Source organism: Streptococcus infantis (assembly GCF_000963255.1).
Lineage (GTDB): Bacteria > Bacillota > Bacilli > Lactobacillales > Streptococcaceae > Streptococcus > Streptococcus nidrosiense.
In genome coordinates this window covers 1-88,533 of record NZ_JYOV01000011.1, presented here as the reverse complement: position 1 = coordinate 88,533, position 88,533 = coordinate 1, and the positions used below count along the sequence as shown (strand labels likewise).

Below are 88,533 nucleotides of genomic sequence, written 5' to 3'. Positions count from 1 at the left end.
GTGATTGCGGATGATAGCTTGTGTTCTTCCCTCAAGAACAGTAATGATATTGAGCTGATCAAAATCTTGTGCGATAAAACTCATCTTTCCCTTGGTAAAGGCATACTCGTCCCAAGACATAATCTCTGGAAGACAAGAAAAATCATGCTTAAAGTGAAAGTCATTGAGCTTACGAATGACAGTTGAAGTTGAAATGGATAGCTGATGTGCAATATCAGTCATAGAAGTCTTTTCAATTAACTTTTGAGCAATCTTTTGGTTGATAATACGAGGAATTTGATGATTCTTCTTGACGAGAGAGGTTTCGGCGACCATCATTTTCGAGCAATGATAGCACTTGAATCGACGCTTTTTCAGAAGAATTCTGGTAGGCATACCAGTCGTTTCGAGGTAAGGAATCTTAGAATGTTTTTGAAAGTCATATTTCTTCATTTGACTTCCGCAATCAGGGCAAGATGGGGCGTCGTAGTCCAGTTTAGCGATGATTTCTTTGTAGGTATTCATATTGATGATGTCTAGAATCTGGATATTAGGGTCTTTGATATCGAGCAGTTTTGTGATAAAATGTAATTGTTCCATAGGATTCTTTCTAATGAGTTGTTTGATCGCTTTTCATTATAGGTCATATGGGACTTTTTTTCTACACAAAAATAGGCTCCATAAGATCCATAGGGGATTTACCCACTACAAATATTATAGAGCCGGTTTTTTTGTTCGGCATTAAAAATCTCATCTACAATTTTTACAATTCAAAAAGTGAGCCATCAGTTTGGCTCACTTCTTTTTTTCCATCCTTAGTTACGGTAAAAATGACTGTCTTTGTATTTTGGTGATTGGCCAATTGCCAAGACGTATTGGCTTCTATCCTTACCTGTCAATTCATTTTGGACTCCAGCTGAGGTAAAAATCAGACGCGCACCCTCTCCACCATCGTGCGTATTGCTCGAGATAACTAACTTTTAACGCATATCATTCAAGACAATAGACAAAGCAACTGGTGCCCATTTTGTGAAAACTTATTTTGAATACAGAGCATTTAAGTACCGGCCTCTACGCTACTATTGGTGGTGTTCATCCCAACTCGATAATTTATTCGCTATCCATTAAAGATTCCTAACTTAAGCAGTCACCCAGAATCGTCTAGATTTCTTTTCCAACCACTTCAAGTTAGTTAAAAACTAATCTATTCAATAAATACATTAATAATTTTTAAATAGAACTAATTTAAATATCTAGAATAAAATCTTGATTCATTCTATATATATCAAGCTTCATCTTCTTTTTTGCGTTTCGCAACCAAAGCTAGACCTACAAGACCAAGTGCAGCACCAAGTACAGCAATTTCAGATTTAGATTGTTCACCAGTGTTTGGCAACTCAGGACCTTTAGGTTTTTCTGGTGTTGGTGGTGTTACTGGTGTTGGTGGTGTTGGCGGTGTTGGTGGTGTTGGTGGTGTTGGCGGTGTTGGCGGTGTTGGCGGTGTTACCTTGTTGTTAAACTCAGTATCTTCAGGCATTTGTGAAGTAAGAGTCAACACTTTACCATCCTTAGTTACAGTAACTCCAACAGTCGCTACCATCTTATCGTACTCAATTCCAGCCTCTGTACCTTTCACTTCTTCTACGTGATAGATATATGTACCTTCTTGACCACGTTTGAACTCAAGAGCTGAGAACTTGATCTTACCTTCAGCATCATTGCTTACGGTTTCAATCACGTTACCATCTTTGTCTTTCAATACGAAGCTGAATTCACCAGCTTTCAACGCACGACCATCAAGTTTCTTAGTAAAATTAAACTGTGCTTTAACTGGAGCTACAACGTAGTTATTGAAAATTGTGTCATCTGCACCAGTTGCTTCACCTCCCGATGCAGTCATTTCAGTCTTAGCACTTAAAAGACCTGTAGTAATATCTTTAGTAACAGTAACTTTAACTGCGATAGTCATACTATCATAATCAATGTCTGTATCTGTTCCAGCTACTTCACGAACGGTGTAAGTATGGGTTCCTTCTTTGTCATATGAAATGGCATCAAATTGGATGTTCCCATTAACGTCATTCTTCTTCGTTTGAATGGCAGTGCCATTTTCAAGCAATTCAAAGGTGAAGGCATCGGCTTCAAGAGCTTTTCCTTCCAATTTCTTAGTAAAATTGAATTGGGCACTTGTCGCTGCTGGTGTGAAGGTGTTGTTGAACTCGGTATCTGTTGGAAGGGCTTTGGTTGCTGTAAGGGTATGACCTGCTTTCGTTACAGTCACTGTAACCTCTGCCTTCATTGGATCATAAGTCATTCCTGCTTCTGAACCAGCGACTTCTTCTACTGTATACTTATGAACACCTACTTCCTTGTTCTTGTAAGTAAGCGCATCGAATGAAACTTTACCATCGGCGTCATTCTTCTTCGTTTGAAGAACCGTACCATTCTCATCTTTCAAGACGAAGCTGAACTCACCATCTTTAAGAGTACGGCCTGCAAGAGCCTTACTAAAGTCGAATTGTGCTTTAACTGGAGCTACAACGTAGTTATTGAAAATTGTGTCATCTGCACCAGTTGCTTCACCTCCCGATGCAGTCATTTCAGTCTTAGCACTTAAAAGACCTGTAGTAATATCTTTAGTAACAGTAACTTTAACTGCGATAGTCATACTATCATAATCAATGTCTGTATCTGTTCCAGCTACTTCACGAACGGTGTAAGTATGGGTTCCTTCTTTGTCATATGAAATGGCATCAAATTGGATGTTCCCATTAACGTCATTCTTCTTCGTTTGAATGGCAGTGCCATTTTCAAGCAATTCAAAGGTGAAGGCATCGGCTTCAAGAGCTTTTCCTTCCAATTTCTTAGTAAAATTGAATTGGGCACTTGTCGCTGCTGGTGTGAAGGTGTTGTTGAACTCGGTATCTGTTGGAAGGGCTTTGGTTGCTGTAAGGGTATGACCTGCTTTCGTTACAGTCACTGTAACCTCTGCCTTCATTGGATCATAAGTCATTCCTGCTTCTGAACCAGCGACTTCTTCTACTGTATACTTATGAACACCTACTTCCTTGTTCTTGTAAGTAAGCGCATCGAATGAAACTTTACCATCGGCGTCATTCTTCTTCGTTTGAAGAACCGTACCATTCTCATCTTTCAAGACGAAGCTGAACTCACCATCTTTAAGAGTACGTCCTGCAAGAGCCTTACTAAAGTCAAATTGGGCTGTGACTGGGGCTACTGCATAGTTGTTAAATTCGCTATCAGCTGGCATTGTGACATTTGCTGTCAAGATACCTGTGGCTGCGTCTTTTGTGACCTTAACTGTCACTTCAGCGTTCATAGTATCGTAGTCAATATCTGTATCTGCGCCTGCCACTTCACGAACAGTGTAGGTATGTGTACCTTCTTTATCATATGAAATAGCGTCAAATTGGATCGTGCCGTCTGCCGCATTCTTCTTCGTTTGAAGCACTTGACCGTTTTCAAGCAACTCGAAGCTGAAAGCATCTGCCTCTAGGGCTTTGCCTTCAAGTTTCTTCGTGAACTTGAATTGGGCACTGGTTGCTGCTGGGGTGAACGTATTATTGAACTCTGTATCTGTTGGAAGAGCTTTGGTCGCTGTAAGGGTATGACTATCTTTCGTGACAGTAACTGTTACCTCTGCCTTCATTGGGTCATAGGTCATTCCTGCTTCTGAGCCAGCCTCTTCTTCTACCGTATACTTATGAACACCTACTTCCTTGTTCTTGTAAGTGATCACATCGAATGCAACTTTACCATCGCCATCATTCTTCTTCGTTTGAAGAACCGTACCATTCTCATCTTTCAAGACAAAGCTGAATTCACCATCTTTAAGAGTACGGCCTGCAAGAGCCTTACTAAAGTCGAATTGTGCAGTGACTGGGGCTACAATGTAGTTATTGAAAGTTGTATCATCTGTACCAGTTGCTTCACCACCTGTTGATATCATTTCGGTTTGGGCAGTTAACAAACCAGAATCTTCATCTTTTGTTACAGTCACCTTCACTGCGATAGTCATATCATCGTAGTCTACATCAGCCTTATCACCCTTCACTTCTTTAACAGTGTAGTTGTATACACCCACTTGATCAAACGACAATTCGTTGAAGTTAATCTTCCCATCAGCCTTGTTAGTCACCGTTTCATTAACATTGTTATCACCAATCAATGTAAAACTGAAATCCCCTGCATTTAAATTACCGTTCGAAAGCGCTTTATTGAATTCCAGATTTACTTTAACAGGAGATGATTTAAAGGTATTGTTGAACTCGGTATCAGTTGGCATAGTTGTTTGAGCTACATAGGAATCTCCACTAGCGCTTACCGTGATAATCACATCAGCTTTCATTTTATCGTAAGTCATACCAGTTTCAGAACCCGCCACTTCTTCAACCGTATAATGATAAGTTCCTGCAGAGTTGAACAACTGCGGAATAAAGGTTATATGTCCAAAACTATCATTTTTCTGAGTATCAACTACTTGACCCGTCTGATCAATTAAATTAAAGGTGAATTCACCAGCTTTTAACTTTCTTCCTTCAAGACTTTTTGTAAATGATAAATCGACTCTTGCTGGTTGTTTTGCTTTTGATGCTGAACCAGAACCACCCGCCTTAAATGCAAAAGTTGCTTGATAAGCTTGTTCCTCACCATTATTGTAAGTTATTTTGATGTTATTACCATGTTTTTCTTGTAATTCCTCATTGGTATTTGGTACCTTTTTCAATCTCGTCATATAACGAATGTAAATAAGTTCATTTAATCGCGCTATCTTGAAAGAAAAGCCAGTTGGACTTTCTTTTATATTTTCTAATAACTGAATAGCATTCCCTTTGGAAATCCACGGAGAAATCGACTGAACTCTTTCAGCTCTAAGAGCTTTTCCATTCCATAAATCTACATGATCTGAAGGAATAGATGCTGCACGACCTAAACGCCATGTTTCTTTCGTTTCTGCATCAAATTCGTCCAAAATAGGATCTCCATCTTGAACCAATTCTTGATCATCCGGAAGCGTATCAATTAATTGGTAATTTGTCAAAACCTGAGGAGCTACTAGACTACCTGAATTTAGACGAATGGTCCATTTGATTAGTTCAGGATGACCAATTACTGCCTCACCGTATTTTGTGACCTTGGTCTTTTCAACCGGTACAGGAGCACTCTCCGGTCCTACTGTTACTGTAATCTTTCGTCCGCTGAAATTAAGTTCCGTTGGTACATTTGGTTTAACATATGATTTCCAACCAGTACTAAATGTTAATGTGAATTGTTTAGCAACCTTGTTTTTCTCGAAATAGTCTGTAAAAGTGGTTATCACTTTGTTACTAACTGAATTAAGAAGAACATTACCAATCACTTCTCCACTGGGACCAGTTACATCATAATGTAGGCTCGTAGGAATTCTAATTTCATCTGGAATATCAACAACGACCTTATCATTTTGTTTAATTTCTAGCTCATCGGGTATTTCCATATGAATGATAGTTTCTGTTGGAGCATATAAACTATTTCCATTTGGAAAATTGACTTCAACATCTGGATTTTGTACAGTAATCGTATCACCTGTTTTAACGTAGGTTGTTTCACTACCTGAAGAAGGCGTCTCCCTTTTAGTTCGTCTTAATTTTTCTGTAGATTGCGTCTCCGTCTTTATCTCACTATCTACATTTTCAGGATCTTCTGTAAACTTTTTAGACGATGTAGAATTCAACTCAGTAGGAGCAACACTATTATTAGTAGTAATTACAGCTTCATTTGGTTGATTTTCATCCTTCTTTAATGTTGATATCTCATTTCGTTCAAGGTCATACTCTTTATTTTTATCTCCCTGATTTTCTGCTGTAACAATTGAGGTTTCTGTATTTGTAAGAGCCTTTACCTCATCCGCACAAACATTTCCTCCAGCAAATACCAGCGTTGACAATAAAACGGAAGCAACACCAACAGTATATTTCCGGATCGAGAAACGTTCCTTTGATTCATAAAAGTTATTTTTCATCTATATTCTCCTGTTTTTATAGCTGCATTTCATTTTGATTATAACATTATTAGATTTATGATGCGATTTTTTTCTTATTTATTTGTTTTTAATTTATTCGAATAATTTAAAAATCTCTGGAAACATTCTAGTCAACAATTAATATTTATTTAAAAATTTATTCAAATGATTTTTCAAATTCTATAGTCAAGTTACATTCTCTGTCCTATATTTGCCCCACTCTGAAATAGTTGCACTCAAGGTAATCTCAATTGTTCTATTATTAGAATCCGTTAGAAAAACTTTGAAACAGGACTTCAGAATGTAGACCAATCCCATCCAGTAATTAAAGAATTTTCTTTTTGGAGGTAGCAAAAACCTTAGAAATACTGAAGTATTTTTAAGAGTTTTTATCTAGTAAAATAAAAAGAATGAAGAAAATAGTCCAAAATGGACTTTTTCTTCATTCTTAAGCTCTGAATTTGGCTTCTTTGATATCATCCTTATTATCTTTCACTTTAAAGTGGACTTGTTCATTATCCAACTTAAACGTCGTATAAACTCGAATGATTTAAAATGTATGCTTCGAAAACATAAAAAAAGCAAGGGCGATTACGCACCCTTACTTCCTGTTCTCATGCTTAGTTACGGTAAAAATGACTATCTTTGTCGCTTGGTGATTGTCCGATTGCTAAGACATCTTGACTACCATCCGTACCAGTTAATTCATTTGCTACACCTGCTGGTGTAAAGATGAGGCGTGCACCTTCTCCACCATCGACAAGATGGATTCCTGTCGAATAGTAGCCATCTTTTTCCTCTACTTGGCCCATTTCATACTGGAAGGTTCCTTTTGAACTTTGAATGGTCACGATTCCATCCGTTGTAACTGTCGCTGTTGTTCCTGCATAGTTTTCCCAAGTCCCAAGGAATTTTGCGTAAGCTTCTGGAGATTTTTTCTTCTCTTCCTTCTTATCCGTTTGAGTGCTTGCGGAACTTGATGGGCTCGTCTCAGACTTATGCTCCTCTTTTTGACTAGCTTCTGTTTTACTTGATGACTCCTTGGTTACTTTAGAGGATGAAACCTCTTTGCTTGAAGATGCTGTAGTTTTTTCAGCATTTCCTCCACAAGCAGCAAGTGTCACCGCAGCCAACAAGGCAAGAGCTGAAAGACTGGTATAGCGCAATGTTTTTTTCATGATAATCTCCTTTTAAAATGATGATACAGTCTCATCTGCATCTAAACTAGCTAGCCTGAAATTACATATATTTTTGACGGCTAACCTGTAGTTTTCAGTGTATCATTTATTTCCATATAATTCAATAGTTATTTGACACCAAAAAAGGCTAATCCAATCAGGAATTAGCCCTTCTATTTTTAATAGATAAACATGGCATCACCAAAGCTAAAGAAACGATATTTTTGGTCAATAGCATGCTGGTAGGCTTCAAGGACCAATTCACGGCCTGCAAAAGCAGAAACGAGCATGACCAAGGTAGACTTAGGCAAATGGAAATTAGTAGAAAAAGCATCCACAACCTTCCAGTCATAACCTGGCTTGATAAAGATATTGGTCCAACCAGAGTCTGCTTGGATTTGACCGTCAAACTTGCTTCCGATGGTCTCTAGTGTACGGATAGAGGTTGTCCCCACAGCAATGACACGGCCACCATTATCTTTGACCTGACGCAAGGTCGCTGCAGCTTCTTCAGACAATTGATAAAACTCTGAGTGCATCTCGTGTTCATCCAGGTTATCTACCGAAACAGGTCTAAAGGTTCCAAGACCAACATGCAAGGTCAAGTAAACTAGGTGAACCCCTTTTTGCTGGATCTCTTCTAGTAATTCCTTGGTAAAATGTAGGCCTGCAGTTGGGGCAGCGGCTGAGCCACTTTCCTTGGCATAGACTGACTGGTACCGTTCACGGTCATCCAACTTTTCATGGATATAAGGAGGCAGCGGCATTTCTCCAAGGCTTTCAAGCACTTCTAGGAAAATACCCTCATACTCAAAACGGACAATACGGCCACCATGGGTTAATTCCTCGGTCACGACTGCGCTGAGGCGACCATCACCAAAGATAACTCGGGCACCGACCTTGAGACGTTTGGCTGGTTTCGCCAAGACTTCCCATTCGTCTCCAGCTGTATTTTTCAAGAGCAAGAGTTCAACGTGTCCACCTGTTTCTTCCTTTTGACCATGAAGACGAGCTGGTAAAACGCGGGTATCATTCATAACTAGGGCGTCACCTGGCTCTAGCATCTCGATAATAGAGTGAAAATGGCGATCTTGAAATTCTCCTGTTTTGCGATTGACCATCAAAAGCTTAGAAGCATCGCGCTTTTCCAAAGGAGTTTGAGCAATTAGCTCCTCTGGCAAGTGGAAATCAAAATCATTGGTATTCATTGGTGTCATTTTTCCTTTTCTTTTCTAATATACTTATGATTAGCTATCAAAACGAACTTCTTCAAGCAAATACTCGATGAAGCGTTCACCCATCTTGGATAAGCTTGTCTTTTCATGCTGGATATAAACCAGCTCAATGGGATCATCAATATCAAGTGGAATCGAGACGATATTGTCTCCATTAAGATTACTATTGAGGATACCAGTCGCGATGGTATAGCCGTCCAAACCAATCAAGAGATTGAACAAGGTCGCACGGTCACTAACCACGATGGATTTCTTGTGGTGTTCCTGTGACAAAATCTCTTCTGAGAAATAGAAGGAATTATGGGTTCCTTGGTCATAGCTCAAGTATGGGAAGTCTTCTAGGTCTGCCAACTGCACCTTGTCTTTTTGGGCAAGTGGGTTGGACTTGCTGACAAAGATATGAGGTTGGGCTGTAAAGAGATGGTGGGCAACCAGATGGTTATCATCCAACATCTTAGAAAGGACATCACGGTTATAGCTATTTAAAAAGAGGACTCCGACTTCACTGCGGAAGTTCTTGACGTCGTCAATGATTTCCCAGGTTCTGGTTTCACGCAAAAAAAGCTCGTACTTTTCCATATCGCTCTTTTTGAGCAAGGAAACAAAGGCATTTACCACAAAAGCATAGTGTTGCGAAGACACACTAAAAAGCTCGCGATGAGCGATAGGGTTTTTATAACGTTCTTCTAGAAGTTGAGTTTGCTCAACAACCTGACGAGCATAAGATAGAAATTCCATTCCATCACGTGTAAGGGTGATTCCCTTAGGATTTCGGATAAAAATCTCAATCCCCATCTCATTTTCTAGATCACGAACCGCATTTGATAGACTAGGCTGCGTAATGAAGAGTTGCTTGGCAGCCTCATTCATCGAACCAGTCTCTACAATTTTGATAATATAGTGTAATTGTTGAATTCTCATGCTTTTATTGTACCATACTTGAGGCAATATAAAAAGAACCAGTCACTGAAAGCTCTGTGGCTAAGCTTAGATGAATGCTTTCAAATGACTTTATCTAGCGACCTAAAAAGAGAGAGTGGGACAGAAATCGGTAATTCGTTAGAATTCGATTTCGTCGTCCCACCTCCGCACAATTGAGTAGGGCTGTAAAAGCTGATGAAATCAGCGTAGTAGAGGCCACTCAACCACTGCGTCTTGATCGACAATCCAAAGACAATTGAGAGGCTAGGACTTTTGTCCCAGCCTCTCTCTTATTCTTTAGAGTTAATCTGCCTTCTAAAGCGAAACTTAGCTTCCTCTTTCCCAGAAGATGGCTAGTAAAATCATGGCCCCAAGAACTGATGGGATAATGGCTGTACCGCTTAGGCTTGGTCCCCAAGAACCAAAGAGTAATTGTCCTAGAAAGGCACCAATCCAGCCGAGGAACATTTTCCCGAAGCATCCCATACGTTCGCCACGATTGGTGATAGCTCCTGCTAGTAGTCCGATTAAAAGTCCGACAAACATACTTCCAAGCATAGATTCTCCTTAAATTGCCCAATCTCCATTGCGGAAAAGTGGTACGCGCGTTCCATCCTCACGGATACCATCGATATCCATTTGATTAGAACCAATCATAAAGTCAACGTGAACATCTGAACGGTTAAGTCCTGCAGCTTCAAGCTCTTCTTCGCTCATCTCTGCTCCACCAACAACGCTAGTTGCGTAAGCGGCACCGATAGCCAAGTGGTTCGAAGCATTTTCGTCGAAAAGAGTGTTAAAGAAGGTAATCCCTGACTGGGAAATTGGACTTGGATCTGGTACCAAGGCACATTCACCCAAGGCACGCGCACCAGCATTCTTAAAGACAAGGTCCTTCATAACCTGGTCACCCTTTTCAGCAGTAATATCAACGATTTGACCATTTTCAAAGGTTACTTTGATGCCTTCGATGATGTTTCCATTGTAGCTGAGTGGTTTTGTAGACGTTACATAACCATCTGCGCGACGGAAATCAGGAGCTGTAAAGACTTCTTCTGTTGGCATATTTGGCAAAAATCCTTCACCTTGGGCATTGATCGCTCCAGCTGATTCCCAGACGTGGTTCTTAGGCAAGCCAAGTGTCAAATCTGTTCCAGGCGCTGTATAGTGAAGGGCTGAGAATTGTTCTTTGTTCAGCATTTCCGCCTTGCTCTTCAAGATAGCTGCATGTTCTTCCCAAGCCTTAACTGGATCTTCCTCGTAGATACGGCAAGTCTTGAAGATTTGGTCCCAAAGGAGGTCCACTGCCTCTTCATCGCTCGCTGCATTTGGAAAGACCTTCTTAGCCCACTCAAGTCCAGCTGCGGCAGCTACAGTCCAGCTAACCTTGTTGGATTGAGTTGCGATACGCATTGGCTTCATAGCAATTCCCATAGCTTTAGCAGAAGCAGAGAGCTTTTCAGCGTCCACTCCGTTCAAGGCACCTGGGTCTGAAGAACGGACACCAAGACGACTTGCTTTGTTTTCAAGGAGGTAGTTCATCTCAGCAATCTTGTATTCGGGAACATTGTCCAAACGTTCTAGTGGCGCGTGAAGGAATTTCTCACGATTTACAAAGTCGTCAGCCCATTGAACGATAACTTCGTGTGCTCCAAGTGCATAAGCTTCTTTGACAATTAAATGCGCCAACTCACGTTGCTCCACATCGATAGAAAGAGCCAAGGTATGACCCGGTTGTACATTCACTCCGTTTGCAACCAACAACTTAGCATATTTTTCTAGATTTTCTTTAAAATTTGGTAAAACCATTCTTGTTTTCTCTTTTCTATTTTTATTTTTCTTTCAAAGCAGAAAATATTCCTGCCAAAGCAATAGCACCTGACAAGAGTACTGTCGATAGAAGAATTGTCTGACCAGCAAGATCTAATTGATATTCAAAAACCTTTTGAGCAGTCTTGTCTTCCGCAAAAATTCTGAGTTTCATGAAATGTCCTTTCTTATTCTTCGTACTCTCCTAGATAGAGACGTTGAGCCTCTGGGCTGTTAGTGAGGATATCTACATAAGTTTCATAGTCATCAAGCAGGGGCTTTCCCAAAGAGATATCTTGTTCTGGATTTATATTTTTCCCATAAAGATAGCAAAGGTAGAGACGCTCATTGAGTGTTGGAAATACTTCAATGGACATGTGTTCAGCCTGACCTACTCGTTCCCAATCCTGTTCTTTGATATCTGGTATGATATAAGCTCGGAAGAGGCCCATAAGTGGATTATCCTCCGGTTGACCACTGTCCTTATCCGCTAGAACTAAAGAACAGCGTCGACCAAAACCAGCTACTTGGCGCTCCCGTCCCTTTACCGAAACAGTAATAGGATGCCCTCCAATATGACTATAGATCCATTCTTTGGGTAGTCCATAATCTAACAGGGGGTTAATTTCTTTGACGATCGCTACAGGACTATAGCGTAGAAACTGACGAGTAACTGCTTTACAAAAAAGGATATCCTCCTCTTTCAAGGTCACTCCCTTCCAGTTATTTTCTTCGTTAAAATGGTTGAAAAATACCAGATAGGGATCACGCACCATTTGTGCTAATACGTAAACGCCATTTCGCAAGCGTATGGAAATAACTTTCCCTGGTTTCCAAGGTGTTGCTCTTTTTTGCTTTACCATCATTAACAAACTCAAATCTACATAAGACATTTCAAACTATTAAAACAAATCATCAAACAGACTCAACTGGTTATCCTCTGGCATATTGCCGAGAATCCCCATTTCATCCATCTTTTCAACCAAGGTTGATGAGAGTCCACCACGCTTGCGAAGTTCTGTTTTAGAGAGGAACTCACCTTCTTGACGAGCACGAACCAATTGCTTAGCAACGTTCTCCCCTAGACCATCCATAGCGACAAACGGTGGGATGAGGGTGTCTCCATCGATGATGAATTCAGTTGCATCACTACGATAGAGGTCCAACTTCCCAAATTTGAAGCCACGTTCCCACATCTCATTGACGATTTCAAGCGTTGTATAGAGGTCGATTTCCACGTTGGAAGCTTCATTGTTCTTGCGCTTTTCAGCAATTTCTTGCATCTTGCGTTTGATAGCATCCAAGCCTGCACCCATGGTCTTGATATCAAAGGCCTTGGCACGGATGGAGAAGTAAGCACAGTAGTAATAAATCGGATGGTGAACCTTGAAGTAGGCTACACGCAAGGCCATCATAACGTAGGCAGCCGCGTGGGCTTTAGGGAACATGTACTTAATTTTTCCACAAGATTCGATATACCACTCAGGCACATTGTTGGCCTTCATGGCTTCGATATAACCATTGCGCTCTTCTTCAGAGATTTTGAGCCACAAGCCCTTACGCACTCGCTCCATGATGGTAAAGGCCATCTTTGGATCTAGACCAGCGTGCATGAGGTAAACCATGATGTCATCCCGACATCCGATAACGGTTGACAGATCCGCAATTCCTGCCTTAATCAAGTCCTGGGCATTTCCCAACCATACGTCGGTACCGTGAGACAGACCAGAAAGCTGTAGCAACTCCGCAAAGGTCGTCGGATGGGTTTCATCCACCATTCCGCGAACAAAGTTGGTTCCAAATTCTGGAATACCAAGCATGCCAGTTGAAGTCCCGATTTGCTCAGGGGTCACTCCCAGGATATCTGTCCCCGAGAAGAGAGCCATGATACCTGGGTCGTCCATCGGAATATCGTTTGGATCAATGCCTGACAAGTCCTGCAGTTTCCGAATCATGGTAGGATCATCATGACCAAGGACATCGAGCTTGAGGACGTTCTCGTCGATATCGTGGAAGTTAAAGTGAGTAGTCTGCCATTCAGCGGTCACATCATCTGCTGGATATTGAACCGGTGTAAAGTCATAGACGTCCATATAGTTTGGAATAACAACGATTCCCCCTGGGTGCTGACCGGTCGTCCGTTTAACACCAGCAGCTCCTTGGGCTAGGCGCTCTACTTCAGCTTCACGGTAGAACTTGCCATAGTCACGCTCATAACCCTTGACAAATCCATAGGCCGTCTTAGCAGCCACCGTACCTACCGTTCCTGCACGGAAGGCATATTCTTCCCCAAAGATATCACGAACATCCAAGTGGGCGCTCGGCTGATCCTCACCTGAGAAGTTCAAATCGATATCGGGTACCTTGTCCCCATCAAAACCAAGGAAGGTCTCGAAAGGAATATCCTGTCCGTTCTTGCTAAGCTTGTGACCACAGTTTGGACAGTCTTTATTTGGCATATCAAAACCTGAACCGTAGGAACCATCCGTGATAAACTCACTGTATTGACACTGACCACAGACATAGTGAGGCGAGAGAGGATTGACCTCGGTAATTCCAATCATGGTCGCAACGAAACTAGATCCAACAGACCCACGGGAACCAACCAAGTAACCTCGTTCGTTGGAACGGTGTACTAGCATCTGTGAAGCCAGATAAATCACGGCGAAACCATTCCCTAGGATAGAAGTCAATTCCTTTTCAATCCGTAAATCAACGATATCTGGCAGTGGATTTCCATAAATTTCAAAAGCTTTTTTATAGGTTAATTCAGCAACTGTTTCTTCAGCTTTGTCAATGAAAGGTGTGTACAAATCACCCTTTACAACCTCCACAGGTTCAAAGATTTCTGCCAAGGCATTGGTATTTTCAATGACAATCTTGCGAGCCAAATCTTCCCCTAGAAAGGCAAATTCATCCAACATTTCATTGGTTGTTCTAAAATGCGCCTTGGGTAGCGGAGCTGGTTGAGCAGCTTCTCCATGACCGATCGTTCGGTTAATCATCGCCCCCTGACCTAGACTGCGGACGATGATTTCTCGATAAATTTCATCCTCGGGTTCGAGATAGTGGACATTTCCTGTCGCAAGAACTGGCTTGTCTAGACGATCTCCAACCTCTATCAAGCTCTTGATGATGGTTTGGAGTTCCTCCATGTCCTTGACCTGCTCTTTGGTAATCAGAGGTGCATAGATAGCCGGGGGCATCACCTCGATAAAGTCGTAGTATTTAGCAACTTCGACCGCTGCATCAACACCTTGTGATACGACTGCATCAAAGACTTCCCCTTCTGTACAAGCGGAGCCCAAGATTAAACCTTCTCGATGAGCATCTAGCACCGTACGTGGAATTCGTGGAACTCCTTCAAAATACTGGGTATTTGAGAGAGAAACCAGTTTAAAGATATTTTTCAAGCCCACTTGATTTTTCACATAGATGGTCGCATGCTTGACGCGAGCTTTTTTATAAGAATCTGGACTGATTAAATCAAGGTTTAATCGTGCCAAATCTGTCACACCGTGTTTTTCTGCTACTTCCTTAATAAAGATAAAGAGCAAACGGCCAGTTGCTTCCGCATCGTAGTTGGCCATGTGGTGGTGTTCTAGGGCAACACCAAAACGTTTAGTCAAAGGTCCTAGACCATGACGTTTATACTCAGGATAGAGATTTCTTGCGAATTCTAGCGTATCGATGACGGGCTGAGTGATTTTTGGCAAGCCATGACGTTCATAGTTGGCATTCATAAAGCCAACGTCAAAGGTTGCATTGTGGGCTACAAGAACGGTATCCTTACAAAACTCTTGGAATTCTTTCAGAACTTGAACCAAGGGTTTGGCATTTTTCACATGCTCATCCGTAATTCCTGTCAATTCAGTAGTAAAGGCTGATAAGGGGTGACCAGGATTGATAAATTCATCAAATTCAGCTACGATATTGCCCTTATACATCTTGGAAGCTGCGACCTGAATCAAGTCATTATAGATAGCTGAAAGTCCAGTCGTTTCCACGTCAAAGACTACATAGGTTGCTTCAGACAAATCCATCTCAACTTCATTATAGACGATAGGTACACGGTCTTCAACGATATTAGCTTCCATCCCATAGATCAGCTGGATGCCTGCTTTCTTAGCAGCCTTATAGCCATGAGGGAAGGATTGAACATTTCCGTGGTCCGTGATTGCTACCGCTTTATGACCCCATTTAGCTGCTTTCGCAACGAGTTCTTCAACTTCAGGTAGAGCATCCATGGTCGACATATTGGTATGGGCATGAAACTCAACACGACGCTCTCCCTCTGGCATCAAGTCTTTACGCTCATAGTGGACAACTTCCTGAACATCCTGTACATTCATGGTCAAGTCTCGCGTGAAATTATTGACCTCAACATTCCCACGAACACGGAGCCAAGAATTTTTCTTGATCATGTCAAACTTCAGAGCTTCTTCTTCGTTCTTGACCCATTTTTGCATAGAGAAGCTAGAAGTGTAGTCTGTCATCTTGAAGTTAATCAAAACACGACCTGTTCTAGTCACCTTCTGCTCGACATCAAAGACAACTCCTTCAAAAACCAGACGATTTTCCTCAGTATTAACCTCAATCATAGGAGTAATCTCTGCCTTGTCTAGTTTTGGCTTGGCAGCTGCTTTCTTGGCTTGGAAGTCAAAGACAGGCTTATCCTCTACTGGAGGTGGTGGCGCCATCTGTTCTAACTGTTCCATAGCACGAAGTGTTTCTTCATTGGCAGCTTGGATAATCATTTGATTTTCCGTCTGAAAGGCCTCTCGCTCTTCCCTCGTGAGCTCTTCATTTTTTTCTAAAATGCAGGATAATTTAGGAAAGCCAAAAAGTTCCAACTGTTTGCTAAGATTTGGCAGATGATTTTTTCTAAAATGCTCTGTATCTGCCGCTTCAGAAGCTTCAATGATTAACTGGTCATTTTCAAAGCGAACCTGAAAATTCTGATATATAGAACGAAAACCTTGACTAGCGCAAGGACCATCCGAAAAAGCCTCTCGATAGTAGGCTTGTAAAAGTTCTCTAGAAAATTCCTGATTTCGCGTTTTTATCTCAAAACTAGCCTGATTTCCTGTTTTTGAGAATTCTTCTTTCAAGCCTCTTTTCAACTCTAGGAAAAGTTCAAAAGGCAAGATATTTTCAAAAACAAAATGAAACTCCCAAACTTTGCTTCGTTTATGAACAATAACTTGTTCTATTTCAGCCTGAGAGAAGGCCTCATGATTTCTCATTTCAGCGGGTATTCCCAACTGATTCATTAAAATTTCAAAAGTGGTTGACATCCATTTTCCTCACAATATACTCCTTCTATTTTACCATATTTGAGGCACTTTTACCTATTTCTACCAAACAGAAAAAGAAGCCACAAAGTGACTTCTTTTAAAGTGACGGTGAATTATTCTTCACCTTTGTTTTTCTTAATGATTTCTTCTTGTACTGACTTAGGTACATCTTCGTAGTGGTCGAATACCATCATGAATGTACCACGTCCTTGTGATGCAGAACGAAGAACTGTTGCGTAACCGAACATTTCAGCAAGTGGAACGTAAGCACGAACGATTTGGCTGTTACCATGTGCTTCCATACCATCTACACGTCCACGACGAGCAGTTACGTGACCCATAACATCACCAAGGTTTTCTTCTGGAACAGTGATTGTTACAAGCATCATTGGTTCAAGGATAGCTGGTTGTGCAGTCTTAGCAGCTTCTTTAAGTGCAAGAGATGCAGCGATCTTGAAGGCAGTTTCAGATGAGTCGACATCGTGGTATGAACCATCGTAAAGCTTAGCTTTAACGTCAACCATTGGGTAACCAGCAAGAACACCGTTAGCCATAGATTCTACCAAACCTTTTTCAACCGCTGGGATAAATTCACGAGGAACCACACCACCGACGATTGCGTTTTCGAATTCGAATCCTTTTCCTTCTTCGTTTGGAGTAAATTCAATCCATACATCACCGAACTGACCTTTACCACCAGACTGACGTTTGAAGAATCCACGTGCTTGAGTAGGAGCACGGAATGTTTCACGGTAAGATACTTGAGGAGCACCTACGTTCGCTTCAACTTTGAACTCACGACGCATACGGTCAACAAGGACGTCAAGGTGAAGCTCACCCATACCAGAGATAACTGTTTCACCAGTTTCAACGTTAGTTTCAACGCGGAATGTTGGATCTTCTTCAGCCAATTTTTGAAGGGCGATACCCATCTTATCTTGGTCTGCTTTAGATTTAGGCTCAACCATCAATTGGATAACTGGTTCTGGAACGTTGATTGACTCAAGGATGATTTTAGCTTTTTCATCTGTCAATGAGTCACCAGTTGTAGTATCTTTCAAACCAACGGCAGCAGCGATATCACCTGAGTAAACAGTGTCGATTTCTTGACGGCTGTTAGCGTGCATTTGAAGGATACGTCCGATACGTTCACGTTTACCTTTAGAAGTGTTCAATACGTAAGAACCTGATTGAAGAACACCTGAGTAAACACGGAAGAATGTCAAACGACCTACGAATGGGTCAGTCATGATCTTGAAGGCAAGAGCTGCAAATGGCTCTTCGTCAGATGCAGGACGAGTTTCTTCTTCATCTGTATCTGGGTTGATACCTTTGATCGCTGGGATGTCAAGCGGGCTTGGAAGGTAGTCGATAACCGCATCAAGCATCAATTGAACACCTTTGTTCTTGAAGGCAGAACCACACAATACTGGGAAGAATTCAACGTTGATAGTTGCTTTACGGATACCAGCTTTCAATTCTTCGTTAGTGATTTCTTCACCTTCGAGGTATTTCATCATCAATTCTTCGTCAGTTTCAGCAACTGCTTCGATCAATTTTTCACGGTATTCTTGAGCTTGGTCAAGGTATTCAGCTGGAATGTCTTCTTCAAGGATATCTGTACCAAGGTCGTTAGTATAGATTTCAGCCTTCATCTTGATCAAGTCGATGATTCCACGGAAGTCATCTTCAGAACCGATTGGCAATTGAATTGGGTGTGCGTTAGCTTGAAGACGATCGTGAAGTGTGCTTACTGAGTAAAGGAAGTCAGCACCGATTTTGTCCATTTTGTTGGCAAATACGATACGTGGAACTCCGTACTCAGTTGCTTGACGCCAAACTGTTTCAGTTTGAGGCTCAACACCTGATTGTGAGTCAAGAACTGTAACCGCACCGTCCAATACACGAAGAGAACGTTGTACTTCGATTGTGAAGTCCACGTGTCCTGGTGTGTCGATGATATTTACGCGGTGGTTGTTCCATTGAGCTGTTGTCGCAGCAGATGTGATAGTGATACCACGTTCTTGCTCTTGCTCCATCCAGTCCATTTGTGACGCACCTTCGTGAGTTTCACCGATTTTGTGGATTTTACCAGTGTAGTAAAGGATACGCTCAGTAGTAGTTGTTTTACCAGCATCGACGTGAGCCATGATACCGATATTACGAGTTTTTTCAAGTGAAAATTCGCGTGCCATGAGGTTTGTTTCTCCTATATTTTTTTATTTCTATTCTATTATAACACGATTTAATAAAAACGGATAGGCAGGACCTACCCGTTCTCAATGTTTATCTTGTTATTGTTGGTTTCAACTTACGAAATGGTAAGTTGAGTTATAGCTAAGAGCTGACCGAGCTAAATTGAACCCGGGCTAAAGTTAATTAGCCGATTTGAGCCGGAACGGGATGCTGTGTGAAAAAGATAAACTTCCTTGTATTCATCGAATACTGCGTTAGTTTCCTATTTTCACTTTGCATCCTTGCCGTTCCTAGCATCATGATTTTACCAACGGAAGTGTGCGAAGGCACGGTTAGCTTCAGCCATACGGTGAGTGTCTTCACGTTTCTTAACTGCTGCACCAGTGTTGTTAGCAGCATCCAAGATTTCTTTTGCAAGACGGTCTTGCATTGTGTGTTCACCACGAAGGCGAGCGATTGTTACCAACCAACGAAGTCCAAGTGTTGTACGACGTTCTGGACGAACTTCAACTGGGACTTGGTAGTTAGAACCACCAACACGACGTGCACGTACTTCAAGTACAGGCATGATGTTTTCCATAGCTGTTTCAAATACTTCAAGTGCATCGTTACCAGTAACTTCTTTGATTTGTTCAAAAGCACCGTAAACGATTGAAGCAGCTGTACCACGTTTACCGTCAAGCATAACGCGGTTGATAAGACGAGTAACTAATTGTGAATTGTAAAGCGGATCTGGCAATACGTCACGTTTTGGAGCTCTATTTTTACGACTCATTTCTCTTTATCCCCTTTCCTTATGCTTTTTTCGGACGTTTAGTACCGTATTTAGAACGGCCTTGTTTACGATCGTTAACACCTGCAGTATCAAGTGCACCACGGACGATATGGTAACGTACCCCTGGAAGGTCTTTTACACGTCCACCGCGAAGAAGCACCACGCTGTGCTCTTGCAAGTTGTGTCCGATACCTGGGATGTAGGCAGTAACTTCGATAAGGTTGCTCAAACGTACACGAGCAAATTTACGAAGGGCAGAGTTAGGTTTTTTAGGTGTCATTGTTCCAACACGAGTTGCAACACCACGTTTTTGTGGTGAAGAAACGTTTGTTTGAACTTTTTTATGACTGTTGTAACCAACGTTCAAAGCTGGTGATTTAGATTTTTCTACTTTTGATTTACGCGGTTTGCGAACCAATTGGTTAATTGTAGGCATCTACATTCTCCTGTGTTTTTTTATTTTTGGTGATGATACACTTGGTGACAGCTATCATCTGTGTGTACTTTTGCAACATTTGTCAGCACGTCCCTGTACACTCTTGAGAGACCAAAAGTAAAAAGTACCGTCTATTATTGTACCACGTTTTTTCTATTTTTGTCAATATATTTCTTCTTATTTTTTGACTTCTTTACTCTAAAAATTCTATGAAAACGGTCACCTACCAGATAGGCTCTTCAACCGACCACATAGACAAAGCTTCTTGTAATTGCCAAGAAAATGGTGTTTAATAGATTTGTAAATAAGAGATCTCTATTACAATTTTACAAAGGAGAAAATATGAAAGTCAGACTTGACATTGATCAACAATATGCAGAAGAACAAATCATCATAGAGGCACCATCTTTGTCCACTAGAGTTCAAAAAGTTCAAGGATTTGTTCAATCACTGGATCAAAAAGAAACGCTTAAAGGAAAATTCCAAGACCAGGTCTACTTGATTCAGATTAGTAAGATTCAACGTATATATATTGAAAATCGCAAAGTCTTAGCTGAAACTGATGGTCGAACCTACACTCTAGACATTCGCCTTTACCAAGCGAGTGAAATTCTACCTATTTCCTTTATCCAAATTTCCCAATCGGAAATTGTCAACATTGATGCTATCAGTCATCTAAAACTAACCTCTAACGGCTTGATTGAAATCTATCTTAAAAACGACAGTTTCACTTACTCATCTCGCCGTTACCTCAAAGCTATTAAGGAGAAATTAGAACTATGAAAAAACAAATTTTCCACGATGCCACAACTGGTATCCTCATCGGCCTCATCCTATCCATTATCTTTTCTTTCATCTATTCGCCAAGCAACTATGCACCACTTAGCCCCAACTCTTTGATTGGCCAATTCATGACCCAACATCAGGTGCATGGATCACTCGTCTTACTTTACTGTCTGATTATCTGGGCAGCTATCGGTGTTCTCTTTAGTTTTGGAGGTCGTCTCTTTGCCCAAGACTGGAGCCTCCTTCGAGCTACTGTCACTCACTTCTTCCTTATGTTGCTAGGTTTTGTTCCTCTAGCAATCCTAGCCGGTTGGTTCCCTCTTCACTGGACTTTCATCCTTCAGCTCATCCCAGAGTTTGCAATCGTCTACCTCATCATCTGGACGATTCTTTATAAAAGAGAATCAAAGAAGGTTGCCCACATCAACCAACTATTGGCTCAGAAAAAATAATACAACAGAAACCCACTCAGTCTTTTGAGTGGGTTTTGACTTATAATTTTTGCTTCCATTCTAACAAAAGATTCATAGCTTGCATCGGTGTCATATTGTACACATCTACTTTAGCCAATTCTGCTAGAATAGGATTTTCTTCCGCCGAGTCAAATAGGGAAATTTGTTCAGAGACTGTATTCGTTTGTCTCATTGGAGCAGGACTCTCTGTTCCCTGGCTCTCTAATTGAGTTAAAATCGCATCTGCCCTTGCTAGTAAGTCTGCTGGTAAACCTGCAATCTTAGCAACATGAATACCGTACGATTTGTCTGCTGGACCTGGTTCAATCTTATGAAGGAAGGTAACCTGGCCGTTTTGCTCTAGCGTAGCCACGTGAACATTAACTAGATGTTCAAGACTAGCTTCCAGGCTGGTTAATTCATGGTAGTGAGTCGCAAAAAGAGTCTTGGCTCCGATATGCTCATGGATGTACTCGATAATAGACTGGGCTAGAGCCATACCATCATAAGTTGCGGTTCCACGGCCTAGCTCATCAAAAAGAATGAGAGAATGCTCAGTCGCATGAGAAATGGCATTATTAGCTTCCATCATCTCGACCATAAAGGTAGATTGGCCTGAAACCAAGTCATCTGCTGCCCCGATACGGGTAAAAATTGCATCAAAGATTGGCAAGTGAGCACGTTCTGCCGGCACATAAGACCCTATCTGGGCCATGACTGCTGTCATAGCTAGCTGACGCATATAGGTTGACTTCCCGCTCATATTAGGCCCTGTAATCAGCTGGATGCTAGCATCTTCACCCATTTGGATACTATTGGGAATATAGGTTTGGGCTCCCATGACCTTCTCAACGACAGCGTGACGACCTTTTTGAATGTCAATTCGCGAATCCTGACCAAACTCTGGACGGATCAAGTGCTGATTTTCTGCTACTACCGCTAGTCCTTGTAAGACATCGACAGTAGCGATTCCTTGGGCCAGGGCTTGTAGACGTTGAATATACTTACCAACTTCTTCACGGATACGCATAAAGATTTCATATTCAAGGCTGGCTGACTTCTCACGCGCCTCTAGCATTTCTCCCTCGATACGCGCCAGCTCCTCTGTCCCAAAACGCTCTGAATTTTTTAGCGTAGCCTTACGGAAAAAGTGGGCTGGTACATTACCTAGCTGCGAGTTTGTGACATGGAAATAGTAGCCATCCTTTTTATTGTAATCAATCTTGAGCGTGCTGATGCCAGAGTTTTCTCTTTCCTTGGCTTCAATTTCAGCAATCCAGCTAGTTCCTTCTCTCAGTACCCGACGATACTTGTCTAAGGTCTCATCAAAGCCCGTTCGAATAATACCACCTTCGGTAATCACGTGAGGAGCCTCAGGAGCAATGGCTGCGCTAATCAAACTTTCCAACTCAGGGATAGCATCTAGTTGTTCAATCAGATAGGCAAGCGCTGGTTGCTGCATTCCCTCCAAGATTGCGCGAATCCGAGGAACGCTCCCCAAGGTAGTCGCTAGCTGCAAGAGGTCTTTAGGATTGCTTTTCCCAAAAGAGACTCGACTTGCCAGGCGTTCGATATCGTAGACTCCCTTGAGGCTTTCCGTCAAATCACTACGTTCAAAGAAATAATCCAGAAAGACTTGCACAACCTCCTGACGTTCAAGGATACGTTCCTTATCAATCAAGGGACGATGGATCCAAGAGCGTAGGAGACGCATCCCCATGGCAGTCTTGGTTTCATCTAACAACCAGAAAAGACTCCCTTGTTTCTTGCCAGAACGAGCATTTTCTACTAGATCTAAACTAGCCTTGGTCGCATAATCCATCTGCAAAAAATCCTTAATTTCATAGCGAACAACTGGCTTCAAGTGGTTGAGTTCTCTCATCTGAGTCCGATGGACATACTGGAGAAGCTTACTGCTGGCAGCCTGTTCAACAGGTGCCAAGCGTGGATCCAGTAGATGGATGTCTTCAAATGATTCTTGCTCATAGGAAAGTACCAAATTCATTTGACGTCTGAGAATCTGTTCTTCCTCTTCAGTTAAGGCATAGCCGATGACGACTTCTCTTGCCTTAAGATTTCGAATTTCACCACAGACCAGGGTAAAATCCAATAAACCTGTCACATAGAAATCACCCGTCACTAGATCCATATAGGCCAAACCAAATTGCTGACCGTCACGGTCGATGGCCACCAAAAAGTTGTTTTGGCTATCTGGTTTACTACTATCAACGACTGTACCTGGTGTAATCACCTGCACAACCTCACGCTTAACAACCCCTACTGCCTGCTTAGGATCCTCCATCTGCTCAGCAATGGCAACCTTGTAGCCACGCTCAACTAGGACATCAATATACTGTTGCGCTGAATGATAGGGAACTCCAGCCATGGGAATAGGATTTTCAGCATTCTTATTGCGACTGGTTAGTGAAATTTCTAGTATCTGGGCAGCATTGACTGCATCTTCGTAAAATAACTCATAAAAATCACCCATACGAAAGAGCAAAAAAGCATCTGGATATTGTTTTTTGATATCCACATACTGTTGCATGCCTGGTGATAATTTTTCTGTCGTCATCCATTCTCTCCTTGTTAAAAATAGTCTTGAGAGAGACTCCCAAGACCTTATCTATCCTTCATCAAATCTAACAAACGATCTTCCATGAGTTTAGCGACATGCTGATCTCGGCAAATCACCAATAGGGTATTGGCACCAGCAACTGTCCCTAAAATCCATTCATCCTTGTTGGCATCGACAACATTGGCTAAAACTGCGGCTTCACCCAATTTTGTGTGCAAAACTAAGGTAAACTCAGCTCTTGCTACACCTTCCAAATGATGGGATAAAAACTCAACCAGGTCAATCTTCTCTGTCTCATTTGCTAGTACGTAGTAGACCTTATCATTTTTCTTAACCTTGGTCAAGCCCAGTTCGCGAAGGTCACGCGACAATGTCGTTTGCGTTACAAAAACATTGCGTGCTTCCAAACGATCTTGAATCTCCTTTTGAGTTCCTAATTTTTCCTCAGTGATCATTTGTTTGATTAACTGATGGCGTTCTCTTTTTCTCATAACATCCTCTCGAGTGAATATTTATAACATTTTACAACTATTTAATTAAGAACATTATACCAAAAAAACCGAATATTTCAAAAAAATTCTTATCATTCCTCAAAATTGTGATAAAATAGAAGAAAAGTCCAAAGGAGTTTATAATGAATACAAAACAATTGATTGCTAGCGAATTGGCTAGTGTCATTGACAGCCTGGATCAAGAGGCTATTTTAAATTTACTAGAACAACCCAAAAACTCTGACATGGGAGACATCGCCTTCCCTGCCTTTACTCTAGCAAAAGTTGAGAGAAAAGCTCCACAAATGATCGCGGCAGATATCGCTGAAAAAATCAATAGCCAAGCCTTTGAAAAAGTCGTCGCTACTGGACCTTATGTTAACTTCTTCCTTGATAAAAATGCCATTTCTGCTCAAGTATTACAAGCTGTTATCACTGAAAAAGAACACTATGCTGACCAAAATATTGGTAAACAAGAAAATGTTGTTATCGACATGTCTAGTCCCAATATTGCTAAACCATTCTCTATTGGTCACCTGCGCTCAACTGTTATCGGAGATAGCTTGTCACATATTTTCCAAAAAATCGGTTATCGAACAGTCAAGGTCAACCATTTAGGAGACTGGGGTAAACAGTTTGGGATGCTGATCGTTGCCTACAAAAAATGGGGCGACGAAGAAGCTGTAAAAGCTCATCCGATTGATGAACTTCTTAAACTCTACGTTCGCATCAATGCTGAAGCTGAAAATGACCCTAGCCTGGATGAAGAAGCACGCGAATGGTTCCGTAAACTTGAAAATGGAGATGAGGAAGCTCTCGCACTTTGGCAATGGTTCCGTGATGAAAGTTTGGTGGAATTTAACCGCCTTTACAATGAATTGAAGGTTGAATTCGACAGCTACAACGGGGAAGCCTTTTACAATGACAAGATGGATGCAGTTGTAGATATCCTTTCTGAAAAAGGACTTCTTGTTGAGTCAGAAGGAGCCCAAGTTGTTAATCTTGAAAAATATGGAATTGAACACCCAGCTCTTATCAAGAAATCTGACGGTGCAACTCTCTACATCACACGTGACTTGGCCGCTGCCCTTTACCGTAAAAACGAATATCAATTTACTAAATCGATCTATGTCGTTGGTCAAGAACAATCTGCTCACTTTAAACAACTCAAGGCTGTCTTGCAAGAGATGGGTTACGATTGGAGTCAAGATATTGTCCATGTTCCTTTTGGATTGGTAACAAAAGAAGGCAAGAAACTCTCTACTCGTAAAGGGAATGTTATCTTACTAGAACCTACTGTCGCAGAAGCCATCAGCCGTGCCAAAGCGCAAATTGAAGCCAAAAATCCGGAACTTGAAAATAAAGACCAGGTTGCTCATGCTGTTGGAGTTGGAGCCATTAAATTCTATGACCTTAAAACTGACCGTACAAATGGATACGACTTCGACCTTGAAGCTATGGTATCCTTTGAAGGCGAGACTGGTCCTTATGTTCAATACGCCTATGCTCGTATCCAATCCATCTTGCGCAAAGCGGATTTCAAACCTGAAGCAGATGCCAACTATAGCTTGAACGACGCTGAAAGTTGGGAAATCATTAAACTCATACAAGATTTCCCACGTATTATCAACCGTGCGGCGGATAACTTTGAACCTTCTATCATTGCTAAATTTGCAATTAGCTTAGCCCAAGCCTTTAACAAATACTATGCCCACACTCGTATCTTGGATGAAAGTCCAGAACGCGACAGTCGTTTAGCCCTCAGCTATGCAACAGCAGTTGTCCTCAAAGAAGCCCTTCGTTTGTTGGGTGTAGAAGCACCAGAGAAGATGTGATTCAGTACTAACAATTGGAACTAAAGTTCCTAATTGTTAGACGCTAGCCGCTTTTATGCGGACTAGCTAACTGCTTCACTAGTCATGGCCCCTAAATATAATCGATTTAGGGGACCACGACGTCGTAAATGAGGCGATTTGCCTAAACGCTTCACTAATTCACCTAACCAAATAATATCGATTTGGTTGAATGAATGTCGTGATTCTGAAGTTATTTAATTGCAAAGCGACTTAAGCAACCAATCCTAAACCTCTACGGACTTTTATTTGGTACTAGGGGCGGAGTGCATTACATCTACTATTTTAGATTAGCGATCACTTGCCTAATTTCTATATTGTCATTACTTGAAAAGCGAAAAATCTTTTTCGCTTTTCTCTTGCTATTAACTTCTTTATCACTTAGGGAGAGATTTTATGAGCCAATATGCTTATATTTTAGTTGTCATCAGTCTTGTCGCTCTTTTTCTCATCAACAAATACGAAAAGGAAAAACTACAAAGACTTCTACAAGAACAGCTGTTAAAGGATGAATCTTTTCGCGCTACTATCAAGGAAAAGATTCAAACAACAGAAAACATTAACGATGTCATCGACTACATCAATAAAGGATATCGTTTGGGAATCATGATTTCAAAGGAAATTGTTGAAGACATCAGAAAATAAAAAAAGGATTCGAGATAGTATTTCTCGAGTCCTTTTCTATTTTTTTCTGAGAACTAAAATTCCCACCAATATAACAATCCCTAGTGATGCCATGGTTCCGTATGCTGACAAACTTTCATCAAGAAATTTTTCGGAGAACTGCAACAGAGCAATCGCTAAGAGTAGCAAGGCACTGCAAAGCATAATTTCCTTGAAGCTTGGTTTGCGTTTTATATACTTTAAAAATGATCTCTGTAATTTACTCATTTCGACTATTCCCTTTGAAGTAAATCCTTTATTCATGGAATAAAACTCTTCCTCAGAAAATCTGACCTCTTACAAAGCTTCTAATTCATAGAGTTCCGCAATAATCCCTGCGACCTTCTTGATATCTCCCAGCATTCCACGCATCTCAAAGTCAGCTAGAACGGGGAAACCGAAGCGTTGGCTGTATTGTTTAGCCGTCAAACAGTATTGGTTGTTGAAGTTACGATTGCCTGATCCTACGACACCAAAACACTTGCTGGCATTGTCACCGTAAGCGATAAAGTCCCCTACTGGAGTGGTCAAAATCTCCACATCACCATTGTCAACTCCATTGCCACCTTCTAGATAAGTCGGTAGGAAAGCGACATATGGATTGGTCATCTCAAAGAAAGTCTCTCCCTCCTTGACCAAATCTTTAATATGGATCTTTTCCACTTCAATGTTCCCATACTGTTCTAAAAGGTATGCCTTCAGACGTGTGACGAAACTTTCAGTATTTCCACTCAGACTGATATAGACTAAGGAAATTTTTTTCATGCTCTCCTCCTTCTTTTTTGAATTCAAAAAAATAACTACCAAGATTGTATCTTGATAGTTATCCTTTGTCAACTCTTAGGCCAGTTCTTCCTCTTCTTGAGCTTCTGTTAATTCTTTTTGCTGACGCCACATTTTATAGAAGACGATTGCTAGGAAGATAACATTGAGTACGATCCCAAAAATGGCTGAACCTTTGGCACCAAGCTCCGCTCCCATACGGATGTTAGGATCTGTAAAAAGTGAAACCGCATCCTGAACGCCGATAAAGTTGTAGATAGAACCAACGATGGCAACGAAGACATAAGCAAGATAAGTGTAGTTAGCCAATTGAAGGTTTTTACGAATAAGGAAAACCAAAGCCACAACAACTAGAATAACAGATAAGACAACCAAGAGAATGCTGAAGACAGAATGACCATGTTCCGATACCTTAATGGTGTAATCAACGAGCTCCTTAGCATAAGTAGCATTAACACCTGATGCTGATGTTTCTAGATTGCTCATACCCTCCGCAGTAGGTACTGGAGATATGATTCCAAATAGCGACATTGCTGAGAGTAAGGCTGAAAAAATCAGTAATACCCATAGATAGATTGGTTTCTTTTTCATCAAAGCAACCCCCTTATGTTTTTTAGTTTATTATAGCATATTTTAACAAGCAAAACAAATCCTACAAGTTTGCTTCCACCTGTTTACGGTAGGCTTTGGGAGACTTCCCACATAGTTTTCGAAAGACCTTATAGAAATAACCAACATTACTGTAACCAACTGTATAACAGATATCCTCGATACTATCATTAGTAGATAGCAAGAGCTGCTGGGCAGCCTTAATGCGTTGCTTATTGAGAAGCTCCGCAAAGGTTGAATTGGTTTCCTTCTTGATTAGCTGGCCCAAATAAACGGGATTGATAAAGAGATCCTTGCTGATATCCTTGAGGGAAAGTTCTTTTTTGTAGTCTCTACCAATGACTTCAAGCACACTAACTACATTTTCATTCATGCGGTATTGGCCAAAGAAAGATGTCAAGGTTTCCTTGGTATAAGCGACTAAGTCCTCAAAAGTTGTAATGGCATGGATGTTCTTGACAATATCTGTCATGTCGTCTGCCTTCAAATGCTCAAAAAGATGGAAAACATCCATAACAAACTGAGTAAAGAGCTGCTTAGTGATAGAGACTCTCGGTGTATTTTCAAGAACAATCTTCTCAAGTAAGGTCAACTCCTCGATAATCTGCTGGAGATTCCCCTGGATAATCACTCGATAGATGGGTTCATAGTAAGAAAAGAGACTTTCAGACTGATCTAAATTAACAGTTCCATAGAAGAGTGCCTTTTCTACATTAAATTTCCATTTATCAAAGTTGACTTGATAAGGTGCTTCAAAAGGCATGATCAACAAGCCCTCAAATTCCTGATCAGCAAGGACGATCTGCCAATCTTGACCTAGAACGTAGTAAGGAATGACAAAATTCCCTTGTTTTTCCTTGGAAAGTCCAATCCACCAGTTTTCTTTTTGGCTGAGATGAGTCTTAAAGGCTTCTTCATCGAGTTGCTGACTCAATATTTCTGGCTCATGAGATTTTTCACCAAGCTGACTGGCAATCTTTTCAAGCAAGCGTTCCAGTTCAACCTTATCGACCGGTTTAACCAGATAATCAACGACATTGAGATTCATGGCTTTTTTGACATAGTCAAATTCTTGGTAGCCTGAAAGGAGGATATAGTAAGCATTTGGCAACAACTCCTTCATCTCCCCAATCATTTCAAGCCCTGTCTTGTCAGGCATATTGACATCTGAAATAACAATATCGACGGGATGTTCTCGAACGTAGTCCAGAGCATCGTCAGCATGATTGGCTGTTGCAACGACTTCCATATCCCACTTGTCAAAAGGAATCAAACGTTTGAGTCCTTCTGTAATCATGTACTCATCGTCAACTAAAAGTACTTTATACATCTTTATCCTTTCTCTTCATTTTGAATGGTAATTCGATAGCGAACACCTTCTTTTTCAACAGATTCTACACTGATATCATATCGGTCACCAAAGTAGAGCACAAAGCGCTCATGCACATTGACAATCCCAATGGACTGCCGTTTCCCACTATAATCCACTGTATGTTCAAAGGTTCTTTGAGCTAATTTATCCTGGATCTCTGCTAATTTTTCGGCAGGCATTCCACGCCCATTATCGGTTACCAAAATCTCAACATAACCTTCTTTTTTCAAGGCCTTGATACTAATCACATTATCTGTACGTCGATGATCAACTCCATGAGCAAAATAATTCTCCACCAAGGGTTGGAGGGTGAATTTTGGAATGCGCATTTCTTCCAAGCCAGGGTCAATCTTAAATCCGTAAGCAATGGATTTTGGATAGCGAACCATACAGAGATAACTGTACTTCCGACAAAACTCCACTTCTTGCTTTAATGTTGTTTCTCGTTCATCAGAGATGTTGTTGCGCAGGAGACTACTGAATTCGTAGATAATATCCGCTAGTTCATTTTGGTTCTCCATGACCGCGTACATCCGTAAAAACTCGAGGGTATTGTACATGAAATGTGGATTTATCTGAGCTTGTAGAGCGCGCATATGGGCATCTTTTTGACTCAGTTCAAGCTGATAAATATCATGGATATTTCTCTCCAATCGGTCCAACATATCATTTGTCGTCTCAGCGATTAAAAGCAATTCCTGGTCTTTTTTCGTGAGATCAATTCTTTTTCCCTGCTCCCCTTGCGCAATATCATGGATTGTTTCCACTAGGTCAACAACCTGTGTTTGATACTTCGAAAATGTTTTTTTCAAGGTTACATATAAAATAACGATAAAGAGGAGACTCAAAGCAAGAATAAAGACAGAGCTAGAGATACTGCCACTCAGGACATAACCTCGTGGAACAGCAACCTGAACCTGATAACCATGAGCAGTCTCGTCTTGCAACCATTCCTCTCGATCACTTTTTTCACCTTGGTGAAACATTTCCGTTTCAAAAGGAGAGGTTATGCTCACAGCAATTGGGATATTTCCTCTGGTATTGTCAATAGCCTTATAAAAAACATCGGAAGATACAGAAACATAAATAACTCCAAGAGCTTGATCCGATACTGGATCAGATACGGGAATGGCGAAACTATTGGCATCTGGCTTGAAGGCATCTGCAGAAACCTTGTAACCACTACGATTGTCCCTCTTCGAAACATAAACTTCTGTCGAGTCTTGCAAGACAATGGCTACACCCGTTACAAAATCATTACGCACATAAAGGTCATCGATATTTTCATAAATGGATACAGAAATATAGGGTGATGCTTTACGCTCCAGTTGCCAATAGAAATAATCCGGTGTACTGAGGCTAAAATACTTATAAATTCCCTCGATTCGCGCTTGATTATCTACTAAACTTTGGGCTGAACGCGCTGATTCTCGATAATAATACTCAACCTCACTTACTGTCCGAGTCAAAACCCGCTGGGAAACCTGTCTTGCTTCTTTTTCTCGACTATCCCAGTTCACATAGGAAATCAACAGAGCAAAACTAGCAATGATAACAATCATCACCCAAGTATAGGTTCGAAGGAGTGAATGAAGCCAAAATTGTTTCATTCTATTTGGACGCCAATTTTTCATGAATGCTTTCATAAACAGGCTCCAATAAATCACTAATAAAGAAATGCCACATACCAATCCCTACAAAAATAATGAGGGCAGGCATATAAAACCCAATAATGGCTAACAAGACGCTACCAAGAAGAACTTTAGCCACTGCTGATAAGCTCATAAAAATTCCGATAAAGGCAAGCTTTAAGGTATTTTGATAGGATAAGTCAAAATAAACTTGTAATTTTAGAGAAACTGTATAAGCCAAAAATACCAAGGCTACCAAAAAGATATTTAGAAAGGTTGCTGCCAAGTGGATAATGGTCTGATGCGGCAATTGGATCATGAGATACAAACCATAAATCAAGATCAAGTCAAGTCCCATAAAGGTGTAGAAACTGAGATTGCTTTTTACAAAATTGCTCTTATAAAGAGTCCAAGCCTCTTTAAAACCATAGGCACGGTAAGAATAACCATGTTCTGCGAATAAACTCATGATAGTCGCACTAGCTGGTGCTATACCAAAAACCACACCTCCTGCTAGTGTCAATAACCAAAAATAAGCCGTTGCAATCATCCCCAAAAAGAAACGATGAAAGACTAGCTCAATAAAATTTCCCACGGTTTGCCTCCTAAAAAATAATCTAGAACTATTATAACATATTTCAAGCGCTCTCAAAAATAGGAGGAAAGAAAAGGCAGTGAGAGTTGAACTTGCTACCTTTTACCATAATGTTACTAAAAATTAAAACCAACGGCCGAAACCATTGGTTTTAAGATGTTTAAAATAAGTTAACTCTTATTTAACTTCTGTTACAACAGACATTTTTCTTCAAGAAAACACTTATTTTTCGGAAAGTTTATAATCTATCCTTTGTATGGGGATGGTTTGATATCTTTGGATAGATAGAGTGGGTGATGAGGGGTTCCGTTTTTATTCCTCTTTAAGCAATGTAAGTTAGGTATCAATGAAATAACTTCTTTATCACGATCAAGAAGCCTTCCTGGATTTCCCCAGCAAGCAATAATTAAATCTGCTTCAGATGCAGACTTTAGGATATAAGCATCATTTTCTGGGCCGACTGGATCTAGTTGGTGATTAAGATTTTTTGGATCAGTACTTCTGAAACCAAAAAGATTTGCCATTAGAATTTTTCCATAGCCCCAGTATTTGGCGTAGTTGATACACTTGCGAATTGTGGGATCATCTGTTTCTTCGTCAGCCGTAGATGGGTTCAAACCAATAAACAGCACTGTAGGTTTTGCTTCATCCCAAGCACGGGAAAGTAAATAGCGATATTTCCTATCTTCAGATAGAAGAGCGTCTTTTTCCATAGTTTTCCTCCATTTTCTCTATTATAAACTATATTTAATGAATTGTATTAGTAACTGATAAGAGCCAAGTGATTATTTAGGAAATTTTCCAATTACAATCCACTTATCTGATTAGGTCTTACGAAAAAGGTAGAGATTGAACTGAATTATAGTGAAATGTATTGAAATTGGAAAAAAGAAAAAACGCTTAAAATAAGCGTTTTCCTTATGTATTGATTCGCATTGAATGCTTACTTCACTTCTATCTACAGTTTCTAAATCTCTAAATATAATAGAGCTGAAGCAGTGGTAAAACAAATCATCAACAAACTTGGTAATATCTTAGAAAATAATTTCTTTATAGTCCAAGTCGGTTTGCTTTAAATTATACTTTTTTCTTAAACATTTGCTACGAGTAGGTCTTTCTTGTGAGTAATTTTCATCAAAAAATTTCATAGATAAGTCCTATATATAATCATGGAAAAGTAGTAAAAATAGTTGTTATCCTAGTTGATTAAAAAAATCTCTGATTTCCTCATCTTTTATAAAATAATATATAATTTTCCCCTCTCTTCTAGTATCCAAGATGTTTTGATTGGCTAGTTTACGAAGATGGTGGGAGGCAGATGCCATACTGAGATTTAGTAAACAGGCTATATCACAGACACAGAGTTCTTCAACAGCAAGGAGATAAAAGATGATATTTATCTGTTTATTATCGGTAAACTTTGATAAAATACGAAGTGATTTTTGGACTTTTTCCTTTTCAAGGTAGTTCGTTGCGGTTGTAACATTTTGTTGATTTATAATATTCACTTGGCAGATACTATCTTTTTTCATAATTTTTTCTCCTAGCCGAACACAGCCCATAGCATGTCAAAAACGTTGTTTTCAATCAGGATATATATCCCCAATCCTAAATAAACAACGGCAATAAACCATCTGCTATATTTTTCCAAAGTTTCTCCAACAGAAGGGACTTGTGCTAATTTTTGGGCTGAAAAAACCAAGAGATAAATCATGACTAGAAAAGTAAGTAAAGCCACTATCAAATTCGCTAAATTTAAGGTAATAAAATATGGGACAAAAACACCAATATTGTCAGCACCACAACTTGCAAAAGTAATCATAGCGACTAGAAAAATCAGGTTTTTATCATCTTTGCGCAAACCATCTTTTGCAATAGCTTCTCCATCAGAATCTCCTAAAAGCAAAACTTTGAGTCCTAGGAAAATTGGAATCAAACCGAGCAAACCTAAAATCTCTTTACTAGGAATATAATTTAAGACAAATGCAAAAAGTAAACTTAGCAATATTAGACTAACAGAGCCTAGAAATTGTCCTAAATAGATGTTAATGATGTCTTTTCTGCTTTTTCTTTTGGCAAAAAATAACATTAGGATAATAAGTAAGTCTACGGCTGTCCCAGAATACAGGATTATTGAAGTAACAACATTTTGAATCATAAAACACCTCATTCAAATATATTTTTGAATGTATTTTAACATTAAACTTTGTAGATGTCAACTTCAGCTCCATCAAAATATAGATAAGAAGGTAGTGTACCAAACATTAAAAAGCCCTGCCATCGAAATGATAGCAGGGCTTAATTTCAATATCTAAATGATATATTTATCTAAAAAAGGTAGAGATTGGACTGAAATATAGTGAAATGTATTGAAATTGAAAAAAGAAAAAACGCTTGAAATCAGCGTTTTTCTTATGTATTGATTCGTATTGAATGCTTACTTCACTTCTGTAAACACAACGTGTTTGCGAAGTTTTGGTGAGTATTTCTTCAATTGAAGACGGTCTGGAGTGTTACGTTTGTTTTTAGAAGTAAGGTACAAGCGTTCACCAGATTCTTTGTGTTCAAGTGTAATATTTACGCGCATGGTATCTCCCTTCTATTATTCAGCTGATGCAGCTTTAGCGATTTTACGTCCTTTGTAGTATCCTTTAAGTGATACACGGTGAGAACGTGAGTAATCTCCAGTAGTTTCGTCAAAGTTTACAGATGGAGCTGTTACTTTGTAGTGTGTACGACGTTTGTTTTTCTTCGCTTTTGAAGTGCGACGTGCAGGTACTGCCATTTTGATTTCTCCTTTTAAGATATAAATTCAGTTAGGTTTGATTTTCATCAACTTTAATAGTATATCAAAACTTTTTTGTAAAGTAAAGTTACTTGACAAAAAAAGATAAAAAAATTTTCCCATCCAAGGTTCTGGATAGGAAAATAGATTAAATATCAATTTCGAAGGGTTCATCAATGGTTTCTGAGACGTATTTCCCGTCTTTCTTCCGTTGCTTGACACATTCTGTAAGGAGATATTCAATTTGCCCGTTAACTGATCGAAAGTCATCTTCTGCCCATGATGCGAGTGCAGCGTATAGCTTATTCGAGAGTCGAAGGGGGATTTGCTTTTTTTTAGCTTCTGCCATTTCTAATAAAGGCTTCCTGTATTGACAATTGGTTGTGCATCATGATTGCCACAGAGAACGACTAGGAGATTTGAAACCATAGCAGCTTTTCGTTCTTCGTCAAGTTCTACTAATTCTCCTTCATTGAGACGTTCTAGTGCCATTTCAACCATTCCAACAGCGCCATCAACAATCATCTTACGTGCATCAATAATGGCTGATGCTTGTTGACGTTGAAGCATGACAGCTGCAATTTCCGGTGCATAAGCTAGGTAAGTAATACGTGCCTCAAGGATTTCCAAGCCAGCGTCCTCTACACGACTTTGAATTTCCTCACGAATGCGACTAGCTACAATCTCGCTAGAGCCTCGGAGACTGCCTTCATCTGCTTGCCCGTCACCTGTAGTATCCACATTCGGAGACACATCGTAAGGATAGATGCGGACAATATTACGAAGGGCGCTATCACACTGCAATGACAGATATTCTTTATAGTTATCAACGTTGAAGACTGCTTTGGCTGTATCGACAACCCTCCAAGTTACCGCGATTCCGATTTCAACAGGATTTCCCAGACAATCGTTAATCTTTTGACGAGAATTACTCAAAGTCATAACTTTGAGAGAAATCTGTTTCTTGCCAATTTCAATGTTTACATCATTGCCATTTGATGATTTCATCCCTGAAAAAGGAGATTTCGTGCTAACATCACCACTTTGACCAAGTCGAGTGTGATTTGCAGGGTTGACCGCTATACTGAAGGGATTGACAAAGTAAAAACCAGGTTCTTTGATGGTCCCAGTATAGTTACCAAAGAGGGTCAAAACCAGTGCTTCCTGAGGTTTGACAACTTTTAAACCAGCATGAGCTAGACCTGCAATTAAGCTTAATAAAAGTCCGATAATAATTCCAAAAATGTTTTCTGAACCAGCACCCATGATAAATATAAAGACACCAAGTACGAGTGCCAACTCAATGAGTATCAATGCTACTACACCATTTGGTTTTGAATTGATTAGTTTTTCAGTCATCAGAATGACCTCCTATTTTTGATATCTAAATGATATCACTTTAATTTTAAATGTCAATAAAAAAATGCAATCTTTTTTAAGAGGATTTTAATGTATTGAATTTTCTGAAAATTCAAGAATTTTCTTCTGTTCATTGCTTTTAAAATGTGCTATAATGGAACAAACTGAAATGGGAGGGAACTTAATGACAGAATTAGATAAACGTCACCGCAGTAGCATTTATGACAGCATGGTTAAATCACCAAACCGTGCCATGCTTCGTGCGACTGGTATGACAGATAAGGACTTTGAAACACCAATTGTGGGAGTCATTTCGACTTGGGCAGAAAATACACCATGTAATATCCACTTGCATGACTTCGGTAAGCTTGCAAAAGAAGGTGTCAAATCTGCTGGTGCTTGGCCGGTTCAATTTGGAACCATTACGGTAGCAGACGGGATTGCCATGGGAACGCCTGGTATGCGCTTCTCTCTAACGTCACGTGATATCATTGCGGATTCTATCGAAGCTGCTATGGGTGGTCACAACGTGGATGCCTTTGTGGCTATCGGTGGCTGTGACAAGAACATGCCTGGTTCTATGATTGCTATTGCCAATATGGATATCCCAGCTATTTTCGCTTACGGTGGTACTATCGCCCCTGGAAAACTGGATGGCAAAGACATCGACTTGGTTTCTGTATTTGAAGGAATCGGTAAGTGGAACCACGGTGATATGACAGCTGAGGATGTGAAACGTCTGGAATGTAATGCCTGCCCTGGCCCTGGTGGTTGTGGTGGTATGTATACTGCTAATACCATGGCGACAGCTATCGAAGTTCTCGGTATGAGTTTGCCAGGTTCTTCATCTCACCCAGCTGAATCAGCTGACAAGAAAGAAGACATCGAAGCAGCAGGACGTGCTGTTGTTAAGATGCTGGAGCTCGGTCTCAAACCATCAGATATCTTGACTCGTGAAGCCTTTGAAGATGCCATTACTGTGACTATGGCTCTAGGTGGTTCTACAAATGCCACTCTTCACTTGCTTGCTATTGCCCACGCAGCTAATGTTGACTTGTCACTTGAGGACTTTAATACCATCCAAGAACGTGTGCCTCACTTGGCCGATTTGAAACCTTCTGGTCAGTATGTCTTCCAAGACCTTTACGAAGTTGGTGGTGTGCCTGCGGTTATGAAGTATTTGCTGGCAAATGGCTTCCTTCACGGAGACCGTATCACATGTACTGGTAAGACTGTTGCTGAAAACTTGGCTGACTTTGCAGACCTCACACCAGGTCAAAAAGTTATCATGCCACTTGAAAATCCAAAACGTGCGGACGGTCCGCTTATCATCTTGAACGGTAATCTTGCTCCTGACGGTGCGGTTGCCAAAGTATCAGGTGTTAAAGTGCGTCGTCACGTTGGACCAGCTAAGGTCTTTGACTCAGAAGAAGATGCGATTCAGGCCGTTCTGACAGACGAAATCGTTGATGGCGATGTTGTCGTTGTTCGTTTCGTTGGACCTAAGGGTGGTCCTGGTATGCCTGAGATGCTATCACTTTCATCAATGATCGTTGGTAAGGGACAAGGAGACAAAGTTGCCCTCTTGACAGACGGACGCTTCTCTGGTGGTACTTATGGACTAGTTGTTGGACATATCGCTCCTGAAGCTCAGGATGGTGGACCGATTGCATATCTCCGTACAGGCGATATCGTCACTGTTGACCAAGATACGAAAGAAATTTCCATGGACGTTTCCGATGAAGAGCTTGAAAAACGCAAGGCAGAAACAACCTTGCCACCACTCTATAGCCGTGGTGTCCTTGGTAAGTATGCCCATACCGTATCTTCTGCATCACGTGGTGCCGTTACAGATTTCTGGAATATGGAACAATCTGGTAAAAAATAACTAGAAAATAAGCAGTCGCTAAATGACTGCTTTTTCTAGTTATTTATATTTTCTCATAGAATGTTATAAAATCTTTGCTCTAACTATGATTACAAAGGAGAAATGATGTTTTCACAAAATACAGGAATTATGCTCTACGTGGATGATGTAGCAGTGGAGAGAGACTTTTGGTCTGCCATTGGATTTGAAATTTTTAATCAACCAGAAATAATGGAATTTGAAACTTTTGAGATGAAACCTCACGCTGACAGTACGCTGACTTTCACTATCTATGCTAAGGATTTTATTCGTCAAGTATCACCGGAGGTAGTTGATATGAAACCCAGCCTACTCTTTGAGTCAGCAGATCTTCACGGTCTTCATCAACGCCTAGCTGCAGTGACTGATACCACTAGTTCGATCAATACTCAACCTTTCCCTAACTTTAACTTTGCAAATCCAAGCGGACACTATTTTGCAGTTAGAGGAATCTAATAACAAAAAGGAGCCTGGGACAAAAGTCCTAGCCTCTCAATTGTCTTTGGATTGTCGAGCAAGACGCAGTGGTTGAGTGGGCTCTACTACGCTGATTTCATCAGCTTTTACAGCCCTACTCAACTGTGCGGAGGTGGGACTACGAAATCGAATTCTAACGAATTACCGATTCCTGTCCCACTCTCTCTTGTTTTTTAGCGCGGTGGTAGTCCAAGTGCTATACGTCCATAGCGACTGATGCGTGTAATCTTCCAGGCAGGTGACCAGGTAACTTCAACCCTAACATCCTCAATTCCTTCAATCTGTTTCAGACCTGCCACAATTTCAATAGGTAAACTTTCTGCACAGTCACAGGCTGTATCGGTGAAGGTCATGACAATTGTACAAAGACCAGCCTCGTCCAAATGAATCTCGTAAATCAAGCCAAGATTATAGACATCTAATTCCACATCTGTATCGTAAACTTTTTCTAGCTTGTCAATGATCTGATTTCCTAATGCTAAAGCACGGTCATTAATCTTGATGTCTTCTCTCATTGCATTCCCTCCATTTTCTGACTGCACCTATTTTCTCATAATTCTGACAATTTGGCAAGTTTTTCCCAATCAAGACGTGATCCGCCATAAAAACGAAAGCCTAGAGATTGCCATAGTTGGGCCAAACTACCCAAAAATCTAATAAGCTAGAGTAAGACGATATTGCCATAGGTTAGAGAGAAGCTTAGAGAATGAATTATTTTCTAAGAAGTACTTTCTAAAAAGAAAAAGTAGAGAACGGTCATCTCTACTTTTTAAATATTATTTTGACTTCACAGGCTTATCTGCCAAGGCCTTGATAGCTGATGCTATCGTTTCTGCATAGAGCTTAGCTCCCTCTTCTAGTTTAGTATTATCACTTCCAAAATGAACCTGATCCGTTCCTTTCCAGATGTCTGGATGATCTTTAGCTACCTGATTCCAGTCTGCAACCTCAATGTAAGGATATTTTTGAGCTACTTCACGCACATAGCTAGCATACTGTTCTACATAAGGCTGAGTTGCTTGAGTTTTATCCCCTTCATAAGGTGTCACGAGTACAAGCTGATGCCCCTTAGGTAGATTTGTTATCAAAGAATCGATATCAGCCTTATAATCCTCAGGGTTATTCACTCCAGTAGCAATAACGACTATTTTAGGGAGGACTTTATTCTGACTGTGGTTGAGCATAATAGCATTGGCTTGCTTGGTATTTCTACTTACTTGACCATCTGTCTGAGCGTCTGGTAGAACCTCTTTAAGTCCAGGTGTTGCACGCAAGGTTACAGAATCTCCGATGATGGATACACCATCGGCAATATTGTAGCGACTTGCTTCTGCTTGATCCGCCATGGTTTTTGTACGGGTAATATTGGTTTGAGCTTGATTGAGGCCATTTACCATCAAATCCGTTTCAAAAGCACCGACTTGGGGAGCTATGAGCATCACAATCAGTGTTAGCAAGCTAAGAAAACCGACGCTACCCGCAAAGATTGGTTGAATATGCGGAATTTCTTTTACCTTTTGCAATAAGCTAGTGTTCTTCCCGGCAATGAAAGGTTCAATCACATAGAAAGAAAGGCTTGCAAAGAGATAAGAAAAGATAGTGGTGAGAATCACTGCCGGTAGGTTGCTCATCAACTGAGAGAAAATGATATAAAACGGCCAGTGGAAAAGATAAACGGCATAGCTGGTATCAGCTAAGAAGCTAATTACCTTTGGTTCTTCAATCGTCGGAGTTTTCTCATGTAAAACTCGTGCTGTAACGATCATCAAAAGGGCAGCTAAACTTGCCAACAAGAAACCAAGCAAGTAGGCAAAGAGATAATTGAATTTCACGAAGAAGGTCAATAAGAGCAAAACTCCGAGACCAGCTGAAAAGACTAATAAGGTCTGTTTCAAGTCCAGGGTTTGATTCAAACGTTTGAGAAGAGGTGTCGTATGACGGACCCCTATCAAGGTAGCTAGGACACTACCTAGGAAGAACGGATAAACATGAGTTAGACTTGAAAAGTAAAGCGTTGAGTAGGAAGAAACGATAAAGCTACCAATAAACATTGAAAGGAAGCTAACAACAAAGGTAGTTGAAGATAGTAGAAAAACCATTCCCCGTAGTTGCCCACCTGTTTTGGCTTGCTTAGACATGAGCCAAACTGCCAAGCCCCACAAGATATAGTAATGAACTTCAACCGCTAAACTCCAGTTATGAACAAAGAGATGAGGAATGAACTGAGATTCATAACTTCCTCCTGTCAACATTTCATAGAAGTTAGTCATAAAACCAAGGACACCAGCAATCTGACCACCGATTCCTGCCACATAATCCTGTCGAACCAAGAAAGTAAAAGGCATAACGACCAGGATCATCAAGACAACTGGGGGAAAAATCCGATAGAAGCGTCTTCTAAAAAATCCTAGGATATCAATCTTACCTTTTTGTCCAAATTCTTCTAACAGGAGTGACGTAATTAGGAAACCTGAGAAGGTGAAAAAGACATCAACCCCGAAGAAACCTCCTGGAAAAACCGTCTGAAAGAAATGGTACAAAAGCACCAAGAGTAAGCCTGTAATCCTGATCAAGGAAAACCATTTAATACGCATACGAGTTTATTCTCCGTTCATTAGAGTAGTAAAAAAACCATCTAATGTTCATTCCATATTACCTTTATTCTATCAAAAAAATAAGAAAAATCCTAAGAGAAAACTTAGGATTTCAGCTTTAGATTGATAATCTTAGAAATTACGACCTGATTTATTGTAGCCATATTTTTCAACAAAATGTTCACGGAATTCCAAGAGATTGTCAGCCATAATAGCCTGACGGACCTGCTTCATAAGATTGAGCAAGAAGTAGAGGTTATGGTAACTTGTCAAGCGGATACCAAAGGTTTCATCAGCCTTGAGCAAGTGACGAAGGTAGGCACGGGTGTAGTTCTTACATGTGTAGCAATCGCACTCAGGATCAAGTGGCGTAAAGTCCTCCGCAAACTGGGCATTCTTGACAACCAAACGTCCTTGGCTAGTCATACAAGTTCCGTTACGAGCGATACGAGTCGGCAAGACACAGTCAAACATATCGACCCCACGAATAACCCCATCAATCAAGCTATCTGGCGCTCCCACTCCCATCAAGTAGCGAGGTTTGTTTTCAGGAAGGAGTTGAGTGGTGAAGTCCAAAACTGCGTTCATCTCTTCATGAGTTTCACCTACTGCCAACCCTCCGATAGAGTATCCCGGGAAGTCCATGCTGACAAGGTCATGAGCTGACTGACGACGAAGATCTTCAAATCCTGCACCTTGTACAATCCCAAACAAACCTTGGTCATGTGGACGACGATGAGCTTTTAATCCACGCTCAGCCCAACGGCTGGTACGTTCGATTGACTTCTTCACATAATCATAAGGCTGATAAAATTGAGGACATTCGTCAAAGGACATCATAATGTCTGACCCTAGATTGTTTTGGATAGAGATGGCTTTTTCAGGTGATAGAAACATTTTAGAACCATTGAGGTGGTTCTTGAACGTTACCCCTTCTTCTGTGATGTTACGACTATCCGCTAGAGAGTATACTTGGAAACCGCCACTATCCGTCAAGATAGGTTGGTCCCAGTTCATGAACTTATGAAGCCCACCTGCTCGAGCAATCAACTCATCTCCAGGACGCAGCCACAAGTGATAAGTATTAGATAGGATAATCCCTGAACCCATCTCTTTCAACTCTTCTGGTGATTGGGTTTTGACCGTTGCTTGAGTCCCAACTGGCATAAACATAGGAGTTGGGAAGGTTCCGTGTGGCGTGATAATCTCACCCAGACGAGCTCCCGTGTGTTTTTCTTTTTTAATCAAACGATATTTGATTGGTGAATTTGACATTTTTACCTCCGAAGCTGGGAAAGACAGTCCCAGTTCTTACTTTGTGCCCAAGGGCATACTGTATGATTCTATCAAAAAAAACAGGAACTGTCACGAACTATGGTATAAGAATTTTGTGTTTACAATTGATTTCCGTCGCTTATCGTTAGTTGAGTTTTTGCTTATTTTTATTTAAAATTATTTCCATTGATTACCGTCATTTTTTTAAATCGTATTCATCTTCGTATTCATTTTTATACCAGATTTGCCCGCATAGTTGAGAAGATTGCAATTTAACTCTAATAGTTTACAAACTCCCCGACCTCTGGATAAGGTCTATTTTTTTTGAAAAAAAGTAAAAAACTTTATCAAAACGCTTGACTTTCTCGGTATACCGTGATATAATATAATCAAGATAAGGAAAGGGGGTGATGAAATTGAACAAAGAAGATTGGCTTAGGTTACTGGAAAAGGTAATAGACAACATTCCTGAAACAGTAACTGCTATCGCAAGTCTAGTGACCGCAATAACGGTCGCAAGGCAAAACAAAAAGCGTAAACCGAAATCCCGTCAAAGAAAAAGGTAAACGCTAAGAGGTTGGGGCGAAAGCCCCTCACACCTCTATTTTATCAAATGAAAAGAGGAAAAGCAATGGTTAGCGCAATAGCTATTTTTATAATTGCAATCAATGTATATATCTATCTAAAAAATAAAAAGGACAAATAATATGAGAAAAGTTATTCAAGAATTACTTAACAGTTCTATTTCTACATCTGCTATTTCGCAAGGTGCTGGAGTTCCATGGACTACTGTTTCTGACCTTAGAAAAGGAAAAACAAGCATGGACAAAATGGCCCTTCTCACAGCAGAAAAACTTTATGAATTTGCTACAGCTGATAAGCAGTGATTTCGGTCACTGCTTTTATTATTGCAAACAAAAAACCGCAAGCTATTGCCTGCGGTCTAGTGTAATAATTTTTTATTCTTTCTGTTTTTATTTTATTTTGTGGTGATTAAGCCATCAGGCTCAATCGTGAATTCTGGTTTGTCTGCCATTGTTCCGTCTGATTTAAGATAGTACCAACCTGTACCATCTGCTGATTTGATGAACTGCTTGGATTTCATGTCGCCATCCTTGGCATCGAGGTAGTACCAGTGGTCTTTATATTTGACCCAACCAGTCTTCATGGCTCCTTCACTGTCGAAGTAATACCAGCTTCCAGCGATTTTCTTCCATCCAGTGACCATCGCTCCCGAAACATCAAGATAGTACCATTTGCCATCTGAATGTTTCTTCCATTTATCTGCAAGCATATAGCCAGAGCCATCAAAATAATACCAGGTGCCATCGATTTTTTCAAATTTCTCTTTTGGATAAGAACCATCTGAACGTACATACCACCAACCAGTAGAATTTTCTTGCCATCCTTTTTTAATTTCAAGACCGTTTTCAATATCATGCTTGAATTGCTCACGACTGATGCCCCAGCTTACCAAATAAGGATATGGATCAACGTGGTCGCTATAATTGTTTGGTTGATTGTTGGTACAATATTCGTGCGATTTAATACCTTCCAATGCGTCCGAATCCAACGTTTTAGGAAGCCCTGCTTCATCTGCTAAATTTCGAAGCAATTCGATGTACAATCTGTAATCTTCCATGAACTCTTCTTTGGTCGAATGACTTTCAATCAGTTCGACTGCTGCATACGTTTCATAATTCCAGCCACCTCCCACATCGTAGGCACCATTATTTACTGGTCCTACCTGCATCACTCGTCCATTGCCGACAACATGTGAGAAGAAGCCAGATTCGGCAGGTCTGCGCCTATGGTAGTCAGCTTCATTCTGAGCTGTTGATTTCTTATTTCCAGTAGAATGAGCGTGAATTTGACGATAAGGAGCATAACCAATCTGAGGAAGTCCTTCTCTGTACCTACTTGTATCAATATCCATTATTGTTCTCCTTCGTTCTTATCGTTTTTATCGCCAGATAAACGCTCAAATGCCTTAATGATAGGCTGGAAGATAGTCACATTACCTTTCAACTTACGGTAATTTTCAATTAGCGATTGGAAAGTAAAAAGCAAATATCCGAGATAGATTGAGTACAAAAATGCGAAGCCTGTTTTTTCAGGTAGCAAGACAGACATCGGAATCAATACCATCAACAAGAGAACACCAAGAATCTTTCGAATCAGACCGTTAATACCAATCTTGCTCTTGTATTCAATTTCTGGATTTGCGATCGCTGCGAAGGTTCCTGACGCAAAATCTACGATTTCTAGAATCACAATTAAGCCTAGCGCATATAATACCAAACCATCTTCTGTTTGAATCAGGTTTCTAAAAAAGTTAAACAATTCGATTTTCATATATTTCTCCTATTCCTTCCCTTCAAATTTCCAAGCGACCCCAGTTCCGTTTTGCTCCAGGGAGCCATTTGTCACAAATGCGCTGACAGGCTCGCCGTTATAGGTAAATTCCTTATTAAGCTGAACCAAGATGCGTTTCCCTTCGCCATTGACCTCTACGTGCTCAGGGTCTTCAATCGTGATTAGGTCATGTGGCAAGTAGGTCTTACCAACTTCAGCGAGTGGAATCAACTCAACCAATTCTTTATAAGTCGTGCCGTACTCGATATTCTTGCTCATGACAGAGTTCAAGACAAGAACATGAATGACCTTCTGATTCACCTTCGAATTCTCTTCAGTCTGCTTGATAAGCGCAGAGAGTCGATTCTGCTCGCTCTCATTCTGCGCAATCTTCTGATTTGCTTGTTCAAGCTGCGCTTGTGTTTTGACGATAGCACTGCCTGGATCTAGTTCGGCTTTTAGGATATCAAGAACCGCTTGAATCAAGACATCTTCTGATTCATTTGTACGGTCACCAGGGAATGATCGTGAATTAGTGCTGTAGCGATTTCCTTCTGATAATTGAATTTCTACCACGGTCTCAACATTAGAACCAGAAATTCTTAAGTACGGTTTTGTTGATAGATTATACCCATTGATTGCCATGTCTACTCTCCTTCTGCTGGTCTAGTTTGTTCATCAAGCAGAGCTTCCAGCTCGTCAACTCGTGCTTGAAGTCTTTGATTCTCTGCCCTTTGCTCATTCAACTGAATGTTCAAGAGATTACTTGTAATCATTGAATTTGTTGAGGCTGTTGACATTTCACTAATTGTCATTTGTAAGGCTTGGTTAAGCTGTTCTGCGTTCATTTTCTAAGTTCTCCAATCTATGTGTTAATATTTTGTTTTCAAGAGCAAGCTCCTGAATTGCTTTAAGTGCTATATTGGTCAATCTGAGATTATCCAAGTTCAGCGTATCTCCATTCTCATAAACAAGCGTAGGATCCACTTCTTGAACCTCTTGGGCAATCAAACCAATCTTCGTGTGTGCTTGTTGTGGTCTATCCTCTTGCTTCTTCCAATCGTATTCCTTGAACTTGAATTGATGGATATAATCAAGAGCCTTGTGCTCACAATCAATGATGTTTTCTTTCAAACGTCTATCCGAGAAGTGCTGGTTGACAACTGACCACAGACTATATGCTGTGCCATTGTAACTATAGTAGATATCATTCCCTGATCCACCAAAGCTCAAAGATACATTGTCTGAGTTCCAGAGTCCAATAGTACCTGTTGTTTTTCCATTGACACTGCCTTTACCTGTCTTTAACCAGCCGATCCCCTTCGCATTGATGTAGCCTTCAACCGTTAAAAGAAAATCATCACTTGTTTCTGCAGTCCCACCTACTGTAAAATCTGCATCTTTGTAGATAAAAAGACCGTAAGGGACATTTTCTCCACGACCGTAAGAGCCGATAAATTGAACTCCCAAGCCATCTTTGGCATTGACAGTACGAGGCACATTAATTTGAATACCTCCGTTCACCGTATCAAAAGAACCGTATGTCCCTAACTGAATTTGAGTGTGACCAGTTAGGGTTCCGCCATAGATGTTGGCCCCTCGAATCGTTCCGCCATAGATTCGGTCACCGCTTAAAATACCTGACCGAACCTGACTTGCATCGATTGCAACACTCTGAACTCGGTTAATAAAGGCTTGTTTGGCAAACAGTTGACTCAAGTAAGCTTCATTTGCTACAAGCTTATTGAAGAAAGCCTGGTCAACTTTCAGCTTCTCAGCTGTGACCGCTTCAGCATCTAAGATAACAGTAGTCACCGAACCAGCTTCAAAATTGGCCGTTTTCAGCTTGTCAACCATAGCAGACTTGATAACCGCTTTATCAATCAAGGTTTCACCCGTGATGTGAGTTAGTTTCCCATCAAATCGATTATGCCCATTAGCGCCTAGATTGATTCCAGAGATGATATCTCCAGCAGAGTTGATGTTTTGAACCGCCCACGAACCAGCCAACTGTCTTTGAACGGTTTTCAGACCTTCATTCTTAGACACCTCAAGCTGAAATAGCTGATTGGTCATAGCCATTCGGGCTATCTTGTCAGCGATACCGTTCTCAGAATTTCCAAGAATCCGCTCATAGAGTTGGCTAGTTTCCTTAACTCGCTGGAAGTCTGTTTGGTTAGCCTTACCAGAAATCAATGAAGTGATTTCTGTGAATCTGCCATCAACTGATTGCTTGTAGTTAGCAATCTGAGTAGCAATCGATCCATTTTGTGGGTTGGTAATAGCTTCGAACCTACGCTCAAGACCTCTCACATCTTCCTGATAGGTTGATTTACCAACATAGTCTCTTGCGACCAGCTCGCGAACAGCCGTCGCTTGTTTTGCGCTCTCTTCACGAGAGTAGCGTTGTAAGACTTCCTGTCGCTGACCGTCTTTATTGACATATTCCTGAATAGCTGACAAGTCAGTTCGCAAGCCCTGAGCCGTCCGCTCGAAGGTAGCCTTGGCTTCAGTGATGAGCCCGTCAGTGTCCTCAGGCGCAGGAGACCAACCTGTCTTAAATGACCCTTGTTCCACTTTGACCTCCCAAACGCTTTTTAGCTTTTGAGGGTCTTTTCGATAGGTATTGACTCGCAAGTGATAGATGCCCGTCGGACGATTCCAGACAAACTCTGTACCAGTCGTGGCAGTTTTAGCGTCTGACACGATTTGGTAATTACTTACAGCTTTGTCCATCAACCACAAAACTACGTTGTCATTTTCGTTGTTTGGGCTATGCCAAGATGTAAAATTCCCGTCAGATTTCGCAGAGATTCTGTATTTTTCGTTTTGTACAAGATATACTAATGTTTCTTGCGAATATAGAGTGTTATTGTCAAAATTCGCAGGGTTTCTGTTTGGCTTGAATGGACCTTTTGAGCCTTTCAACAGATTCCGTCCACCAACCGACAGACTTGCCAGCTCCTCCCTCAACCGTCCAGCCTCAGCCGTGACCAAGGTCTTGTCAGCCTTGTCCTTGGTCGCGTTGACAATCTCTTGTCTAATGCCAGATGCCTGCACCTCAAACTCAGCCGTGCTGAGCTTTTGCGCAAACTTGTTATCCGTTTCGGTCTCGAGACTCTTGACTGACTGTTTGATGCTGTCTGAGAGCAAGGTCAAAGCGCTGCTATCAGCCTTGGTCTTGAGTCCCTCTGTCAAGCGGCTAACCCAAGCCTCGAGTGAGTCAGCTCGTTGCTTAAAGCTTGACTCGACAGCTGAGATTTGGCTTTCGACATCTTCGGGGGCTGGGCTCCAATCTGTCGGTATCGTGCCATACTCAACTTTGACTTTCGTTTTGAGCACATCACCAATTTCAAAATTCGAACCACCGCAACCAAAACGCAAAGTAACAAAACTCACTCCTGTCAATTCTTTTGGCGAAATCACAAAAGAGTTAGTATTGTAGTATTGATAATGTTTTACTGTATTCCCGTTTTCGTCAAAGTACGAAATAAAATTCTTGGCAAAAATAGGATTCGAAATCGTCACATAGATTGATTTCCCAGCAATAACAGGGATGCGAACCCCATTTCTGCTGCTTGCTGTCCTTGGATGAGTTGTTGCCTCACCAACATAAGGGTCTAATCCTGTAGCTTTAAAAGATATTTCGCCTGACGAAATATCCATTTTAAAATCAGCTACATGACCGCCTTCCCAGATGTCTGAATTTTTGCTCAAAGCATAAAGATTCGTACCACCGACCCTCACACTCGCTATCTTACTAGTCAGCTCCTCGGCTGTCTGTGTGAGTTCTGACTTGCTTGCCTTACCGTTCGCCAAATTAGTCAGCTCTGCCAGTCTACGAGTCGTCGTCTCTTCATACGTCGCTTGCGCCGACTTCACACCAGTCAGTTCATTTTTTGTCTGGGTAAGTGCTTCAATTTGCTTGGCAATCTCGGCTTCAACCTGCACTTGTTTCGGTCGAATATCGTTCGCGATAGTCCGTTTCAGAGCATCCAAATCACCTGACAAGGCCGTCTGAGCGCTCGTGGCCTGCGACTTGAACGCTTCAAGTTTAGCGATAGAGTCCAACCCAATCCGCTTAGCTTCCTGAGCGAGTAGGCTACTGGCGCCAGCGTTTCTCAAGGCTTCTATAGCCCTACGTTTAGCATCTTGTAAAGGACCATTTTCAAAACTGTCGAAACGCTGATTGATAGTGTCAGACAGTTCTCTTTTAACTTCTTCAGCTTTAGCTCTAGCAAGTTCGATACCGTCCAAAATTTCCTGTCTCAACAATCCAGCTTGATGATCAAAACCTAAGTCAGCATTTTGAAGGGCCTTTTCTAGGGCGATTTCTTGAGCTGATTCTGTCACACCAAGGATTGCATCAGCTGCGCTAGATAGCCCACCAGAAGCTCTAGAACCACCAGTGCCTGCCTTATCATCGAAAGTCAGAGAGAGGTACTCTTCTTTCAAAGCATCGAACTCATAAGCGATAGCTTTCTTGAATGAATCGACATTGTGTTTCCAACTCTTGAGATTGACTGTATCACCCATGTGAACAACTTGCCCATCAAGTTCATAGGCTTCAATTTTGATAGCATCAGAGACCTTGTCAATGCCTTGATTTGTAAATTTAGCCTGTGCCCACTTCTGCAACTCTTCAACGCTCTTTGCGTTGTTGTTCTCATACTCTTTTTCATTGATATAAGGGTAAGAGTTGATAAGAGGACTATCAACAGTCACTCTGATGGTCGTTTCCTTTTCAGCACCTTCAGGTTTAAAAGTCGATTTGGCATGGATTCTTGTGACAACATTCTGACTGTTTTTTGTACGTTGGTAGTCCTTCAGATTTTTGTGTGTTGTGATAACAACACCACGATTCTCACCTCGACTTTTCTTGATAGTCATCGCAAAGTTATCGCGAACCAGCTCGCCTTCCCATGTCCCGACGATACTGTGCTTACCGTCCAGTAATACAGAGTAGAGAGTTTCTGTTTCAGTCGTATTGAAGGTCCTACGATCCTGGATGTCACTATTGAAAGAAAAATCTCCCAAAGCGGTTTTGGTGTTTTGAACCATGCGAGAAAGAGCCATGCCACAGCTCTGACTAGTCACGCTCACTGGTGTGATAGATCGTTGCATCACATCGTCTGAAATATGATAGGCTGTGATTTCCAGATGATCATTGTGCTCGACAGGTTTCTTGATGCGAAATAGCTGCGCACCAAGAACAGGAGTCGGCGCTTTTATCAACATATCTTCTTGGATGAGCTGATAAATACCAGAGTCAGAAATAGGATATTTCACAGTTAAGGTGAAATCGCCATTCATGGTCTCTTTAACAATCGCCGAAGTCGCTTCATGAAGTGGCTCTCCGTTCCACCGAACGGTTCTCACATCTTTATTAAGTAGATAAAGCAATTATGCCCACCCCCAAACCGTTTCGATTTCAAGCGATTGAATACCTGGACCTAGAACAACCCCAACATTCTTCACTTTCGCTGGATCAACTGTGATAAAATCCCCTGACCATTTCACTGGCTTTCCTGTTGTTGTTTTAAAGCTAGGATTGTCAGGGTTATTGACCATCACAAGCGATTCAGTGAGTCGTTCAAGACGGATGACCTGACCAGCGATTGTAAATGAAGTCTCAGAAGCGCTCTGGCCACCGATTGTGATTTTAGGAAAGGCAAGAGCAGAACCTTGCACGGTTAAAGTTCCACTTCTTGTCAATCTCTGTGTATCGGAGCCTTTAAAGTATTTTGTAGGATGGCAAGTGAAGGTTGCTTTGGTCATGTAAAGACCAGGTTGCACTTCTTCAAGGTCGCTCATATTGACCTTATAGCACCAAAGACGAGTTGTTTTGACTCGCTCACTCTCTAGCCAGAACTTTTCACGGATAAACAGACTCATAAATTGGTTCATCTGTTCTTCAGTAGGTTTGACCAAGTAAATCGTATAGGTTTTCTTGACCAGTTCCCTATGCTTGTTTGTCTGAACAATTGCTCCACTGATACCACCATGCTCCAAGAGAGCTGTCTTGCTCTCTCCCAGAGCAATTGAAGGAGAATCATGAACAATGACCTTAAAAGGAAAAGACGATGTTCTCACACCGTCAATCACAAGCTCATTATGCTTTATCATGTAAATCCTCCTCTCAATTGTGTCTTCCGTTGCAATTCGTCAGCAATCCTCTGCGCTACCTCATCAGCAATCCGAATGATGTCAGCTTCTTCTCTAATAGTATTACCACTGATGGTAATGTTGATAGTCGGTGAAGTTCCACCCATTGTCTGAGCAATACCTCGACCGATAGCACCAAGTGTTTTGTCATTTAGTGGTAATACTGCTTCATTCCCAGCTTCGCCACCAACCATGAGGTTATGGCCGTTCATTCCAAAGATGGTTGGTTTCGTCATGATACCGCCCTTGGCATACCATTCGATGCTGATACTTGGAACACCCTGACTCAACCAGTCGAGTGGATTGGCTGAACCGCTAACAGAGAAGTGAGGTAGTGGGATATGTGGCCAACTAATACTAAAGTTGAACAATCCTTTGATAGCTTCAATAGCTGTAGATACAGCATCTTTTGCGCCATTGATAGCGCCTGAAATGGTACTCTTGATACCTTCCCAAACACTTGATACAGTACTAGATATAGCATTTAATACATTTGAGACAGTATCCTTGATGCCGTTCCAGACATTTGATACAGTTCCTGAAATACCGTTGAGAATATTTGAAATGTAACTCTGGATAGCTGATAAAATGGTCTGAATAATGCTTTGAATAGCTTGCCATACAGTAGAGAATACTCCCTTGATGGTTTCCCAAGCGCCTGACCAATCACCAGTGATGATCTGCATAACTGCTTGAATAACACCAAGGACAACATTGATTGCAGTCTCAACAACGGTCTTGATGATTTCCCAAGCTGTTGTAATGACAAGTTGGATATTATCCCATGTGGCTTGAATGAGTGGACCTATGTACGTCATGACCGTGTCAATAACTGTTGAAATGGCATTCCAAACAGTCTCAGCACTTGCCCTGATAAGTTCCTGGTTCTCCGTCCACCAAGTAACAACCGTTCCAAAGATACTCATGACAAAATTAGAAATCTCTGACACGACTGCATTGATGACTTCAAGAATCGCATTCCAGACGGTTGTAACGACTTCACGAAAACCTTCGTTAGTTTCCCAGAGGTATTTTACAATAGCAACAATCGCTGTTATGGCCACTACAACTCCTGCAATAATTCCAATAATTGGTAATGCTGCTGCAATCATTGCACCAAATGAGGACATGAATACAGCTTGCAGGGTTAAGAATATGGGGGCTAAGGCTCCCACAATTGTCAAAACCACACCTAAGATGACAATGAAATCTTTTACTGGATCAGGTAAGGAATTAAACAGCTCAGCTACACCTTTCACAATCGTTGCCAAGGTTTGGAAAACAGGGATCATCATTTCCAGAAGAGGTTGCCCAATAGCAGATAATGCATTGGTCCCAGCTTGTTTCAGATTCCCCATCACGTTTTCTAATCCGTCTGATTCTCTTGCAGCCTGTCCAAGAGCTCCTGAGAGTTTATTTCCGTCTTCGACCATCTGAAGCAAGGTCAGTTGCTTCTGCGCTTCGCTCAAGTCCTTGAATGATTTACCATACAGTTTATTTGCAGCGGCATTCCTAGTTGTCTCTGTCGCAGAGATTCCAAGAGCGGCATCGTTAGCAAAGTTTCCCTTCAAAAAAGATTGTAAGCTCTCTGTCACGCTCTCAATAGATTTGTCATAGAAGGCTGCACCATCTGCTGCTGCCTTAGTTGCACGAGAAGTAAGATCCAAAGCTTCTGCTGTATCCAATCCTGAAGTTTTGGCAAATGAAGCCATCTGAGTGAATGATCCTTGCAATCGCTCTGGGACAATATCCATTTCCTGACCAATAGCATTCAACGCTTCTCTTGCTTGGGTTTCCATATCTCCGAAAACGGTAGTAAATTGAGCATTACTAGCTTGCATTTGAGCAGCTGCTTCTAACGCTTCTTTTCCTACTTCCACAAGCTTTTCTGAAATAGCACTCAACTTCTCACTAAACTGTTGAAGTAGTTCTGCTCTTAAATTTCTTGAGATTTCACTTAAACTTTCTTGAGTGCTATCAGCAGCAGACTTTGTTCCCTTCATCTCATCATTGAGATGATTAAAAGCAGTCTTAGCCTGATTTAGCTCAGCTTCCATCTTGTTGGCTTGTGTGGAGTTCTCACCAAATTCTTTTTTAGTGATTTCCAATTGCTGTTCTAGATTTGAAATCTGTTTACTTACAATCTCAGACTGGGCACCAATCTTTTTCTGGGCAAGAGCATTTCTCTCAGCTTCGCTAGCATTTGAACCTAAAGCACTTTCTTGCAGTTTGAATGAGCTTGTCACCTTAGTCATCTCTGAAGCAAGTTGACTCTGTTCATTCTGCAATTCTTTCAATTGCGTTTGGTTGCTTTTAGTGGCATTTCCATTCTCAGCAAGTGCCTGGTTGACGTTTGCTAGTTTACCTTCATAGCTCTTCAGGACGTTTTGAGTGACTTCGACTTCACGTTGGAAAGCACGGTACTGGTCAGCACCAATATCACCATTTTTGAACTGCTGTTCTACCTGAGACTGAGCTTGTCTTAAAGTTTCCAGTTTCTCTTTGGTCGTCGAAACTTGCTTTTGTAAGACCTCTTGTTTCTGAGTCAGGAGCGTTACGTTCCCTGTATCAAATTTCAAGGCCTTGTCAATCTGTCTCAATTCCTGACTTGCATCAGTAGCAGCCTTATTGACATTTTTCAGAGCCTTCTGTAAGGGTTGCGTGTCGCCATCAATTTCAATTTTGATACCTTTGATATTTCCTGCCATATTTCCTCCTTTCTCAAAAAAATAGAAAAGCGCTGAGAGAACTTCTACGACTGATAATGTAGTTAGGACAAGGAACTTGACCTCAGAATCACTCTCTCAGCACTCATTTTTTTATTTAAAAACTGTCAAAATCAGCTTGCGTGGCCTTCCGTTCGCCACCTTTGTCCTCGCTCCGTAAATTCACATAATCCGTCTGATAATCCAGAGCCATTCCAATTGAGATATGCTTTAGATCATCGATAGACAGACCAGTTTCTTTACAGCAAGACAAGTATGACTCTACTGTGAAGATTTCTTCGCTAGCTGATTCTGATTCATCTGGTGCTTTTTTGTCGTCATGCTCGCATTCAGCATTTCCATCAGCACAGGACCAACTTCCTGAATCGGAAAGACTTCCATTTCCATGAAGAATTGTTCATAAGGTTTGATTTGAGGATTTGCAGATTTAGCAAAGGTCCAAAAAAGACGGTTGAAAAAGGTCATATCAAAATCTGACAACATCGAAATATCAATATTAGTCGCTGTCAATTCCTTGTCGGTTTCCAGCTTGTTCAATTCATTCATGAATGATTGATTTTTCAACATCGAGAACAAATCTTGAAAATAATCTTTCCCAAATTGTTGCTTGTAGGCGATAGGAGTGTAGCCATTAGTTCCTAACTCATACTCCTGATCACCAATCAAAACGATTTTACGCATAGATTTTCTCCTTAAGCTGCAACCGCAGTAGGCTCATACACTTTCTTGAACCAGTTGTCATAAATTTCTTTATTATCAGCTGACGTGATAGAACGTTTAACAACTGAATCCAGAGGACGAGGACTTGCCTTAAAGCCAAGTTCACGCTCATTGACGTTTGTACCGTTCTTGGTTTTTGAGCCATTACCTGGACGACTTGCTGAACAGTAGTAAAGGACGTGACGTGTTTTATTCTTGTCACCTGAAAATTCAAACATCAAGGCAAATGATGTGAATTCTGCATCAGCTTTTTCAGTCAAAACACCCGTCTGAGCATCTTTGATTTCACCCAAAATCTTAGTCGCAAACATTTCAATAATGTGAGAGATTTTGAATTTCCCTTCATACCCTTCGTTTGAGTTCATGAAGTGATAATCAATATCGTCTGCTTTGATTGGTGTTGATTCACCCTTTGGATCCAATGTTAGTTCCATTGCTCCAGGAAAACGGAAAATTTCATCGTAAGCAATCACTCCATCAGCACCAATCGATTTAATTGGCGCAACGTGAACATTTTTTAAACCAAAGGTTACTTTATTTTCTTGAGTCATGTCATTCCTCCTTAATATAGATAGACCGTATAAGACTTGACATAGAGTCTTTCCGTCTCGATAAATGTTTCTTCTTGAACATCGAAAAAGAGCTCGCGGGTTGTCCACAGCTCTTCCAGACGTTCTTCCAAATCTTCATCCTTATTCTCAAAAGCCAGCTCAACTGTCACGCTCTTAATCTGATGATTAACCGTGTTGTCAGCTGCATTGATGACTGGACTTGATTCATAATAGACCAGGTAAGGTAGGTCAGGAGCGTTCCCAGTTTTAAACGCTCGATAAGTGACAGGTAAGTTTACCTGTTCCAAAATGGCAGCAAAGTCTGATAGCTTCATTTCCCAATCTCCTTGATACGCTTCTCAAAGTTCTGAATTGCTTTTTCTTCAGCTGGTTTGATGTGGACGATACCAGCGACACGACCACCATTTCTTGAAAGGTGCCCGTTCTCAAGTATGTGAGTAAGACTTGCAACTGCGTTGAACACTACGAAAGAGCCATTGGCCAACTTCTTCTTTTTCCAACTTCTACGATACTTTCCGTACCGTTTCGGACTTGTCTCTTTCAACTCATCCACAGTCTCATCAGCCACTTGCTCGGCAATCTTATCCACTTCCTCAGTAACCTCATCAGAGTAAGCTGCAAGCTCTTTCGCTATCAAATCAGCAAGGTCATTACTCATTTCAAGACCTCTGACAAAGTCAACTCTAAAATTTCAGAATCGATAGGATAGGTTTTCAAGATACGATATTGCTTGCCTTCAAATTTCACAAACTCCTGATTCTCATACTCAAAATTTCGAATCTCAACGACCAAGCTCGGTTTTAACCCTGCCTGATTCGCCTGATAAAATTCAGAGCGAGTAACCTTCTTTTTACGACATAAGAGAGTAACTTCAACATCTTCAGAGATTGGTTGTAGTAGTTTATCCTTACCTGTAACTTTTTTAGAGATCAGCGTGATTTCATGATTCCACATTCTTGACCTCTTTCTTTGATGCTATCTGTAAATTATGCAGTCGCCATTGAAGGTGACGTGGCATATCCACCCCACCCTCATAGCGATAAGCAGCATAGTCAACGATAAACATTTCATGGTCAGCACGCTCACCAACAAGCTCGATACCGAGGTTATCGGTCAATTCAGTGATGACACTTGAAATGATTTTATTTAACGGCTTGTCTCTCAAGCTGGTTGAAATACCCAGCTTAAGCTTCAGCAATTCTAAAAGCTGACCTTCGTCCATGTTTACTCCTCAACTTCCTTAGCAGACTCTTCAGCAGTTTCCTCAACTGTTTCTTCCTGCTCAACTGCGGGCTCTTCCTTCACTTCTTTTGTTTCAGTAACTGGTTTCTTAGGCTCATCATCTCCCAAAACTTCAAGGAAGATAGAGCCAGCAGTGTTTGCACCAGTCAAAAGGCCATTGGTAAAGCTATCTGTGGGCTCATATCCCTCACGAGGAAAGATATCGCCAGCAGCGTAGTCATGTTTTTCAGGATCAGACAAGTCCTTGAAAGGACGGATTACTTTATAGCTCATACGCTACCTCCTTAAGCTACAACATCAGTGTAGGTTCCGAAGAATCCGGCTTCTTCATCTACCCTCTTGATATCCAGACGGATGAAAAGTCCAAGCAATTGTCCGTAAATATCATTGTTCACCCATTTAACAGATACTTGGGCGCGGTCAAACTCTTTGACGAACTCAGTGACATCCCCAATGAAGAATTTCATGTCTCCTTCATTTCCAAACACTGTATCATCTACTTTGTAGATTGTTTTTCCACCAAACGAATAGCCAGTAGGTGAAGCCACGTCAGTTTGAAGCATGTAGCGTCCATCTTTGTCCTTCACCTTGTCAAGCGCAGCAAACATTGACTTAGTTACAACGATGCTTGCTTTATAAATTGATTTAAGCTTCTTGTTGTAGATATCTTTAATACCATCAAATCCAGCCGCATCTGCTTGGGTAGCTGTTTTGAGGACAGCTGTAACTAATGACAATTCAGTATTTTCACCTTGATTGAACACTTCGTCTTCAACAATGGACATGATGTCATAGTCTGCGTCGTCAATCATTTCTTGTGACACAGGGACATATCCACGGTAAGTCTTGATTGAATAATCAATCTCGCTGATTGCTGGTTTTCCGAGTTCTGGATTTGATTTCAATTCATCTGTTGAAACCATTACACCATCCGTTTTCTTGATAACTGGATATTTACCAGATCCACTGTTAACTTTCACACGTTCCACAAGATCCAAAAGTGGATTACGTGTTTTGTTAACAAAATGAGGTTTCAAAACTTCAGTAGGGATTAAAGCTGCGCTTCCTGAATCAGTAGTTTTCAAGCCTACGATGTCACGAGTTTGACCAGTACGAATGTATTTAGCGATTGCGTCACGTTGTTCCAATTTCTGTCCTCCACGTTTTTCTTGACTTGGGTAAGTCGGGGCTTTGCGATTCAATTCTTCAACTTGATTTTGCAAATCTTCGATTTCTTTTTCAAGTTGTTCTTTTTCTGCCAATTTATCTTCCAATTCTTTTTGGATATCTTCCAGGTTCTTTTCAACCGCTGAAACTTCTTCATCATTTCCAGCTTGATCCAATTTCTTCGCTTCAAGTTCAGAACGCTTGTTCAATTCTTTGATTGATTCTTCAAGCTCTACCACTTTTTCTGCTTTGTTGCGCATGCGAGCGCCTAAAATCAATGATTTGTGCATAGATTAAATTTCTCCTTAATTTCTTTCTTGCGCTTGTCCAGCGCTTCACGATTGGCACGCTGTTGACTTTCAAAGTCTTTCTGTCGTGCAGCAATTTCCGTTTGTGGATAGGCTGGGAATGTGCATGGACTCACTTCAAAGATTTCTAATTCTAAGACAGTGTCCAGGTACGAACCATCTGCTTGCTCTTCCGTGTTGATTTTGATTGGGATAAAGCCAAAACTACATCCAATCACATCACCACGCTGAACACGAGCATAGGCCCCAACAGCTTGTGGGTCATCTTTATTGATAATGATATCACCGTAAAGTCCGATTTCATCAACTCCCAAAGTGACCGTTCCATTGCCAGTCCGACCAAGCACTAAACTATCATCATGGTTAAATAATGCCCTGATGTCAGCTCCTTTGATGGCTTTTTCAACACCCTCACGTTTGATTACCTCAAAGTAACCCGGCCATAATTCAGTAACTTCATCGAACTTGATAAAGTACCCACTCAAAATCAAATCACCGCTGTCAGCTTCTTCTCGTGTTTTGAATTGAGCAGTACGATAACTATTCCGTCTGTTCATTCTCTTCCTCACCCCCTTTCAGTTTCTTTTGGTCCCCAAGTCTGTCTTGCGGTAGATAATTTTCAAGAGCAAGGAGCTCATCCATATCAGGATCAGGCGGCATCCCAAGCCAATCCCTCCACTCGTTTCGACGCATTGCCATATTTTGGGTCATCTGTTTAGCTACTGATGACAATTCTGTAATGTCATACGAATAAAGAGAGCGAGCATTAAGTTTGAAATACCGATTGTTTGAAACTAGTAAATCTCTAGTTAAGGTCTGAGTAATTGTATTAGCAATACTCATAACCGTTGTATTGACAAAGTTGTTGTATTCTTCTTTGTCGAAACTTCCAACTCCTAAAATAAAAGCTGGAACTCCCAAGAGTCCAGCAACTGTTTTCTTGTCAATTTCAACAGATTCATTGATAGCGATATCTTTTAAGCTGAGTGGCTTAACCTGTTCGACACTCAACAAAGCATCAGGAATAATCCACGGCTCACCTGCCTGACTTGTTGTTAAGTATTTCTTAGCGACCTTGTCTCGCCCCTCTTGCGTGCCCAATTCTCCATTCGAAGAATCAACCTTAACAATCAAGCTAGGAACGTTCTTGCCATTCATAAAGCCTTTTTTGATTTGAGTTGCAAGGTTTAAATTCCTAACAATATCCCTCAAAGCAAGCCTATATCCAGTCCCTACAAATGGATTATCTGGATCAGGATTGATTACAAAGTGCACGATTTCGCTTGAGTTGTAGTCAATGCCACGATAATTCACAACATAACCAACATCGTCACTCTTGAACGATACTTCACTCATAGAGAATGGTCTCAGGTTCAAAATGTAATCATTCACAGGATCATATTCGACATGAAGAACCGAATTCCCGTCACCAAATAGCAACAGGTCACGCACAATCTTGAAAATCCAAGTCTTGCGAGTCATGTTTTCGCATGGATTTACATCAATCTTCCGAGCTAGTCCATCTTTAACCCGTATGTCTCCCTTGTCGGTATTCTCCATCAAATGAATGGTCATATTGGATACCATGTCAGCAATCTTGTTAACTGCAGCAATCACATCAGGATTGCGAGTCAGTGGCACATAGCTATCACCGTCGATATAAAGACCAAAATCTGAATGAGTGATAACATTCGTTCCGCTTCGACTCTTACCACGTTTCAGAATTCTATCTAAAAGCCCCATATTTCCTCACCTCCTTTCTATTAACGATTATCTCTTTCTCAGTCTGTCCAATTCTACAATGTTCTGGATTAACTTTAGGATCTAATATTGATAGCTCTAGCTGGAAAGGCTTATCCAGTGGTAAAAAAATATCTTTCATATCCCACCTAATCAAAGAAGCTCATCACATCGCTATTCTTACCAAGATTAGCAAGAGCCTGAATGCAAGCAAAAACGCTGGCATCGAACAAGTCAATTCTTGCAGTACCACCGTCACCGTCTAATTTCTCATATTGCACAGCATCGTCCACCTTTTCAATTGCTCTAACATTGCTCACACAGTATTCGTAAGCATCAGAATGAAGATAGTAAAACTCTTTATTCTTAACTTTGAACTCAATCCGTCTAAATCCCTCGGATTTTAGATAGAAAAGCTGTGGTTGGTCAATCATCTTAAACCGAGCTTGTTTCATCTTCGTCAGGAACTCACGACCGAACTTCCTATCCATTCCGACAGCAGCAATCTTGAACCCTTTCTCCCTCATCTTGATGAACCATTTAACAATATCATCATAGAGAACGGTCGGAGTATTGCTCATCGTCAGCCAACCATCAGACTGCCAGCCAAAAAGTGGAATGCCATCGTCATTGGCTTTCTTTTGAGCATTGACACGAGGAAAGAAAGCGTGTGTGATGCAGATATCAACATCTTTCTCCCCATCATGATAAACACCATAGAGGGCGGCTGCGGTCAAGTCATGCAACCTTGACAAGTCAGCTCCACCATACCACTGGATAGGCAAGCGTGCCAGTTCTTCCAAAGTCCAATCGTAACAACTGTCTGAAGCAATGAACTCATCAGGATTGAAATAAGCGTTCATTGAGTTTGTAAAAACATTCAAAGTCTTGTTGAAAAACTCATTTCTAGTCTGTGGATCGTTCATGGCTTGCTCTGCTTCAGCTCTCAAAGCAGGCATGGACACCGTGACACCCCAAGACGGATTTGCCATCTTCAAAACATTATCATCAAGATAGTCACCAACATCGCCATCCGTTGTCTGATTGGCTTTACAAATAAAGATAAATAAAGCCTCATCCTGTACCAACTGCTTGAGCACTTTCTGACAGTATTTCAAGCGGTTAGCAAGAAATCCAGTAGGAATATCACCAGCCGTTGAGATAACAAAAAGCATACTGTTTCGGTATGCTGACATTGTTTTCTTCATAAGACCATACTTCTTACTATTCCTCATCGTGTGAGCTTCATCGATGACCGTGACATTGCCATTGAGAGAGTCCAAACGGCTCTCATCGTTGGCCAAGGCCTGAATATAGAATGACCCATCATCTCCAAAATTAGCTGTGATAGAGTGTTCTTGGTTATTGTCCTTGATACGGATAGATTTCTCATTCCATCGTTCCACGTTGAACTTGATGAAATTAAAGGCTTCCAGCGCTTGCTTGACAGAGTTGGCCACGATATAGCATTTTGAACCACTATCGGCATCCAAAATCTGATAAAGCAAAGCAATAGCAGCAGTAAAACTGGTCTTGCCGTTTTTCCGTGCCAGCATTATCAAGGCTTCTTTGAACCTACGCTCGTTCGTACCAGCGTGATAGAACCCAAAGAGATTGACAACCGTGAAATGTTGCCACGGTTGCAAAATTAAAGGCTTGTTACGGATAGACATGGCAAACATGTCATCTCCTTGCTGATGAACAATTGAGTTCTCAATGAAGTGAACGGCAAAATCCACTATATCCTCATCAAGCTCATATGCTGGATTTTCCAAATCCCTCAAAAAGCGTTCAGCAGCCAAAATCCGTTCTTCGTTATGTTCCTCTTGATAGCTCAGGACATAATCAACATAGGCTTTAGCTTTCCCAAGATTGGTTGTAGCGTGGCGAAAATCGGCAAAACGTTTTTCAAAGTCTTTATCCATCTTTCACTCGCTTCTTTTTCAGTTCATTCTTAAACTTCAAGACTTCTGTAAGAACTGACTCACCTTCTTGTTCTACTACCTCACCGAGCGACTTAGGATTCATCATCAACTGATTAGAGTAGCTGAGGATGTCTTTCCTCAAAATTTCCATCGCTGTCAAGATTGGAACTTTGCGCTCATTCTCAGCACCAGCCTTATTGACGTAGGTGTCTGTTACTGGATAACCCATGTCAGCATAATCTTGAGCAAGTTTCTGATACTGATATAGCATGCCTGCAAAAATGTCAATGATCATTTCGAACTCTTTACGATAAGTGCCCAAGTCTTTCATCTGCTTGACCACTTTTGACTTAATCGACTTTGCTGTAATTGGTTTAGCCAAAAAACTACCTCCTTTCGTCAAAATCGCTTAGTTTTTACCCCCTTTTTGTTTGAAGGCCCCCGACTTGGAAAAAGTTCCCTTCACCGGTACCCTACTGGCCAAAATGAATTTTTAAAGAGGTGGGGGGTATCCATAAAATTCTTCAAATTCCTTTTTTCTCTTTCTTTGCCAAAATAATCCTTGATTGATAATCTTATCATTCTTTCTATCGTGAAACGTATTGTGTTTCTTGTTTGTCAATGGCAAACAATTCCACTCAACGAATTCAAGCTCAGGATATTCAGATACAGGAAAGATATGATGTACCATTTCAGCTGCTACTGAAATTCCATACCTCAAACTTTCTTGACAAAGATAGTCGAACTTCCGCATAATCTTATCACGGAACTTCTCCCACTTCTTAGATTTCAAGGATGGTCTGATAGGTTTGTTATACATCTCAAACCTCCTTTCTCAATGCTAAAAGGGACAGGCCTTTGACCTATCCCCTCCTCATACAAGAAATCTATGCTACCATAATAAACCTTTTTTTGTGAGACTTCAAGATGCCTTTTGTCTCATTTTGTTTTCTTTATAAAATCATAGACTAATACAAAAAGAAAAATGAACGGTAAGAAAATAAATCGTAGCCCTTCAGCAAGGAAGTCTAATACATCTCTTTTTGTATGATCAAAAAAAACGACTAAAATAATTACGGTAAAAAAATAAACAACTAGATATCCTAGAAATATTCCCAATGTTCCTTCCTCCAACTATACCAATTTTATCCCTCACTTTCACATATCTTATATTTTGTTAAACTCCCCTTGATTCTCAAATCCTTACAGCTCCTAGCTTTTCGTGCCTTTGATTTTTTCAGTTTATGCTTAACTCATTATGTGAAAGTAATATCTAAAAAAATTAAATGACAAAGTTCCGTAGTGCGTCATCAAGCTCTGCTTGCTCTATCCCTATGTATCTCAGGGTAATCGCTGGTGATGAGTGATTGAACATCTTCTGTAATGTTCCTACGTCCTTTGTCTTGTTGTAGTATTTATATCCAAAAGTCTTGCGCATCGTGTGAGTTCCTACGTTATCAATGCCTAGCTCTTCAGCTGCTTCATGAATAATTTGATAGGCTCGCTCACGAGTAATTGCTTTATTCTGACCTTGCCTACTCTTGAATAAGAAATGATGAAATGGTTTGCCTTCAACATATCTCCTCATTTCTTTCTTGAGCTCTTTTGTCATCCGTCTTGTTATCTGCTTGCCAGTCTTCCGTTCTCTCAGTTTGATGTGCCAACCTTGAACATCTTTAACTTTCAAGGTAAGTATATCTCCGACTCGCAAGCCAGTATTCAGGCCTGTAATGAATAGCATATAATACATCTCATTCCACTCTCTGAGATAATCTTTCATTGCCTGAATGTCGTCATTATCTTTTATCGGTGATACAAATTCCATGTTCTACCTCCTTTCCCAAAACAAAAAGCCAGCATTTGCTGACTCTTGACGATACTTCTGTTGGACAACTTGTTTGACTAGAATTAAGGATGACTCCTTGAGTGTGATGTGTGTTTTTGTTTCAGAAGTTCATGCTATCATAATAGACCTTTTTTCGTGAGACTTCAAGATGTCTTTTGTCTCAATCTTATTTACAACTCACCTTTCAGTATAGCGTACTGTTCTAAGATAATCCTTCTACGTCGATAGATTGTAGCTTTGCTCATGAATTTCTGTTCTGCTATTTCTTCCCATCTCAGTTGAGGATATCTCCAGCGCAGATTAAATATTTCCTTATCTTCATCAACTAGATTGATCAAGAGTTTGTTAATAATAGCTTTGAACCCTTCGAGAAATTTTAAGGTTGGATCATCTGCGATTCTGATTGCGATAGTTTCGGTAGGTTTGCTTATTCCTACGCTAGGACCACTCTGAGCATCTGGGTTTCGAGTTTCTAATTCTAGCCTTCTCAAATCTATTGTACGTTGAACGTTTTGAAATTTGAAGAGTTCTCTGTCTAAAGTTTTGAGGTCTTCGTCGCTCAATTTCTTCAAATCCTACCTCCTCGAAATCTTCGTGATTTCTTCCACTTGATAATCTTACCTTCGTTATTGTTGTTGAAATAGTCCGGCAATCTTGCCGTTGGGCTCTCTTTGTAGACCACTTTTTCAACGACCTGGACTCCAGGCATCATTTCATCATCTATCCACCCAACAAGCCACGCAGGATTCACATCATAGGTTTTAGCAATCATTTCAATTTGCTTAATGGACGGATATCCACCTCGCTCATACAAATGGATTGTATTTTGTGAAACACCTGTTTCTTTTGCCATCTGTCCTACAGAGAGACATAGGTCCTCTCTAAGTTCTTTCAGTCTTAGCTGCATCTTGCTCTCCACTTTCTAGTATTAGCTTTTATGAACTCAGCTTGCTCCTGCATCTGCTTCCATTCATAATCCATGATGATTTCAAGTTGATTGTTACAAAGACCTTTTAAGAAATCATTTTGAGCTTCTAGCTTCTCAATATCCTTATAGGCCCTTTCATACAGTTCATCTTCCAGAAATCTAATGCGCTCTGCCATCGCTTCCTGAATGATGATGTAAGTTGGTTTCTTGTACTTTGTCATTACAATCTTACCTCATCTCCTATTTTAAGAGATTCATAGTTTGTTTGAGTAACTACAAACACTCCGTAATTTTGTACTGTGATAGTGTACATGTCGCCAATCTTCTCCTTTTGTAAGACTCTGCCTTTAATTTCTGCACCTTGATTATCAGCTTTGTAGATAACCATCGGCTTCTTCTCTTCTAAATTACGGATCTTGTCCATCTGCCAGATGTTCAACCCAGCAGATAGCAGAATCCATATTGCGATGAATCGTTTCACTCTGTGACCTCCTCAAAGTAGCTATGAAATTTACTTAAATTGATAATAGCAACCTCTTCAACAGAATGCTTTTCAATATCAAAATCTGGATCGTTTTTTCCAAACTCTTTCTTTATGGCTTTTTCCGCTAGAAAAGGTAAGTCGAATATACTTGCTCCATTTCTTAAGGCAAGCGGTTGACCGTGTTTGTTTACTACTCGATAACCTACATCGAACGGTCTGATTTTCGCAGGGATTTTTATGCGTTTGCTTTCAGTTTTTGTAGCTTGTTCAATTGTTTGTACCATCACTCCACCTCATTTCCTCTCATGAATTTTGGCATGTTGCCAGAGTATTCCTCGTATAACCAATACTTCCTACAACATTCATCGTAATCATAATTTTTGTTAACTTTAAGTTTTCTTTTGAGCGTTTTCTTATATTTTTTCGGACAGTGGATAACAAATTCTTTAGTATTCTCGGAATAGTAAGCTATAAAATATCGATAAGAATATTTGTAATGTTTTCTTTTTTGTCTAAGATTCATCACTCCACCTCCTCAATCTCAACACCCTCACAATCGAATACCCATCCGAAACCTGCATCTTCTAATTCTTTTCGGGTGTGGTGTGTGCCATAAAGTGAGTTTTCTTCCCGGTCTGAGAAAAGCCATTTGTTTGAATGTTTCTCACGGTTCAAAGTTTCGTGATTTCCACAAATGCCTTTCACCTTTACCCGATATTTCTTCTCTTCCTCCACCTCGTAGCCAAACTGGTGCATGTTGACGAGGGTTTGAAATGATTTTGTGCTAGCAATTAGAAACCACCTTTCAAACTCATTAAGTTTAGCACCGTCAAAAATCGATGTAATATTATAGACACATCGAAACAAATTCCCTTCAAAATCATCCTTATTCTCTTCATACCAATCAGCAATGAATTGTTGGACCACTGGTTTATTCAATTCTTGTCGAATCTTATCAGCATCTTTCAATTGATTACCAACCCATGCTCCCTCAAGTTTGCCTTGCTCGTAACCTTCCCGCCATTTTGCATGGCTGAAATCTTGCTCAAATTCACCCATGATAGCTTTCAACCAGACCTCTCTATCATGCAATGGCAATTCTCGCAATCGTGCTAGTATGTTCTTAACATACCGTGGAGCTTCGTCTGCGTGACCTGTTTCTGGTTCGTCTAGTTCAGAAATAAGTCTAATTACCGAGTCTATTTCGATATATTCTGATTTGTTGCCGAAAAGATTTTTTAAACCTTCTATACGCTTAATCAATTCCTGTTTATTCATCTTCAATCACCTCTTTTTCTTCAAAGTCTTCAACAAAAAAATAATTGACATTCTTAGGGTTGACAGACAAATTTCTAATCCTCATCAAATTCCCATTGTTGAACTGGCTAGTAATTTTTGTCAATTCTTTTTCTGTAAAGTTTCTTACTAGAAAACTAAGTTCTTCACCATTAGAGAAGCAAATTTTTATTTTTTGATAATTGCCAACTTGCTCACTTTCAGGTTCATAACCAAGCAAATATCCTACACTTACACCAAAATATTTGGCAAGTTTCTGAGCTTTATCTGATTTGATTTGGCTTTCTTCGTTTTCCATTTTTTGATACCCTCTACGGGTCACGCCAATAGCTTTAGCAACATCCTCTTGTCTATCGCCTGTTTGTTGTCTTAATTGTTTCAGTCTGTTCATCCTTCACACCTCCTTAAAATGGTAATCCATCATCTGGAATATCCATCGGATCACTTGCTCCAAAACTTGGTGGCATCTGATTTTCCATGCTCGAATGGTCCGCAGTCTTATCTCGCTTTTCCAAAAGCTGAAAGCTTTCAGCTACAACCTCTGTCACATAGACACGTTGACCTTGCTGATTATCATAACTACGAGTCTGGATGCGACCTGTGATTCCTACAAGAGCACCCTTTTTAATCCAATTTGCAAAATTTTCAGCCTGTTGGCGCCACATAATGCAACTGATAAAATCAGCTTCACGATCACCTGCCTGATTCTTAAAATTGCGATTCACTGCCAAACTGAAAGTCGCAACAGCCACATTTGATGGCGTGTATCGTAACTCAGGATCACGAGTCAAGCGACCTACCAAAACAACATTATTGATCATTCTCTATCTCCTTCTTCATTTTCTAAAACGGCATCTTGTATGAAAGTATTACCAATTTCATAGTGCTTGTATTCCTCAGCTGTCACTTCAAACGTTTCTTCAACTTGCTTATTACCTGCACGACCTGAAACGACCAGAATGTATTTTCTTTTGGTTCTTGTTGGCACGAGAACCGAACTTTTTCCTGTACTAACAGGTATGAACGTTGTGTGAGGTTCATCAATGTACTTATCTACCACCGTCCCACTCGAAATCTGGTGACATGCTACGAGGAAGAATGTGAGTAAAACAACACATAGGATTTTAAAATATCTCACTCCTTGACCTCCAAAAGTTCTGGATTCTCATGGATATTGCCGATGATTTCTCTTGAATTAGCCACAGTACATAATCGTTCGAAATTATTGTATCTAATCAAACTATTCGTCCACATTCCTAAATCAGATCTGTACTCGACTACACCATTCAACAATCCATCTTTTGTACCAAGAACATCTTTCTCGTATATCTCCCGTAAATTTTTGTCAAACATCCCTGTGAAACGTCCTACTGATTCTATATTTACAGGACACCAAGAACCTATAGTAATGTATTGTTCATTGGCTTCTACCACTTCGTTGATAATAAATGCTCTTCCTCTATCTTCAATTAAATGTCCGTATTGCCATTCTCCTTTGCTGTTTTCGTCGATGGATAACCCTCTAAATTTTGCTATCATGCTAACACTCCTTAAATAAACAAACTAGCTAACCAAATTAAAAATGCACATGTAATGATTTTCGAAATACTACTCTTTACAGCATACGAATAATCCTCTTCAGATTCTTTTTTGCTAGATAACACAGGCCAGATGAAAGATAGTAGTGCATCCATCCCTAATGCTTGCCAGACTGTAATTTTATCAACTGGAATGATTGTCGTTACAATCTCATTCCAACCAAATTGAACAACAAACGGTGAGATAATTGTTACGAGTAATACACCAATAAAAATTCCTAGTTTTTTCATTTTATAAATCCTCCTCTTTTACAAACACCCCATCAATCATCTTACCTTTGCGGTCCTTGATGACTTCATAAGCTTCTTCTAAGCAATTTTCAGCTGTAGTACCATTGCAAAATGAAACCGTACTAACCACGCTATCAAGAAACATCAAGTCTGCTTTGATTAACGGAACTTGTGTCTCGTTGTGGCAGATATGAGCGTATAGTTTTTGAGCTATATTACCTAAACTAGAAACCATCAACAGCAATTCAAGTTCCTGTTGATTCGCTGAAATCTGAGCACCATTCTTAATCTGTTGATCGAGCCCAATCAAAACTACCTGAATATCACCAAGCGCATCATAAATCAGTTCAGATTTATCCTTCGCAATACCCTCAAACAATTCACCTGACTCTTCCATCAGCTTCAAGAATTGTTTGACAGGATTCGCTTCATGTAAATTTCTATCAACAAACCACTGTTGAACCTTTTCTTCTAAATTCATTTTTGTATTCATCTTATTTTTCCTCCGTTTTCCTAGTAATCAAGTAGTAGCAATCAACGGATCCATAATCAATCCTGATGTTCTCACCACTCATGCTTTTCCAAAAGCGTGGATGACTGATTGCTGAGTAACTAGCCTGATGTTTCTTTAGTTCATTGATTGCACTATGTATGTGTGTGAAACGCCCGATGAGCATCTTTCGGTGCCCGTTGTAAATGAAGTATAGATTTATCATCCCTTCACCTCCACCGGATAGAAATTCCCAAATGATACTCTCAATGCCTTGCCAACCTGTAACGCAACTGCACGAGAGATAAACCGCATCGCCTTCCGCTCGTCCGAATACGAGACATCAATGCCAGTCACACTAATAGCCACAGACATCAAGAACGGTTTATCCTCTCTTGACCCATGTTTCAAGATAAACATCAGCCACCTCCATTTTCAAGCCTTTCAAGTAGTTCACGTTTACGCTCTTCGAGTTCCTTCTTGGTCTCATCACTGGTATTGTTGACATAGTTAGGTTGTGACCATTCAGGAACATTTGATTTTTGATTCCCTGACTGACCCTTGATTTTACTTTCTTTGTACGCTCGCTCACGTTCATCGACTGCTGCAATCGTCAAAACTCCATCGTTTTTCCAATTCGTCAAAATCGCTCTGATATAACTAAAATTCCTTTTACCATTATCAGCAGCAAGACCAATTGCTTTCAGGACAACCTTCGCTTCCATGCCATCCAATGTGATGAACTCTTTCAAGAGTTCAAATTGAGTTCCATCCAAGGGAGCGATACGAGACTGATATTCTTCGACGATGAGTGCGACTGGATTTTCATCTACATCTTTCTCTATCTCTGTATCTATATCTATATCTATATCTCCGTTACGCTTCGTTACATCGTTGTTACATTGTAACGCCAATTGATTTTCTCGAAACTTGCGAACCCTTCTGGCGCTTGCGGTTTCACTACCTACCATCTCAGGAACTTGCTCTAAGAAATAATCTCTGTCATTTTTTCTAGTCAGCAAACCTTTGCTTTCTAAAAAAAGCAAAGTAATTTTGATGTCTTCAACATTCTCATCAATCATAAGAGCGATTTCTTCAGCAAGATTATCAGCAAGTCCATCGTAGTAGATGCACCCTCCATCTTCCAAACTAATCAACATCATTTTGAGATAGATGATGGTATGCGTGTCGCCCCCTGCAATCTTCCGAAGCAATTTCATTTCTTTTGATTTGAAAAAATCCTGAGTGAGTTGAATCCAGTAGTATCGCTTGTTTTTAACAGCCATTGATACCCTCCGTTTCTCTACTAATCGACATCAGCTTTTACCACAATATCTAGACGCTTCGTCGCTTCATCTACTGACCTGCCGTCTAAAATATCCTTGATCATGTGGCTTATGTCATGCATCGTTTGAGCTTTTGCCTTACCTTTTTCGGTTTCTGGAACCAAGCCCAGTTCTTGCATAGTTAGAAAAGTAAGGCTGAATGCCTGCATTTCTTTTTGAAGTTGTTTGATTTTTTTGATTGTGCGAATTGCTTTAAACATTTTGTTCTCCTTATGCTCTCAATTTTCGTACTTCTTTTTCTAATTCTAAAATTTCATAAACATCATTGACATCGTACATAGTATCTTTCCCTTGCTTACGAAATCTTAATCCTTTGCGTTCTAGCATCTTGACATAGCCATGAGTGAAGCCGAATTTCTTCATCAAAGCCTGTTGATTGATTGGCATGCGATCATTCTCTAACTGCTCCTTGACCTGCTTTTCAGCAAAGGCCAATAATTGATTCGTGAACAATTCAGCACTTTCGCCGTCCAATCGTAATTGTAACGTTATTCCTTCCATTTTCTACATCCTCTCAACTATGCGGGCAAGCATTTTTGTGATATAATGGTTTTAATTATTTAAGTATGCGCCTGATTGCTATCAGGTGCTTTTTTATGCGCTATACGCATTCAATTCCATAATTTTCATTTTAGTATTGGTACTTGGTTCCCAAGTCATCCAGTAAGCAAGAGCAGCTTCTGCGAATTTTTTCGGTAGCAAGTCATAGCGACTGATATTAAAATGATCCTTGAAATCAATCTCAGCTTGTCTAAAGACTGACTGAGCGAAATTCTTATCCGCATAAGCTGGACTATCAATACCACCTAAGCAAGCAACGACACGAGCTTTACGCTTCTTCAGGAGCGACTGAGCGTAGCTTGGATGAATCGGTTGCTCACTCTTGAGATAGTCAATATCTTCCAGCATGGTCGCCTGTTGCTCACGCAATTTCTTTTGTCCAGTAAATAGAGCTATGAAGGCATCCTCGTCCAAGTCCTCACGTATAAATCCGCCCTGCTTGCGAATAGCTGGCAAGACCTCTGATGTCACCCAACGCTTAAACTCTTTCGCTTGAGGCAACTTGCTGGATAAGATAAGAGAGTAAAGACCAGATTCGTTGATTATGATAGTGTTTTGTGTTCGGCCTAAATTGTCGGTGAGTCCGTATTTCACGGAGTCATCTTCATCAACGTGCCGAGAAATTGCGTCCAGTGGTTTAGCATATCCTAAGATATCTGCAACATCCTTCCCGACAAACCAAGGCTCGTCATCAATTGTCAAAGTACGGACTTCCTGCCCGTGAAAATTAAAAATTTCGTTCATAATGTTCCTTTCTAAATAATGTACCTCTCCTCTAGCGCCTGATTTCCATCAGGTGCTTTTTTAGGTTTCAAATATATTGTTACCGTTTTGGTGACTTTCTTGGTAAAAAAATATCTTGCAAAGGTTTATCAAAAAAGCTACGCAAGAAAAACATTTCATCCTGAGTAAAAGCGCTCTGTCCCTTCTCTTTCTGACGATATGCCGTCTCAGAAATTCCAAGTTTTTGAGCTAATTCTTTCTGTGTAATGCCTTTTTCTTTTCTTAGTTGATACAAATAAATTTGCACGTTCCTACCTCCTTATCTTAATTCATCTATGCTGATTTCCAACGCATCAGCAATTTTGCATATGTTCGGCCAAGAAAGGTATTTCACCTTTCCGCTTTTCAAATCAGAAAAGAAACTACGGTTGACCCCAGACATCTTAGACAATTGATAGCCATTCAAATTTCTTTCCTGCATTATTCGGTTTAATTGTTCCCACATTTTTACACCTCGGATACTATATGTTGTTAAACAAATATATTTAATTAACAATATGTTGTGTTTTTCTGTTGCTCATGTTATAATCATTATTGACTAGGACCTCTCACCGTTTTAGTCAAAATTTCAACAGAAGGAGGTTCAAAAAATGAGTAAGCTTAGCCATAAGCCAAACCACGTTGTTAAGAAACTAACCTGGGAAAATCTCGATAATATTCTATTATCTAATTTTTCAGAGTCGACTACTGATAAACCTAGCGCAGTAATTCAGTTATCTGATTTTGAAATGTCTAAAGCTGAAATTATCGAAGAAGCAACCGCTCAAGGTTATCAAGTTATCGATAATTCTGATGGTTACTTAAAGTTTCTATAGCGAATTTTAAAGATGATATATTTGTACGATTTACATCAATATCTCTTTTTAACTTAGCAATCTGTCTATCAGATTGCTTTTTTCTTTTCCCACTATACGGATACCGTCTTGGTCTCATTTTCCTACTCCTTTCTCTATTATTTTCGCTCTATGAGCAATAGCTAGGAGAGGAATCGCACCTCTCTACGCTACCCTAGCTTCTTTCGCTTCTTCAACCTTTTCAAGAACTAAGATTGTAAGAGCCATTTCCTGAAAATCTTTGTCGTCAAATCCGATAACGTCTCCGTAAACTCTGATGGCCGTCAGTAGTGTGTTGTACAATTCGTACATATCATCTGACGATAGTTTTTCACGATCTAGGATTTCTCCTAATTTAAGTGAGCGTTCTCTACGGTTCTTAACTTGTAAGATTTCTTTTGCTAGTGCGATTTGTTCTTGTGTTGTAAGTCCTTTATTCATGTTGTTTCCCTCCGGTTTGTTTTTGTTATTTCCTTAAGCTTGATTTAATTATATCACCATTTTGGTGACTAGTCAACAGTATTTTGATTAAAAAGTAAAAAAAGTTGCGTTTTCGGTGACTTTTTTATATAATCTACTTATAGAATTACTGAAATTGAGGTACGGAACATGGATTTGAAAAAATACATTGGAAACCAAATTAAAACCTTTCGAAAATCAGCCAGTTTTACTCAAGATGAGCTTGCAAAAAGATTGAATACTACAAAACAAACAATCAGTCGATACGAAAAAGGAGAAAGAAAAGCAAATCAAGATATGCTTTTTAAGTTATGTGATATATTTGATGTTTCGATTGATGATTTCTTTCCTGCTGTCTCAAAAAATGCAGTAGAATCCACCAACTCACTCCCATACGCTTCGGATTTACTCACTCAGCAGATTACAGATAAAGTGGTACAATTAACCACCCAAAATAAAAAAATCGTGCTACGAACGTCTGAGGAGCTTCTGGAGAGTCAAAAAAACGAAGAAGAAACGAAGATAACCGAAGTATCGGAAGTCATTCAGCTCTACAGTTACGACTACTACGACCACCCAGCTTCTGCAGGTACAGGGCAGTATTTGAACGATGTTCGAGTGGAACGGATTGAGTTGCCAGTAGATGTTGATACCGATTTTGTCATCCCAATCAAAGGGGACTCTATGGAGCCTGACTACCACGATGGCGACCTTGTCTTTATCCAAACCAGCGTGGACTTAAATAACGGTGTTATTGGAGTATTCAACTACAACGGTGATGCTTATATCAAGCAGCTTGTCATCGATAAAGAACAGGCATACCTACATAGCTTGAACCCAGCGTACAAAGATATGCCAATCACCCCAGAAACAGACTTCCGAATTATAGGCGAAGTAGTGGATTTGTACAGGGAGAAATAACATGAGTGACGAAAGCAGACCAATGGAAGTGATTAAACACAACCTGGATTGTCAATGTCATAGACGAAGAGAGTGGATTAGAGTCAATGATAAGTGGCATGCTATCGAGTTTTCGGTAGACGATCCAAACGAACCTCCTATGACCGAAGAAGAAAAAGCCAATGTAGCCTTAATTATTCAACAACACTTATCAAAAAAATCCGAATAACAAAAGACTCTATAAAGACAGTAAATTAAAAAAGGAGAATATCCATGAAAAAACTACTAACTACAACAACTATCTTGCTTTCCGCTACTGTTTTAGTAGCATGTTCTAATAGTCAGTCAACTTCAAAAGGTAATACTGAGCAATCTAAAACGGAGCAAAAAAACACTACTTCAACAGATACAAAAGCCAAAGTAGATAACAGCAAATATGATGAGTTAATCTCTGAAATCAAATCAAAATTAGATCCTGAATCAACTGGAGCAATAAGCGTAAAGATTCAAAATAATGTAATCGATTCAGACTCATCTGAACCACATGATACTATCATGATTTTGATAACTGGAACGGCTAAAGATAAGGCCAAAGAAGCTCTTGGTGCAGTCCAATCAAATTCCGCTACTACTGACCAGAAAAATGCAATCACTTTGCTTCGTATGTCTATTTCTGAATTTGCTAAAAAGCTACCCGACGAGAATGCTACTCTTTCCCTCGGTTACGAAAAATCTGCTGACCAATACGACCTAATCGCTAAATCTTCAAAACAGAAAGATATTATTCCTGTTGGCGAAATCATCGTAGAATAAAAAAAATCCTCACACTCTCCGACGGCCATCTTTGAGTGTGAGGTTTCAATCTTCCATATAGCAAGCAATGGAAAAGATGATAAAAAAATACAACTATAGTTTATCATAAATTCTGCACCTTTTCAACTATGCGGGCAAGCAATCGAAAAGAAAGGACTTTTTATGATAAAAAAATACATTACAAAAAAAGGAGAGACTAGATATCTCTTTCAAACATACCTGGGCATAGACCCTGCAACTGGAAAAGAAAAACGCACAACACGCCGTGGTTTTAAGACCATCAAAGAGGCCAAGGCAGCCGAACGTGATCTTCTCTTAGATGTTGAAGAGAATGGTTTTTCAAGTAATGCAGATTTCCAGAACCCTACATTCGCTGAAGTTGCTGAGCTATGGCTTGAAAGCTACAAGAGCACTGTAAAACCAACAACTTATCAGAACACTAAGAAGAAACTTAATGTTATGATTGACTCATATTTTACAGATATGAAGATTCAGCAAATCAGTGTAGCTTATTGTCAAAAGGTTGCTATCAAGTTAAGTAAACGCTATATCCTATATTCTAATTACTACTCTGTCATCAGCCGTATTTTCAAGTATGCCGCTTCTCTTGACATCATTAAGTCAAATCCTTTAGACAAGATTATCAAGCCTAAAAATAAGCCCTTAAAGGTCAAAGAGAACTACTATACAAAGCAGGAGCTAACGGATTTTCTTACAGTTTCCAAAGCAAATTGTAAGCCAGTAGACTATACCTTTTTTCACTTACTCGCTTTTTCTGGATTGAGAACTGGAGAAGCAATCGGCCTCATGTGGTCAGATGTTGACTTTGAAAATAAACGGTTAAGCATTTCTCGCACGGCTGTCGTGATTGGTAAAAAACAAACTGTTCAGGATCCTAAAACCAAAAGGAGTAAGAGGGTTATCACCTTAGATGATGAAACTCTGAATGTTTTGAAACTCTGGAAACGACAGCAAATAAAAGAATATTTCCAGGCTGGTGTGCCTTACAAACATGATTCGAATTATATCTTTACAAATAATAGCGGTGGATGGCTTTTAGCTGCAACTATGAAAGTGAAACTTAGCAGATTCTTTCGTAAACACAATAAGCTTAAAAAAATTTCGCCTCACGGATTTAGGCATACACATGCTTCTCTTCTGTTTGAAGCTGGTGTTACAGCAAAAATTATTTCAGATAGACTCGGTCACAATAATGTTCAAATCACTCTTGATATGTATACCCACATCAATGATAATCAACGTGTTGAAGTCGTTGACCAGCTCATGGATTTCATCCGCTCCAGCTAAAAGTAAAGTCGTATTCAATATCGTATTCACTTTTGGTTAACACGCTAGAAGTCCACTGGTTTCAAAGGATTAGCAAGCTATGTACTATTTATGGTATAATGAAAGAATGAAATACCCAAAAATTGATTTAAAAGAAGTTCGTCAACAAGCTAAACAGTTTCAAGCTGAACATCCACGTTTATTGCTTGTCTTTTTATTACCAAGCATTTTCTTGATTCTATCCAGCTTTATCAGACCTTTATCCCTACTTGATGAGGGAATTCTTGAGCAATCCTTCTTTACTTTTTTGATGAGCTTGATCCAGTCTTCACTCTTTCCTCTAGCAGTCGGATTTACAAGTTCTATTATCCTAGCTGGTGCTCTGTTTACAACCATTAATCTTTACAGAATTTCCGAGATAGAGCTTTCCTTTAAAGATAGCCTGTCCTTACTTGACAACCGCTTCTTCACCCAGACCTTTCTGACTCTCTTGCTCAAGCGTTTCTATCTCTTTTTGTGGAGCATCCCTAATCTTTTTGGTGTCTACTTGCTCTTTTATAGCAGTGCCATGGCTCGTAAATTTGTAGAACTTCATCCCGAATTTCCAGCCGTAGACGTCACCAATTCAGATATCGAACATTTTCTGCTCACTTTTGCACTCTACTTCTTTGGTAGCGTCTTTCTGATGATTTTGGGAACCATTGCCTATCTGCCGCAATACTACGCTTATTCCCAAGTAGAGCTGCTCCTATGTGATACCCTTGCAATTGGAATTGCCAAGCCAAGTCGTGTACTCAAAACCAGTCGCTTCCTTATGAAAGGCTATAAGTTCCAACGCTTCGTTCTTGATTTACAGCTACTTCCTTGGTATCTCCTTATCTGGATCAGTTTCGGAATTGCGAGCATCCCTACTTTCCCTTATATCTATAGTAGTCAATTCTTCTTTTATCAAAGATTACTCGAAATCAAGCGGAGAAAAGTTTAATGTGAATGATTAAAACCAGCACCTTCAATAGAAAGTGCTGGTTGTTTTTATCTCAAGAAAAGGATACTCAAGAGTGCTAAGATTGCTGGGCCACCTTGCTTGAGAATGATTTTTTTATCTGCTGTTAAGGCACCATAAGTAGCTGCTCCTATGACAAATAAAACAAAGATTGTTACGATTTCTAAGCTATGTGAGAAATAAATTCCGTAAATAAGAAATACCCCAATCAAGGCATTATAAATTCCTTGGTTTTTGAAAAGTGAGGTTACAGATGGTCGAGTCAACTCTTCCATTTCCATATTAAAGACTCGACTGGTGGCGTCTGATTGGGTTGCTATACTTTCCAAATAAAAGATATAAAAATGTTCGAGGGCAACAATAGTTGCTAAAATAGTAGTAATGATTGACATCGTTTTCTCCTTAAAATTCTATTTTTTCTAATCCTGATACTAGTTTTGTCAACAAAGCTATCAGGTCTTGCTGCTCAGTAGAGGATAAGATGTTCTCCATCTGCTCCTTCACTCGCAAGTGATGTTTAGGCGGATTGACCAAGAGTTGATTCTTGGCTTCTTGGGTTAATTCAACTAAGACTTCTCGCTGATTGATTGGATTCCGATTGCGACTGACATAGCCCTCTGACTCCAGTATCTTAAAATGACGGGTCAAGGCTGCCTGGTCAATCTGTAACTTCTCCTGAACGGCAATCTGGTTACAGGGTGACTGTTGCAGTAAAAACTGCAGGATTTGATAGCGGGTCAAACTAATTCCCAATTGTTTCTCAAAAAGTTGAGTGATGGTCTGATCTGTTAAATGGAGCTGGTATAGCAATTCATGCATTTTTAGTATTTTCTCCTTTCTTTTATATTTGATTTATCAATAGTTGACTTATCAAGTATAATGCAATCTTAGTAAAAACGCAACTATTTTGCTCACTCCGAAAAAATAGCCTCTTGGTTTCAATCCCAAAAGGCTATTACTTCTATATTCTAAATAAAATCAAGCTATTAGCCTACCAAGTCTACTTGAAGGATTTCTCCCTCTTTATCGATGACAACTTCGATGGCGTGGCCTGCAAAAATTTCCTCGCTATCATCATAGTAGAGAGTCAATTCCCCATCTTCGTTGATTGATAGTTCACTCAAGGAAAGTGAGTTGGTAAAATACTCTTCTGTTAACTCCACATCATTTTCATCTGAATCAATCCAGTCTTGAGCTGTTTCCCACAATTCTTTGACGATATAGTTTTTAATCTGAGCATCATGGACTTGGAAAGTTCCCATAAATTTCTTTAAATCATTGAAAGAACTTGGAGGAAGACTTTCATCTGCACCCGCATCAAACATAGCATGAATCTTACCGCCTTCATAGGTGATGAAGCCTTCAAACCAAGAATAGGCTCTATTTAGGGTGAACTCGCCAAGAGCGTCTTGAATGATAACAGGTTTTTGATAGCTTTCAATCAAGGTCTCTAACCTAGAGTCCGTGGATTGGTCATCTAGGTATTCCAGCAAGCGGTAGCAGTTGTTAGCCACTTCTGACATATAAGGCTCTAGCTCCATGAAGGGGCGTTTTTGACATTTAATACGATGAATTTTGTAGGGTTCAAAACTAAAACCCCAATGCTTTTCTTCAAATTCTTCTGGAGTCAAGAGCCATTCCAAACGTCCTTCAAGTTCAGAAAAGTCCTGAGTTGCGACATTGACACTAGCTTTAAAATGAACGGACGGCATTAGACACCCATCTTTTAAAGAAGCAGCCCCATTTACATTTTGGAGGGTAAAAATCAAGAGTTCGACAATTTCTCCAGTAAATTCCTGTTCAAAATCATCTCTTGTTTTCTCAAATGGAGTTTTTAATCGGTTTGTCATCCTTATCATCCTTTCGCTCTATGCTTAAAATCGTTAGACAGTTTTGTATTCGCTTACATTATATCGTGTTTTAGATTTTATTTCACTTAGAAAGTGTGTCATAACAAAAAAAGAAGCGGAAACTCAAGTTCCCAACTTCTTATTATTCTTAGTTCATCGATACGTGAACGTGGTCATAGTGGTTTTCTGTAACACTACCACGGTCTGGCATTGGATTCCAAGTGTAGGCTGGTCCGTATTTGCTATCGTATGGTGCATAGAAACGTTGTTTCCAGATGATGTAGCTGATGCCACGGCTAGCCATATTTTGGATAGCATAATCTGCAATTTGGTCACCAAGAGCAGAACTTACTGGAACCATAAAGTCAATGGCAAGTCCTTTTCCGTGGTCTCCACTATCTCCTGGACGGTAACCACTAAATGATGTGATTCCGAACAAGTTAGCTACTTCCTCTTTAAAGGCAGCCGTTTGTGGCTGAAGACCTGCATTTTCTGATTTTGAAGCTGCAATACTTGCATAATCAGGTGCTGCTGGTGCTGCATAAGTCGCTGATGAAGCTTGGCTTGCTTCAGCTTGATAAGTTGATGGTGCTGATTGAGCCTCTGTTACAGTCTCTGTAACTGGTGCTTCTGTTGTAGTCGTTTCTTCCACTACAGGAGCCTCTGTTACAGCTTCTGTTGTAGCTTCAGTAGTTGCTTCTGCGGTCTCAGCAGTTGTAGTCGTTGTTTCTTCTGACGAAACTGTAGTTTCTGCTACAGTTTCAGTTTCTGCAACTGGTTGTGTCAAATCTTCAACTTGTACAGTTTGGTCATCTACTGTTACTTGATTCGTTGTTAAGTCTGCTGTTGCACTTGCTACATCAGAACCTACTTCTTGAGGTGTATAAACCTCAATCTCTGTTACTTCCTCATTGTCGTTAACAATTGTAGTCAGTACAGTTTCTGGGAAAATCAAATCAATATTCGTGATTTTGTTCAAGTTTGCAAGGACATTTAAGTCTACTCCCAAAGCCTCTGCAATTGTGCTTAGGGTATCTCCATACTTAATGGTATAACTTGTTTTATTTTCGCTTTTAGCAACATCGTTTTGAATTTGCTCAACTGTACGTGGCGACCATACAATTTCCTCTGCTTGAGTTGCCAAGGTAGGGGCAAGTGATAGGGCTACTGTTGATGCTAAAATAATTCGTTTCTTCATACTATTCAAACTCCTTTTCAAATGTAGTACCTGTCTATCATAACACAAAGAAAATAGAAAAAAAGCCCTTTTGGGGCTATTTAACAGAACTGTACATTCGTTGTAACAAATCACATTACTTGAAATAGTTTGTTAGTTTCTTGTCATCAGGCTGACACATTCTTCTTAAAGAAAGTTCTAGAAGGAAAACGAACTAATATCTTCTAAACGCTCTATCTGTTGATTACAAGTTGCAGGTGAGGCAAGGAAATTGATACTCTGGATGCCACTATTTTGAGCAAATTCGATATCCAAAGTCCGATCACCGATATAATAAGTTTGTTGTGGATCTAGTTCATACTTATCTAGAAGATAAATCGCAGCTTCTGGACTAGGCTTTCGAGTAAAACCACTTTGATTGGTTAAAATCTCTGTGAAATAGTGGGCCAAACCCAAATTTTCCAAAATTGTAAAAGCATTGTCCCCTTTATGGGTATAAACAAACTGCTCAATTCCTTGCTGGTCTGCCCAAGCTAAGATTTCACGCGCCCCTGGCATCAGAACAACTTGAGCATTCTTCTCAGCCAAACTCTGAGCACGAACCTGATTGAGCATATCAGCATCCAAGCCTCTCTCTTCTCCCACCTTTTCCAACAGATCTTGAACGGAAGTTTTTAGAATAAAGGCACGAACCTCAGCCTTATCATAAGGAATGTCAAACTGGGCAAAAGTCTCTTCGATTCCTGCTAAGATAGCCTCATAAGAGTCTAACAAGGTCCCATCTAAATCCCAGATAAATCCAATTTTTTTCATATGTCATCCTTTCAAAGAGATATATTGCTTATAACGATAGCGCAGGAAGAACCAACGAAAACCATTATCCAAAAGCGTTCCTGCCCAAATACCAGGCAAGCCCCAACCAAGAATAATTCCCATCAGGTACCCTGTTCCGATACGGATACACCACATTCCGATACTTGTCGCATAAAAGGGGAGGCGTGCATTCCCCAAACCCTGCCAGACAGCTGTATAAATGACTGTTCCCGTCGTCATAGGTGTCCCCAGTAGAGAGAACAGCGTCACCATAACACTGGCTTCAATAGCCACAGGATCACTAGTGTAGAGGTGACTTAGGGGCGTTCCCAGAGTATAGATACTAAGTGTTAAGGGCAACATAAGAAAGAGGGAAAGCCAAAAAGTTTGCTTACTTAAGTTGTCTACCCTTGCCCAATCATCTTCCCCAACTGCTCGAGCTACCTGCATGACTGTTGCTGTCGCAACACCGAAGGCAGGCATATAGTTGAACTGAGTCAAAACTTCACCGATAGCATTTCCCGCGACTGCCTCCGTCCCAAAGGAAACAACCAAGGCAATAATGACTACATCACCAGCCCTCATCATGAGACGTTCTCCCGCTGCAGGCAAAGCCAGAGTCAGCAAGTCTTTATCCAGTCCAAAGCTTGGTCTCGTATATGGAAGTTTTAATTGTGACCACAAAATCACAACCCCGATTAAACGTGACAAAATAGTCCCCCAAGCTACACCAGCTATGCCCATATCAAGAACAAAAATAGCTAGACTTGAAAAGACAATATTCAAGGCATTGGATAAAAGACTCACATAAAGGGGAAGGCGCGGATTATGAGTGGCGCGAATCAAGGCTCCTAGACTAGTCATCAAGCCCAAGAGGACGATTGTCCCACCAACCAAAGCTAGGTATAGTCCACCACTCTCAGCCACAGCCGCTTCTGTCCCCAAAAGACCAATCATCTCTTGACCGGCAAAGATGGACAAGCCCCCTAAAACTAAACTCAGTAGCAGGGTTATCTTGAGCGCTTCTGTCACATGGTAGGCTAGTCTAGACTGGTCCTTCTGCCCCAAACTTTTGGAAATAACACTGGAAATCGCAGCTCCTAGAGCAATAAAAATTGCCTGGTAAATGGTGATAATATTGCCCGCTACAGATACACCCGAAATGGCTATCAAACCTAGATGGGCTACCAGATAGCTATCCACCATTCCCATGAGCATCTGCAAGAAATTTTCACCCATGGCTGGCAGAGCTATGTTGAGAATGTCTTTATTTTTCTTAAACAATCCTTCCTCCTGATGAAAAGAAACTCAGTTAGTTGCCCAACCGAGTTTACTTCCTCTGCTTTAAAGTCCTAGATAAGATTCTACTGCAGTCTGCATCTCTGCTGCTGCAACAGTTGTCTTGTGACGAACTGGAGCTGTTTCGAGCCCATCAACTGCTGGTGGCACTGCTACTCCTGAAATTTCGTGTAATTGAGCCAAGACTTCAAAGTCGCTCAAACCTGATTGTCCAGTTACAGCTTCCACCGCAACCACTGGGAATTTGTAAGGACTAGCTGTTGATGCAATCACTGTCTTGGTCGCATCACCAGTCGCTGCTTGGTATTTTTTAAATACGGCTGAAGCAACTGCTGTATGAGGATCCTCGATATAAGAATCTGAGTCGTAGACACGCTTAATTTCTGCTGATGTTTCCGCTTCTGTCGCATACTCTGCCGCAAAAAGATCAAGAATCTCTGCATCAAAATCTGTCAACTCATATTGACCTTGAGTGTTCAAGGCATTCATAAGTTCAGCGGTCTTAACAGCATCATTTCCCAAAAGGTGGAAAATCAAACGCTCCAAGTTTGAAGATACCAAGATATCCATAGACGGACTAGTGGTCACCTTAAACTCACGCTTCTTGTCATAGACACGAGTTTTGAAGAAGTCTGTCAAAACATTGTTGTCATTTGAAGCACAGATCAACTTACCAACTGGTAGACCGATTTGCTTAGCGTAAAAGGCAGCCAAGATATTTCCAAAGTTTCCTGTCGGTACGGTGAAGTTGACCTTGTCACCAGCCACAATTTCGCCAGTTTTAACAAGCTGAGCGTAGGCATACACATAATAGACAATTTGTGGTACCAAACGGCCAATGTTCATAGAGTTGGCTGATGAAAATTGCAACTTGTTAGCTGACAATTTTTCACGAAGAGCCACATCGTTGAACATATGCTTGACGTTGGTTTGAGCATCGTCAAAGTTTCCATCGATAGCGATAACATGAGTGTTGTCCCCAGTTTGAGTGGTCATTTGCAACTCTTGTACCTTGCTGACACCATCTTTTGGATAAAAGACGATAATTTCAGTTCCAGGAACATCCGCAAATCCTGCCATAGCAGCTTTCCCAGTGTCCCCAGATGTCGCTGTCAAAATGACAATCTTGTTTTCCAGGCCATGTTTCTTAGCTGCCGTTGTCATAAAGTATGGCAAGATAGACAAGGCCATATCCTTAAAGGCAATTGTTGAACCGTGGAAAAGTTCCAAGTTGTATTGGCCATCAAGTTTGACAAGAGGAGCAATAGCTGGTGTATCAAACTTGCTGTCATAGGCGTTGGTAATACAGTAGTCCAACTCCTCTGCTGTAAAGTCATCCAAGAAAGCTGACAAGACCAGCTTAGCCACTTCTTGGTAAGAAGCATCTTTTAATGTGTCAAAATCCAAATCTACCTTTGGATAACTAACCGGAGTAAATAAGCCTCCATCTGTTGCCAAACCTTGCAAAATCGCCTGGCTGGCTGTTACGGTATTTTTTGCGTCTCGCGTTGATTGATAAACTAATGTCATAAATCTCTATCCTTTATCTATAGTCTCATCCATTATAACATGATTTTTCAGAAAATTCTTCCTTTATAAGAAAATTATAGAGTCAATTTTTCTTTCAAAGGCTCTAAATAGGTTGTTTCTTGCTGACCTCTCATTTCAAGACCTTGCTCTGCTATAGCTAGCAAATCTTTTGAGAATTGAACAATTCCAGCTGTCTCCTCATCTGAAAGCTGTTTCTGAGAAAACTGGCGTCTCAATGACTTGTAGTCACGACCAAAGTGTTCAAAGAAAGGAGCTGTCTCTAGGTAAGCTTCAAGCTTGTCTAGATTTACCAACAAACCTAGATGAAAGGCTGCTGAAGCAAAGGTTCGGTCTAGGGGTTGCGTACAAACACTACGGAATTCAACCGTCCCTCGAGTTGTTAGGTCTTGATATTGGTAACTACGGTGCGTTTGAAAATCCTTCTCTTGAGGAACAAGCAGAGTTTCTTTTCCATTTAGAGTATAGGCCGAAACTTCCTCAGTAGCTAGGTAATCTCTAGCCCGAATCGGAGAAAAATAGTAGGTTTCCCCATCTCGTTCTGCTGTAAAAATCGCAGAGCGGTCTAGATAATCAAAGAAATCATCCTCATCTTTGAAGAGTTTTGCATTGACACCAACATTCTCTGGATAAATCCCATGCATGGAAGCTTCCCAAAAAATATCCCGTGAAATCTTAGTATCCCATTCTGCTCCCGAAAACTCAGAATTGGCAAATAAGTAAGCTTTTGCTGCTTCAATCTGAGTGAAAGCATTGATAACTCGTAGGTAGTTAACAGTCGATACATCCAACTGAACTTGACTCCCACAGATAAAAGCACCGTATTGTGGAAAGTCATGCAAATCAGCTCTATCTTGGCGACTTCCCATCTGTAGGTAATCCATCAGCATCTGGTAGCGTGGATAAGCCACCGGTCGATTGTCATTGATATCCCAGTTTGGATGAATTCCCCACCCCTGGATAGCATGATCCTTTTGGCCTAGTTTTTCCTGAATGACCTTCATATAAGCTTGAAATCGTCCTTCGACCTCTTGGATTTTCTGGGCTCTACCAAAGGCAAACTCCAAGGTCGTGTAGGAAACCTCAAACAGAATCCGATCCTGACTTTTTGGTTCTACAAGTTGAATCGGATTTCCGTCCTGGTCCTCCTTTTCAACTTCCAAGCTGAGAGCATCCACCAGAAAGCGCATCAAGTCCTTACTGACTTCAATGTCTGTCGCTTGCCCATTTACATGAACGATAGGAAACTCCAACTCAATCCCAATATAGAGATCTGGATTTTCTTTTATATTTTTTAAATAACGGTTTTTCAATAACTGAACAGAAGGGGACATAGATACCTCTCACTCTAAATTCTCTTACTAGAAAGATCAATTGCTTTCTATATTATACCAAAATCCCCTCGAGAAGAAACTCAGAAAATTTGCTGAAAACCTTAAAGAGGCGATCTAAAGTCAACTTTTCTAGTATTTATAGGTATTTACTCGTCAATGCATCAATCTTACTTGTTCAATTTTCACAGTCTTATCAACCGGTTAAGCGATTACATGGTTTTTTACCTCAAAACCATTGTACTATAGTAAATATAGTGATATACTTCACATATAAGTAAATAAGAGGGCAGTTCAAATTCGACTTCACTTGAAAACCTCTCAAGCCAAGCCCCTTTTCCACTGCACCTTAACGACTAATCAAGGAGGATAGCTATGAAAGCTGTTGTTGTAAATCCAGAAGGCACTGGTGTTGCTATTGAAGAAAAAGTTCTCCGTCCACTCGAAAATGGGGAAGCTCTTGTAGAAGTTGAGTACTGTGGTGTCTGCCACACTGACCTCCACGTTGCCCATGGTGACTTTGGTAAAGTTCCAGGACGCGTTCTCGGTCACGAAGGTATCGGTATCGTCAAAGAAGTTGCTCCTGATGTAAAAAGCCTCAAAGTTGGCGACCGTGTCAGCGTAGCTTGGTTCTTTGAAGGCTGTGGTATGTGTGAATACTGTACAACCGGACGAGAAACTCTTTGCCGTTCCGTAAAAAATGCAGGCTACTCAGTTGACGGCGGTATGGCTGAACAATGTATCGTAACTGCAGATTATGCTGTTAAGGTTCCAGATGGTCTCGATCCAGCCCAAGCTTCTTCTATCACTTGTGCCGGTGTTACTACATACAAGGCTATCAAAGAAGCAAAAGTTGAACCAGGCCAATGGGTTGTCCTCTATGGTGCTGGAGGCCTTGGTAACTTGGCTGTCCAATACGCTAAAAAAGTATTCAACGCTCACGTTATCGCAGTAGATATTAACAACGATAAACTTGCTCTAGCTAAAGAAGTTGGTGCTGATATCGTGATTAATGGTCTTGAAGTTGAAGATGTTCCAGGCCTTATCAAAGAAAAAACAAACGGTGGTGCTCACTCAGCTGTCGTAACAGCTGTCTCAAAAGTTGCCTTTAACCAAGCAGTTGATTCTGTTCGTGCAGGCGGTCGAGTAGTTGCTGTTGGTCTCCCATCTGAAATGATGGAACTTAGCATCGTCAAAACAGTTCTTGACGGTATCCAAGTCATCGGTTCCCTTGTTGGAACACGTAAAGATTTGGAAGAAGCCTTCCAATTTGGTGCTGAAGGTCTCGTTGTACCAGTCGTTCAAAAACGCCCTGTGGAAGATGCCATTGCTGTCTTTGATGAAATGGCTGCTGGAACCATCCAAGGTCGTATGGTTCTAGACTTTACTCACTAAGATAGAAATTAAGCAAAAAATCGAGGTCGGGACAGAAAATCCCACCTCGTTTTTTTGTAATAAAATTTTGACACGACAACTAATTGGACTTGGGGCATTTTTTAGACGCCCAAGAGCACTACTGACGTAAACTTCCTAGTCCCTCTGCTTTTTTATATTAAATTTTTTTACCATTTTATAGATGATTTTATAAAAAAATGATATATCAATATTTGTAAAAATGGAAATTTGAGATTTTTTTCACTCTTTATTATAATTAGTTGCTTTTTTTCTGAAATCGATTTATACTTAAGGAGTCTTAAAGTTTTCTTAAACTACAAGTCAAACATTTTATAAGGAGGAATGACAATAATGAGTATCGGAATCATTATTGCGAGCCACGGTGAATTTGCTGCGGGTATTCATCAGTCAGGATCTATGATCTTTGGTGAACAAGAAAAGGTTCAAGTTGTAACCTTTATGCCAAACGAAGGTCCAGATGATTTATACGCCAAGTTCAACAATGCTGTGGCTGCATTTGACGCAGAAGATGAGGTTCTAGTCTTGGCTGACCTTTGGAGTGGCTCTCCATTTAACCAAGCTAGCCGCGTAATGGGAGAAAACCCTGAGCGTAAATTTGCCATCATCACAGGACTTAATTTACCGATGTTGATCCAAGCTTACACAGAGCGCCTTATGGACGCTGCTGCTGGAGTGGATAAAGTCGCTGCGAACATCATTAAAGAAGCCAAAGATGGCATCAAGGCTCTTCCAGAAGAGCTAAACCCAGCTGAGGAAGTTGCAACTGCTGCAGCTGCTCCTGTAGCCCAAGCTGCTATTCCAGAAGGAACTGTTATTGGAGACGGTAAATTGAAAATCAATCTTGCTCGTCTTGATACACGTCTTCTTCACGGACAAGTCGCAACTGCTTGGACACCAGATTCAAAAGCAGACCGTATCATCGTTGCTTCAGATAACGTTGCAAACGACGATCTTCGTAAAGAGTTGATCAAACAAGCTGCTCCTAACGGAGTGAAGGCTAACGTTGTTCCAATCAAAAAATTGATTGAGGTTGCAAAAGATCCTCGTTTTGGTGAAACACACGCCCTTATCTTGTTTGAAACACCTCAAGATGCCCTTCGTGCTATCGAAGGCGGTGTGCCAATCAAGACTCTTAACGTTGGTTCAATGGCTCACTCAACTGGTAAAACAATGATCAACAACGTATTGTCAATGGACAAAGACGACGTTGCTACATTTGAAAAAATGCGTGATCTTGGTGTTGAATTTGACGTACGTAAAGTACCAAACGACACGAAAAAAGATTTGTTTGACTTGATTAGCAAAGCTAACGTTCAATAATTAAAACTAAATAGAAAAGGAATAAAACCATGTCAGATATTTCATTCATTTCTGCTATCTTGGTTGTAGTTGTTGCCTTCTTCGCAGGTCTTGAAGGTATCCTCGACCAATTCCAATTCCATCAACCAATCGTAGCATGTACCCTTATCGGTCTTGTAACTGGTAACCTCGAAGCAGGGGTTATGCTTGGTGGATCACTTCAAATGATCGCCCTTGGTTGGGCTAACATCGGAGCTGCCGTAGCTCCTGACGCTGCCCTTGCCTCTGTTGCTGCTGCAATCATCATGATCAAAGGTGGTAACTTTACTACTGAAGGTATCGCAGTCGCAACTGCAACTGCAATCCCTCTTGCAGTAGCTGGACTTTTCTTGACTATGATCGTTCGTACAATCTCAGTTGGTTTGGTTCACACTGCTGACGCTGCTGCTAAAGAAGGAAACATTGCTGCTGTTGAACGCGCTCACTACTTTGCCCTTGCTCTTCAAGGTCTACGTATTGCTATCCCAGCTGCACTCTTGCTTGCAATGCCAACTGAAGCCGTTCAAGGCGTATTGGAACTTATGCCAGAATGGCTTAAAGGTGGTATGGCTGTCGGTGGTGCTATGGTCGTTGCCGTTGGTTACGCTTTGGTTATCAACATGATGGCTACTCGTGAAGTATGGCCATTCTTCGCTATCGGTTTTGCTCTTGCAGCAATCTCTCAATTGACTTTGATTGCCCTTGGTGTCATCGGTGTTGCCCTTGCCTTCATCTACCTCAACCTTTCTAAACAAGGTGGAAACGGCGGAGGAGGAGCTGCAACTTCTAACGATCCAATCGGTGATATCCTAGAAGACTACTAGAAAGGGGAACAATCATGGCTGAAAAAATTCAATTATCAAAATCAGATCGCCAAAAAGTTTGGTGGCGTTCACAATTCCTTCAAGGTTCTTGGAACTACGAACGTATGCAAAACTTGGGTTGGGCTTACTCTTTGATCCCAGCTATCAAGAAACTTTACACTAAAAAAGAAGACCAAGCTGCTGCTCTTGAGCGTCACCTCGAGTTCTTCAACACTCACCCATACGTAGCTGCCCCAATCATGGGGGTTACTCTTGCACTTGAAGAAGAACGCGCAAACGGTACTGAAATCGATGACGCTGCTATCCAAGGTGTTAAGATCGGTATGATGGGACCTCTTGCTGGTATCGGTGACCCAGTCTTCTGGTTTACAGTTCGTCCTATCCTTGGTGCCCTTGGTGCATCACTTGCTGCAACTGGTAACATCGTTGGTCCACTTCTCTTCTTCTTTGGATGGAATGCAATCCGTATGTCTTTCCTATGGTATACACAAGAGTTTGGTTACAAGGCTGGATCTGAAATCACTAAAGATATGTCAGGTGGTATCTTGAAAGACATCACTAAAGGAGCTTCTATCCTTGGTATGTTCATCCTTGCCGTTCTTGTACAACGTTGGGTATCAATCAACTTCACTATCAACCTTCCAGGTAAACAATTGTCAGAAGGTGCCTACATCGTCTTCCCAGAAGGTCCTGTTACAGGTGGAGAATTGAAGGGAATCCTCGGCCAAGCACTTAGCGGATTGAGCTTGGATAGCGTTCAACCACAAACCCTTCAAGGACAGTTGAACTCATTGATCCCAGGATTGATGGGACTTCTCCTTACTTTCCTTTGCATGTGGTTGCTTAAGAAAAAAGTATCTCCAATCACAATCATTCTTGCCCTCTTTGTAGTTGGTATCGCAGCTCGTTTCTTCGGTATCATGTAATCTCGGTGAGAATTTACAAACAAAAAAAGAATCAGGTTTATCACCCAATGTCATTAAGTTAAGAAATTCAAATACAATTCTGTATTTGGGTTTCTTTTTTTATGTGCTAAACTGATAGTTAAGGAGGTACTTCCTATGATAAAACAGATAAAAGCCCACTTGAATAAGAGTATTCA

At 40.6% G+C, this 88,533-nt stretch carries 99 protein-coding genes; 18 read left to right on the top strand and 81 right to left on the bottom strand.

Annotation, left to right across the window (positions count from 1 at the left end; all coding sequences use genetic code 11):
• From TZ96_RS04685 to rpsL, 13 genes are all read right to left on the bottom strand, one after another.
• The coding region (locus tag TZ96_RS04685; protein WP_045762794.1) for an ISL3 family transposase at positions 1 to 579 on the bottom strand (579 nt) is incomplete at its 3' end.
• Between the two features lie 685 nt (positions 580 to 1,264).
• Complete coding sequence (locus TZ96_RS04680; RefSeq protein WP_045763103.1) at positions 1,265 to 6,001, bottom strand: YSIRK signal domain/LPXTG anchor domain surface protein; 4,737 nt, start codon at positions 5,999 to 6,001, stop codon at positions 1,265 to 1,267.
• Positions 6,002 to 6,621: 620 nt separating this feature from the next.
• Positions 6,622 to 7,179, bottom strand: a complete 558-nt coding sequence (locus tag TZ96_RS04675) for a hypothetical protein (protein WP_045763102.1) — start codon at positions 7,177 to 7,179, stop codon at positions 6,622 to 6,624.
• Positions 7,180 to 7,358: 179 nt separating this feature from the next.
• Entirely contained in the window at positions 7,359 to 8,387 is a 1,029-nt protein-coding gene (queA, locus tag TZ96_RS04670) for a tRNA preQ1(34) S-adenosylmethionine ribosyltransferase-isomerase QueA (protein WP_045763111.1), read from the bottom strand.
• Between the two features lie 39 nt (positions 8,388 to 8,426).
• Positions 8,427 to 9,335, bottom strand: a complete 909-nt coding sequence (locus TZ96_RS04665; protein ID WP_045763101.1) for a LysR family transcriptional regulator — start codon at positions 9,333 to 9,335, stop codon at positions 8,427 to 8,429.
• 327 nt (positions 9,336 to 9,662) lie between these two features.
• Complete coding sequence (locus TZ96_RS04660; protein WP_045763100.1) at positions 9,663 to 9,893, bottom strand: GlsB/YeaQ/YmgE family stress response membrane protein; 231 nt, start codon at positions 9,891 to 9,893, stop codon at positions 9,663 to 9,665.
• 9 nt (positions 9,894 to 9,902) lie between these two features.
• Positions 9,903 to 11,144, bottom strand: a complete 1,242-nt coding sequence (locus tag TZ96_RS04655; RefSeq protein ID WP_045763099.1) for an aminopeptidase — start codon at positions 11,142 to 11,144, stop codon at positions 9,903 to 9,905.
• Between the two features lie 22 nt (positions 11,145 to 11,166).
• Complete coding sequence (locus TZ96_RS10645) at positions 11,167 to 11,319, bottom strand: hypothetical protein (protein WP_045763098.1); 153 nt, start codon at positions 11,317 to 11,319, stop codon at positions 11,167 to 11,169.
• Between the two features lie 13 nt (positions 11,320 to 11,332).
• The gene (locus TZ96_RS04645; RefSeq protein WP_045763097.1) at positions 11,333 to 12,010 is read right to left on the bottom strand and encodes a hypothetical protein; all 678 of its coding nucleotides are present in this window, start codon (positions 12,008 to 12,010) and stop codon (positions 11,333 to 11,335) included.
• Between the two features lie 36 nt (positions 12,011 to 12,046).
• Positions 12,047 to 16,441, bottom strand: a complete 4,395-nt coding sequence (locus TZ96_RS04640) for a PolC-type DNA polymerase III (RefSeq protein ID WP_045763096.1) — start codon at positions 16,439 to 16,441, stop codon at positions 12,047 to 12,049.
• Positions 16,442 to 16,554: 113 nt separating this feature from the next.
• Positions 16,555 to 18,636 carry an elongation factor G gene (gene fusA, locus TZ96_RS04635; protein WP_045763095.1) on the bottom strand — a complete coding sequence of 694 codons (2,082 nt, stop codon included), beginning with the start codon at positions 18,634 to 18,636 and terminating at the stop codon, positions 16,555 to 16,557.
• Positions 18,637 to 18,941: 305 nt separating this feature from the next.
• The gene (gene rpsG / locus TZ96_RS04630) at positions 18,942 to 19,412 is read right to left on the bottom strand and encodes a 30S ribosomal protein S7 (protein ID WP_000087876.1); all 471 of its coding nucleotides are present in this window, start codon (positions 19,410 to 19,412) and stop codon (positions 18,942 to 18,944) included.
• A gap of 19 nt (positions 19,413 to 19,431) precedes the next feature.
• On the bottom strand, positions 19,432 to 19,848 hold the full coding sequence (gene rpsL / locus TZ96_RS04625; RefSeq protein WP_001142333.1) for a 30S ribosomal protein S12: 417 nt from the start codon (positions 19,846 to 19,848) through the stop codon (positions 19,432 to 19,434).
• A 342-nt stretch (positions 19,849 to 20,190) separates the two neighbouring features.
• Between rpsL and TZ96_RS04620 the strand changes: the two genes are divergently transcribed.
• Positions 20,191 to 20,631, top strand: coding sequence for a LytTR family DNA-binding domain-containing protein (locus tag TZ96_RS04620; protein ID WP_045763094.1), 441 nt, complete (start codon positions 20,191 to 20,193; stop codon positions 20,629 to 20,631).
• Positions 20,628 to 21,086: a DUF3021 domain-containing protein gene (locus TZ96_RS04615; RefSeq protein WP_045763093.1), complete on the top strand. Its 459-nt coding sequence runs from the start codon at positions 20,628 to 20,630 to the stop codon at positions 21,084 to 21,086. Before TZ96_RS04620 ends, TZ96_RS04615 begins: the two co-directional genes overlap by 4 nt.
• 40 nt (positions 21,087 to 21,126) lie before the next feature.
• Here the strand turns inward: TZ96_RS04615 and mutS are convergent, their stop codons facing one another.
• Both mutS and argR read right to left on the bottom strand, forming a co-directional pair.
• Positions 21,127 to 23,661 (bottom strand): DNA mismatch repair protein MutS, encoded by a 2,535-nt coding sequence (gene mutS / locus TZ96_RS04610; RefSeq protein WP_045763092.1) that lies wholly within the window; start codon positions 23,659 to 23,661, stop codon positions 21,127 to 21,129.
• A gap of 47 nt (positions 23,662 to 23,708) precedes the next feature.
• The gene (gene argR, locus TZ96_RS04605; RefSeq protein WP_001231485.1) at positions 23,709 to 24,155 is read right to left on the bottom strand and encodes an arginine repressor; all 447 of its coding nucleotides are present in this window, start codon (positions 24,153 to 24,155) and stop codon (positions 23,709 to 23,711) included.
• Positions 24,156 to 24,298: 143 nt separating this feature from the next.
• Here argR and argS point away from each other — a divergent pair, with 143 nt between their 5' ends.
• Positions 24,299 to 25,990 (top strand): arginine--tRNA ligase, encoded by a 1,692-nt coding sequence (gene argS / locus TZ96_RS04600; RefSeq protein ID WP_045763091.1) that lies wholly within the window; start codon positions 24,299 to 24,301, stop codon positions 25,988 to 25,990.
• A 414-nt stretch (positions 25,991 to 26,404) separates the two neighbouring features.
• Positions 26,405 to 26,653 carry a hypothetical protein gene (locus TZ96_RS04595; RefSeq protein ID WP_000084856.1) on the top strand — a complete coding sequence of 83 codons (249 nt, stop codon included), beginning with the start codon at positions 26,405 to 26,407 and terminating at the stop codon, positions 26,651 to 26,653.
• Between the two features lie 36 nt (positions 26,654 to 26,689).
• Here TZ96_RS04595 and TZ96_RS04590 read toward each other — a convergent pair whose 3' ends face one another.
• The 9 genes from TZ96_RS04590 to TZ96_RS04550 all read right to left on the bottom strand — a co-directional run bounded on the left by TZ96_RS04590 (position 26,690) and on the right by TZ96_RS04550 (position 33,819).
• Complete coding sequence (locus TZ96_RS04590; RefSeq protein ID WP_241768485.1) at positions 26,690 to 26,935, bottom strand: hypothetical protein; 246 nt, start codon at positions 26,933 to 26,935, stop codon at positions 26,690 to 26,692.
• Between the two features lie 33 nt (positions 26,936 to 26,968).
• The gene (gene nrdI, locus TZ96_RS04585) at positions 26,969 to 27,436 is read right to left on the bottom strand and encodes a class Ib ribonucleoside-diphosphate reductase assembly flavoprotein NrdI (RefSeq protein ID WP_045763090.1); all 468 of its coding nucleotides are present in this window, start codon (positions 27,434 to 27,436) and stop codon (positions 26,969 to 26,971) included.
• Positions 27,437 to 27,511: 75 nt separating this feature from the next.
• Entirely contained in the window at positions 27,512 to 28,045 is a 534-nt protein-coding gene (locus TZ96_RS04580; protein ID WP_000729010.1) for an ABC transporter permease, read from the bottom strand.
• Positions 28,046 to 28,106: 61 nt separating this feature from the next.
• Complete coding sequence (locus TZ96_RS04575; RefSeq protein WP_045763089.1) at positions 28,107 to 29,393, bottom strand: response regulator transcription factor; 1,287 nt, start codon at positions 29,391 to 29,393, stop codon at positions 28,107 to 28,109.
• Positions 29,394 to 29,395: 2 nt separating this feature from the next.
• Positions 29,396 to 31,069 (bottom strand): sensor histidine kinase, encoded by a 1,674-nt coding sequence (locus TZ96_RS04570; protein WP_075230466.1) that lies wholly within the window; start codon positions 31,067 to 31,069, stop codon positions 29,396 to 29,398.
• Complete coding sequence (locus tag TZ96_RS04565) at positions 31,047 to 31,661, bottom strand: YesL family protein (protein WP_045763088.1); 615 nt, start codon at positions 31,659 to 31,661, stop codon at positions 31,047 to 31,049. The genes TZ96_RS04570 and TZ96_RS04565 overlap by 23 nt, the downstream gene beginning before the upstream one ends.
• 245 nt (positions 31,662 to 31,906) lie before the next feature.
• The gene (locus TZ96_RS04560) at positions 31,907 to 32,374 is read right to left on the bottom strand and encodes a DUF1643 domain-containing protein (RefSeq protein WP_045763087.1); all 468 of its coding nucleotides are present in this window, start codon (positions 32,372 to 32,374) and stop codon (positions 31,907 to 31,909) included.
• Between the two features lie 480 nt (positions 32,375 to 32,854).
• Positions 32,855 to 33,193, bottom strand: coding sequence for a Cd(II)/Zn(II)-sensing metalloregulatory transcriptional regulator CadX (gene cadX, locus TZ96_RS04555; RefSeq protein WP_000711085.1), 339 nt, complete (start codon positions 33,191 to 33,193; stop codon positions 32,855 to 32,857).
• An 11-nt stretch (positions 33,194 to 33,204) separates the two neighbouring features.
• A complete protein-coding gene (locus tag TZ96_RS04550) occupies positions 33,205 to 33,819 on the bottom strand; it encodes a CadD family cadmium resistance transporter (RefSeq protein WP_045763086.1) in 615 nt (204 codons plus the stop codon).
• Positions 33,820 to 33,847: 28 nt separating this feature from the next.
• Here TZ96_RS04550 and TZ96_RS10970 point away from each other — a divergent pair, with 28 nt between their 5' ends.
• Positions 33,848 to 33,976 (top strand): FanG protein, encoded by a 129-nt coding sequence (locus TZ96_RS10970; RefSeq protein WP_075230464.1) that lies wholly within the window; start codon positions 33,848 to 33,850, stop codon positions 33,974 to 33,976.
• Positions 33,977 to 34,098: 122 nt separating this feature from the next.
• Here TZ96_RS10970 and rpmG read toward each other — a convergent pair whose 3' ends face one another.
• The 4 genes from rpmG to TZ96_RS04530 all read right to left on the bottom strand — a co-directional run bounded on the left by rpmG (position 34,099) and on the right by TZ96_RS04530 (position 35,805).
• Positions 34,099 to 34,248, bottom strand: a complete 150-nt coding sequence (rpmG, locus tag TZ96_RS04545) for a 50S ribosomal protein L33 (RefSeq protein WP_001265622.1) — start codon at positions 34,246 to 34,248, stop codon at positions 34,099 to 34,101.
• Positions 34,249 to 34,263: 15 nt separating this feature from the next.
• Complete coding sequence (rpmF, locus tag TZ96_RS04540) at positions 34,264 to 34,446, bottom strand: 50S ribosomal protein L32 (RefSeq protein WP_000290417.1); 183 nt, start codon at positions 34,444 to 34,446, stop codon at positions 34,264 to 34,266.
• 148 nt (positions 34,447 to 34,594) lie between these two features.
• Positions 34,595 to 34,795: a PTS ascorbate transporter subunit IIC gene (locus TZ96_RS04535; RefSeq protein ID WP_000796543.1), complete on the bottom strand. Its 201-nt coding sequence runs from the start codon at positions 34,793 to 34,795 to the stop codon at positions 34,595 to 34,597.
• A 2-nt stretch (positions 34,796 to 34,797) separates the two neighbouring features.
• Positions 34,798 to 35,805: an SPFH domain-containing protein gene (locus tag TZ96_RS04530; protein WP_045763085.1), complete on the bottom strand. Its 1,008-nt coding sequence runs from the start codon at positions 35,803 to 35,805 to the stop codon at positions 34,798 to 34,800.
• Between the two features lie 184 nt (positions 35,806 to 35,989).
• Between TZ96_RS04530 and ilvD the strand changes: the two genes are divergently transcribed.
• Both ilvD and TZ96_RS04520 read left to right on the top strand, forming a co-directional pair.
• On the top strand, positions 35,990 to 37,693 hold the full coding sequence (ilvD, locus tag TZ96_RS04525) for a dihydroxy-acid dehydratase (RefSeq protein ID WP_045763108.1): 1,704 nt from the start codon (positions 35,990 to 35,992) through the stop codon (positions 37,691 to 37,693).
• A gap of 105 nt (positions 37,694 to 37,798) precedes the next feature.
• The gene (locus TZ96_RS04520; protein WP_045763084.1) at positions 37,799 to 38,167 is read left to right on the top strand and encodes a glyoxalase; all 369 of its coding nucleotides are present in this window, start codon (positions 37,799 to 37,801) and stop codon (positions 38,165 to 38,167) included.
• A 194-nt stretch (positions 38,168 to 38,361) separates the two neighbouring features.
• Here TZ96_RS04520 and TZ96_RS04515 read toward each other — a convergent pair whose 3' ends face one another.
• The 3 genes from TZ96_RS04515 to tgt all read right to left on the bottom strand — a co-directional run bounded on the left by TZ96_RS04515 (position 38,362) and on the right by tgt (position 42,057).
• On the bottom strand, positions 38,362 to 38,703 hold the full coding sequence (locus tag TZ96_RS04515) for a metal-sulfur cluster assembly factor (protein ID WP_045763083.1): 342 nt from the start codon (positions 38,701 to 38,703) through the stop codon (positions 38,362 to 38,364).
• Between the two features lie 261 nt (positions 38,704 to 38,964).
• Positions 38,965 to 40,782 carry an acyltransferase family protein gene (locus TZ96_RS04510; protein ID WP_045763082.1) on the bottom strand — a complete coding sequence of 606 codons (1,818 nt, stop codon included), beginning with the start codon at positions 40,780 to 40,782 and terminating at the stop codon, positions 38,965 to 38,967.
• Between the two features lie 132 nt (positions 40,783 to 40,914).
• Entirely contained in the window at positions 40,915 to 42,057 is a 1,143-nt protein-coding gene (tgt, locus tag TZ96_RS04505; protein ID WP_045763081.1) for a tRNA guanosine(34) transglycosylase Tgt, read from the bottom strand.
• Between the two features lie 707 nt (positions 42,058 to 42,764).
• On the opposite strand from tgt, the gene TZ96_RS04500 reads away from it, so the two are divergent.
• Entirely contained in the window at positions 42,765 to 42,944 is a 180-nt protein-coding gene (locus tag TZ96_RS04500) for a hypothetical protein (RefSeq protein WP_001233347.1), read from the top strand.
• A gap of 92 nt (positions 42,945 to 43,036) precedes the next feature.
• Here TZ96_RS04500 and TZ96_RS04495 read toward each other — a convergent pair whose 3' ends face one another.
• The 41 genes from TZ96_RS04495 to TZ96_RS04285 all read right to left on the bottom strand — a co-directional run bounded on the left by TZ96_RS04495 (position 43,037) and on the right by TZ96_RS04285 (position 70,985).
• Positions 43,037 to 43,993 (bottom strand): peptidoglycan recognition protein family protein, encoded by a 957-nt coding sequence (locus tag TZ96_RS04495; RefSeq protein ID WP_045763080.1) that lies wholly within the window; start codon positions 43,991 to 43,993, stop codon positions 43,037 to 43,039.
• Positions 43,993 to 44,412 (bottom strand): phage holin family protein, encoded by a 420-nt coding sequence (locus tag TZ96_RS04490; protein ID WP_045763079.1) that lies wholly within the window; start codon positions 44,410 to 44,412, stop codon positions 43,993 to 43,995. Before TZ96_RS04490 ends, TZ96_RS04495 begins: the two co-directional genes overlap by 1 nt.
• A 9-nt stretch (positions 44,413 to 44,421) precedes the next feature.
• The gene (locus tag TZ96_RS04485; RefSeq protein WP_045763078.1) at positions 44,422 to 45,057 is read right to left on the bottom strand and encodes a hypothetical protein; all 636 of its coding nucleotides are present in this window, start codon (positions 45,055 to 45,057) and stop codon (positions 44,422 to 44,424) included.
• Between the two features lie 2 nt (positions 45,058 to 45,059).
• The gene (locus tag TZ96_RS04480) at positions 45,060 to 45,260 is read right to left on the bottom strand and encodes a hypothetical protein (RefSeq protein WP_045763077.1); all 201 of its coding nucleotides are present in this window, start codon (positions 45,258 to 45,260) and stop codon (positions 45,060 to 45,062) included.
• Positions 45,241 to 49,815 carry a phage tail spike protein gene (locus TZ96_RS10140; protein WP_080936302.1) on the bottom strand — a complete coding sequence of 1,525 codons (4,575 nt, stop codon included), beginning with the start codon at positions 49,813 to 49,815 and terminating at the stop codon, positions 45,241 to 45,243. The genes TZ96_RS04480 and TZ96_RS10140 overlap by 20 nt, the downstream gene beginning before the upstream one ends.
• Positions 49,816 to 50,538 carry a phage tail protein gene (locus TZ96_RS04470; protein ID WP_045763076.1) on the bottom strand — a complete coding sequence of 241 codons (723 nt, stop codon included), beginning with the start codon at positions 50,536 to 50,538 and terminating at the stop codon, positions 49,816 to 49,818.
• The gene (locus TZ96_RS04465; protein ID WP_045763075.1) at positions 50,535 to 53,285 is read right to left on the bottom strand and encodes a TMP repeat protein; all 2,751 of its coding nucleotides are present in this window, start codon (positions 53,283 to 53,285) and stop codon (positions 50,535 to 50,537) included. Before TZ96_RS04465 ends, TZ96_RS04470 begins: the two co-directional genes overlap by 4 nt.
• A 279-nt stretch (positions 53,286 to 53,564) precedes the next feature.
• On the bottom strand, positions 53,565 to 53,984 hold the full coding sequence (locus TZ96_RS04460) for a hypothetical protein (protein WP_045763074.1): 420 nt from the start codon (positions 53,982 to 53,984) through the stop codon (positions 53,565 to 53,567).
• 11 nt (positions 53,985 to 53,995) lie between these two features.
• Positions 53,996 to 54,574, bottom strand: a complete 579-nt coding sequence (locus tag TZ96_RS04455) for a major tail protein (protein ID WP_015997064.1) — start codon at positions 54,572 to 54,574, stop codon at positions 53,996 to 53,998.
• A gap of 11 nt (positions 54,575 to 54,585) precedes the next feature.
• Entirely contained in the window at positions 54,586 to 54,909 is a 324-nt protein-coding gene (locus TZ96_RS04450) for a hypothetical protein (RefSeq protein ID WP_045763073.1), read from the bottom strand.
• Positions 54,906 to 55,253, bottom strand: coding sequence for an HK97 gp10 family phage protein (locus TZ96_RS04445; protein WP_000063884.1), 348 nt, complete (start codon positions 55,251 to 55,253; stop codon positions 54,906 to 54,908). Before TZ96_RS04445 ends, TZ96_RS04450 begins: the two co-directional genes overlap by 4 nt.
• On the bottom strand, positions 55,250 to 55,549 hold the full coding sequence (locus TZ96_RS04440) for a phage head closure protein (protein ID WP_045763072.1): 300 nt from the start codon (positions 55,547 to 55,549) through the stop codon (positions 55,250 to 55,252). Before TZ96_RS04440 ends, TZ96_RS04445 begins: the two co-directional genes overlap by 4 nt.
• Positions 55,536 to 55,817: a phage head-tail connector protein gene (locus tag TZ96_RS04435; protein ID WP_045763071.1), complete on the bottom strand. Its 282-nt coding sequence runs from the start codon at positions 55,815 to 55,817 to the stop codon at positions 55,536 to 55,538. The genes TZ96_RS04440 and TZ96_RS04435 overlap by 14 nt, the downstream gene beginning before the upstream one ends.
• A 2-nt stretch (positions 55,818 to 55,819) precedes the next feature.
• Positions 55,820 to 56,110 (bottom strand): hypothetical protein, encoded by a 291-nt coding sequence (locus TZ96_RS04430; RefSeq protein WP_045763070.1) that lies wholly within the window; start codon positions 56,108 to 56,110, stop codon positions 55,820 to 55,822.
• A gap of 11 nt (positions 56,111 to 56,121) precedes the next feature.
• The gene (locus tag TZ96_RS04425) at positions 56,122 to 57,294 is read right to left on the bottom strand and encodes a phage major capsid protein (RefSeq protein WP_045763069.1); all 1,173 of its coding nucleotides are present in this window, start codon (positions 57,292 to 57,294) and stop codon (positions 56,122 to 56,124) included.
• Positions 57,279 to 57,869, bottom strand: a complete 591-nt coding sequence (locus tag TZ96_RS04420; RefSeq protein ID WP_045763068.1) for an HK97 family phage prohead protease — start codon at positions 57,867 to 57,869, stop codon at positions 57,279 to 57,281. Before TZ96_RS04420 ends, TZ96_RS04425 begins: the two co-directional genes overlap by 16 nt.
• Positions 57,853 to 59,055 (bottom strand): phage portal protein, encoded by a 1,203-nt coding sequence (locus TZ96_RS04415; protein WP_045763067.1) that lies wholly within the window; start codon positions 59,053 to 59,055, stop codon positions 57,853 to 57,855. Before TZ96_RS04415 ends, TZ96_RS04420 begins: the two co-directional genes overlap by 17 nt.
• 146 nt (positions 59,056 to 59,201) lie before the next feature.
• A complete protein-coding gene (locus tag TZ96_RS04410) occupies positions 59,202 to 60,977 on the bottom strand; it encodes a terminase large subunit (protein ID WP_045763066.1) in 1,776 nt (591 codons plus the stop codon).
• Complete coding sequence (locus TZ96_RS04405; protein ID WP_045763065.1) at positions 60,970 to 61,359, bottom strand: P27 family phage terminase small subunit; 390 nt, start codon at positions 61,357 to 61,359, stop codon at positions 60,970 to 60,972. The genes TZ96_RS04410 and TZ96_RS04405 overlap by 8 nt, the downstream gene beginning before the upstream one ends.
• Positions 61,360 to 61,470: 111 nt before the next feature.
• Positions 61,471 to 61,797: an endonuclease gene (locus TZ96_RS04400; RefSeq protein ID WP_042902965.1), complete on the bottom strand. Its 327-nt coding sequence runs from the start codon at positions 61,795 to 61,797 to the stop codon at positions 61,471 to 61,473.
• A 462-nt stretch (positions 61,798 to 62,259) separates the two neighbouring features.
• Complete coding sequence (locus tag TZ96_RS04390) at positions 62,260 to 62,802, bottom strand: site-specific integrase (protein ID WP_000397549.1); 543 nt, start codon at positions 62,800 to 62,802, stop codon at positions 62,260 to 62,262.
• Between the two features lie 191 nt (positions 62,803 to 62,993).
• A complete protein-coding gene (locus TZ96_RS04385; protein ID WP_033686224.1) occupies positions 62,994 to 63,395 on the bottom strand; it encodes a transcriptional regulator in 402 nt (133 codons plus the stop codon).
• Entirely contained in the window at positions 63,392 to 63,730 is a 339-nt protein-coding gene (locus TZ96_RS04380; RefSeq protein WP_045763063.1) for a helix-turn-helix domain-containing protein, read from the bottom strand. The genes TZ96_RS04385 and TZ96_RS04380 overlap by 4 nt, the downstream gene beginning before the upstream one ends.
• Positions 63,721 to 63,972, bottom strand: a complete 252-nt coding sequence (locus TZ96_RS04375) for a hypothetical protein (protein ID WP_045763062.1) — start codon at positions 63,970 to 63,972, stop codon at positions 63,721 to 63,723. The genes TZ96_RS04380 and TZ96_RS04375 overlap by 10 nt, the downstream gene beginning before the upstream one ends.
• Positions 63,972 to 64,232, bottom strand: coding sequence for a DUF1372 family protein (locus tag TZ96_RS04370; RefSeq protein WP_045763061.1), 261 nt, complete (start codon positions 64,230 to 64,232; stop codon positions 63,972 to 63,974). The genes TZ96_RS04375 and TZ96_RS04370 overlap by 1 nt, the downstream gene beginning before the upstream one ends.
• The gene (locus TZ96_RS04365) at positions 64,229 to 64,519 is read right to left on the bottom strand and encodes a hypothetical protein (protein ID WP_045763060.1); all 291 of its coding nucleotides are present in this window, start codon (positions 64,517 to 64,519) and stop codon (positions 64,229 to 64,231) included. The genes TZ96_RS04370 and TZ96_RS04365 overlap by 4 nt, the downstream gene beginning before the upstream one ends.
• A 238-nt stretch (positions 64,520 to 64,757) precedes the next feature.
• Positions 64,758 to 65,513 carry a DUF1642 domain-containing protein gene (locus TZ96_RS04355; RefSeq protein WP_045763058.1) on the bottom strand — a complete coding sequence of 252 codons (756 nt, stop codon included), beginning with the start codon at positions 65,511 to 65,513 and terminating at the stop codon, positions 64,758 to 64,760.
• The gene (locus TZ96_RS04350; protein WP_052696556.1) at positions 65,506 to 65,922 is read right to left on the bottom strand and encodes a helix-turn-helix domain-containing protein; all 417 of its coding nucleotides are present in this window, start codon (positions 65,920 to 65,922) and stop codon (positions 65,506 to 65,508) included. Before TZ96_RS04350 ends, TZ96_RS04355 begins: the two co-directional genes overlap by 8 nt.
• A gap of 13 nt (positions 65,923 to 65,935) precedes the next feature.
• Positions 65,936 to 66,352, bottom strand: coding sequence for a single-stranded DNA-binding protein (gene ssb / locus TZ96_RS04345; RefSeq protein WP_045763057.1), 417 nt, complete (start codon positions 66,350 to 66,352; stop codon positions 65,936 to 65,938).
• A complete protein-coding gene (locus tag TZ96_RS10850; protein ID WP_045763105.1) occupies positions 66,349 to 66,519 on the bottom strand; it encodes a hypothetical protein in 171 nt (56 codons plus the stop codon). Before TZ96_RS10850 ends, ssb begins: the two co-directional genes overlap by 4 nt.
• Before the next feature lie 146 nt (positions 66,520 to 66,665).
• Complete coding sequence (locus TZ96_RS04335; RefSeq protein ID WP_045763056.1) at positions 66,666 to 67,070, bottom strand: YopX family protein; 405 nt, start codon at positions 67,068 to 67,070, stop codon at positions 66,666 to 66,668.
• Between the two features lie 11 nt (positions 67,071 to 67,081).
• A complete protein-coding gene (locus TZ96_RS04330; RefSeq protein ID WP_045763055.1) occupies positions 67,082 to 67,360 on the bottom strand; it encodes a hypothetical protein in 279 nt (92 codons plus the stop codon).
• A gap of 1 nt (position 67,361) precedes the next feature.
• Positions 67,362 to 67,853, bottom strand: a complete 492-nt coding sequence (locus TZ96_RS04325) for a MazG-like family protein (protein WP_045763054.1) — start codon at positions 67,851 to 67,853, stop codon at positions 67,362 to 67,364.
• 1 nt (position 67,854) lies between these two features.
• Positions 67,855 to 68,076, bottom strand: a complete 222-nt coding sequence (locus tag TZ96_RS04320) for a hypothetical protein (RefSeq protein ID WP_045763053.1) — start codon at positions 68,074 to 68,076, stop codon at positions 67,855 to 67,857.
• On the bottom strand, positions 68,073 to 68,270 hold the full coding sequence (locus TZ96_RS11085; protein WP_045763052.1) for a hypothetical protein: 198 nt from the start codon (positions 68,268 to 68,270) through the stop codon (positions 68,073 to 68,075). The genes TZ96_RS04320 and TZ96_RS11085 overlap by 4 nt, the downstream gene beginning before the upstream one ends.
• Positions 68,270 to 69,136 (bottom strand): phage replisome organizer N-terminal domain-containing protein, encoded by an 867-nt coding sequence (locus tag TZ96_RS04310; protein ID WP_045763051.1) that lies wholly within the window; start codon positions 69,134 to 69,136, stop codon positions 68,270 to 68,272. The genes TZ96_RS11085 and TZ96_RS04310 overlap by 1 nt, the downstream gene beginning before the upstream one ends.
• Before the next feature lie 20 nt (positions 69,137 to 69,156).
• Entirely contained in the window at positions 69,157 to 69,396 is a 240-nt protein-coding gene (locus TZ96_RS04305; RefSeq protein WP_045763050.1) for a hypothetical protein, read from the bottom strand.
• A gap of 10 nt (positions 69,397 to 69,406) precedes the next feature.
• The gene (locus tag TZ96_RS04300; protein WP_052696554.1) at positions 69,407 to 69,697 is read right to left on the bottom strand and encodes a hypothetical protein; all 291 of its coding nucleotides are present in this window, start codon (positions 69,695 to 69,697) and stop codon (positions 69,407 to 69,409) included.
• A gap of 93 nt (positions 69,698 to 69,790) precedes the next feature.
• The gene (locus TZ96_RS04295) at positions 69,791 to 70,501 is read right to left on the bottom strand and encodes an ORF6C domain-containing protein (protein ID WP_045763048.1); all 711 of its coding nucleotides are present in this window, start codon (positions 70,499 to 70,501) and stop codon (positions 69,791 to 69,793) included.
• Positions 70,502 to 70,580: 79 nt separating this feature from the next.
• Complete coding sequence (locus tag TZ96_RS04290) at positions 70,581 to 70,787, bottom strand: helix-turn-helix transcriptional regulator (protein ID WP_045763047.1); 207 nt, start codon at positions 70,785 to 70,787, stop codon at positions 70,581 to 70,583.
• Between the two features lie 12 nt (positions 70,788 to 70,799).
• The gene (locus TZ96_RS04285; RefSeq protein WP_045763046.1) at positions 70,800 to 70,985 is read right to left on the bottom strand and encodes a helix-turn-helix domain-containing protein; all 186 of its coding nucleotides are present in this window, start codon (positions 70,983 to 70,985) and stop codon (positions 70,800 to 70,802) included.
• A 145-nt stretch (positions 70,986 to 71,130) separates the two neighbouring features.
• Here TZ96_RS04285 and TZ96_RS04280 point away from each other — a divergent pair, with 145 nt between their 5' ends.
• On the top strand, positions 71,131 to 71,355 hold the full coding sequence (locus TZ96_RS04280; RefSeq protein ID WP_045763045.1) for a hypothetical protein: 225 nt from the start codon (positions 71,131 to 71,133) through the stop codon (positions 71,353 to 71,355).
• A gap of 183 nt (positions 71,356 to 71,538) precedes the next feature.
• Here TZ96_RS04280 and TZ96_RS04275 read toward each other — a convergent pair whose 3' ends face one another.
• Positions 71,539 to 71,814: a hypothetical protein gene (locus TZ96_RS04275; protein WP_045763044.1), complete on the bottom strand. Its 276-nt coding sequence runs from the start codon at positions 71,812 to 71,814 to the stop codon at positions 71,539 to 71,541.
• 168 nt (positions 71,815 to 71,982) lie between these two features.
• Here TZ96_RS04275 and TZ96_RS04270 point away from each other — a divergent pair, with 168 nt between their 5' ends.
• The 5 genes from TZ96_RS04270 to TZ96_RS04250 all read left to right on the top strand — a co-directional run bounded on the left by TZ96_RS04270 (position 71,983) and on the right by TZ96_RS04250 (position 75,817).
• Positions 71,983 to 72,753 carry a S24 family peptidase gene (locus tag TZ96_RS04270; RefSeq protein ID WP_045763043.1) on the top strand — a complete coding sequence of 257 codons (771 nt, stop codon included), beginning with the start codon at positions 71,983 to 71,985 and terminating at the stop codon, positions 72,751 to 72,753.
• Between the two features lies 1 nt (position 72,754).
• Positions 72,755 to 72,961: a hypothetical protein gene (locus tag TZ96_RS04265; RefSeq protein WP_045763042.1), complete on the top strand. Its 207-nt coding sequence runs from the start codon at positions 72,755 to 72,757 to the stop codon at positions 72,959 to 72,961.
• A 44-nt stretch (positions 72,962 to 73,005) separates the two neighbouring features.
• Positions 73,006 to 73,545: a hypothetical protein gene (locus tag TZ96_RS04260; RefSeq protein ID WP_045763041.1), complete on the top strand. Its 540-nt coding sequence runs from the start codon at positions 73,006 to 73,008 to the stop codon at positions 73,543 to 73,545.
• A gap of 162 nt (positions 73,546 to 73,707) precedes the next feature.
• Entirely contained in the window at positions 73,708 to 74,853 is a 1,146-nt protein-coding gene (locus TZ96_RS04255) for a site-specific integrase (RefSeq protein ID WP_045763040.1), read from the top strand.
• A 106-nt stretch (positions 74,854 to 74,959) separates the two neighbouring features.
• Positions 74,960 to 75,817 carry a DUF975 family protein gene (locus TZ96_RS04250; protein WP_045763104.1) on the top strand — a complete coding sequence of 286 codons (858 nt, stop codon included), beginning with the start codon at positions 74,960 to 74,962 and terminating at the stop codon, positions 75,815 to 75,817.
• 47 nt (positions 75,818 to 75,864) lie between these two features.
• Here TZ96_RS04250 and TZ96_RS04245 read toward each other — a convergent pair whose 3' ends face one another.
• The 8 genes from TZ96_RS04245 to TZ96_RS04210 form a co-directional block, all read right to left on the bottom strand.
• Positions 75,865 to 76,227 (bottom strand): DUF1304 domain-containing protein, encoded by a 363-nt coding sequence (locus TZ96_RS04245; protein WP_045763039.1) that lies wholly within the window; start codon positions 76,225 to 76,227, stop codon positions 75,865 to 75,867.
• A gap of 10 nt (positions 76,228 to 76,237) precedes the next feature.
• Complete coding sequence (locus tag TZ96_RS04240; protein WP_431305819.1) at positions 76,238 to 76,654, bottom strand: MarR family winged helix-turn-helix transcriptional regulator; 417 nt, start codon at positions 76,652 to 76,654, stop codon at positions 76,238 to 76,240.
• Positions 76,655 to 76,821: 167 nt separating this feature from the next.
• Positions 76,822 to 77,685, bottom strand: coding sequence for a DUF2262 domain-containing protein (locus TZ96_RS04235; protein ID WP_045763037.1), 864 nt, complete (start codon positions 77,683 to 77,685; stop codon positions 76,822 to 76,824).
• Positions 77,686 to 77,833: 148 nt separating this feature from the next.
• Complete coding sequence (locus TZ96_RS04230; protein ID WP_045763036.1) at positions 77,834 to 78,883, bottom strand: LysM peptidoglycan-binding domain-containing protein; 1,050 nt, start codon at positions 78,881 to 78,883, stop codon at positions 77,834 to 77,836.
• A gap of 177 nt (positions 78,884 to 79,060) precedes the next feature.
• Positions 79,061 to 79,675: an HAD-IA family hydrolase gene (locus tag TZ96_RS04225; RefSeq protein WP_045763035.1), complete on the bottom strand. Its 615-nt coding sequence runs from the start codon at positions 79,673 to 79,675 to the stop codon at positions 79,061 to 79,063.
• Between the two features lie 3 nt (positions 79,676 to 79,678).
• Complete coding sequence (locus TZ96_RS04220) at positions 79,679 to 80,959, bottom strand: MATE family efflux transporter (protein WP_045763034.1); 1,281 nt, start codon at positions 80,957 to 80,959, stop codon at positions 79,679 to 79,681.
• A 60-nt stretch (positions 80,960 to 81,019) separates the two neighbouring features.
• Positions 81,020 to 82,504, bottom strand: coding sequence for a threonine synthase (gene thrC, locus TZ96_RS04215; RefSeq protein ID WP_045763033.1), 1,485 nt, complete (start codon positions 82,502 to 82,504; stop codon positions 81,020 to 81,022).
• A 74-nt stretch (positions 82,505 to 82,578) separates the two neighbouring features.
• A complete protein-coding gene (locus tag TZ96_RS04210) occupies positions 82,579 to 83,856 on the bottom strand; it encodes a glutamyl-tRNA synthetase (protein WP_045763032.1) in 1,278 nt (425 codons plus the stop codon).
• 372 nt (positions 83,857 to 84,228) lie between these two features.
• Here TZ96_RS04210 and adhP point away from each other — a divergent pair, with 372 nt between their 5' ends.
• The 4 genes from adhP to TZ96_RS04190 all read left to right on the top strand — a co-directional run bounded on the left by adhP (position 84,229) and on the right by TZ96_RS04190 (position 88,357).
• Positions 84,229 to 85,248 (top strand): alcohol dehydrogenase AdhP, encoded by a 1,020-nt coding sequence (gene adhP / locus TZ96_RS04205; RefSeq protein WP_045763031.1) that lies wholly within the window; start codon positions 84,229 to 84,231, stop codon positions 85,246 to 85,248.
• 351 nt (positions 85,249 to 85,599) lie between these two features.
• On the top strand, positions 85,600 to 86,589 hold the full coding sequence (locus TZ96_RS04200; RefSeq protein ID WP_045763030.1) for a PTS sugar transporter subunit IIB: 990 nt from the start codon (positions 85,600 to 85,602) through the stop codon (positions 86,587 to 86,589).
• Positions 86,590 to 86,618: 29 nt separating this feature from the next.
• Complete coding sequence (locus tag TZ96_RS04195; RefSeq protein ID WP_001280303.1) at positions 86,619 to 87,431, top strand: PTS mannose/fructose/sorbose transporter subunit IIC; 813 nt, start codon at positions 86,619 to 86,621, stop codon at positions 87,429 to 87,431.
• Positions 87,432 to 87,445: 14 nt separating this feature from the next.
• A complete protein-coding gene (locus TZ96_RS04190) occupies positions 87,446 to 88,357 on the top strand; it encodes a PTS system mannose/fructose/sorbose family transporter subunit IID (protein ID WP_045763029.1) in 912 nt (303 codons plus the stop codon).
• The last annotated feature ends 176 nt before the right edge of the window (positions 88,358 to 88,533 follow it).

What these genes read in the sequence shown, in the direction of transcription:
- TZ96_RS04675 (WP_045763102.1), bottom strand. Translation starts at nt 7,179, where the DNA reads ATGAAAAAAACATTGCGCTATACCAGTCTTTCAGCTCTTGCCTTGTTG.
- TZ96_RS04250 (WP_045763104.1), top strand. Translation starts at nt 74,960, where the DNA reads ATGAAATACCCAAAAATTGATTTAAAAGAAGTTCGTCAACAAGCTAAA.
- TZ96_RS04295 (WP_045763048.1), bottom strand. Translation starts at nt 70,501, where the DNA reads ATGAACGAAATTTTTAATTTTCACGGGCAGGAAGTCCGTACTTTGACA.
- TZ96_RS04330 (WP_045763055.1), bottom strand. Translation starts at nt 67,360, where the DNA reads ATGAAAAAACTAGGAATTTTTATTGGTGTATTACTCGTAACAATTATC.
- TZ96_RS04660 (WP_045763100.1), bottom strand. Translation starts at nt 9,893, where the DNA reads ATGCTTGGAAGTATGTTTGTCGGACTTTTAATCGGACTACTAGCAGGA.
- TZ96_RS04445 (WP_000063884.1), bottom strand. Translation starts at nt 55,253, where the DNA reads ATGAGTAATGACCTTGCTGATTTGATAGCGAAAGAGCTTGCAGCTTAC.
- TZ96_RS04415 (WP_045763067.1), bottom strand. Translation starts at nt 59,055, where the DNA reads ATGGGGCTTTTAGATAGAATTCTGAAACGTGGTAAGAGTCGAAGCGGA.
- ssb (WP_045763057.1), bottom strand. Translation starts at nt 66,352, where the DNA reads ATGATCAATAATGTTGTTTTGGTAGGTCGCTTGACTCGTGATCCTGAG.
- TZ96_RS04280 (WP_045763045.1), top strand. Translation starts at nt 71,131, where the DNA reads ATGAGTAAGCTTAGCCATAAGCCAAACCACGTTGTTAAGAAACTAACC.
- argR (WP_001231485.1), bottom strand. Translation starts at nt 24,155, where the DNA reads ATGAGAAAAAGAGAACGCCATCAGTTAATCAAACAAATGATCACTGAG.
- TZ96_RS04390 (WP_000397549.1), bottom strand. Translation starts at nt 62,802, where the DNA reads ATGGAATTTGTATCACCGATAAAAGATAATGACGACATTCAGGCAATG.
- adhP (WP_045763031.1), top strand. Translation starts at nt 84,229, where the DNA reads ATGAAAGCTGTTGTTGTAAATCCAGAAGGCACTGGTGTTGCTATTGAA.
- nrdI (WP_045763090.1), bottom strand. Translation starts at nt 27,436, where the DNA reads ATGAAAAAAATTTCCTTAGTCTATATCAGTCTGAGTGGAAATACTGAA.
- ilvD (WP_045763108.1), top strand. Translation starts at nt 35,990, where the DNA reads ATGACAGAATTAGATAAACGTCACCGCAGTAGCATTTATGACAGCATG.
- mutS (WP_045763092.1), bottom strand. Translation starts at nt 23,661, where the DNA reads ATGACGACAGAAAAATTATCACCAGGCATGCAACAGTATGTGGATATC.
- TZ96_RS04365 (WP_045763060.1), bottom strand. Translation starts at nt 64,519, where the DNA reads ATGGTACAAACAATTGAACAAGCTACAAAAACTGAAAGCAAACGCATA.
- TZ96_RS04595 (WP_000084856.1), top strand. Translation starts at nt 26,405, where the DNA reads ATGAGCCAATATGCTTATATTTTAGTTGTCATCAGTCTTGTCGCTCTT.
- TZ96_RS04465 (WP_045763075.1), bottom strand. Translation starts at nt 53,285, where the DNA reads ATGGCAGGAAATATCAAAGGTATCAAAATTGAAATTGATGGCGACACG.
- TZ96_RS04265 (WP_045763042.1), top strand. Translation starts at nt 72,755, where the DNA reads ATGAGTGACGAAAGCAGACCAATGGAAGTGATTAAACACAACCTGGAT.
- TZ96_RS04440 (WP_045763072.1), bottom strand. Translation starts at nt 55,549, where the DNA reads ATGTGGAATCATGAAATCACGCTGATCTCTAAAAAAGTTACAGGTAAG.
- TZ96_RS04655 (WP_045763099.1), bottom strand. Translation starts at nt 11,144, where the DNA reads ATGGTTTTACCAAATTTTAAAGAAAATCTAGAAAAATATGCTAAGTTG.
- TZ96_RS04310 (WP_045763051.1), bottom strand. Translation starts at nt 69,136, where the DNA reads ATGGCTGTTAAAAACAAGCGATACTACTGGATTCAACTCACTCAGGAT.
- cadX (WP_000711085.1), bottom strand. Translation starts at nt 33,193, where the DNA reads ATGAAAAAAGATAGTATCTGCCAAGTGAATATTATAAATCAACAAAAT.
- TZ96_RS04195 (WP_001280303.1), top strand. Translation starts at nt 86,619, where the DNA reads ATGTCAGATATTTCATTCATTTCTGCTATCTTGGTTGTAGTTGTTGCC.
- TZ96_RS04620 (WP_045763094.1), top strand. Translation starts at nt 20,191, where the DNA reads ATGAAAGTCAGACTTGACATTGATCAACAATATGCAGAAGAACAAATC.
- TZ96_RS04225 (WP_045763035.1), bottom strand. Translation starts at nt 79,675, where the DNA reads ATGAAAAAAATTGGATTTATCTGGGATTTAGATGGGACCTTGTTAGAC.
- TZ96_RS04255 (WP_045763040.1), top strand. Translation starts at nt 73,708, where the DNA reads ATGATAAAAAAATACATTACAAAAAAAGGAGAGACTAGATATCTCTTT.
- TZ96_RS04190 (WP_045763029.1), top strand. Translation starts at nt 87,446, where the DNA reads ATGGCTGAAAAAATTCAATTATCAAAATCAGATCGCCAAAAAGTTTGG.
- argS (WP_045763091.1), top strand. Translation starts at nt 24,299, where the DNA reads ATGAATACAAAACAATTGATTGCTAGCGAATTGGCTAGTGTCATTGAC.
- TZ96_RS04460 (WP_045763074.1), bottom strand. Translation starts at nt 53,984, where the DNA reads ATGCGTAAAATCGTTTTGATTGGTGATCAGGAGTATGAGTTAGGAACT.
- TZ96_RS04550 (WP_045763086.1), bottom strand. Translation starts at nt 33,819, where the DNA reads ATGATTCAAAATGTTGTTACTTCAATAATCCTGTATTCTGGGACAGCC.
- TZ96_RS04210 (WP_045763032.1), bottom strand. Translation starts at nt 83,856, where the DNA reads ATGTCCCCTTCTGTTCAGTTATTGAAAAACCGTTATTTAAAAAATATA.
- TZ96_RS04410 (WP_045763066.1), bottom strand. Translation starts at nt 60,977, where the DNA reads ATGGATAAAGACTTTGAAAAACGTTTTGCCGATTTTCGCCACGCTACA.
- TZ96_RS04335 (WP_045763056.1), bottom strand. Translation starts at nt 67,070, where the DNA reads ATGATAGCAAAATTTAGAGGGTTATCCATCGACGAAAACAGCAAAGGA.
- TZ96_RS04420 (WP_045763068.1), bottom strand. Translation starts at nt 57,869, where the DNA reads ATGAACAGACGGAATAGTTATCGTACTGCTCAATTCAAAACACGAGAA.
- TZ96_RS04320 (WP_045763053.1), bottom strand. Translation starts at nt 68,076, where the DNA reads ATGATAAATCTATACTTCATTTACAACGGGCACCGAAAGATGCTCATC.
- TZ96_RS04500 (WP_001233347.1), top strand. Translation starts at nt 42,765, where the DNA reads ATGAGAAAAGTTATTCAAGAATTACTTAACAGTTCTATTTCTACATCT.
- TZ96_RS04490 (WP_045763079.1), bottom strand. Translation starts at nt 44,412, where the DNA reads ATGAAAATCGAATTGTTTAACTTTTTTAGAAACCTGATTCAAACAGAA.
- tgt (WP_045763081.1), bottom strand. Translation starts at nt 42,057, where the DNA reads ATGTCAAATTCACCAATCAAATATCGTTTGATTAAAAAAGAAAAACAC.
- thrC (WP_045763033.1), bottom strand. Translation starts at nt 82,504, where the DNA reads ATGACATTAGTTTATCAATCAACGCGAGACGCAAAAAATACCGTAACA.
- TZ96_RS04235 (WP_045763037.1), bottom strand. Translation starts at nt 77,685, where the DNA reads ATGACAAACCGATTAAAAACTCCATTTGAGAAAACAAGAGATGATTTT.
- TZ96_RS04520 (WP_045763084.1), top strand. Translation starts at nt 37,799, where the DNA reads ATGTTTTCACAAAATACAGGAATTATGCTCTACGTGGATGATGTAGCA.
- TZ96_RS11085 (WP_045763052.1), bottom strand. Translation starts at nt 68,270, where the DNA reads ATGTTTATCTTGAAACATGGGTCAAGAGAGGATAAACCGTTCTTGATG.
- TZ96_RS04510 (WP_045763082.1), bottom strand. Translation starts at nt 40,782, where the DNA reads ATGCGTATTAAATGGTTTTCCTTGATCAGGATTACAGGCTTACTCTTG.
- TZ96_RS04200 (WP_045763030.1), top strand. Translation starts at nt 85,600, where the DNA reads ATGAGTATCGGAATCATTATTGCGAGCCACGGTGAATTTGCTGCGGGT.
- TZ96_RS04350 (WP_052696556.1), bottom strand. Translation starts at nt 65,922, where the DNA reads ATGAACAGACTGAAACAATTAAGACAACAAACAGGCGATAGACAAGAG.
- rpsG (WP_000087876.1), bottom strand. Translation starts at nt 19,412, where the DNA reads ATGAGTCGTAAAAATAGAGCTCCAAAACGTGACGTATTGCCAGATCCG.
- TZ96_RS04325 (WP_045763054.1), bottom strand. Translation starts at nt 67,853, where the DNA reads ATGAATACAAAAATGAATTTAGAAGAAAAGGTTCAACAGTGGTTTGTT.
- TZ96_RS04245 (WP_045763039.1), bottom strand. Translation starts at nt 76,227, where the DNA reads ATGTCAATCATTACTACTATTTTAGCAACTATTGTTGCCCTCGAACAT.
- TZ96_RS04560 (WP_045763087.1), bottom strand. Translation starts at nt 32,374, where the DNA reads ATGGAAAAAGACGCTCTTCTATCTGAAGATAGGAAATATCGCTATTTA.
- TZ96_RS04375 (WP_045763062.1), bottom strand. Translation starts at nt 63,972, where the DNA reads ATGACAAAGTACAAGAAACCAACTTACATCATCATTCAGGAAGCGATG.
- TZ96_RS04645 (WP_045763097.1), bottom strand. Translation starts at nt 12,010, where the DNA reads ATGATGGTAAAGCAAAAAAGAGCAACACCTTGGAAACCAGGGAAAGTT.
- TZ96_RS04355 (WP_045763058.1), bottom strand. Translation starts at nt 65,513, where the DNA reads ATGAATAAACAGGAATTGATTAAGCGTATAGAAGGTTTAAAAAATCTT.
- queA (WP_045763111.1), bottom strand. Translation starts at nt 8,387, where the DNA reads ATGAATACCAATGATTTTGATTTCCACTTGCCAGAGGAGCTAATTGCT.
- TZ96_RS04535 (WP_000796543.1), bottom strand. Translation starts at nt 34,795, where the DNA reads ATGGCAGAAGCTAAAAAAAAGCAAATCCCCCTTCGACTCTCGAATAAG.
- TZ96_RS04270 (WP_045763043.1), top strand. Translation starts at nt 71,983, where the DNA reads ATGGATTTGAAAAAATACATTGGAAACCAAATTAAAACCTTTCGAAAA.
- TZ96_RS04530 (WP_045763085.1), bottom strand. Translation starts at nt 35,805, where the DNA reads ATGACTGAAAAACTAATCAATTCAAAACCAAATGGTGTAGTAGCATTG.
- TZ96_RS04430 (WP_045763070.1), bottom strand. Translation starts at nt 56,110, where the DNA reads ATGAGCTATAAAGTAATCCGTCCTTTCAAGGACTTGTCTGATCCTGAA.
- TZ96_RS04580 (WP_000729010.1), bottom strand. Translation starts at nt 28,045, where the DNA reads ATGAAAAAGAAACCAATCTATCTATGGGTATTACTGATTTTTTCAGCC.
- TZ96_RS04680 (WP_045763103.1), bottom strand. Translation starts at nt 6,001, where the DNA reads ATGAAAAATAACTTTTATGAATCAAAGGAACGTTTCTCGATCCGGAAA.
- TZ96_RS04515 (WP_045763083.1), bottom strand. Translation starts at nt 38,703, where the DNA reads ATGAGAGAAGACATCAAGATTAATGACCGTGCTTTAGCATTAGGAAAT.
- TZ96_RS04495 (WP_045763080.1), bottom strand. Translation starts at nt 43,993, where the DNA reads ATGGATATTGATACAAGTAGGTACAGAGAAGGACTTCCTCAGATTGGT.
- TZ96_RS10970 (WP_075230464.1), top strand. Translation starts at nt 33,848, where the DNA reads ATGTATTTTAACATTAAACTTTGTAGATGTCAACTTCAGCTCCATCAA.
- rpmG (WP_001265622.1), bottom strand. Translation starts at nt 34,248, where the DNA reads ATGCGCGTAAATATTACACTTGAACACAAAGAATCTGGTGAACGCTTG.
- TZ96_RS04615 (WP_045763093.1), top strand. Translation starts at nt 20,628, where the DNA reads ATGAAAAAACAAATTTTCCACGATGCCACAACTGGTATCCTCATCGGC.
- TZ96_RS04470 (WP_045763076.1), bottom strand. Translation starts at nt 50,538, where the DNA reads ATGATAAAGCATAATGAGCTTGTGATTGACGGTGTGAGAACATCGTCT.
- rpsL (WP_001142333.1), bottom strand. Translation starts at nt 19,848, where the DNA reads ATGCCTACAATTAACCAATTGGTTCGCAAACCGCGTAAATCAAAAGTA.
- TZ96_RS04300 (WP_052696554.1), bottom strand. Translation starts at nt 69,697, where the DNA reads ATGGAAGGAATAACGTTACAATTACGATTGGACGGCGAAAGTGCTGAA.
- TZ96_RS04275 (WP_045763044.1), bottom strand. Translation starts at nt 71,814, where the DNA reads ATGAATAAAGGACTTACAACACAAGAACAAATCGCACTAGCAAAAGAA.
- TZ96_RS04435 (WP_045763071.1), bottom strand. Translation starts at nt 55,817, where the DNA reads ATGGACGAAGGTCAGCTTTTAGAATTGCTGAAGCTTAAGCTGGGTATT.
- TZ96_RS04485 (WP_045763078.1), bottom strand. Translation starts at nt 45,057, where the DNA reads ATGGCAATCAATGGGTATAATCTATCAACAAAACCGTACTTAAGAATT.
- TZ96_RS04425 (WP_045763069.1), bottom strand. Translation starts at nt 57,294, where the DNA reads ATGCACAAATCATTGATTTTAGGCGCTCGCATGCGCAACAAAGCAGAA.
- TZ96_RS04590 (WP_241768485.1), bottom strand. Translation starts at nt 26,935, where the DNA reads ATGAATAAAGGATTTACTTCAAAGGGAATAGTCGAAATGAGTAAATTA.
- TZ96_RS04450 (WP_045763073.1), bottom strand. Translation starts at nt 54,909, where the DNA reads ATGAAGCTATCAGACTTTGCTGCCATTTTGGAACAGGTAAACTTACCT.
- rpmF (WP_000290417.1), bottom strand. Translation starts at nt 34,446, where the DNA reads ATGGCAGTACCTGCACGTCGCACTTCAAAAGCGAAGAAAAACAAACGT.
- TZ96_RS04285 (WP_045763046.1), bottom strand. Translation starts at nt 70,985, where the DNA reads ATGTGGGAACAATTAAACCGAATAATGCAGGAAAGAAATTTGAATGGC.
- TZ96_RS04480 (WP_045763077.1), bottom strand. Translation starts at nt 45,260, where the DNA reads ATGAACGCAGAACAGCTTAACCAAGCCTTACAAATGACAATTAGTGAA.
- TZ96_RS04380 (WP_045763063.1), bottom strand. Translation starts at nt 63,730, where the DNA reads ATGCAGCTAAGACTGAAAGAACTTAGAGAGGACCTATGTCTCTCTGTA.
- fusA (WP_045763095.1), bottom strand. Translation starts at nt 18,636, where the DNA reads ATGGCACGCGAATTTTCACTTGAAAAAACTCGTAATATCGGTATCATG.
- TZ96_RS04400 (WP_042902965.1), bottom strand. Translation starts at nt 61,797, where the DNA reads ATGTATAACAAACCTATCAGACCATCCTTGAAATCTAAGAAGTGGGAG.
- TZ96_RS04305 (WP_045763050.1), bottom strand. Translation starts at nt 69,396, where the DNA reads ATGTTTAAAGCAATTCGCACAATCAAAAAAATCAAACAACTTCAAAAA.
- TZ96_RS04230 (WP_045763036.1), bottom strand. Translation starts at nt 78,883, where the DNA reads ATGAAGAAACGAATTATTTTAGCATCAACAGTAGCCCTATCACTTGCC.
- TZ96_RS04260 (WP_045763041.1), top strand. Translation starts at nt 73,006, where the DNA reads ATGAAAAAACTACTAACTACAACAACTATCTTGCTTTCCGCTACTGTT.
- TZ96_RS04570 (WP_075230466.1), bottom strand. Translation starts at nt 31,069, where the DNA reads ATGAAAAATTGGCGTCCAAATAGAATGAAACAATTTTGGCTTCATTCA.
- TZ96_RS04640 (WP_045763096.1), bottom strand. Translation starts at nt 16,441, where the DNA reads ATGTCAACCACTTTTGAAATTTTAATGAATCAGTTGGGAATACCCGCT.
- TZ96_RS04455 (WP_015997064.1), bottom strand. Translation starts at nt 54,574, where the DNA reads ATGACTCAAGAAAATAAAGTAACCTTTGGTTTAAAAAATGTTCACGTT.
- TZ96_RS04665 (WP_045763101.1), bottom strand. Translation starts at nt 9,335, where the DNA reads ATGAGAATTCAACAATTACACTATATTATCAAAATTGTAGAGACTGGT.
- TZ96_RS10645 (WP_045763098.1), bottom strand. Translation starts at nt 11,319, where the DNA reads ATGAAACTCAGAATTTTTGCGGAAGACAAGACTGCTCAAAAGGTTTTT.
- TZ96_RS04575 (WP_045763089.1), bottom strand. Translation starts at nt 29,393, where the DNA reads ATGTATAAAGTACTTTTAGTTGACGATGAGTACATGATTACAGAAGGA.
- TZ96_RS04240 (WP_431305819.1), bottom strand. Translation starts at nt 76,654, where the DNA reads ATGCATGAATTGCTATACCAGCTCCATTTAACAGATCAGACCATCACT.